General features: G+C 72.1%; 108 protein-coding genes and 5 tRNA genes (1 of these 113 only partly in view). 33 read left to right on the top strand and 80 right to left on the bottom strand.

What is annotated here, in order from left to right; translation table 11 throughout:
- On the bottom strand, positions 1 to 348 hold the start of the coding sequence (locus IE180_RS28610; RefSeq protein ID WP_229860992.1) for an ATP/GTP-binding protein. Its footprint begins 2265 nt before the window's first position; only the first 348 of its 2613 coding nucleotides appear in the window; its start codon is at positions 346 to 348; the stop codon falls past the left edge of the window.
- 280 nt (positions 349 to 628) lie between these two features.
- Between IE180_RS28610 and gabT the strand changes: the two genes are divergently transcribed.
- The 4 genes from gabT to IE180_RS28590 all read left to right on the top strand — a co-directional run bounded on the left by gabT (position 629) and on the right by IE180_RS28590 (position 6555).
- Positions 629 to 1963 (top strand): 4-aminobutyrate--2-oxoglutarate transaminase, encoded by a 1335-nt coding sequence (gene gabT, locus IE180_RS28605; RefSeq protein WP_190159849.1) that lies wholly within the window; start codon positions 629 to 631, stop codon positions 1961 to 1963.
- Between the two features lie 101 nt (positions 1964 to 2064).
- Positions 2065 to 2883 carry a phosphatase PAP2 family protein gene (locus IE180_RS36810; RefSeq protein ID WP_229860989.1) on the top strand — a complete coding sequence of 273 codons (819 nt, stop codon included), beginning with the start codon at positions 2065 to 2067 and terminating at the stop codon, positions 2881 to 2883.
- Entirely contained in the window at positions 2826 to 5270 is a 2445-nt protein-coding gene (locus IE180_RS28595; RefSeq protein WP_190159848.1) for an AAA family ATPase, read from the top strand. The genes IE180_RS36810 and IE180_RS28595 overlap by 58 nt, the downstream gene beginning before the upstream one ends.
- Entirely contained in the window at positions 5260 to 6555 is a 1296-nt protein-coding gene (locus IE180_RS28590; protein ID WP_190159847.1) for an McrC family protein, read from the top strand. Before IE180_RS28595 ends, IE180_RS28590 begins: the two co-directional genes overlap by 11 nt.
- Before the next feature lie 9 nt (positions 6556 to 6564).
- Here the strand turns inward: IE180_RS28590 and IE180_RS28585 are convergent, their stop codons facing one another.
- The 8 genes from IE180_RS28585 to IE180_RS28550 form a co-directional block, all read right to left on the bottom strand.
- Positions 6565 to 8367: a chitinase gene (locus IE180_RS28585; RefSeq protein WP_190159846.1), complete on the bottom strand. Its 1803-nt coding sequence runs from the start codon at positions 8365 to 8367 to the stop codon at positions 6565 to 6567.
- A 96-nt stretch (positions 8368 to 8463) separates the two neighbouring features.
- Complete coding sequence (locus IE180_RS28580; RefSeq protein ID WP_190159845.1) at positions 8464 to 8934, bottom strand: bifunctional DNA primase/polymerase; 471 nt, start codon at positions 8932 to 8934, stop codon at positions 8464 to 8466.
- 112 nt (positions 8935 to 9046) lie between these two features.
- Positions 9047 to 10465, bottom strand: coding sequence for an NAD(P)/FAD-dependent oxidoreductase (locus tag IE180_RS28575; protein ID WP_190159844.1), 1419 nt, complete (start codon positions 10463 to 10465; stop codon positions 9047 to 9049).
- A 49-nt stretch (positions 10466 to 10514) separates the two neighbouring features.
- Positions 10515 to 11309, bottom strand: a complete 795-nt coding sequence (locus IE180_RS28570) for an ABC transporter permease (RefSeq protein WP_190159843.1) — start codon at positions 11307 to 11309, stop codon at positions 10515 to 10517.
- Complete coding sequence (locus IE180_RS28565) at positions 11309 to 12238, bottom strand: ABC transporter permease (protein ID WP_190159842.1); 930 nt, start codon at positions 12236 to 12238, stop codon at positions 11309 to 11311. Before IE180_RS28565 ends, IE180_RS28570 begins: the two co-directional genes overlap by 1 nt.
- Positions 12235 to 13383, bottom strand: coding sequence for an ABC transporter ATP-binding protein (locus IE180_RS28560; protein ID WP_190159841.1), 1149 nt, complete (start codon positions 13381 to 13383; stop codon positions 12235 to 12237). The genes IE180_RS28565 and IE180_RS28560 overlap by 4 nt, the downstream gene beginning before the upstream one ends.
- A 43-nt stretch (positions 13384 to 13426) precedes the next feature.
- Positions 13427 to 14674, bottom strand: a complete 1248-nt coding sequence (locus IE180_RS28555; RefSeq protein WP_190159840.1) for an ABC transporter substrate-binding protein — start codon at positions 14672 to 14674, stop codon at positions 13427 to 13429.
- Positions 14675 to 14749: 75 nt separating this feature from the next.
- The gene (locus IE180_RS28550; protein ID WP_190159839.1) at positions 14750 to 16264 is read right to left on the bottom strand and encodes a gamma-aminobutyraldehyde dehydrogenase; all 1515 of its coding nucleotides are present in this window, start codon (positions 16262 to 16264) and stop codon (positions 14750 to 14752) included.
- Positions 16265 to 16439: 175 nt separating this feature from the next.
- On the opposite strand from IE180_RS28550, the gene ybiA reads away from it, so the two are divergent.
- Positions 16440 to 16988: a riboflavin biosynthesis intermediates N-glycosidase gene (gene ybiA / locus IE180_RS28545; RefSeq protein ID WP_190159838.1), complete on the top strand. Its 549-nt coding sequence runs from the start codon at positions 16440 to 16442 to the stop codon at positions 16986 to 16988.
- A gap of 63 nt (positions 16989 to 17051) precedes the next feature.
- Here ybiA and IE180_RS28540 read toward each other — a convergent pair whose 3' ends face one another.
- Positions 17052 to 17729, bottom strand: coding sequence for a DUF4190 domain-containing protein (locus IE180_RS28540; RefSeq protein WP_190159837.1), 678 nt, complete (start codon positions 17727 to 17729; stop codon positions 17052 to 17054).
- A gap of 75 nt (positions 17730 to 17804) precedes the next feature.
- Here IE180_RS28540 and IE180_RS28535 point away from each other — a divergent pair, with 75 nt between their 5' ends.
- The 6 genes from IE180_RS28535 to IE180_RS28510 all read left to right on the top strand — a co-directional run bounded on the left by IE180_RS28535 (position 17805) and on the right by IE180_RS28510 (position 23439).
- Positions 17805 to 18836: an adenosine deaminase gene (locus IE180_RS28535; protein WP_190159836.1), complete on the top strand. Its 1032-nt coding sequence runs from the start codon at positions 17805 to 17807 to the stop codon at positions 18834 to 18836.
- A 19-nt stretch (positions 18837 to 18855) separates the two neighbouring features.
- Positions 18856 to 19545, top strand: a complete 690-nt coding sequence (locus tag IE180_RS28530) for a glycerophosphodiester phosphodiesterase (protein ID WP_190159835.1) — start codon at positions 18856 to 18858, stop codon at positions 19543 to 19545.
- Entirely contained in the window at positions 19542 to 20327 is a 786-nt protein-coding gene (locus IE180_RS28525) for an SAM-dependent methyltransferase (protein WP_190159834.1), read from the top strand. Before IE180_RS28530 ends, IE180_RS28525 begins: the two co-directional genes overlap by 4 nt.
- Positions 20327 to 21475, top strand: coding sequence for a sensor histidine kinase (locus IE180_RS28520; protein ID WP_190159833.1), 1149 nt, complete (start codon positions 20327 to 20329; stop codon positions 21473 to 21475). Before IE180_RS28525 ends, IE180_RS28520 begins: the two co-directional genes overlap by 1 nt.
- Positions 21472 to 22176, top strand: coding sequence for a response regulator (locus IE180_RS28515; RefSeq protein WP_190159832.1), 705 nt, complete (start codon positions 21472 to 21474; stop codon positions 22174 to 22176). The genes IE180_RS28520 and IE180_RS28515 overlap by 4 nt, the downstream gene beginning before the upstream one ends.
- Positions 22177 to 22272: 96 nt before the next feature.
- Complete coding sequence (locus IE180_RS28510; RefSeq protein WP_190159831.1) at positions 22273 to 23439, top strand: serine hydrolase domain-containing protein; 1167 nt, start codon at positions 22273 to 22275, stop codon at positions 23437 to 23439.
- Here the strand turns inward: IE180_RS28510 and IE180_RS28505 are convergent.
- From IE180_RS28505 to IE180_RS28490, 4 genes are all read right to left on the bottom strand, one after another.
- A complete protein-coding gene (locus tag IE180_RS28505) occupies positions 23421 to 23942 on the bottom strand; it encodes a hypothetical protein (RefSeq protein WP_190159830.1) in 522 nt (173 codons plus the stop codon). The genes IE180_RS28510 and IE180_RS28505 overlap by 19 nt on opposite strands.
- Before the next feature lie 63 nt (positions 23943 to 24005).
- Positions 24006 to 24536 (bottom strand): HXXEE domain-containing protein, encoded by a 531-nt coding sequence (locus IE180_RS28500; protein ID WP_190159829.1) that lies wholly within the window; start codon positions 24534 to 24536, stop codon positions 24006 to 24008.
- Between the two features lie 12 nt (positions 24537 to 24548).
- Positions 24549 to 25712 carry a polyamine ABC transporter substrate-binding protein gene (locus IE180_RS28495; protein WP_190159828.1) on the bottom strand — a complete coding sequence of 388 codons (1164 nt, stop codon included), beginning with the start codon at positions 25710 to 25712 and terminating at the stop codon, positions 24549 to 24551.
- A 142-nt stretch (positions 25713 to 25854) separates the two neighbouring features.
- Positions 25855 to 27291, bottom strand: a complete 1437-nt coding sequence (locus IE180_RS28490) for a gamma-aminobutyraldehyde dehydrogenase (RefSeq protein WP_190159827.1) — start codon at positions 27289 to 27291, stop codon at positions 25855 to 25857.
- 205 nt (positions 27292 to 27496) lie between these two features.
- Here IE180_RS28490 and IE180_RS28485 point away from each other — a divergent pair, with 205 nt between their 5' ends.
- From IE180_RS28485 to IE180_RS28465, 5 genes are all read left to right on the top strand, one after another.
- Positions 27497 to 27988, top strand: a complete 492-nt coding sequence (locus IE180_RS28485) for an Lrp/AsnC family transcriptional regulator (protein WP_030690618.1) — start codon at positions 27497 to 27499, stop codon at positions 27986 to 27988.
- Positions 27973 to 29352, top strand: a complete 1380-nt coding sequence (locus tag IE180_RS28480) for an aspartate aminotransferase family protein (protein WP_190159826.1) — start codon at positions 27973 to 27975, stop codon at positions 29350 to 29352. The genes IE180_RS28485 and IE180_RS28480 overlap by 16 nt, the downstream gene beginning before the upstream one ends.
- 232 nt (positions 29353 to 29584) lie before the next feature.
- A complete protein-coding gene (locus IE180_RS28475; RefSeq protein ID WP_190159825.1) occupies positions 29585 to 30313 on the top strand; it encodes an ABC transporter ATP-binding protein in 729 nt (242 codons plus the stop codon).
- Positions 30295 to 31446, top strand: coding sequence for a hypothetical protein (locus IE180_RS28470; RefSeq protein WP_190159824.1), 1152 nt, complete (start codon positions 30295 to 30297; stop codon positions 31444 to 31446). The genes IE180_RS28475 and IE180_RS28470 overlap by 19 nt, the downstream gene beginning before the upstream one ends.
- 256 nt (positions 31447 to 31702) lie before the next feature.
- Positions 31703 to 32839, top strand: coding sequence for an LOG family protein (locus tag IE180_RS28465; protein WP_190159823.1), 1137 nt, complete (start codon positions 31703 to 31705; stop codon positions 32837 to 32839).
- A gap of 214 nt (positions 32840 to 33053) precedes the next feature.
- On the opposite strand, the gene IE180_RS28460 is transcribed toward IE180_RS28465, so the two are convergent.
- The 10 genes from IE180_RS28460 to rpsB form a co-directional block, all read right to left on the bottom strand.
- Positions 33054 to 33701: a dihydrofolate reductase family protein gene (locus IE180_RS28460; protein WP_190159822.1), complete on the bottom strand. Its 648-nt coding sequence runs from the start codon at positions 33699 to 33701 to the stop codon at positions 33054 to 33056.
- 90 nt (positions 33702 to 33791) lie between these two features.
- The gene (locus IE180_RS28455) at positions 33792 to 34814 is read right to left on the bottom strand and encodes an ABC transporter ATP-binding protein (protein WP_190159821.1); all 1023 of its coding nucleotides are present in this window, start codon (positions 34812 to 34814) and stop codon (positions 33792 to 33794) included.
- Complete coding sequence (locus tag IE180_RS28450; protein WP_190159820.1) at positions 34814 to 36427, bottom strand: ABC transporter permease; 1614 nt, start codon at positions 36425 to 36427, stop codon at positions 34814 to 34816. Before IE180_RS28450 ends, IE180_RS28455 begins: the two co-directional genes overlap by 1 nt.
- 53 nt (positions 36428 to 36480) lie before the next feature.
- Positions 36481 to 37572 carry a thiamine ABC transporter substrate-binding protein gene (locus IE180_RS28445; RefSeq protein WP_190159819.1) on the bottom strand — a complete coding sequence of 364 codons (1092 nt, stop codon included), beginning with the start codon at positions 37570 to 37572 and terminating at the stop codon, positions 36481 to 36483.
- Positions 37573 to 37782: 210 nt separating this feature from the next.
- The gene (gene rlmN / locus IE180_RS28440) at positions 37783 to 38889 is read right to left on the bottom strand and encodes a dual-specificity RNA methyltransferase RlmN (protein WP_190159818.1); all 1107 of its coding nucleotides are present in this window, start codon (positions 38887 to 38889) and stop codon (positions 37783 to 37785) included.
- A gap of 103 nt (positions 38890 to 38992) precedes the next feature.
- Positions 38993 to 40087, bottom strand: a complete 1095-nt coding sequence (locus tag IE180_RS28435) for a phosphatidate cytidylyltransferase (protein WP_190159817.1) — start codon at positions 40085 to 40087, stop codon at positions 38993 to 38995.
- The gene (frr, locus tag IE180_RS28430; protein ID WP_026057589.1) at positions 40087 to 40644 is read right to left on the bottom strand and encodes a ribosome recycling factor; all 558 of its coding nucleotides are present in this window, start codon (positions 40642 to 40644) and stop codon (positions 40087 to 40089) included. Before frr ends, IE180_RS28435 begins: the two co-directional genes overlap by 1 nt.
- Positions 40645 to 40738: 94 nt before the next feature.
- Positions 40739 to 41503 (bottom strand): UMP kinase, encoded by a 765-nt coding sequence (gene pyrH, locus IE180_RS28425; RefSeq protein ID WP_190159816.1) that lies wholly within the window; start codon positions 41501 to 41503, stop codon positions 40739 to 40741.
- Positions 41504 to 41666: 163 nt separating this feature from the next.
- Positions 41667 to 42503, bottom strand: coding sequence for a translation elongation factor Ts (gene tsf, locus IE180_RS28420; protein ID WP_190159815.1), 837 nt, complete (start codon positions 42501 to 42503; stop codon positions 41667 to 41669).
- A 102-nt stretch (positions 42504 to 42605) separates the two neighbouring features.
- A complete protein-coding gene (gene rpsB, locus IE180_RS28415) occupies positions 42606 to 43505 on the bottom strand; it encodes a 30S ribosomal protein S2 (protein ID WP_190159814.1) in 900 nt (299 codons plus the stop codon).
- Positions 43506 to 43760: 255 nt separating this feature from the next.
- Here rpsB and IE180_RS28410 point away from each other — a divergent pair, with 255 nt between their 5' ends.
- On the top strand, positions 43761 to 44210 hold the full coding sequence (locus IE180_RS28410) for a murein hydrolase activator EnvC family protein (protein ID WP_190159813.1): 450 nt from the start codon (positions 43761 to 43763) through the stop codon (positions 44208 to 44210).
- A 97-nt stretch (positions 44211 to 44307) separates the two neighbouring features.
- Here the strand turns inward: IE180_RS28410 and IE180_RS28405 are convergent, their stop codons facing one another.
- The 17 genes from IE180_RS28405 to IE180_RS28325 all read right to left on the bottom strand — a co-directional run bounded on the left by IE180_RS28405 (position 44308) and on the right by IE180_RS28325 (position 57490).
- Positions 44308 to 44856, bottom strand: a complete 549-nt coding sequence (locus IE180_RS28405; RefSeq protein ID WP_190159900.1) for a TetR/AcrR family transcriptional regulator — start codon at positions 44854 to 44856, stop codon at positions 44308 to 44310.
- A 70-nt stretch (positions 44857 to 44926) separates the two neighbouring features.
- Positions 44927 to 45763 (bottom strand): RNA polymerase sigma factor WhiG, encoded by an 837-nt coding sequence (whiG, locus tag IE180_RS28400; protein WP_190159812.1) that lies wholly within the window; start codon positions 45761 to 45763, stop codon positions 44927 to 44929.
- A gap of 239 nt (positions 45764 to 46002) precedes the next feature.
- Positions 46003 to 47223 (bottom strand): DNA-processing protein DprA, encoded by a 1221-nt coding sequence (gene dprA / locus IE180_RS28395; RefSeq protein ID WP_190159811.1) that lies wholly within the window; start codon positions 47221 to 47223, stop codon positions 46003 to 46005.
- A complete protein-coding gene (locus tag IE180_RS28390; RefSeq protein WP_190159810.1) occupies positions 47220 to 48833 on the bottom strand; it encodes a YifB family Mg chelatase-like AAA ATPase in 1614 nt (537 codons plus the stop codon). Before IE180_RS28390 ends, dprA begins: the two co-directional genes overlap by 4 nt.
- The gene (locus IE180_RS28385) at positions 48833 to 49198 is read right to left on the bottom strand and encodes a YraN family protein (protein WP_190159809.1); all 366 of its coding nucleotides are present in this window, start codon (positions 49196 to 49198) and stop codon (positions 48833 to 48835) included. The genes IE180_RS28390 and IE180_RS28385 overlap by 1 nt, the downstream gene beginning before the upstream one ends.
- Positions 49199 to 49342: 144 nt before the next feature.
- Positions 49343 to 49651, bottom strand: coding sequence for a DUF2469 domain-containing protein (locus tag IE180_RS28380; protein ID WP_005311352.1), 309 nt, complete (start codon positions 49649 to 49651; stop codon positions 49343 to 49345).
- A 55-nt stretch (positions 49652 to 49706) separates the two neighbouring features.
- On the bottom strand, positions 49707 to 50306 hold the full coding sequence (locus IE180_RS28375; RefSeq protein WP_190159899.1) for an NUDIX hydrolase: 600 nt from the start codon (positions 50304 to 50306) through the stop codon (positions 49707 to 49709).
- Positions 50307 to 50353: 47 nt separating this feature from the next.
- Complete coding sequence (gene lepB, locus IE180_RS28370) at positions 50354 to 51121, bottom strand: signal peptidase I (RefSeq protein WP_190159808.1); 768 nt, start codon at positions 51119 to 51121, stop codon at positions 50354 to 50356.
- A 74-nt stretch (positions 51122 to 51195) separates the two neighbouring features.
- Positions 51196 to 52131 carry a signal peptidase I gene (lepB, locus tag IE180_RS28365; RefSeq protein WP_190159898.1) on the bottom strand — a complete coding sequence of 312 codons (936 nt, stop codon included), beginning with the start codon at positions 52129 to 52131 and terminating at the stop codon, positions 51196 to 51198.
- A complete protein-coding gene (gene lepB, locus IE180_RS28360) occupies positions 52100 to 53077 on the bottom strand; it encodes a signal peptidase I (protein WP_190159807.1) in 978 nt (325 codons plus the stop codon). The genes lepB (IE180_RS28365) and lepB (IE180_RS28360) overlap by 32 nt, the downstream gene beginning before the upstream one ends.
- The gene (gene lepB, locus IE180_RS28355; protein WP_229860987.1) at positions 53070 to 54002 is read right to left on the bottom strand and encodes a signal peptidase I; all 933 of its coding nucleotides are present in this window, start codon (positions 54000 to 54002) and stop codon (positions 53070 to 53072) included. Before lepB (IE180_RS28355) ends, lepB (IE180_RS28360) begins: the two co-directional genes overlap by 8 nt.
- A gap of 69 nt (positions 54003 to 54071) precedes the next feature.
- Complete coding sequence (rplS, locus tag IE180_RS28350; RefSeq protein ID WP_015036473.1) at positions 54072 to 54422, bottom strand: 50S ribosomal protein L19; 351 nt, start codon at positions 54420 to 54422, stop codon at positions 54072 to 54074.
- A 128-nt stretch (positions 54423 to 54550) separates the two neighbouring features.
- Positions 54551 to 55372, bottom strand: a complete 822-nt coding sequence (gene trmD / locus IE180_RS28345) for a tRNA (guanosine(37)-N1)-methyltransferase TrmD (RefSeq protein WP_190159805.1) — start codon at positions 55370 to 55372, stop codon at positions 54551 to 54553.
- Complete coding sequence (gene rimM / locus IE180_RS28340; RefSeq protein ID WP_190159804.1) at positions 55369 to 55947, bottom strand: ribosome maturation factor RimM; 579 nt, start codon at positions 55945 to 55947, stop codon at positions 55369 to 55371. The genes trmD and rimM overlap by 4 nt, the downstream gene beginning before the upstream one ends.
- Positions 55948 to 56056: 109 nt before the next feature.
- Positions 56057 to 56296 (bottom strand): RNA-binding protein, encoded by a 240-nt coding sequence (locus tag IE180_RS28335; RefSeq protein WP_020868149.1) that lies wholly within the window; start codon positions 56294 to 56296, stop codon positions 56057 to 56059.
- Between the two features lie 2 nt (positions 56297 to 56298).
- The gene (rpsP, locus tag IE180_RS28330) at positions 56299 to 56742 is read right to left on the bottom strand and encodes a 30S ribosomal protein S16 (RefSeq protein ID WP_190159803.1); all 444 of its coding nucleotides are present in this window, start codon (positions 56740 to 56742) and stop codon (positions 56299 to 56301) included.
- A 154-nt stretch (positions 56743 to 56896) separates the two neighbouring features.
- On the bottom strand, positions 56897 to 57490 hold the full coding sequence (locus IE180_RS28325) for a hypothetical protein (protein WP_030690647.1): 594 nt from the start codon (positions 57488 to 57490) through the stop codon (positions 56897 to 56899).
- A gap of 375 nt (positions 57491 to 57865) precedes the next feature.
- Here IE180_RS28325 and IE180_RS28320 point away from each other — a divergent pair, with 375 nt between their 5' ends.
- Positions 57866 to 58591, top strand: a complete 726-nt coding sequence (locus IE180_RS28320; RefSeq protein WP_190159802.1) for a class I SAM-dependent methyltransferase — start codon at positions 57866 to 57868, stop codon at positions 58589 to 58591.
- 81 nt (positions 58592 to 58672) lie between these two features.
- Here the strand turns inward: IE180_RS28320 and ftsH are convergent, their stop codons facing one another.
- The 6 genes from ftsH to nsdA form a co-directional block, all read right to left on the bottom strand.
- Positions 58673 to 60601, bottom strand: coding sequence for an ATP-dependent zinc metalloprotease FtsH (gene ftsH / locus IE180_RS28315; protein ID WP_190159801.1), 1929 nt, complete (start codon positions 60599 to 60601; stop codon positions 58673 to 58675).
- A 164-nt stretch (positions 60602 to 60765) separates the two neighbouring features.
- Positions 60766 to 62319, bottom strand: coding sequence for a signal recognition particle protein (gene ffh, locus IE180_RS28310; RefSeq protein ID WP_190159800.1), 1554 nt, complete (start codon positions 62317 to 62319; stop codon positions 60766 to 60768).
- 118 nt (positions 62320 to 62437) lie between these two features.
- On the bottom strand, positions 62438 to 64888 hold the full coding sequence (locus IE180_RS28305) for a [protein-PII] uridylyltransferase (protein ID WP_190159799.1): 2451 nt from the start codon (positions 64886 to 64888) through the stop codon (positions 62438 to 62440).
- Positions 64889 to 65038: 150 nt separating this feature from the next.
- The gene (locus IE180_RS28300) at positions 65039 to 65377 is read right to left on the bottom strand and encodes a P-II family nitrogen regulator (protein WP_015036464.1); all 339 of its coding nucleotides are present in this window, start codon (positions 65375 to 65377) and stop codon (positions 65039 to 65041) included.
- A complete protein-coding gene (locus IE180_RS28295) occupies positions 65374 to 66720 on the bottom strand; it encodes an ammonium transporter (RefSeq protein WP_190159798.1) in 1347 nt (448 codons plus the stop codon). Before IE180_RS28295 ends, IE180_RS28300 begins: the two co-directional genes overlap by 4 nt.
- 379 nt (positions 66721 to 67099) lie before the next feature.
- Entirely contained in the window at positions 67100 to 68575 is a 1476-nt protein-coding gene (gene nsdA / locus IE180_RS28290; RefSeq protein ID WP_190159797.1) for a transcriptional repressor NsdA, read from the bottom strand.
- 427 nt (positions 68576 to 69002) lie between these two features.
- On the opposite strand from nsdA, the gene IE180_RS28285 reads away from it, so the two are divergent.
- Positions 69003 to 69656 (top strand): bifunctional DNA primase/polymerase, encoded by a 654-nt coding sequence (locus IE180_RS28285; RefSeq protein ID WP_190159796.1) that lies wholly within the window; start codon positions 69003 to 69005, stop codon positions 69654 to 69656.
- A 95-nt stretch (positions 69657 to 69751) separates the two neighbouring features.
- On the opposite strand, the gene ftsY is transcribed toward IE180_RS28285, so the two are convergent.
- A complete protein-coding gene (ftsY, locus tag IE180_RS28280; RefSeq protein WP_190159795.1) occupies positions 69752 to 70984 on the bottom strand; it encodes a signal recognition particle-docking protein FtsY in 1233 nt (410 codons plus the stop codon).
- A gap of 87 nt (positions 70985 to 71071) precedes the next feature.
- Here ftsY and IE180_RS28275 point away from each other — a divergent pair, with 87 nt between their 5' ends.
- Together IE180_RS28275 and IE180_RS28270 are read left to right on the top strand one after the other, a co-directional pair.
- Positions 71072 to 72526, top strand: coding sequence for a cytosine permease (locus tag IE180_RS28275; protein ID WP_190159794.1), 1455 nt, complete (start codon positions 71072 to 71074; stop codon positions 72524 to 72526).
- A gap of 52 nt (positions 72527 to 72578) precedes the next feature.
- Positions 72579 to 73550 (top strand): LLM class flavin-dependent oxidoreductase, encoded by a 972-nt coding sequence (locus IE180_RS28270; protein ID WP_190159793.1) that lies wholly within the window; start codon positions 72579 to 72581, stop codon positions 73548 to 73550.
- A 104-nt stretch (positions 73551 to 73654) separates the two neighbouring features.
- Here the strand turns inward: IE180_RS28270 and IE180_RS28265 are convergent, their stop codons facing one another.
- From IE180_RS28265 to IE180_RS28250, 4 genes are all read right to left on the bottom strand, one after another.
- Positions 73655 to 75088 carry a sugar porter family MFS transporter gene (locus IE180_RS28265; RefSeq protein ID WP_190159792.1) on the bottom strand — a complete coding sequence of 478 codons (1434 nt, stop codon included), beginning with the start codon at positions 75086 to 75088 and terminating at the stop codon, positions 73655 to 73657.
- A gap of 191 nt (positions 75089 to 75279) precedes the next feature.
- Positions 75280 to 78813: a chromosome segregation protein SMC gene (smc, locus tag IE180_RS28260; RefSeq protein ID WP_190159791.1), complete on the bottom strand. Its 3534-nt coding sequence runs from the start codon at positions 78811 to 78813 to the stop codon at positions 75280 to 75282.
- A gap of 229 nt (positions 78814 to 79042) precedes the next feature.
- Positions 79043 to 79261, bottom strand: a complete 219-nt coding sequence (locus IE180_RS28255) for a hypothetical protein (RefSeq protein WP_190159790.1) — start codon at positions 79259 to 79261, stop codon at positions 79043 to 79045.
- 389 nt (positions 79262 to 79650) lie between these two features.
- Complete coding sequence (locus IE180_RS28250; protein WP_030690661.1) at positions 79651 to 79932, bottom strand: acylphosphatase; 282 nt, start codon at positions 79930 to 79932, stop codon at positions 79651 to 79653.
- A gap of 202 nt (positions 79933 to 80134) precedes the next feature.
- On the opposite strand from IE180_RS28250, the gene IE180_RS28245 reads away from it, so the two are divergent.
- Positions 80135 to 81091, top strand: coding sequence for a CAP domain-containing protein (locus tag IE180_RS28245; protein ID WP_190159789.1), 957 nt, complete (start codon positions 80135 to 80137; stop codon positions 81089 to 81091).
- A 73-nt stretch (positions 81092 to 81164) separates the two neighbouring features.
- Here the strand turns inward: IE180_RS28245 and IE180_RS28240 are convergent, their stop codons facing one another.
- Positions 81165 to 81749 carry a flavodoxin family protein gene (locus IE180_RS28240; RefSeq protein ID WP_190159788.1) on the bottom strand — a complete coding sequence of 195 codons (585 nt, stop codon included), beginning with the start codon at positions 81747 to 81749 and terminating at the stop codon, positions 81165 to 81167.
- Between the two features lie 123 nt (positions 81750 to 81872).
- Here IE180_RS28240 and IE180_RS28235 point away from each other — a divergent pair, with 123 nt between their 5' ends.
- Positions 81873 to 82271 carry a winged helix-turn-helix transcriptional regulator gene (locus tag IE180_RS28235; RefSeq protein WP_190159787.1) on the top strand — a complete coding sequence of 133 codons (399 nt, stop codon included), beginning with the start codon at positions 81873 to 81875 and terminating at the stop codon, positions 82269 to 82271.
- A 4-nt stretch (positions 82272 to 82275) separates the two neighbouring features.
- Here IE180_RS28235 and mutM read toward each other — a convergent pair whose 3' ends face one another.
- From mutM to fakA, 9 genes are all read right to left on the bottom strand, one after another.
- The gene (gene mutM, locus IE180_RS28230; protein WP_190159786.1) at positions 82276 to 83136 is read right to left on the bottom strand and encodes a bifunctional DNA-formamidopyrimidine glycosylase/DNA-(apurinic or apyrimidinic site) lyase; all 861 of its coding nucleotides are present in this window, start codon (positions 83134 to 83136) and stop codon (positions 82276 to 82278) included.
- A 126-nt stretch (positions 83137 to 83262) separates the two neighbouring features.
- Positions 83263 to 84057: a ribonuclease III gene (gene rnc / locus IE180_RS28225; protein WP_190159785.1), complete on the bottom strand. Its 795-nt coding sequence runs from the start codon at positions 84055 to 84057 to the stop codon at positions 83263 to 83265.
- A 19-nt stretch (positions 84058 to 84076) separates the two neighbouring features.
- Complete coding sequence (rpmF, locus tag IE180_RS28220) at positions 84077 to 84250, bottom strand: 50S ribosomal protein L32 (protein WP_015036448.1); 174 nt, start codon at positions 84248 to 84250, stop codon at positions 84077 to 84079.
- A gap of 2 nt (positions 84251 to 84252) precedes the next feature.
- Positions 84253 to 84981 carry a YceD family protein gene (locus tag IE180_RS28215; protein WP_229860985.1) on the bottom strand — a complete coding sequence of 243 codons (729 nt, stop codon included), beginning with the start codon at positions 84979 to 84981 and terminating at the stop codon, positions 84253 to 84255.
- A gap of 66 nt (positions 84982 to 85047) precedes the next feature.
- Positions 85048 to 86079 (bottom strand): F0F1 ATP synthase subunit B, encoded by a 1032-nt coding sequence (locus tag IE180_RS28210; protein WP_190159784.1) that lies wholly within the window; start codon positions 86077 to 86079, stop codon positions 85048 to 85050.
- Positions 86080 to 86189: 110 nt separating this feature from the next.
- On the bottom strand, positions 86190 to 86669 hold the full coding sequence (gene coaD, locus IE180_RS28205) for a pantetheine-phosphate adenylyltransferase (protein ID WP_190159896.1): 480 nt from the start codon (positions 86667 to 86669) through the stop codon (positions 86190 to 86192).
- A gap of 26 nt (positions 86670 to 86695) precedes the next feature.
- Positions 86696 to 87277 (bottom strand): 16S rRNA (guanine(966)-N(2))-methyltransferase RsmD, encoded by a 582-nt coding sequence (gene rsmD, locus IE180_RS28200; protein ID WP_190159783.1) that lies wholly within the window; start codon positions 87275 to 87277, stop codon positions 86696 to 86698.
- 61 nt (positions 87278 to 87338) lie between these two features.
- Positions 87339 to 89531 carry an ATP-dependent DNA helicase RecG gene (gene recG, locus IE180_RS28195; protein WP_190159782.1) on the bottom strand — a complete coding sequence of 731 codons (2193 nt, stop codon included), beginning with the start codon at positions 89529 to 89531 and terminating at the stop codon, positions 87339 to 87341.
- Positions 89532 to 89590: 59 nt separating this feature from the next.
- A complete protein-coding gene (gene fakA / locus IE180_RS28190; protein ID WP_190159781.1) occupies positions 89591 to 91267 on the bottom strand; it encodes a DAK2 domain-containing protein in 1677 nt (558 codons plus the stop codon).
- 237 nt (positions 91268 to 91504) lie between these two features.
- On the opposite strand from fakA, the gene rpmB reads away from it, so the two are divergent.
- Positions 91505 to 91690: a 50S ribosomal protein L28 gene (gene rpmB, locus IE180_RS28185; protein ID WP_003957616.1), complete on the top strand. Its 186-nt coding sequence runs from the start codon at positions 91505 to 91507 to the stop codon at positions 91688 to 91690.
- Between the two features lie 125 nt (positions 91691 to 91815).
- On the opposite strand, the gene thiD is transcribed toward rpmB, so the two are convergent.
- Positions 91816 to 92610, bottom strand: coding sequence for a bifunctional hydroxymethylpyrimidine kinase/phosphomethylpyrimidine kinase (gene thiD, locus IE180_RS28180; protein ID WP_190159780.1), 795 nt, complete (start codon positions 92608 to 92610; stop codon positions 91816 to 91818).
- Positions 92607 to 93569, bottom strand: a complete 963-nt coding sequence (locus IE180_RS28175) for a thiamine-phosphate kinase (RefSeq protein ID WP_116158650.1) — start codon at positions 93567 to 93569, stop codon at positions 92607 to 92609. The genes thiD and IE180_RS28175 overlap by 4 nt, the downstream gene beginning before the upstream one ends.
- 233 nt (positions 93570 to 93802) lie before the next feature.
- Between IE180_RS28175 and IE180_RS28170 the strand changes: the two genes are divergently transcribed.
- Both IE180_RS28170 and IE180_RS28165 read left to right on the top strand, forming a co-directional pair.
- Complete coding sequence (locus IE180_RS28170) at positions 93803 to 94036, top strand: Lrp/AsnC family transcriptional regulator (protein WP_017947604.1); 234 nt, start codon at positions 93803 to 93805, stop codon at positions 94034 to 94036.
- A gap of 20 nt (positions 94037 to 94056) precedes the next feature.
- A complete protein-coding gene (locus IE180_RS28165; RefSeq protein WP_190159779.1) occupies positions 94057 to 94554 on the top strand; it encodes a DUF3515 domain-containing protein in 498 nt (165 codons plus the stop codon).
- A gap of 24 nt (positions 94555 to 94578) precedes the next feature.
- On the opposite strand, the gene IE180_RS28160 is transcribed toward IE180_RS28165, so the two are convergent.
- From IE180_RS28160 to IE180_RS28150, 3 genes are all read right to left on the bottom strand, one after another.
- A complete protein-coding gene (locus IE180_RS28160) occupies positions 94579 to 95718 on the bottom strand; it encodes a D-alanine--D-alanine ligase family protein (RefSeq protein WP_190159778.1) in 1140 nt (379 codons plus the stop codon).
- An 80-nt stretch (positions 95719 to 95798) separates the two neighbouring features.
- Positions 95799 to 96800, bottom strand: coding sequence for an NAD(P)H-dependent glycerol-3-phosphate dehydrogenase (locus IE180_RS28155; protein WP_190159777.1), 1002 nt, complete (start codon positions 96798 to 96800; stop codon positions 95799 to 95801).
- Positions 96797 to 97549, bottom strand: coding sequence for a lysophospholipid acyltransferase family protein (locus tag IE180_RS28150; RefSeq protein WP_190159776.1), 753 nt, complete (start codon positions 97547 to 97549; stop codon positions 96797 to 96799). The genes IE180_RS28155 and IE180_RS28150 overlap by 4 nt, the downstream gene beginning before the upstream one ends.
- A gap of 126 nt (positions 97550 to 97675) precedes the next feature.
- On the opposite strand from IE180_RS28150, the gene cofC reads away from it, so the two are divergent.
- Positions 97676 to 98341 (top strand): 2-phospho-L-lactate guanylyltransferase, encoded by a 666-nt coding sequence (gene cofC / locus IE180_RS28145; protein ID WP_229860984.1) that lies wholly within the window; start codon positions 97676 to 97678, stop codon positions 98339 to 98341.
- 10 nt (positions 98342 to 98351) lie between these two features.
- Entirely contained in the window at positions 98352 to 98561 is a 210-nt protein-coding gene (locus tag IE180_RS28140) for a hypothetical protein (RefSeq protein WP_030551092.1), read from the top strand.
- Positions 98562 to 98685: 124 nt separating this feature from the next.
- Here the strand turns inward: IE180_RS28140 and IE180_RS28135 are convergent, their stop codons facing one another.
- The 4 genes from IE180_RS28135 to leuC all read right to left on the bottom strand — a co-directional run bounded on the left by IE180_RS28135 (position 98686) and on the right by leuC (position 101893).
- Positions 98686 to 99393: an HU family DNA-binding protein gene (locus tag IE180_RS28135; protein WP_190159775.1), complete on the bottom strand. Its 708-nt coding sequence runs from the start codon at positions 99391 to 99393 to the stop codon at positions 98686 to 98688.
- A gap of 143 nt (positions 99394 to 99536) precedes the next feature.
- A complete protein-coding gene (locus IE180_RS28130; RefSeq protein WP_015036430.1) occupies positions 99537 to 99764 on the bottom strand; it encodes an SCO5555 family protein in 228 nt (75 codons plus the stop codon).
- A 104-nt stretch (positions 99765 to 99868) separates the two neighbouring features.
- Positions 99869 to 100462 carry a 3-isopropylmalate dehydratase small subunit gene (leuD, locus tag IE180_RS28125; protein WP_190159774.1) on the bottom strand — a complete coding sequence of 198 codons (594 nt, stop codon included), beginning with the start codon at positions 100460 to 100462 and terminating at the stop codon, positions 99869 to 99871.
- Positions 100463 to 100468: 6 nt separating this feature from the next.
- A complete protein-coding gene (leuC, locus tag IE180_RS28120; protein ID WP_190159773.1) occupies positions 100469 to 101893 on the bottom strand; it encodes a 3-isopropylmalate dehydratase large subunit in 1425 nt (474 codons plus the stop codon).
- Positions 101894 to 102033: 140 nt separating this feature from the next.
- Between leuC and ndgR the strand changes: the two genes are divergently transcribed.
- Complete coding sequence (gene ndgR, locus IE180_RS28115; protein WP_005311436.1) at positions 102034 to 102750, top strand: IclR family transcriptional regulator NdgR; 717 nt, start codon at positions 102034 to 102036, stop codon at positions 102748 to 102750.
- Positions 102751 to 102875: 125 nt separating this feature from the next.
- On the opposite strand, the gene IE180_RS28110 is transcribed toward ndgR, so the two are convergent.
- The 9 genes from IE180_RS28110 to IE180_RS28070 all read right to left on the bottom strand — a co-directional run bounded on the left by IE180_RS28110 (position 102876) and on the right by IE180_RS28070 (position 106871).
- A tRNA-Glu gene (locus IE180_RS28110) sits at positions 102876 to 102948 on the bottom strand.
- A 42-nt stretch (positions 102949 to 102990) separates the two neighbouring features.
- Positions 102991 to 103062, bottom strand: a tRNA-Gln gene (locus tag IE180_RS28105).
- 18 nt (positions 103063 to 103080) lie between these two features.
- Positions 103081 to 103156: transfer RNA gene (locus IE180_RS28100), tRNA-Glu, on the bottom strand.
- Positions 103157 to 103217: 61 nt separating this feature from the next.
- Positions 103218 to 103290: transfer RNA gene (locus IE180_RS28095), tRNA-Glu, on the bottom strand.
- A gap of 39 nt (positions 103291 to 103329) precedes the next feature.
- Positions 103330 to 103401 (bottom strand) — tRNA-Gln (locus tag IE180_RS28090).
- 95 nt (positions 103402 to 103496) lie between these two features.
- Positions 103497 to 104219 (bottom strand): HAD family hydrolase, encoded by a 723-nt coding sequence (locus tag IE180_RS28085; protein ID WP_190159772.1) that lies wholly within the window; start codon positions 104217 to 104219, stop codon positions 103497 to 103499.
- Between the two features lie 63 nt (positions 104220 to 104282).
- Positions 104283 to 105758: a glutamate--tRNA ligase gene (gene gltX / locus IE180_RS28080; protein ID WP_190159771.1), complete on the bottom strand. Its 1476-nt coding sequence runs from the start codon at positions 105756 to 105758 to the stop codon at positions 104283 to 104285.
- Entirely contained in the window at positions 105751 to 106536 is a 786-nt protein-coding gene (locus IE180_RS28075) for a fumarylacetoacetate hydrolase family protein (RefSeq protein ID WP_190159770.1), read from the bottom strand. The genes gltX and IE180_RS28075 overlap by 8 nt, the downstream gene beginning before the upstream one ends.
- A 131-nt stretch (positions 106537 to 106667) precedes the next feature.
- On the bottom strand, positions 106668 to 106871 hold the full coding sequence (locus tag IE180_RS28070; RefSeq protein ID WP_190159769.1) for a hypothetical protein: 204 nt from the start codon (positions 106869 to 106871) through the stop codon (positions 106668 to 106670).
- A gap of 569 nt (positions 106872 to 107440) precedes the next feature.
- Here IE180_RS28070 and IE180_RS28065 point away from each other — a divergent pair.
- From IE180_RS28065 to IE180_RS28050, 4 genes are all read left to right on the top strand, one after another.
- Positions 107441 to 111208 carry a sensor histidine kinase gene (locus IE180_RS28065; protein ID WP_190159768.1) on the top strand — a complete coding sequence of 1256 codons (3768 nt, stop codon included), beginning with the start codon at positions 107441 to 107443 and terminating at the stop codon, positions 111206 to 111208.
- Between the two features lie 9 nt (positions 111209 to 111217).
- A complete protein-coding gene (locus tag IE180_RS28060) occupies positions 111218 to 111631 on the top strand; it encodes a roadblock/LC7 domain-containing protein (RefSeq protein ID WP_015036421.1) in 414 nt (137 codons plus the stop codon).
- 165 nt (positions 111632 to 111796) lie between these two features.
- Positions 111797 to 112201, top strand: a complete 405-nt coding sequence (locus IE180_RS28055) for a DUF742 domain-containing protein (protein WP_024756254.1) — start codon at positions 111797 to 111799, stop codon at positions 112199 to 112201.
- A partial coding sequence (locus IE180_RS28050) for an ATP/GTP-binding protein (protein WP_190159767.1) occupies positions 112182 to 112425 on the top strand: 244 nt, incomplete at its 3' end. The genes IE180_RS28055 and IE180_RS28050, both read left to right, overlap by 20 nt.

The raw sequence follows: 112425 nt of genomic DNA, 5'->3' as shown, positions 1-112425 counted from the left end.
CGGGACGGGGGCACCACCGGGGCCGGGCCCCGGCCCGCCGGGTTCCTCGCGGGCGGCCCCCGAGGCGGCGGGCCCCGCGGCCACGGGCCCTCCGGCACCGGGCGCCGTCACCGCCCCCGGAGCCGCCGTCGGCCGCGGCGGCACGGACGGCGGAACCGGTACGGACGGCGGAACCGGCACGGACGGCGGAACCGGTACGGACGGCGGAGCCGGCGCGCGCCCGGGGGCCCTGTGCTCCCCGTCCCCGCCGTCGAAAGCGGCACCCCGGCCGTCGGTCGGCGGCCCCGCCGGGCGCGGGACCGCGCCCCCCTTGGTGTCGCGTGACTCGTACGTGCCGTCGGTCTCCATGAACCCCTGCCCCCTGACCAGCCAGGTCGCCGCCTCTGTGCCACCGTCAATCTAGTGGTCCCGGAGCCCCCGGGAGGGGATTCGACCACCCGTACGGCCGAGGACCGTCCCGGCGCGTCCGGGAGGTGTCCGCGTCGCGGAAGCGGAGCCGTCATGTCCATCCCGGACAACGACGCACCCGCCACCACTCCCTATCGGCGCATGCCGGACCCCCTCCCCCGCGCCTAGCCTGCGGAGGAAACCCGCAAGTGCGTCCAGAACCACCCCCAGGAGCCCCGCCATGAACGCTGTCCCGCAGGAGCGGCGCGTCGTCACCGCCATTCCCGGTCCGAAGTCGCAGGAGCTTCAGGCTCGCCGGCTGGACACCGTCGCCGGGGGCGTGGGCTCCACGCTGCCCGTGTTCACCAAGCGCGCGGGCGGCGGCATCATCGAGGACGTCGACGGCAACCTGCTGATCGACTTCGGTTCCGGCATCGCCGTGACCTCGGTCGGCGCCTCCGCCGAGGCCGTCGTGCGCCGCGCCTCCGCGCAGCTCCAGGACTTCACCCACACCTGTTTCATGGTGACGCCGTACGAGGGTTACGTGGAGGTCTGCGAGGCCCTGGCCGAGCTGACCCCGGGCGACCACGCCAAGAAGTCCGCGCTGTTCAACTCGGGCGCCGAGGCCGTCGAGAACGCGGTGAAGATCGCCCGCTCGTACACCAAGCGCCAGGCCGTCGTCGTCTTCGACCACGGCTACCACGGCCGCACCAACCTCACCATGGGCATGACGGCGAAGAACATGCCGTACAAGCAGGGCTTCGGCCCGTTCGCGCCCGAGGTCTACCGCGTGCCGGTCGCCTACGGCTACCGCTGGCCCACGGGTGCCGAGAACTGCGGCCCCGAGGCCGCCGCCCAGGCGATCGACAACATCACCAAGCAGATCGGCCCCGAGAACGTCGCCGCGATCGTCATCGAGCCGGTCCTCGGCGAGGGCGGCTTCATCGAGCCGGCCAAGGGCTTCCTGCCGGCGATCGTGAAGTTCGCCAACGACAACGGCATCGTCTTCGTCGCGGACGAGATCCAGGCCGGCTTCTGCCGCACCGGCCAGTGGTTCGCCTGCGAGGACGAGGGCATCGTCCCGGACCTCATCACCACCGCCAAGGGCATCGCGGGCGGCCTGCCGCTCGCCGCCGTCACCGGCCGCGCCGAGATCATGGACTCCGTCCACGGCGGCGGCCTGGGCGGCACCTACGGCGGCAACCCGGTGGCCTGCGCCGGTGCGCTCGGCGCCATCGAGACGATGAAGGAGCTCGACCTCAACGGCAAGGCCAAGCGCATCGAGGAGGTCATGAAGACCCGCCTCACCGCCATGCAGGAGAAGTTCCCGGTCATCGGTGACATCCGCGGCCGCGGCGCCATGATCGCCATCGAGCTGGTGAAGGACCCGGCGACGAAGGAGCCGCACGCCGAGGCCGCCGCCGCGCTCGCCAAGCACTGCCACAACGAGGGCGTGCTCGTCCTGACCTGTGGCACCTACGGCAACGTGCTGCGCTTCCTGCCGCCGCTGGTCATCGGCGAGGACCTGCTCAACGAGGGCCTGGACGTCATCGAGGCCGCGCTCGCGACCCTCTGAGGTCCGATCCGGCACACGGTGTGAAGACTCTGTGGGGGGCCGATGGCGGGACGCGTTTCCCGCTGTCGGCCCCCCCGCTCCGTGACGTACGGTTTCCGCAGATGAGAGAAACACCCCGGGCGGAGCCTCCCCAGCCCCGCCCACACCGTGCCTTCGAGCACGCCACCGGCGCCTCGTGCTCCGGGACTCCTCACCGATCGGATGGCCGCCCGCCCCACACCCCCCGGGGCGCGCGGCAGCCCGATCCCCTCGGCCGCCCTGGAACCACCCCCCCTGTTCCAGGGCGGCCGGCTCTCCTCTCGGCGCTCGTCGCCCTCGCCGTCGTGACCTGGCAGGTGCTCGTCCACGGCCCCTTGGCCAGGCTCGACGAGCGGGTGTCCCGCTCCCTGGTGGACACGGTCCCCCGCCCCCTGGGCGAACTCGCCTCCGACCTCGGCAACATGACGGTCGCCCTTCCGGTCCTCGCCTGCGCCATGGCGTACGCGGTGTGGCGGGGCCGCCGCGCCGCCGCCCTGTACGCGGGCCTCGCGATGGCGGCCGTACCCCTTCTGGTGGTCCCGCTGAAGGAGTGGACGGCCCGCCCCGGCCCGCTGGAGCCCTGGGCCCGGGGCTACTTCCCGTCGGGCCACACGGCGACCGCGATGGTCGCCTACGTCGGCGCCGCGTACCTGGTGTCGCGCCGTCTCGTCCCCGTCGCCGTCCTGCTGACGGCGGTGACGGGCGCGGGCCTGATCCTGCGCGGTTTCCACTGGCCCCTGGACGTCCTCGCCTCCGTCGCCCTGTGCCTGCCGCTGCTGCGCTGGCCCGTCCTCGCGTCGCGGTACGGTCGGGACGGTCGTGGCCGGATCCGGGGAGGGAACACATGGCGGACGGGGAGCGGCGGTACGCCGTCACGGTCGACGGACGGGCCTACGAACTGAACCCGTCGCCCGGGAAGGTCATCCTCCCGGGGCAGGGCTTCAAGATCCATCACTCGCCGGCCTGCCCGCACCTGACGGACTCCGGCGGTCTCCAGCGCCGCCCCGACCCCGACGGGCTCACCTGGCGGCGCCTGCTCGACGCCGCGGAACCGGCCGCGTTCGCCGCCTCCGCCGGACTGCTCAACGGACGGAACCGGCCCGTCACCGGTGTCTGCTCCTGCGCCCTGCGGCCGGTCACCGACAGCCATGCCGAGACCCTGCCGTACTGGCCGGTCGACGAGGCGCTGCGGGTCTTCGACCCCGAGCGGCACCGCGCGGCCGTCGAGGCGGCGGACCGGGACGTCGAGCGCATCCGTAGGGAGTTCCCGTGGGAGGAATGGCCGGAGCTGCCGCTGGAGCGGTACGCGCTCGGGCAGCCGGACGTGCCCGGCCACCGGGTGTTCAGCCATGTGCTGGAGTTCGGCAGCAAGTCGCTCGGCAGCATCACCGGCGGTACGGCGAAGAAGCACTTCGTCTACCGGACGAACCACGGCTCGTGGTGGTTCGACAGGCGGTACGCGGATGTCGACGAGGCGTGGCGGAAGGTCAGGGCGGGGCTCGTCGCCGCCGTGACGGCGGCCCGCGAGGGCCGGGTCCGGGACATCGACGAGATCGCCTCGATCCGCTCCGGGATCATGGTCGTGGCGAAGACCCTGCGGATCTACGCTCCCGACGCCGTCCTCCCGGTGTACTCGGACAGCTTCACGCGGCACTGTCTGAACCGTCTCGCCCCCGGGAGCGCGACGGCGAAGCTCCAGCCGTTCCGGCGCAAGGAGCTGCTGAAGTCGCTGATCGACGAGGACCCCCGGTTCGCGGGCTGGTCGCCCCAGCTCGTCTGGCGCTTCCTCGACTGGTGGGCGCCGGCCCGTCGGACGAGTGCCCGTACCGTACGGATCGGTGTTCCCGCACTTCCGGCGAACTGGGAGCCCTTCTTCGCCGAGGGCTTCGTCCCCGTGGCGGCGGACCGGGTCGGCGACCTGCACCGGTACGCCGACAAGGAGGAGTTCACCGCCGCTTTCGAAGAGGCGTACGCGGGCGCCGAACCGTCCGGCGCAGCCGAGGTGTGGAGCCTCCTCGACCTGCGGGACGGCGACCGGGTGGTCGCGACGCGGGGCAGGAGCGAGGTCCTCGGAGTCGGCCGGGTCCACGGCGACGGCTACCTGTGGATTCCCGCGAGCGGCGAGGGGCCGTCGGGACACGCGGTGCAGGTCCTCTGGGACGAGGGCCGCGCAGGCAGGCTGGACGAACCCGTGGCGGGCTGGGACGGCCACCTCGTCTCGGACGTGCCCCCGGCGCTCTGGAACAGGCTCTGGAGCAGGATCCGAGACGTTCGGGCGTCCGATCCCACGGCCGGTGCCGAGACCGCCGGGCCCGTCGAGATCCCGCCCCTCGACACCGGCCTCCAGCAGATCGACGACGCCCTCGAACGGCGGGGCCAGGCCGTGCTGTTCGGGCCGCCCGGCACCGGCAAGACGTACCATGCGCTGCGCTACGCCGTCCGCCGGCTCGGTGAGCTCTCCGCCGACCTGCCGGGGGTCGAGCCGCTCGCCGAGCCGGGCAGCGCGGGGTTCGCGGCGACGATCGAGGCCCTGACCGAGGCCCGGCGGCTGACCCTGGTCACCTTCCATCCGAGCTACGGGTACGAGGACTTCGTCGAGGGGCTGCGGCCCGTCAGGGGCGCGTCCGGCTTCGTCCTCGAACCGGTGGACGGCGTCTTCAAGCGGGTGTGCGAGGCCGCGGCCGCCGATCCGGGCCAGCTGTACCTGGTGGTCGTGGACGAGCTGAACCGGGGCAACCTCCCGCGCATCCTGGGCGAGTTGATCACCGTGGTGGAGAAGGACAAGCGGGGGCTTCCGGTCACGCTGCCGCTCACGGGAACGCCGTTCCGGGTGCCGCCGAACGTGCGCGTCCTCGGCACCATGAACACCGCCGACCGGTCCGTCCGGATGATCGACTCGGCCATCCGCCGCCGCTTCGCCTTCATCGAACTCCTCCCCGATTCGGGCCCGTTGCGCGGCGCACAGGTGGACCAGCTGGACCTCGCCGTCTTCCTCGACCGGCTCAACGAGCGGATCAGGACCCGCCTCGACCGCGAGAAGCAGATAGGGCACGCCTTCTTCCTCCCCGAGGGCGCCCCCGTCTCCACGGCCGCCGAGTTCGCCGCGATCGTGCGGGGCGAGATCCTGCCGCTGCTCCAGGAGTACGCGTACGACGACTACGGGCTCCTCGCCGCCTTCCTCGGCGAGGAGGTGGTCGACGTGGCCGCCCACACCCTGCGGGAACTCACCGACGAGGACCTCGTCAACCGTCTGTACGAGGAGCTCCAGGTCGGTTCCGGTGGGGAGTGACGCGCCGCCCGCTCTGGAGCTGACCGAGTACGCCACCCGGGTCTTCGACGGGATCCGGCTGACGGAGCCCGACCGGCGGCTGCTCGCCGACGGGTCCCTGGACGCGCGCCTGCGGCTGCGGGAGCTGCGGGGCGACCGGCTGGAGGTGACGGCCGCGCAGTACGTGGGGACGGTGCGGCTGGAGGCCGCCGAGATCCGGGTCGTGCCGAAGTACCTGGGCGGAGACCTCGACGTGCTGCGCATGGTGGACCACGCCTGGGGCGGGGTGCGGGAGCTGCTGCCCACGGCGCAGGGCCTGGCGGGCGGGCGGCCCTCCCTCCGGGACCTGGTCTGCCTCATGGCCGTCGAGCACGGCGAGCGGCTGCTGCGGCACGGCGTGCGGCGGGACTACGTGCCGGTCGAGGACGATCTGCGGGTGGTGCGGGGCAGGCTGCTGCCCGTGCGGCAGCTGTTGGTCCACCACGGCCGGCCGGACCTGCTGGCCTGCCGGTTCGAGGAGCACGAGGCCGACGTCCTCGACAACCGGATCTGCGCGGAGGCCCTCGCGGTGGCCGCCCGGACGGCGCGCGACGGCGGGGTGCGGGCGCGGGCCCGGCGGGCGGCGGGGCCGTTCGCGCGGCACGCCCCGACGCCGCTGGGGGACGTGCGGGCGGCGCTGGCGTCGGTGACGTACCACCGGCACAACGAGCACTACCGGCCCGCGCATCTGTGGGCGGGGCTGCTGCTCACGGGTGGCGGCCCGGAGGGACTGTTCGCCCCGGGGCCGCTGACCTCGCGCGCCTTCCTGATCGACATGAACCGTCTGTTCGAGGCCTTCGTGACCCGGCTGCTGGAGGACGGGGCGAGGGGCTCCGGACTGCGGGCGGAGGGCCAGTCCTCGCGGTCGGGGGTGCTGTTCGACGAGCGGGCGGGGAAGTCCTACGGCACCGTACGGCCCGATGTGCTGGTGTCCGGGGTGCGGTCCGGACGGCCCTACCGGCTGCCGGTGGACGTCAAGTACAAGCTGTACGGGGAGAAGAAGCTCTCGCCCGAGGACCTGTACCAGGCCTCGCTCTACGCCCACGCCCTCGGGCGGCGGGCGGACGGCGGGCCGCCCGACTGCGTCCTGGTCCACCCGGGCCGGGCCGGGTCGGGCGGCCACCGGGTGGCGGTGCGGACGCTGGAGGGGACGGTGACGGGCCGGGTGCGGGCGGTGCCGCTGGATCTGCGGGCGGTGCTGGCGGAGCTGGGCGGGCCGGACCCCCGTTCCGTTCCGGCCCGCCTGTTCCGCGAGGTGACGGAGTGAGCCGGACCGTCAGTTCCAGCCGTACGCGTCGAAGTTCCGGCTGAACTCCCCCTGGTTGTAGCGGTCCCAGTTGATCGACCAGGTCATCAGGCCGCGCAGGGCCGGCCAGGTGCCGTGGGTCTGGTAGGTGCCGCAGTTCGTCTTCTTCGTGAGGCAGTCCAGGGCCTTGTTCACCTCGGCCGGGGTGGTGTGGCCGTTGCCCGCCTGGGTGGAGGCGGGGAGGCCGATGGCGATCTGGTCGGGGCGGAGCGGCGGGAAGAAGCGGTCGGTGTTGCCGGCGACGGGGAAGCCGGTGAGCAGCATGTCGGTCATGGCGATGTGAAAATCGGCGCCGCCCATGGAGTGGTACTGGCCGTCGAGGCCCATGACGGAGCCCGAGTTGTAGTCCTGGACGTGGAGCAGGGTCAGGTCGTCGCGCAGGGCGTGGATGACCGGCAGGTAGGCGCCGGCGCGCGGGTCCTGGCCGCCCCAGGGGCCGGATCCGTAGTACTGGTAGCCGAGTTGGACGAAGAAGGTCTCCGGGGCCATGGTCAGGACGAAGCCGGGGCCGTACTTGGCCTTGAGGGTCTTGACCGCCTGGATCAGGTGGACGACGACGGGGCTGGTCGGGTTGCGGAAGTCGGTGTCGCCGGTCTGGAGCGAGAGCGAGTGGCCTTCGAAGTCGATGTCGAGGCCGTCGAGGCCATAGTCGTCGATGATCTTCGAGACGGAGGAGACGAAGGTGTCGCGGGCCGCCGTGGTGGCGAGCTGCACCTGGCCGTTCTGGCCGCCGATGGAGATGAGGACCTTCTTGCCGGCGGCCTGCTTGGCCTTGATCGCCGCCTTGAACTCCGCGGGTGATTCGACGTTGGGGCATTCCGTCGCCGGGCACAGGCTGAAGCGGATGTCGCCCGAGGTCGCCGAGGTCGGTTCGCCGAAGGCGAGGTCGATGACGTCCCAGGAGTCGGGGACGTCGGCCATGCGGGTGTAGCCGGAGCCGTTGGCGAAGCTCGCGTGGAGGTAGCCGACGAGGGCGTGCGCGGGCAGTCCGCCGCCCCCGCCTCCGCCTCCGGAGGTCGTGGTCGCGGTCACGGGGGCCGACTTCGGGGACTCGCCGGCGCTGTTCGCGGCGGTGACCTGGAAGGTGTAGGGGGTGGAGGCCGTGAGTCCGGTCGCGGTGGCCGTGGTGCCGGTGACCGTCTGGATCCTGGTGGCGCCCTGGTAGACGTGGTACGAGGTGGCGCCGGGGACCGCGGTCCAGCTCAGAGGCACGGAGGTGGAGGTCGGGGAGCCGGCGGCGAGGCCGGTGGGGGCGGCCGGGAGCTGGACGGGGGCGCCGCCGGGGCCGTACAGGGAGAGGTCGTCGGCCTGGTAGGCGGGGGTTCCGTACCAGCCGTGGGTGTAGATCGTGACCGAGGTGGTCGAGGCGCCCGTGGTGAAGGAGGTCGAGAGCTTCTGCCAGTCGGGGGCGGAGCCGGTCCAGGTGGAGACGTCGGTGGTGCCGGTGCCGGTGGCACCCAGGTAGACGTAGCTGCCGCGGACCCAGCCGCTGAGGGTGTAGGTGGAGCCGGGCTTGACGGTGACGGTCTGGGAGCAGCGGGCGTTGTCGCTGCCGGCCGGGGTGGCCTGGAGCGCCTTCGTCCCGCCGTGCACGGGTGACGGGACGACGGCGCCGCTGCCCGCCGTGCAGGTCCAGCCGTCGAGGCCCGCCTCGAAGCCGCCGTTGCGGGCGAGTTCGGTGTCGGCGGCCTGGGCCGCGGGGGTGAGTGCGAGGAGCCCGCCGGCGGCGAGGGAGCCGACGAGGAGCAGGGTGAGGGGTCTGGCGCGGTCCACAGCTGCCTCCGGATGGGGGGAATCGAGGTGGAGCGCGCCACAGCATGGTCCAGACCAATCGAGTGGTCAAGACCTCTGTACGGAACGGGACTTCGTTCAGCCCCCTCCCTCCCCCCTGGCCAGCCGGCCCGCCGCCTCGTGCATCGCCAGCTCCAGGAGGGAGGCGTCGGTGAGGGTGCCCAGGCCGTCCGGCGCCACCAGCCAGCGCACCCGTCCGGTGACCCGCCCGGGGTACGGGGCGACGATCCAGGTGCCGGCGCCCGCCCCGCGCACGCCGGTGCCGAGCCAGCGGGCGGCCGTTCCCGGCGGGACGAAGAAGCCCGTCCGGGCCTCGCCGAAGTCGGTCAGGACCGGGCCCGGCCGGTCCACGAGCCGGGTCAGCACGTCGAGGGTGGGGTGGCCGAGTTCCCCCGGCAGGATCAGGACGTCCCAGCGCCTGCCTGCGGGCAGCAGCGCGACCCCGTGGGGGTTGCGCTCCCATTCCCATCGGCAGGCCTCGGGATCCGGCGCGACCGAGACCAGCCACTCCACCGCGGCCTTGACGCCAGAGGCCCCCGTACCAGTCATCGTGACGTTCTCCTTCCGTGCGGACGCCTTGTCCAGACGGAGAGAGCGGGTACGGGGGCTTCTCTTACGCGGCTTCGAGCACCGAACGGGGGTGACCTGCGTCACACGCCGGTCAGCTGTCGAAGCCGAGGCCCAGCTTGTCCATCGTCTTCAGCCACAGGTTGCGCCGCCCGCCGTTCTCGTCGGCGCGGGCGAGCGACCACTTGGTGATGCCGATGCCGGCCCAGGCGACCGGCTCCGGCGGGAACGGCAGCGGCTTGGAGCGGACCATCTCCAGATCGGTGCGTTCGGTGCGCTCCCCCGCGAGCAGGTCGAGCATCACGTCCCCGCCGAAGCGGGTGGCTCCGACGCCGAGGCCGGTGAACCCGGCCGCGTACGCCACCTTCCCCTGGTGTGCCGTGCCGAAGAAGGCCGAGAAGCGCGAGCAGGTGTCGATCGCGCCGCCCCAGGCGTGGCTGAAGCGGAGTCCCTCCAGCTGCGGGAAGCAGCGGAAGAAGTGCTCGGCGAGCTTGAGGTACGTCTCCGGGCGGTGGTCCATCTCGGCGCTGACCTTGCCGCCGAACGGATAGATCGCGTCGTAGCCGCCCCACAGGATGCGGTTGTCCGCGGTGATCCGGAAGTAGTGGAACTGGTTCGCGGAGTCGCCGAGGCCCTGCCGGTTCTTCCAGCCGACCGAGGCGAGCTGCCCGGGGCTGAGCGGTTCGGTCGTCAGGGCGTAGTCGTAGACCGGGACCGTGTACGCGCGGACGCGCTTGACCAGCGACGGGAAGACGTTGGTGCCGAGCGCGACCCGGCCGGCGACGACCTTGCCGTACGGGGTGCGGACGCCCATCCCGGCGCCGAGCGACACCAGCTGGAGACCGGGGGTGTTCTCGAAGATCCGGACGCCCAGGTCGAGGCAGGCCCGCTTCAGGCCCCAGGCCAGCTTGGCGGGGTGGAGCATGGCGACGCCGCGCTTGTCCCACATGCCGCCGAGGAAGGTGGGCGAGTCGACCTCGGCCCGGACGGCGTCCCGGTCGAGGAACTCGACGCCGTCCGCGAGCCCGAGCCGGTCGAGTTCCGCGTACACCTCGGCCAGCTCCTCGACCTGGTACGGCTCGGTGGCGACGTCGATCTCGCCGGTGCGCTCGAACTCGCAGTCGATCCCGTAGCGGGCGACGGTCGCCTCGATGGCGTCGAGGTTCCGCTCGCCGAGCCGCTCCAGCTTCGGCAGCTCGCCCGGCCAGCGGGCGAGCCCGTTGCCGAAGCCGTGGGTGAGGGAGGCCGCGCAGAAGCCTCCGTTGCGGCCCGAGGCGGCCCAGCCCACCTCGCGGCCCTCGATCAGCACGACGTCCCGGGAGGGGTCGCGCTCCTTGGCGAGGAGCGCGGTCCACAGTCCGCTGTATCCGCCGCCGACCACGAGGAGATCGCACTTCTCGGTGCCGGTGAGGGCGGGCAGGGCTCCGGGCTTGCCGGGGTCTTCCAGCCAGAAGGGGACGGGCTGGGCGTCGGAGAGAGATTGTGCAGCGAGACGCATGGCGACTGGGGCCATGGTTTCCAACTCCTTCGGTGCCTGAGACGTCCTTCGCTCAGGCGGTTGCTCAGGCTGTTGCCGTTTTCTTGCGCCGGTTCGTGATGAACTGCCCGGCCGCGACCATCAGTACCGCGAGGACGAACATCGCGGTGCCGATGACGTTGATCTGAACGGGGGTTCCGCGCTGTGCCGAGCCCCAGACGAACATGGGGAAGGTGACGGTGGAGCCCGCGTTGAAGTTGGTGATGATGAAGTCGTCGAACGAGAGCGCGAAGGCGAGCAGCGCGCCGGCCGCGATGCCGGGGGCGGCGATCGGCAGGGTCACCCGCAGGAAGGTCTGCGCCGGTCCCGCGTAGAGGTCGCGTGCGGCCTCCTCCAGGCGCGGGTCCATGGACATGACGCGGGCCTTGACCGCCGTCACGACGAACGACAGACAGAACATGATGTGGGCGATCAGGACCGTCCAGAAGCCCAGCTCGATCCCCATGTTGAGGAAGAGCGTGAGCAGGGAGGCGGCCATGACGACCTCGGGCATCGCCATCGGCAGGAAGATCAGCGAGTTGATCGCGCCACGCGCCCGGAAGCGGTAGCGGACCAGGGCGAAGGCGATCATCGTGCCGAGGAGGACCGCGCCGAGCGTCGCCCAGGCGGCGAGCTGGAGCGAGAGCGACAGCGACTCGCACATGTCGGCGACGCCGCAGGGGTCCTTCCAGGCGTCGAGCGAGAACTCCTGCCAGGAGTAGTTGAAGCGTCCCTTCGGCCTGTTGAAGGAGAACGCCATCACGACGAGGTTCGGCAGGATCATGTACGCGAGCGTCAGCAGGCCCGCGATGACGACGAGGTTCTTGCGGAGCCAGCGCATCAGACCAGGTCCTCCGTTCCGGCGCGGCGGATGTACACGGTGACCATGCCGAGCACGATCGCCATGAGGATGAAGGAGAGCGCGGCTGCCGTCGGGTAGTCGAGCACCCGCAGGAACTGCGACTGGATGACGTTGCCGACCATCTTGGTGTCGGTCGAGCCGAGCAGTTCGGCGTTGACGTAGTCGCCGCTCGCCGGGATGAAGGTGAGCAGGGTGCCGGAGACGACGCCGGGCATCGACAGCGGGAAGGTCACCTTGCGGAAGGTGGTCGCCGGGGAGGCGTACAGGTCCTGCGCGGCCTCGTGCAGCCGGCCGTCGATCCGCTCCAGGGAGGTGTAGAGGGGCAGGATCATGAAGGGCAGGAAGTTGTACGTGAGACCGGTGACCACCGCCATCGGGGTGGCGAGGACGCGGTCGCCCTCGGTCCAGCCGAGCCAGTCGGTCACGTCCAGGAAGTGCAGGGCGTTGAGCACGTCGACCACGACGCTGTCGTCGGCCAGGATCGTCTTCCACGCGAGCGTGCGGATGAGGAAGCTGGTGAAGAACGGCGCGATGACGAGGACGAGGAGCAGGTTCCGCCAGCGGCCGGCCTTGAAGGCGATGAGGTACGCGAGCGGGTAGCCGAGCAGCAGGCAGAGCAGGGTCGCGGTCCCGGCGTACAGCAGGGAGCGGACGAACTGCGGCCAGTACTCCTGGAAGGCGTTCCAGTAGGTCTGGAAGTGCCAGGTGACCTCGAAGCCCTTCTCCAGGGAGCCGGTCTGCACCGAGGTCGAGGCCTGGTAGACCATCGGCAGCGCGAAGAAGACGAGCAGCCAGACGATGCCGGGCAGCAGCAGCCAGTACGGGACGAGCCGCTTGCGGGCGGGGGGCTTGCGCAGAACCGGTTCCTCGACCGGTCCCGGGGCCTCCTTCGCGAGGGTGGCGGTCATGCGGCGTCCTCCACCGTCTCCACGCCCGCGTCGATGTCCTGCGCCGCGTCGAGCCCGAAGGTGTGGGCCGGGTTCCAGTGCAGGACGACCTGGGCGCCCGGGACGAGCCGGGCGTCGCGCTCGATGTTCTGCTCGTAGACCTGGAGCTCCGCGCCCGCCGGCGAGTTCACCACGTACTGGGTGGAGACGCCGATGAAGGAGGAGTCGACGATCCGGCCGGTGACCCGGTTGCGGCCGTCGGCGATCTCCCCCGCGTCGTCGGCGTGCGCGAGCGAGATCTTCTCGGGGCGCACGCCCACGAGCACCTTGCCGCCCCGGCGGACGGCGGAGGTACAGCGGTCTCCGGGGAGGCGGAGCTTGCCGCCGCCCGCCGTGACGAGCACGTCGGAGCCGGTCTCCAGGACCTCGGCCTCGATCAGGTTCGAGGTGCCGAGGAAGTTGGCGACGAAGGTGGTCCTCGGGTTCTCGTACAGGTCGGCGGGGGCGCCGAGCTGCTCGACCCGGCCGCCGTTCATCACCGCGACCTGGTCGGCCATCGTCATGGCCTCCTCCTGGTCGTGGGTGACGTGCACGAAGGTGATGCCGACCTCGGTCTGTATCCGCTTGAGCTCCAGCTGCATCTGGCGGCGCAGCTTGAGGTCGAGCGCGCCGAGCGGCTCGTCGAGGAGGAGGACCTGCGGGTGGTTGATGAGCGCGCGGGCCACGGCGACGCGCTGCTGCTGGCCGCCGGAGAGCTGGTGCGGCTTCTTGTGGGCGTGCTCGCCGAGCTGGACCAGGTCGATCATCTCGTCGACCTGCTTCTTCACGGACTTGATGCCGCGGCGGCGCAGGCCGAAGGCGATGTTCTCGGAGATGTCCATGTGCGGGAAGAGCGCGTAGGACTGGAAGACGGTGTTGACCGGCCGCTTGTACGGCGGGAGGTCGGTGACGTCCTGGTCGCCGAGGAAGACGGTGCCCGTCGTCGGGTCCTCCAGGCCGGCGATCATGCGCAGGGTGGTGGTCTTGCCGCAGCCGGAGGCGCCGAGCAGGGCGAAGAAGGAGCCCTGCGGGACGGTGAGGTCGAGCGGGTGGACGGCGGTGAACGAGCCGTACGACTTGCTGATCCCGGTGAGACGGACGTCGCCGCCGGTGTTCTTGTCAGTCATGGGTTGCTGTCCCAGGGGGTGAGAGAGGTGGACGAGGCCGGACTCAGGCGCCGATGAGCTTGGCGAACTTCTCCTCGTACGCCGTCTCCTCCGCGCTGCTGAGCGAGCGGAAGGCGTGCGACTTCTTGGCCATGGCCTTGTCCGGGAGGATCAGCGTGTTGTTCGCGATCTCGGGGTCGATCTTGGCGAGCTCGTCCTTCACCCCGTCGACGGGGCAGACGTAGTTGATGTACGCGGCGAGCCGGGCGGCGACGGGGAGCTCGTAGTAGTAGTCGATGAGCTTCTCGGCGTTCGTCTTGTGCCGGGCCTGCGCGGGGACGAGCAGGTTGTCGCTGGAGGTGATGTAGCCGGCGGACGGGACGGAGTACTTGATGTCCGGGTTGTCCGCCTGGAGCTGGATGATGTCGCCGGCCCAGGCGAGACAGGCCGCGATGTCGCCCTTGTCCAGGTCGGAGGTGTAGTCGTTGCCGGTGAAGCGGCGGATCTGCTTCTTGTCGACGCCCTTCTGGAGGCGCCCGATCGCCGCGTCGTAGTCGGCGTCCGTGAAGTTCCCCGGGTCCTTGCCCATGTCGAGCAGGGTCATGCCGACGGAGTCGCGCATCTCGGTGAGGAAGCCGACCCGGCCCTTGAGGGAGGGGTCGTCGAGGAGCTGGGTGACCGAGTCGACCTTCTTGCCGCCGGTCGCCTTGGAGTTGTAGGCGATGACGGTCGAGATGCCCGTCCACGGGTACGAGTGGGACCGGCCCGGGTCCCAGTCGGGGCTGCGGAACTGGGCGGAGAGGTTCGCGTACGCGTGGGGCAGGTTGGCCGGGTCGAGCTTCTGTGCCCAGCCGAGCCGGATGATGCGGGCGGCGAGCCAGTCGGTGACGCAGATCAGGTCGCGGCCGGTGTCCTGGCCGGCCGCGAGCTGCGGTTTGATCTTGCCGAAGAACTCGACGTTGTCGTTGATGTCCTCGGTGTACTTGACCTTGATCCCGGTGCGCTTCGCGAACGCCTCCAGGGTGGGACGGGACTTCTCGTCCTCGCTGACGTCCATGTACTCGGTCCAGTTGGAGAAGGCGACGGTCTTCTCCTTGGCCGACACGTCGATGGACGCGGGGCCTTCGCCCTCCCGCTTGGCCGGCGGGATGCCACAGGCGCTCAGGCCGGCGAGGCCGCCGACCGTGAGCGCTCCGACGCCGCCCGCGCGCAGCATCGAACGGCGGCTGAGGGCGCCCCGGCCGCTCGTCATGCTGCGCCGTATCGCCGCCAGCTGCGCGGCGGACAGGCTGTCGGGCTCGTACTGCTCCATGCGCTGTGCCCTTTCGGGATGAGTGTGCCGCTGGTCGGGCGGCGGACCACGCGGCGGTAGCCGCAGATCGGATGCTTATCGGTCCCCGAAGATCGTGCGGTGCCAGTCCTTGGCCGCCACCGCGGTGTTGTCGAACATCACGTGCTTGACCTGCGTGTACTCCTCGAAGGAGTACGCCGACATGTCCTTTCCGTAGCCGGAGGCCTTGGTGCCGCCGTGGGGCATCTCGCTGATGATCGGGATGTGGTCGTTGACCCACACACATCCCGCCTCGATCTCCCGCGTGGCCCGGTTGGCCCGGTAGACGTCACGGCTCCACGCGGAGGCGGCGAGGCCGTAGGGGGTGTCGTTGGCGAGCCGGATGCCCTCGTCGTCGCCGTCGAAGGGCAGGGCCACCAGGACCGGACCGAAGATCTCCGACTGCACGACCTCGCTGTCCTGCGCGGCTCCGGTGATCAGGGTGGGACGGTAGTATGCGCCGTTCTCCAGCTCTCCACCAGGGGCTTCGCCGCCGGTGACGATCGTGGCGTAGCCGCGGGCGCGTTCGACGAAGCCCGCGACGCCGTCGCGGTGGCGGTGGCTGACGAGCGGGCCGAGGTCGGTGTCGGGTGCGAAGGGGTCGCCGACGCGGACGGTCTCCATGAGCTCGGCGACCCGGGCGACGAAGGCGTCGAAGAGCGGACGCTGGACGTACGCGCGCGTGGCGGCGGTGCAGTCCTGGCCGCTGTTGATGAGGGAGGCGGCGACGGCGCCGTGGGCGGCGGCCTCCAGGTCGGCGTCGTCGAAGACGAGGAAGGGGGCCTTGCCGCCGAGTTCGAGGTGGAGGCGCTTCACGGTGGCGGTGGCGACCTCGGCGACCCGCTTGCCGACGGGGGTGGAGCCGGTGAAGGAGGTCATGACGACGTCGGGGTGGCCGACGAGGTGTTCGCCGGCCTCCCGCCCGGAGCCGCTGACGATGTTGATCACACCGTCGGGGATGCCGGCCTCCTTCGCCGCCTGCGCGAACATCAGCGAGGTCAGCGGGGTGATCTCGGCGGGCTTCAGGACGATCGTGTTGCCGGCGGCGATCGCCGGGAGGATCTTCCAGGCGGCCATCTGGAGCGGGTAGTTCCAGGGGGCGATGGAGCCGACGACGCCGATCGGCTCGCGCCGGATGTACGAGGTGTGGTCGCCGGTGTACTCGGCGGCCGACTGGCCCTGGAGGTGGCGGGCGGCCCCCGCGAAGAAGGCCGCGTTGTCGATCGTGCCCGGCACGTCGAACTCGGTGGTGAGCTTGAGCGGCTTGCCGCACTGGAGGGACTCGACCCGGGCGAGGTCCTCCGCCCATTCGGCGAGGACCCCGGCGAGGCGGTGCAGCGCGTCGGAGCGCTCGCCCGGGGTGGCTCCCGCCCAGGCCGGGAAGGCGGCCTTGGCGGCGGCGACGGCCTCGTCCACGTCGGCGGCGGAGGCGAGCGCGTACGTGTACACGCTCTTGCCCGTCGCCGGGTCGATCACGCTGTGTTCCCGACCCGAGGTTCCGGTGCGGAGCCTTCCGCCGATGTACTGCGCGCCGTCCGCGAAGCGGTCCGTCACCTGGAAGCGGTTGGTCATGACGCTCTCCGTTGTCCCAGCTCGAATTGAGTGCCGATCCTGGCAGAGGGTCGACCACCCAACAAGTGATTCCGTTGTTGCCTTTTGGTTACGCGACGGAATCGGTCGACCATGTGTCGAGGGGGCCGGAAAATCTCCGTACGGAGTGTCCGTGGCGGATGCCAGACTCGCATGTATGAGCAAGATCGAAGAGCTGACACAGCAGGTCACACGTGGTGACCGGGTGAAGTGGCTGCACTTCTGGGGGCACCGTCCGCACCCCGACGGACGGCTCTCGGCGAGCTGTCTGAGCCAGTGGTGGCCGTCCCCGTTCGAAGTCGACGGCGTGGCCTACGCGACCGCCGAGCACTGGATGATGGCCGCCAAGGCCCGGCTCTTCCGGGACGCGGACGCCGAGCGGGCCGCGCTGACCGCCCGTACGCCCGCGGAGGCCAAGAACGCGGGCCGGCTGGTGCGCGGTTTCGACGAGGCCGTCTGGGAGCGGGAGCGCTTCGGGATCGTCGTGGAGGGCAGCGTCCACAAGTTCTCCTCGGACGAGGCGCTGCGCGCGTACCTCCTGGGCACCGGCGGGCGCGTCCTGGTGGAGGCCAGCCCGCTGGACCGCGTCTGGGGCATCGGGCTCGCCGCCGACGACCCCCGCGCCCACGACCCGGCCCGCTGGCGCGGCCTCAACCTGCTGGGCTTCGCCCTGATGGAGGCGCGGGAGCGGCTGCGGGCGGAGTGAGCACGCCAAGGGGCCCCGCACCCCCCTCGGGGGGTGCGGGGCCCCTTCGACGTCCCGCGGCGCTCAGCGAGGGGCGCTGAGGGACATGTCGCTCCCCGACCAGGGGTCGTCGCCCGTCCTGCTCCACTCGTCCGCGTGCGTGGCGAGGAAGACGATGAGCGCGATGCCCGCGATCCCGAGGGCGATGCCGACGGAGCCGAGGGTGATGCCGGCGACGGCCTGCCCCTTGTTGGACGCCTCGCCCCGCAGGAACCGCTTGCGGCCCGCGATCCCGAGGGGGAGTGCGACCCCGCCCAGGATCAGGCCGAGCACCCCGTACGAACAGAAGGCGAGCGCGACGGCGAGGATGCCCAGCACCATCGACGCCGTGCCCATCCCGTTGTTCTGCGGCTGCCCGCCGAGCGGGCCGTATCCGGGGTACCCGGGGTAGCCGTACCCCGAGGTGACCGGAGGCGTCGGCGACGCCGGCGGGTAGCCGTACGTGCCGGGCGCGGCCGCCGGGTAGCCGTACCCGGGCGCGGCCGCCGGGCCGCCGGGGGCGACCGGAGGCGGCGGGACGTCCCCGCCCGGCGTGCCGGGCCCTCCCGGCGCGGCCGGGAAGGACGTCATGGTCGGCTGGTCGTGCACCGGCGGGGGCGACGGCGTCGCCGGCTTGCTCAGCTCCACCCCGTCGCGGTTCGGCGGAGCCCACGGGTCGGTCGAGTCGTACCCGCCCCGCGACTGGTCTCGGTTGTCAGACATGGGCCTCCCCCATCGTGGTCACGTCATGCTACGGCCTCACCCCTGCGAGGGATCCGCCCGGCCTACGATGATCCGATGACCGATCTCCACCCTTTCATCGCGGGCCTCCCCAAGGCCGAGCTGCACGTCCACCACGTCGGCTCCGCCTCGCCCCGGATCGTCGCCGAACTCGCGGCCCGGCACCCGGACTCCAAGGTCCCCACGGACCCGGAGGCCCTCACCGACTACTTCACGTTCACGGACTTCGCGCACTTCATCGACGTCTACCTGTCGGTCGTCGACCTGGTCCGCACGCCCGAGGACGTCCGGCTGCTGACCTTCGAGATCGCCCGTGACATGGCCCGGCAGAACATCCGCTACGCCGAGCTGACCATCACCCCGTACTCCTCCACCCGCCGCGGCATCGACGAGCGCGCCTTCATGGCGGCGATCGAGGACGCCCGCAAGTCCGCCGAGGCCGAGTTCGGCACGGTCCTGCGCTGGTGCTTCGACATCCCCGGCGAGGCCGGCCTCGCCGCCGCCGAGGAGACCGCACGGCTCGCCACCACCGACGGGCTGCGTCCGGAGGGTCTCGTCTCCTTCGGTCTCGGCGGCCCGGAGATCGGTGTGCCGCGCCCGCAGTTCAAGCCGTACTTCGACCTGGCCCGCGCGGCCGGCCTGCGCTCCGTCCCGCACGCGGGCGAGACGACGGGGCCCGAGACCGTCTGGGACGCGATCCGCGAGCTGGGCGCCGAGCGCATCGGCCACGGCACCAGCTCCGTCCGGGACCCCGGGCTGCTCGCCCACCTCGCCGAGCACCGGATCGCCCTGGAGGTCTGCCCGACGTCGAACATCGCGACCCGGGCCGTCCCCACCCTGGAGGAGCACCCGATCCGGCAGATGGTCGACGCCGGCGTCCTCGTCACGGTCAACAGCGACGACCCGCCGATGTTCGGCACGGACCTCAACACCGAGTACGCCGTCGCCGCCCGTCTCCTCGGCCTCGACGAACGCGGTGTCGCCGCCCTCGCCAAGAACACGGTGGAGGCCTCGTTCCTCGACGCGGCCGGCAAGGCCCGGATCGCCGCCGAGATCGACACGTACACCGACGACTGGCTGGCGCGCTGACGGCGACGAGAATGGGGGCATGCGTTCCGTCACTGTCGTAGGCCATCGCGGCGACCCGTACCGCGTCCGTGAGAACACGCTCCCCTCGATCGCCTCGGCGATCGAGCGGGGGGCGGACGCCGTCGAGGTCGACGTCCGGCTGACGAAGGACGGGGTGCCCGTCCTGCTCCACGACGACACCCTGAAGCGTCTGTGGGGCCACGACCGGCCGCTCGCCGGCCTCACGCACGAGCGGTTGCGCGAGCTGACGCGCGGCGAGGTGCCGACCCTCCGCGACGCGCTGCTCGTCGCCGGGGACCGCCGGCTGATGCTGGACCTGCCGGGCGGGAACGAGGAGTCGGTCCGCCGGATCGTCGGCACGGTCCGCGAGTGCGGGGCCGGGGAGCGCGTCTACTACTGCGCGGGCGCCGTCGCCATGCTCCAGGTGCGGGCCGCCGATCCGGCCGCCGAGATCGCCCTGACCTGGACCACGCTCGCCCCGCCCCGGCCGGTGCTGCTCGACGCCGTGCGGCCGCGGTGGCTCAACTACCGTTTCGGCCTGGTGAGCCGGGAGCTGACCGGGCGGATCCACCGGGACGGGCTGCTCGTCTCGACCTGGACGGCGGACACCGCGCGCACCATGCGTAAGCTGATCTTGACCGGGGTCGACGCGATCACCACGAACCGGGTCGACACCCTCACCGCCCTGTTGCGAAAGGCCCGCGCGTGAACGACCGGATCAGGACCGACATCGCCCACAACGCCCGCGTGTGGAACTACTGGCTGGGCGGCAAGGACAACTACCCGGTGGACCGCGCGGTCGGCGACACCGTCACCGGCTTCTACCCGAGCATCGGCGAAGTCGCCCGTGCGGACCGGGCGTTCCTCGGGCGGGTGGTGACCCATCTGGCCGCCGAGGCGGGCGTCCGCCAGTTCCTGGACATCGGTACGGGCCTGCCGACCGCGGACAACACCCATGAGGTGGCGCAGCGGATCGCCCCCGACGCCCGGATCGTCTACGTCGACAACGACCCGATCGTCCTGACGCACGCCCGCGCGCTCCTGACCGGCGCGCCGGAGGGCGTCACCGAGTACGTGGACGCGGACGCCCACGACCCGGAGCGGATCGTCGCGGCGGCCGCCGAGACCCTGGACCTGTCCCGTCCGGTCGCGGTGATGATGCTCGGCATCCTCAACTTCGTCCTGGACACCGACGAGGCCCGGTCGATCGTGCGGACGCTGATGGCCGCCGTGCCCTCCGGCAGCCATCTGGTGATGACCCATCCGACGCTGGAGCCTGAGCTCGGCGGCGAGGGCAACAAGGCCGCGATGGCCTTCTGGAACGAGAACGCGACCCCGCCGATCACCGCCCGCTCCCGGCAGGAGTTCGCCTCCTTCTTCGACGGCCTCGACCTCCTGGAGCCGGGCATCGTCTCCTGCTCGCGCTGGCGTCCCTCCTCCGGCGAGGCGCACGTGGTGGCGCAGTTCGGCGCGGTGGGACGCAAGCCGTAATGGGCGTACGGGGGGACGTGCGCGGCGGGTGGGAGCGGGCCCGCACCTGGGCCGCGGCGAACCCCTGGGCGGTGGACACGGGGATCGCGCTGCTCGTGCAGGCGGCGATGACGATGCCGTTCGTGGTGCCGCGCGGGCCCGAGCTCGAACCGGCGACCTGGCCGGCGTACGGGCTGACGACGCTGACCGTGGTGCCGCTGGTCTGGCGGCGGCGCGCGCCGCTCGCGGTGCTGCTCGCGATCCTGGCGGCGAGCGCGCTGTACAAGCTGGCCCTGGAGGGGCCGGGGCAGCCGCTGCCGTACACCGGGCTCGTCGGCGTCTACACGATCGCCGCGCTCTCGCCGGCCTGGAAGCGGCTCGTGACGGCGGGGCTCCTGCTGGTCGCGGTGCCGGCCTCGGTGTGGCTCAACACCCAGTCGGCGCGCGAACTCACCTTCTCCCTCTTCGTGTTCGGCGCCGCCTACGTCTTCGGGCGGCTCACGGACGCCCGACAGCGGGCACAGCGGGTGGAGGCCGAGCGGGCGGCGGCACGGGAACGGGCCAGGATCGCGCGGGAGATGCACGACGTCCTGTCGCACGCGGTGAGCCTGATGGTGGTGCAGGCGGAGGCGGGCCCGGTCGCGGTCCGGGCGGCGCCGGAGCGCGCGGAGGCCGCGTTCGAGGCGATCTCGGAGACGGGCCGGGAGGCGATGGTCCAGCTGCGGCAGATGCTGGGACTGCTGCGCGAGGGCGGCGAGACGCCCGCTCCACGGGAACCCCAGCCGGACCTGGCGGACCTCCCCGGCCTCCTGGAGCGGGTGCGGTCGGGCGGTCTGACCGTCGGGTACGCGACGGAGGGCGGGGTGCGGGCGCTGCCCGCCGCGACCGGGGCGAGCGTCTACCGGATCGTGCAGGAGGCGCTGACGAACGTGGTGAAGCACGCGCGGGCCCGCACGGTCGACGTCCGGCTCGCCCACGCCGACGGCGTCCTGCGGGTCACGGTGACCGACGACGGGCGGGGCCCGCAGGGCGGTTTGGGCGGGCACGGCCTGGTGGGCATCCGGGAGCGGGCCGCCGCGCACGGCGGGACGGCGGAGGCGGGCCCGGGGCCGGGCGGCCGGGGGTTCGAGGTGCGGGCCCTGCTGCCCGTGGGAGGGGGGAACGGATGACGATCCGGGTGGTGGTCGCGGACGACCAGGAACTGGTGCGCAGCGGCTTCGCGATGATCCTGGACGCGCAGCCGGACATCGAGGTGGTGGCGGAGGCCGGGGACGGGGCGGAGGCCGTCGAGGCGGTGCGGCGGCTCGCGCCGGACGTGGCGCTGCTCGACATCCGGATGCCCCGGACGGACGGCATCGAGGCCTGCCGGGCGATCAGCGCGGAGTCCGGCTGCCGGACGGTGATGCTGACGACCTTCGACACCGACGCGTACGTGTACGAGGCGCTGCACGCGGGCGCGAGCGGTTTCCTCCTCAAGGACGTGCGGCGGGACGACCTGGTGCACGCGGTACGGGTGGTGGCGGCGGGCGACTCGCTCCTCGCGCCGTCCGTGGCGCGGCGCCTCGTGGAGCAGTACACGACGGGCGGGCCGCGCAAAGCCGATCCCCGGCTCGACGTCCTCACCGGGCGGGAGCGCGAGACCCTGCTGCTGCTCGCCCGGGGCCTGTCGAACGCGGAGATCGCGGCGGAGCTGGTGGTCAGCGACCACACGGTGAAGACGCACGTGGGCAACGTGCTGGCCAAGCTGGGGCTGCGGGACCGCGTCCAGGCGGTGATCTGCGCGTACGAGACGGGACTGGTCGCGGCGGGCTCTCCCCCGCCGGGGGGAGGCCCGGGCGTCACCGGCTCCCCCGCGCCGGGGAGGAACTGACCCGACGAAGACCGCCGGTGCGGGCGATCCGCGGATCGCCGCTGGTCAGCAGGATGGAGCCATCGAGAACAACGGCTCACACCACCGGAGTTGACCATGAGGAAGCCCACCCGCACCCTGCTCGCCGCCGCCCTGGTCCTGGGCGTCGCCGCCGGCCCCGCCCTCACGCCGGCCTTTGCCGCGGAGCGGCCGGTGGTGTCCGCCGCGCAGGCCGCCCCCGCCGATCTGTCGGCGGTCGTCGCGGGCCTCCCCCGCGCCGACGCCACGGCCGCCCTCGTCCGGGTCGGCGGCACCGAGGGTTCCTGGCAGGGCGGCGCGGGCGTCCACGACCTGGAGACGAACGCCCCCGCGGACCCGGCCGCCCGCTTCCGGGCCGGTTCGGTGACGAAGGTGTTCACGGCGGCGACCGTCCTCCAGCTGGCCGCCGAGGGGCGGGTCGACCTGGACCGGACGGCCCGCTCGTACCTCCCCGATCTGGTCCCCGCCCGGTACGCCACGGTGACCGTGCGGCAGCTCCTGAACCACACCCACGGCATCCCGGCCGCCGACATGCCGGGCGGGACGGTCGAGGAGTGGTACGCGAACCGGTTCGACGTCCACACCCCGGAGGAGCTGGTCCGCTCGGCGACGGCGCAGCCGCGCGAGTTCGAGCCGGGCACGGGGCAGCACTACCTGAACATCGGCTACACGATCGCCGGCCTGATCGTGGAGCGGGTCACGGGCGACTCGTACGAGCACCAGGTGGAGCGGCGGATCCTGAGGCCGCTCGGCCTGCGGAACACGTACTTCCCGCGCGGGGCGGCCGAGATCACCGGCCCGTACAACCACGGCTACCAGACGATGAGGCTCGACGACGGCACGACGGGCCTGCGGGACGTCTCGGAGTGGGGGACGTCGGAGGCCTGGGCCGCCGGGGACCTCGTCTCGACCACCGCCGACCTGGAGAACTTCACGAAGGCCCTGTTCAAGGGCCGTGTGGTGCGCGGTCCGCTCCTGGAGGAGATGTTCACGCTCCCGAAGGTCCCCGACTTCCCGTCGGGCGCCCCGGCCGCGTTCTCCGTCGGCCTGTCGATGAAGAAGCTCGGCGGCCGCGAGGTCTGGGGCAAGACCGGCGGCCGCTGGGGCTACAACACGGCCATCGCCTCGACCCGCGACGGCTCCCGCACGCTCGTCTACAGCGTCAACGCCACCGACGCCAAGGGCCAGGACATGAACAAGACGGCCCTGCGCCTGATGGTGGCGGCCTACGGCCTGCCGGAGTGAGCCGCCTCGAGGCGCTTGATCAGCTTGCGCACGTGGAGCAGCGGCAGGATCCCGATGACGCCGAAGGACATGTCGATGACCGACCACCAGAAGGGGATGTCCCGGATCGGTCCGCAGATCAGGGCCAGGGGGACGATGCCGACGCAGGCGATCATGCCGAACTCGACGACCCAGATGTTGCGGACCGGGTCGCGGTACGGGCCGTAGAAGGCGACCGCGATGACGAGGTGGGCGAAGGCCAGCCAGTCGGTGCCGTAGAGCAGGTAGGGGGCCTGCGCGTCGGCGGTGGCGACGCCCTCCCGTACCCGGTGGATCCATTCGGCGAGCCCGGGGAGGAGGTCCGCCACGGGCGCGGCCCACCCGGTCAACGCGGAGTCGAGGAGCCGGAGTTCGGTCACGAGGGGGAACGCGGTGGCCCCGCTCAGGACCAGACAGACGACGAAGGCGATCAGCCAGGCCCGGATGCGCGCGAGAAGGGCTCTCGGCCCGTTCGTGTCGCTCATGGGAACAACGTACACCCCTCTTGAACGCGTTCAGAAAGGAGGGGTGGTTGTTTTTGAGCGCGTTCAGAAGCGCGCGGCGAGCCGGCGTCCGACGCCGTGCGCCGCCACCGTCGCCCCCGCCGCCACCGCGAGCCCCGCCGCCACTCCCCCGGCGCCGACCGGCCGCAGCACCCCGGCCCGCCGCAGCCTGCCGCGGGCCCACAGGGAGAAGGGGATGACGACGAGCGGCGAAGTCGCCGCGCCGGGCGTCACGTCCCGCGCCACGGCGGCCTGCGCGAGGTGGACGAGCCCGTGCAGACCGAAGCCGGTCACCGCCCCCTGGTAGAAGCCGGACCGGCCTCCGGAGCGCGCGCCCGCGACGGCCGCCGAGGCGACGACCACCGCCATCACCCCGACCGCGGCGGCGAATTCGCGCTCGTCGACGGACTCCATCGCCTTCCACACCCGCTCCGGGACTCCGGGGAAGCGCTCGCGGAGGCCCGGCAGCTCCTCCCGGAGCCAGCGCGGCCCGCGCGCGAGCTCCTCGGCGTCGTGCACGGCCCAGGCGAGGAACAGGCCGTAGGTGACGAGCGGGTCGAGGCGCGTGTCCGTCATGATCGTCCCAACTCACAGCCCGACGATCGAGTTCCACCGCTTCGCGAACTCCTGGCGCTCCTCGGTGGTGATGTCCCGGGCGATGGCGAGCCGGCCGCGCATGGCGGCGTCCGGGAAGATCAGCGGGTCCTCGGCGAGCGCCACGAGTTCCTCGTCGCCGGAGTCCGCGAGGACGTCCCGCGCGGCCGGGACCGGGCAGACGTAGTTGACCCAGGCGGCGAGTTCGGCGGCGACCTCGGGTCGGTAGTAGTGGTCGACGAGCTTCTCGGCGTTGGACTTGTGCCGGGCGAGGTTGGGCACCATGAGGGACTCGGCCCACAGTTCGGCGCCCTCCTCGGGGACGACGAACTCGATGTCCGGGTTGTCGGCCTGGAGCTGGATGACGTCGCCGGAGTACGCCTGGCAGGCGAGGACGTCGCCGGTGGAGAGGTCCTTGATGTAGTCGTTCCCGGTGAAGCGCCGGATGTGCCCGGCCCGGACGAGTCCCTCGATCCGCTCGCACAGGGCGTGGAAGTCGTCGCCGGTCCACCGGGTCACGTCGACGCCCTCGCCCAGCATGAGCAGGGCGAAGGACTCGTCGAGCCCGGACAGCAGGGTGACCTTGCCGCGCAGGTCGTCGGCCCACAGCTCCTTGGTGGAGCGCAGTTCCCGGCCGAGCTTCTTCCGGTTGTACGCGATGCCGGTGATCCCGGACTGCCAGGGCACGCTGTGCAGCCGGCCGGGGTCGAAGGCGGGCGAGTTCAGCTGCGGGTCGAGGTGTTTCGCGACGTTCGGCTGGGCGGCGCGGTCCATCTCCTGGACCCAGCCGAGGCGGACGAGGCGGGCGGCCATCCAGTCGCTGACGACGATCAGGTCGCGCCCGGTCTCCTGGTGGTTCATCAGGGACGGGCTGATCTTGCCGAAGAACTCGTCGTTGTCGTTGATCTCCTCGGTGTACCGGACGGAGATCCCGGTCCGCTTCCGGAAGGCGTCGAGGGTCGGCCGCTTCGACGTGTCGTCGCCGTCGGTGTCGATGTACAGCGGCCAGTTGGCGAAGTCGAGCGTCCGGTCGCGCGCGGAGAGGTCCCGGCCGGCCCGGTCGCCCTCCTCGACGTAGGCGGCGGGAACGCCGCATCCGGTGAGCAGGGCTCCGGCCCCGGCACCGCCGATGCCGCGCAGCAGGGACCGGCGGGACATGTGTTTCCTGGCTGTCGCTCTCACCCGGGCAGCATCCCGGCCCGCCACGACCTGCGGCAATGGACGGTCCGTCGAGCGACGGCGCGCGGCCCCGACACCCTGTCGATCAGGGTGTCGGGGCCGCGCGGGGTCCGGGGCGGGATCAGCCCAGGGAGGTCATGACGTGCTTGATGCGCGTGTAGTCCTCGAAGCCGTAGGCGGAGAGGTCCTTGCCGTAGCCGGACTTCTTGTAGCCGCCGTGGGGCATCTCGGCGACGAGCGGGATGTGGGTGTTGATCCACACGCAGCCGAAGTCGAGGGCCTTGGACATGCGCATCGCGCGCGCGTGGTCCTTGGTCCAGACGGAGGAGGCGAGGGCGTACTCTACGCCGTTCGCGAACTCCAGGGCCTGGGCCTCGTCCGTGAAGGACTGGACGGTGATGACCGGGCCGAAGACCTCGTTCTGCACGATCTCGTCGTCCTGCTTGAGGCCGGAGACGACGGTCGGGGCGTAGAAGTAGCCCTTGTCGCCGACGCGGTGGCCGCCGGCCTCGACCTTGGCGTGGGCCGGGAGGCGGTCGATGAAGCCGGCGACCTGCTTCAGCTGGTTGGCGTTGTTGAGCGGGCCGTACAGCACGTCCTCGTCGTCCGGCTGACCGGTCTTCGTCTCGGCGGCGGCCTTGGCGAGGGCGGCGACGAACTCGTCGTGGATGGACTCGTGCACGAGGACGCGGGTCGCGGCCGTGCAGTCCTGGCCGGCGTTGAAGAAGCCGGCGACCGAGATGTCCTCGACGGCCTTCTCGATGTCGGTGTCCTCGAAGACGACGACCGGGGCCTTGCCGCCCAGCTCCAGGTGGACGCGCTTGACGTCCTTGGCCGCCGACTCGGCGACCTGCATGCCGGCGCGGACCGAGCCGGTGATGGAGGCCATCGCCGGGGTCGGGTGCTCGACCATGGCCTTGCCCGTCTCGCGGTCGCCGCAGACGACGTTGAAGACGCCCTTGGGGACGATCCGACCGATGATCTCGGCCATCAGGACGGTCGACGCGGGGGTCGTGTCCGAGGGCTTGAGGACGACGGTGTTGCCCGCGGCGAGCGCCGGGGCGAACTTCCACACGGCCATCATCATCGGGTAGTTCCACGGCGCGACCTGCGCGCAGACGCCGACCGGCTCGCGGCGGACGATGGAGGTCATGCCCTCCATGTACTCGCCGGCCGAGCGGCCCTCGAGCAGCCGGGCGGCACCGGCGAAGAAGCGGATCTGGTCCACCATCGGCGGGATCTCCTCGCTCGCGACGAGGGCGGTCGGCTTGCCGGTGTTCAGCACCTCGGCGGCGATGAGGTCCTCGGCGCGCTCCTCGAACGCGTCCGCGATCTTGAGGAGCACCTTCTGGCGCTCGGACGGCGTGCTGTCACGCCAGGCGGGGAAGGCGGCCGCGGCGGCCTCCATGGCGGCGTCGACGTCGGCCTGTCCCGAAAGCGGGGAGGTGGCGTACACCTCACCGGTGGCCGGGTTGACCACGTCGATGGTGCGGCCGTCGGCCGCGTCGCGGAACTCCCCGTTGATGTAGTTACGCAGCCGGCGCAGCTCGGTGGTCACTTGCCACCCCTCCTGTCACGTTCTGTCTTCGCACACCTTCGTGCGGTGTCCCGATGGGCGAGACACCCCAGCCTAATCGCTTCACTGACGCTTTCAACAGCCCCGACCCCCCTCAACTTCGGATTCGGTGAGATCGAGAGCGCTTCACAACGAATTTCATCAGTTCGGGCTTGCACGACTGACAATCTCGGTGCACAGTGAAGTCGTGGCCAGTCGAAGCACAGACCCCAGAACCGGAACCGGTTCGTCCCCGACGATCGACGCCGTCTCCCTGGCGATCATCAAGCAGCTCCAGGAGGACGGCCGCCGCCCCTACGCCGCCATCGGAAAGGCCGTCGGCCTCTCCGAAGCGGCCGTGAGGCAGCGCGTCCAGAAGCTGCTCGACCAGGGCGTCATGCAGATCGTCGCCGTCACCGACCCCCTCACCGTGGGTTTCCGACGGCAGGCGATGGTCGGCATCAACGTCGAGGGTGACCTGGATCCGGTCGCGGAGGCACTGACGGCCATGGCCGAGTGCGAGTACGTGGTGATGACCGCGGGCTCCTTCGACCTGATGGTGGAGATCGTCTGCGAGGACGACGATCACCTGCTGGATGTGATCAACAAGCGCATCCGCACCCTCCCCGGCGTGCGCTCCACCGAGAGCTTCGTCTACCTCAAGCTCAAGAAGCAGACCTATATGTGGGGAACTCGATAACCGTGACCCAGGACCTCTCCAAGACCGCCTACGACCACCTGTGGATGCACTTCACCCGCATGTCGTCGTACGAGAACTCGCCCGTTCCCACCATCGTGCGTGGTGAGGGCACCTACATCTTCGACGACAAGGGCAAGCGCTACCTCGACGGTCTCGCGGGTCTCTTCGTGGTCAACGCCGGACACGGCCGCCAGGAGCTGGCCGAGGTCGCGTACAACCAGGCCAAGGAACTCGCGTTCTTCCCCGTGTGGTCGTACGCGCACCCCAAGGCCGTCGAGCTCGCCGAGCGCCTCGCGGACTACGCCCCGGGCGACCTCAACAAGGTCTTCTTCACCACCGGTGGCGGCGAGGCCGTCGAGACCGCCTGGAAGCTCGCCAAGCAGTACTTCAAGCTGCAGGGCAAGCACACCAAGTACAAGGTCATCTCGCGTGCGGTCGCCTACCACGGCACCCCGCAGGGCGCCCTGTCCATCACCGGCCTCCCGGCCCTCAAGGCCCCCTTCGAGCCGCTGGTCCCCGGCGCGCACAAGGTGCCGAACACCAACATCTACCGCGCCCCGATCCACGGCGACGACCCCGAGGCCTTCGGCCGCTGGGCCGCCGACCAGATCGAGCAGCAGATCCTCTTCGAGGGCCCCGAGACCGTCGCGGCCGTCTTCCTGGAGCCGGTGCAGAACGCCGGTGGCTGCTTCCCGCCGCCGCCCGGCTACTTCCAGCGCGTCCGCGAGATCTGCGACCAGTACGACGTGCTGCTCGTCTCCGACGAGACGATCTGCGCCTTCGGCCGCCTCGGCACGATGTTCGCCTGTGACAAGTTCGGCTACGTGCCGGACATGATCACCTGCGCCAAGGGCATGACCTCGGGCTACTCCCCGATCGGCGCCTGCATCGTCTCGGACCGCATCGCGGAGCCGTTCTACAAGGGCGACAACACCTTCCTGCACGGCTACACCTTCGGCGGCCACCCGGTCTCCTCGGCCGTGGCCCTGGCGAACCTCGACATCTTCGACAAGGAGGGCCTGAACCAGCACGTGCTGGACCAGGAGGGCAACTTCTTCTCGACGCTGCAGAAGCTGCACGACCTGCCGATCGTCGGCGACGTCCGCGGCAACGGCTTCTTCTACGGCATCGAGCTCGTCAAGGACAAGGCCACCAAGGAGTCCTTCACGGACGAGGAGACCGAGCGCGTCCTGTACGGCTTCCTCTCCAAGGCGCTGTTCGACAACGGCCTGTACTGCCGTGCCGACGACCGTGGCGACCCGGTCATCCAGCTGGCCCCGCCGCTGATCGCCGACCAGGGCACCTTCGACGAGATCGAGGGAATCCTGCGCTCGGTGCTCACCGAGGCGTGGACCAAGCTGTAAGCACGGAGCTGCAAGGACCGAACCACGGCGGTCCCCCAGCATCACGCCGCCCTCACGGCGTGACCCCACGGCCCGGGCGTGCCGCCATCCGAGTGGATGGCGGCGGCCCGGGCCGTGTGCTGTCCGTACAACCGGATATGGATCCTTACGGTGCCGAGTGACCGACAGGCCCGTCCCTTCGCTCCCCCGGACGGGGGTAGGCAGTATCGGATCCGACATCGAGGTGTACGCGATGGCCCCACCGGACAACGACGTGCTCTGGGCGCGTTCCCTGCACTGCGCCCTGGGCGGCTCGGACGCGCTCAGCGGCGTCTCCCTCGGCGTCCGCGAAGGCGAGATCCTCGCCGTCGTCGGCCCCCGCGGCAGCGGCAAGACCACCCTCCTGCGCTGCCTCTCCGGCCAGCTCGTCGCCCAGCAGGGCGAGGTCTGGTTCAACAGCGCCCCCGTGCACACCCTGGGCCCCGCCCAGCGCGAACGGCTCCGGCGCGACCGCTTCGGCTGGATCGACCCCGAGTCCGGCCTCGTCCCCGAACTCACCGGCTGGGAGAACGCCGCCCTGCCGCTGCTGCTCCGCGGCACCTCCCACCGGGCCGCGAAGACCGCCGCCGTGGAGTGGCTGGAGCGCCTCGACATCGGAGGCTGCGCCCGCAAGCGGCCGCACGCCCTCACCCAGTCGCAGCGCCAGCGCATCGCGATCGCCCGCGCCCTGGTCACCACCCCGTCGGTCCTCTTCGCCGACGAACCGACCGCCACCCTGCACCGGGCCGACGGCGCGCAGGTCCTGCGCACCCTCACGGCCGCGGCCCGCTCGCACGGCATCACCGTGCTCCTGGCCACCCACGACGACGGGGTCGCGGCGCTCGCCGACCGCACCGTCGCCCTCCTCGACGGACGCAGGGTCGCCGCGGTACCCCCGGCGACAGGGGCGGAGGGCGTCGCGGCGTGCTCGCTCTCCGTCTAGTCCGCGGGACCCACCCCCTCGTCCTGACGCGCCGGCTCCTCGTCGCCGCCGCGGCCGCGGGGGTGGGCTTCCTCCTGCTCTGCACCCTCGGATACGCCGTCGGGCACCCGGAGCGGTCCTCGGCCTCGGTGCTGCGGCTCCTCTGGTGCCTCCTCCCCCTGGCCGCCACCGTCCAGTTCGCCGTCGCCGTGGCCCGCACCGACCCCAGCACCCGGCCGCGCCCCGGGCTCTCCGCCGTCGGCCTCGGCCCCGCCCGGCTCACCGCGATCGCCGCCGCCTCGACGGCCGTCGCCTGCACCCTCGGCTCCACGGTCGCGCTCCTGTTCTACCTGCACCTGCGCGGCGACATCACCGGCCTGCCCTTCGACGGGGCGGCCGCCGGGCTCCTCGCCGCCGACCAGCCGGTCCCCCTCGCGGCCGCCCTCACCCTGCTCGCCGTCCTGCCCGTCGCCGCCGCCACGGCGGCCGGCCTGGCGCTGCGGCCCCGCATCGCGCCCGCCGCGCCGGAGGGCGTCGAGAAGACGGTGCCGTCCGGGCTGCCCTGGGGGGTCGCCCTGGTCGCGGTCGGCCTCGCGATCGAGACGTACGCGAGCCGGAGCGGCTCCGGGAACGGCCTCCCCCTGCCGGGCGGCTTCGACGGCAACCCGACGGGCGTCCTCGCCGGCTGGGCCCTCACCGCCGTGGGCCTCGCCCTGGCCGGGCCGGGCCTCGCACACGGCTGCGGCCGGCTCCTCCAGGCCGTCCGGCCGGGCGCCACCCGGCTCCTCGCGGGCCGCGTCCTGATGGACGAGTCCCGCCGCATCGGCCGGCCGCTCGGGGTGGTCAGCGCGGTGTTCTCGGGCCTCCTCGCGGCCTCGCGGCTGTACGGGGCGGACGGGGGCTCCGAGGCCTTCGGCCCGCTCACCGGCCTCGGCGCGGCCCTGATCCTGGCCTGCACCACCGCCACCCTCCTGACGGCCGCACTGGAGTCCCGGCAGGGCCGCGCCCACACCACCGAGGCGCTCGTGCGCATCGGCGCCCCGCCCACCGTCCTCCGCACGGCGGCCCTGTTGCGCGCCGTCGCCCTGCTCATCGTCTTCCTCCCCCTGACCTGGGTGGTCGCGGAACTGGCGGCGCTGCCGCTGAGGGGCTGAGGCGGCCGGGGCACCGACGGCACCACCGCCGACGGGTCGGGGCCGCCCGTACCGGGGAGCCCGCCCGCACTCGGGGACGCGCCCGCACGAAGGGGGCCGGCCCGCGTGCGGGACCCCTCCCCCACGGGGGCTCCCCCACGGGGGCTCCCCCACGGGGCCGTTCGCCCAGGACCTTCCCCACGGGGCTCCCCGCACGGGGCCGCCCCCACGAGGGGCCGGAGGGGCCTCCCGCCGTGGTGGCCCCTATCGTGGGCCCATGGCGACGCTCCCCCCGGCACACCGCCCACTCGGACCGCGCGGGCACGGACGCGAGATCCACACCCTCGCCGAGTTCGACGCGGCGCTCGCCCGGCCCCGCTCGCTCGCCGGGCTGCGGATCCAGTCGGTCGACCTCACCGACCGGACCTTCGCCCTGCTCTCCGCCGTCACCGTCGACGCCGTCTTCCTCGGCTGCCCCATGGAGCCGGAGGCCGCCGCCAAGGTCCGCGCCGACGGGGCCCTCGTCTTCCCGCCCGTCCCCGAACTGCCCTTCGACCCCTACCGGGCACGGCTCTACACGCCCGAGGAACTCTTCGAGGGGATCGCCGACGCCGGGTACGAGGGGACGCCGGACGCGCGCGCGTACGCCTGGTTCGGCCGGACCAGGGCCGACGGCGACATCTTCTCCTCGATCCTCCGCTCCCTGCACGACGACGCCGTCTCCGACGCCCTCGACGAACACCTCGACGGGGCCCGGGTCGTCGGCGTCATGGGCGGACACGCGATGGGCCGGGGCACGGAGGCGTACGCGGGCGCGGCCCGGCTCGGCAGGACCCTGGCCCGTGCCGGGCTGACCGTGGCGACCGGCGGCGGACCGGGCGCGATGGAGGCCGCGAACCTCGGCGCGTACCTCGCCCCCTTCGACGACGCGGCCTTCGCCTCGTCGCTCGACCTGCTCGCCCGGGCCCCGTCCTTCACCCCGTCGGTGACGGACTGGGCCCGCGCCGCCTTCGCGGTCCGGGTCCGGTGGCCGGGCGGCGGGGACTCGGTCGGCATCCCCACCTGGTTCTACGGCCACGAGCCGCCGAACCCCTTCGCCGGCCACATCGCCAAGTACTTCGTCAACGCCACCCGCGAGGACGGCCTCCTGGCCCGCTCGACGGCGGGCATCGTCTTCCTGCCGGGCGCGGCGGGCACGGTCCAGGAGATCTTCGACGACGCGACCCCGAACTACTACGGCTCCCGGGGCGCCCCGGCCCCGATGGTCCTGGTGAACCGCGCCCACTGGACCGCCCGCCTCCCGGCCTGGCCCCTCCTGGAGGCCCTCGCCGCCGACCGCCCGATGGCGTCCCGGATCGCCCTGGTGGACTCGGTCGACGAGGCCCCGGAGGCGCTGGAGCGCCTCGGGAAGTAGTCGCTCTCCCCGCGCGGCGGAGACGGACGCGCCCCGGGGCCGCCGCCCGCACGGGCCTTCCGGCGGAAGGCCCGGACCATGACGCCGAAGGCCCTCCCGGCCGCGTGGCCGTCCTGGGCGGGCCCCGCCGCGCTCGCCCGGTCGCCGCTGCACGCCGCGGGCGCCGCCCCCGCCCGGGCCACCCGGAGGGCGTGCGGCCGGTGCGGGCCGGCCGTCACTTCCTCCAGTAGACGTGGTGCGTGACCTTGCCGCCCGGGCTGGGCACGACGTCGCGGTGGAAGCGGTCGAGCAGCTCGTCGGGCGAGTCCCAGAGCCGCACCCCCGCCCCGAGCTTCACCGGCGACACCGCGACGTGCAGGGTGTCGACGAGGTCGGCGTCGAGGAACTCCCGGATGGTGGTGGCCCCGCCGCCGAGGCGGACGTCCTTGCCCCCCGCCGCCTCCCGCGCCATCCCGAGGGCCGTGGCGGGGTCGGCGTCGACGAAGTGGAACGTGGTGTCGGAGAGCGTGAACGAGGGGCGCGGGTGGTGGGTCAGCACGAACACCGGCGTGCGGAACGGCGGCTCGTCACCCCACCAGCCGCGCCACTCCTCGTCCCGCCAGGGCCCGCGCTGCGGACCGAACTTGTTGCGGCCCATGATCTCGGCGCCGATGTTCCGCGAGAAGTCCCGCGTGAAGTAGTCGTCGAGGCCACGGCTGCCGCCGGGATCGGTGCGGTTCGGCCAGCTCGCCGTGGCCCCCGCCCAGGAGAACATCTCTCCGGGATCCGCGTGCCCGAACGGCCGTTCCAGACTCTGGCCCTCCCCGGTACCGAATCCGTCGGACGAGACCATGAAGTTCTGGACTCTGAGCAACTGGGCCATGGTGGTGCCTCCCGTGCGGTCGACAGAAAGAAGACGAACAACCGGGAGACTCCCCGGGCGGCGAAAACTCATCGCCCCCGGGCCACGAGGTCACGAAGCGCCGCCCTCCAGCACCACCACGTCCTCCGCCCGGAACTCCACGCCCACCCCGGCGCCCTCCTCCGGCGCCTCCCGGAGCGGGAGCTCGGCCTCCAGGGCGGGCCCCTCGGCCGGGCGGAGCCGTACGACGACCTGGCTGCCCCGGAAGGTCCGGGACTCCACCGTCCAGGCCGGACCGTCCTCCACGAGCCGCACCCCGCCCGGGCGGACGAGGAGCCGCCGCTCCCCCTCCGGCGAGCCGTCCGGGACCGGGACCTTCCCCCACACGGTCTGCGCGACCGTGCCGGTCACCCGCGCCGCCACCACGTTGTCGAAGCCCAGGAACCGTGCCACGAACTCCGACGCGGGCCGCCGCCACACGTCCACCGGCGCACCCGACTGGGCGACCCGCCCGTCCCGCATGACCACGAGCCGGTCGGCGAGCGCGAAGGCCTCGCCCTGGTCGTGGGTGACGGCGAGGACCGTCGTCCCGAGCCGCCCGAAGAGCTGCCGCAGCTCCACCACGAGCCGCTCCCGCAGGCCCCGGTCGAGCTGGCCGAGCGGTTCGTCGAGCATCAGGAGCCGGGGCCGGGGCGCCAGCGCGCGGGCGAGCGCCACCCGCTGCTGCTCGCCGCCGGACAGCGCGGCGACGGACCGCCGCTCGGCGCCGGGCAGGCCGACGAGGTCGAGCAGTTCCCGCACCCGCTCCGCCGTCTCGGCCTTCCCCGCGCCCCGCGTGCGGAGCCCGAAGGAGACGTTTCCGCCGACGTCCCGCTGCGGGAAGAGCTGGTGGTCCTGGAACATCAGGCCGACGCCCCGCCGGTGCACCGGCACCCCGGCCTGGTCGGCGCCGCCGAGCAGCACCCGGCCCCCGTCGAGCGGCTGGAGCCCGGCGACGGCCCGCAGCAGCGTGGACTTGCCGCTGCCGCTCGGGCCGAGCACGCACACGATCTCGTGCTCGGCGACGTCCAGGTCCACGGCGTCGAGCACGGCCCGCTCCCCGAACCGTACGGTCGCGTCCTCGATCGACAGCATCAGAACTCCCCGGAGGTCCGGTCGGTGCGGAGCCGTTCGAGCAGCAGCAGGGACACCGCGCACACCACCATCAGAATCGTCGAGAGGGCCATCGCCTGGCCGTAGTTGAGCTCGCCGGGCCTGCCGAGCAGCCGGGCCACCGCCACCGGGAGCGTCGGACTGTCGGGCCGGGCGATGAACACGGTCGCCCCGAACTCGCCGAGCGACACCGCGAACGCGAACCCGGCCGCGACGAGCAGCGCCCGCCGCACCAGCGGCAGGTCCACCTCCCGCCAGGCCCGCCAGGGCGAGGCGCCGAGCACGGCCGCCGCCTCCCGCAGCCGCTCGTCCACCGCGCGCAGGACCGGCAGCATCGTCCGTACGACGAAGGGGACGCCGACCAGTGCCTGGGCGAGCGGTACGAGGATCCAGCTGGCCCGCAGGTCGAGCGGCGGCTCGTCGAGGGTGATGAGGAAGCCGAAGCCGACGGTGACGGCGGACACTCCGAGCGGCAGCATCAGCAGTGCGTCGAAGCCCCGCACGAGCCGCCCCGCACGCCTGGTCAGGGCCGCCGCCGCGAGCCCGCCGACCAGCACCGCGATGGCGGTGGCGGCCACCGCGTACCGCAGCGAGTTCCCGATCGCCTCCAGCGGCGGGACGAGGAAGGTCCCGGACTCGTCGAGCGAGCCGAGCGCCCGGTAGTAGCGCAGCCCGTACCCGTCGGGTCCCGCGAAGGAGCGCTCCACGAGCACCCCGAGCGGCAGCAGGATCAGCAGCGCCACCGAGGCGAGGACGCCCGCGAGCAGCGCCCACTGGCCGGCGCCGCGCGGCCGGCGCGCGGTCCGCTCCGGCGCCACGAGCCGCAGGGCGGTCTCCCGCCGCCGTACCGTCCAGGCGTGCACGCCCAGGATCGCGCCGACCGCCACGAACTGGACGAGCGTGAGCACGGCCGCCGTCGGCAGGTCGAGCAGCCGGGCGGTCTGCCGGTAGATCTCGGCCTCCAGCGTGGAGTACGCGTCCCCGCCGAGGATCTGCACGACGCCGAAGGAGGTGAAGGTGAAGAGGAAGACCATCAGGGCGGCCGCCGCCACCGCCGGCACGAGCGCGGGCAGCGTCACCGTCCGCCAGGCCGTCCAGCGGGAGGCGCCGAGGACCCGGGCGGCCTCCTCCTGGCGAGGGTCGAGCTGCGACCAGAGGCCGCCGACGGTCCGGACGACGACCGCGTAGTTGAAGAAGACGTGCGCGAGGAGGATCGCCCACACACCGGTGTCGAGCCGCAGTCCCCACAGCTCGTCGGTGAGCCCGCCCCGGCCGACGAGCGCCAGGAACGCCGTGCCGACGAGGACGGTCGGCAGCACGAACGGCACCGTGACGACGGCCCGCAGCACGCCCTTGCCGGGGAAGTCGAAGCGGGCGAAGACGTACGCCCCGGGCAGCGCCACCAGGAGGGTGAGACCGGTGGACGCGAGCGCCTGCCAGACGGTGAAGCCGAGCACGTCGAGGATGTCCGGCCGGCTCAGCGTCTCGCCGATCCGGCCGAACCGCCAGGCGCCGTCGGGGCGGAGCCCCCGGTCCACGATGGACACGACGGGCCAGGCGAAGAAGACCCCGAAGAACGCGACGGGCAGGACCATCAGTCCCAGCCGCGTCGCGTTCCCCCGCGGGTCGCGCCTTGCCCCGGGGCGCGCTACTTCAGGACGAGCGACGACCACTGCTGGATCCACGGGTCACGCTTCTCGGCGATCTTCTGGGGCGCCATGGTCTCCGGCTTCTCGATCACCACGCCGTGCTTGGTGAACAGCTCCGGCAGGGCCGCGTCCTTCGCCACCGGGTTGACGAACATCTGGAGCGGCATGTCCTCCTGGAACTCCTTGGAGATCAGGAAGTCGATCAGCGCCTTGCCGCCCTCGGGGTTCTTCGCCCCGTTCAGCAGGCCCGCGAACTCGGTCTGCCGGAAGCAGGTGCCGGTGGAGACGCCGGTGGGCGCCACCTTCGGCTGCGGCTCGCCGTACAGCACCTCGACCGGCGGGCTGGAGGCGTACGACACGACCAGCGGCCGGTCGCCCTTGGCCTGCTTGCCGCCGGCCGAACCGGAGAACTCCTGGTTGTAGGCGAGCTCCCAGCTGTCGACGGTCTTCACCCCGTTGGCCTTGAGCTTCTTCCAGTAGTCCTGCCAGCCGTCGTCGCCGTACTTCGCGGCCGTGCCGAGGAGGAAGCCGAGGCCCGGGGAGGACCGCTCGGGGTTCTCCACCACCAGCAGGTCCTTGTACGCCGGCTTCGCGAGGTCGTCGAAGGTGACCGGCGGCGCCAGCTTCTTGTCCGCGAAGTACTTCTTGTCGTAGTTGACGCAGATGTCGCCGGAGTCGATCGGGGTGACCCGGTGCTCCTTGTCGAGCTGGTACGCGGCCGGGACCCGGCCCAGGCCCTTCGCCTCGTACGGCACGAAGATCCCGTTGTCGAGGGCGCGGGACAGCAGCGTGTTGTCGACGCCGAAGAAGACGTCGCCCTGCGGGGAGCCCTTGGTCAGGATCTCCTTGTTGACGGCCTCGCCGGCGTCGCCGCTCTTCAGCACCTTGACGGTGAAGCCGGTCCGCTCGGTGAAGTCCGCCAGCACCTCCTTGGAGGCGTTGAAGGAGTCGTGGCTCACGAGGGTGACGGTCTTGGGCGCGGGCGCGCCGCTCCTGCCCGCCGCCGGGGCTTCGTCGGTGCCGCACGCGGCCAGACCGGTGACGCCGAGCGCCGCGACGATCGCGGCGGCGGCGGCCTTCTTGATGTTCACTGAGATTCCTCCTGGGTGTGACCAGGAAGAGACGCGGCCCCGCCCACCCGAAGGTGAGCAGGGCGCAACAGCTCGAGTTACGACCGAACTTCCTACCCAGAATGACCTGGGCGAGGTTCAGAGGGTCTGCGGTCTACGGTTACCGCACTCTCAGCGCTGTGGCGCTCCCCTGTCGGAATATGGAGATGTGTTCGAGCTCAGACTACAAGGTCAGCGCTCGGCGGCCGCGAGCTGTCCACAGGCGCCGTCGATTTCCTGACCGCGGGTGTCCCGCACGGTCACCGGCACGCCGTGACGGGCGATCGCCTCCACGAAGGCCTTCTCGTCCTCCGGGCGGGACGCCGTCCACTTCGAACCGGGCGTCGGGTTCAGCGGGATCAGGTTGACGTGCACCCGCTTGCCCTTGAGCAGCCGGCCCAGCAGGTCGCCGCGCCAGGCCTGGTCGTTGATGTCCCGGATGAGGGCGTACTCGATGGAGATCCGGCGCCCGGACTTCTCCGCGTACTCCCACGCCGCGTCGAGGACCTCCCGCACCTTCCAGCGCGTGTTGACCGGCACCAGGGTGTCGCGCAGCTCGTCGTCGGGCGCGTGCAGCGAGACGGCCAGCCGGCACTTGAAGCCCTCGTCGGCGAAGCGCAGCATCGCGGGCACGAGGCCGACGGTGGAGACGGTGATGCCGCGCTGCGAGAGCCCGAGCCCGTCCGGCTCGGGGTCCGTGAGCCGCCGGATGGCTCCGACGACCCGCTTGTAGTTGGCGAGCGGTTCGCCCATGCCCATGAACACGATGTTGGAGAGCCGCGCCGGTCCCCCGGGCACCTCCCCGTCCCGCAGGGCCCGCATCCCGTCCACGATCTGGTGCACGATCTCGGCGGTCGACAGGTTCCGGTCGAGCCCCGCCTGCCCGGTCGCGCAGAACGGACAGTTCATGCCGCAGCCGGCCTGCGAGGAGATGCACATGGTCACCCGGTCCGGGTAGCGCATGAGCACCGACTCCACGAGCGTGCCGTCGTGCAGCCGCCACAGGGTCTTGCGGGTGGTGTCGTCGTCGCACGAGACGTGCCGCACCACGGACATCAGGTCGGGCAGCAGCTCTCCGGCCAGCTTCTCCCGCGAGGCGGCCGGGATGTCGGTCCACTCGGCGGGATCGTGCGCGTACCGCGCGAAGTAGTGCGTGGACAGCTGCTTGGCGCGGAAGGGCTTCTCGCCGATCGCGGCGACGGCTTCCTTCCGCTCGGCGGGCGAGAGGTCGGCCAGGTGCCGCGGCGGCTTCTTGGCTCCGCGGGGGGCGACGAAAGTGAGTTCTCCGGGCTTGGGCATGGTGCTACCAGTGTCGCAGACGTACGGGGAAGGGCCCGCCGTCGACGAGACGGCGGGCCCTTCCCCGACGGAACCGTCGGCCGGTTCCCTGCGAAACCGCTGATCAGCCCGTTCCCACGAACAACGCCAGCAGCAGCCACACCACCGGCGCCGTCGGCAACAGCGAGTCCAGCCGGTCCATGATGCCGCCGTGCCCCGGCAGCAGCGTGCCCATGTCCTTGATGCCCAGGTCGCGCTTGATCATGGACTCGCCGAGGTCGCCGAGCGTCGCGCTCGCCGCCACCGCCAGGCCGAGGATCAGGCCCTGCCACCAGGCGCCCTCGTCGATCATGAACTGCATGCACAGCGCGCCCGCCGCCATCGCGAACGTCACCGCGCCGACCAGGCCCTCCCGGGTCTTGCCGGGGCTGATCCGCGGGGCCAGCTTGTGCTTGCCGAAGCGCCAGCCGACCGCGTACGCCCCGGTGTCGCTGACCACGGTCAGGATCAGGAAGGTCAGCACCCGCAGCGGCCCGTCGTCCGCGGTCAGCAGCAGCGCCACGAAGGTCGCCAGGAACGGCACGTAGAACGCGGCGAAGACCCCCGCCGTGACGTCCTTCAGATAACCCTCGGGCGGCTCCGTCATCCGCCAGACGAGCACCGCGAGCGCCGTCAGGGCCATCGCCACCCAGGCACCCTCGGGGCCCCGGACGTAGCCGGCGACGACCATCGCAGCGCCGCCGACCGCGAGCGGGACCAGCGGAGCCTTGATCGCCTTGCGTTCCTGGAGGCGGGAGGTGAGCTCCCACAGGCCGACGACCACGGCGACCGCTACCACCCCGACGAACGCCGGCTTCCAGATGAACAGCGACGCGATGATGACGGCACCGAGACCGACCCCGACGCCTATGGCCGCGCCCAGGTCGCGGCCCGCGCTCTTCTTCTGCCGTGGCGCCGGCGGCGGAGGCGGGGTGGGGCTGGACATGGGCTCCTGCGGGTGCTCGTGCGGCGTCTCGTCGCGGAACAGGGGACCGCTCGGGCGAGCGGCCCCCCGGCCGTGATCGTCCTGGAATCCGCCGGCGGGAACGTCGGGCACGATGGGCATGGGCCGAGTCTGCGCCGCCTGATGCCGATCGTGTGCGGGACCCGCCGGGGCGGGCCCCTGGTCGGGTCCCCCACGGCCGGAACCGGCCGGGGCCCCCCAGGAAGAGTCGTTCATCAGACCTCGAGCAGCTCGGCTTCCTTGTGCTTGAGCAGCTCGTCCACCTGCGCGACGTACTTCGCGGTGGTGTCGTCGAGCTCCTTCTCGGCGCGGCGGCCCTCGTCCTCGCCGACCTCGCCGTCCTTGACGAGCTTGTCGATGGTCTCCTTGGCCTTGCGGCGCACCGAGCGGATCGAGATCTTCGAGTCCTCGGCCTTGCCCTTGGCGACCTTGATGTACTCCCGGCGGCGCTCCTCGGTCAGCTCGGGGAACACCACCCGGATGATGTTGCCGTCGTTGCTCGGGTTGACCCCGAGGTCCGAGTCCCGGATCGCCTGCTCGATGTTGCGCAGGGCGCTCTTGTCGAACGGCGTCACCACGGCCATGCGCGGCTCCGGGACGGAGAAGGACGCCAGCTGGTTGATGGGGGTGATGGCACCGTAGTAGTCCGCCACGATCTTGTTGAACATCGCCGGGTGCGCACGGCCGGTGCGGATCGCGGCGAAGTCCTCCTTGGCGACCACGACGGCCTTCTCCATCTTCTCCTCGGCCTCGAGGAGGGTCTCTTCGATCACCACATGCTCCTGCGTGTCGTCGCGTTGTGTCCTGCACGGTGTACGACCGGCAGGGCTCTGTCCATCCCCTTGCGGGGCGGTTCCCCGGTTCGGGTCAGGCCCGGGTGCCCTGGTCGCTCACGAGCGTGCCGATCTTCTCACCCTTCACCGCGCGAGCGATATTGCCCTCGGCGAGCAGTTCGAAGACGAGGATCGGGAGGTTGTTGTCCCGGCACAGGGTGATGGCGGTGGCGTCGGCGACCTTGAGGTCCCGGGAGAGCACCTCGCCGTACTCGAGGGCGTCGAACTTGACCGCGTCGGGGTTGGCCTTCGGGTCGGAGTCGTAGACCCCGTCCACGCCGTTCTTGCCCATGAGCAGGGCCTCGGCGTCGATCTCCAGGGCGCGCTGGGCGGCGGTGGTGTCCGTGGAGAAGTACGGCATGCCCATGCCCGCACCGAAGATGACCACGCGGCCCTTCTCCAGGTGGCGCACGGCGCGCAGCGGGATGTACGGCTCGGCGACCTGGCCCATGGTGATGGCGGTCTGGACGCGGGAGTCGATGCCCTCCTTCTCCAGGAAGTCCTGGAGGGCGAGGCAGTTCATCACCGTGCCGAGCATGCCCATGTAGTCGGAACGGGCCCGGTCCATGCCGCGCTGCTGGAGCTCGGCGCCACGGAAGAAGTTGCCGCCGCCGATCACGATCGCGATCTCCGCGCCGTCACGGACGACGGCGGCGATCTCACGCGCGATGGCGTGCACGACGTCCGGGTCGACCCCGAGACCGGTGCCGCCGGAGAAAGCCTCCCCGGACAGCTTCAGCATGTAGCGGCCGGCCTTTTTGCCGTTGGTGTCGTCGCCCTGTACGGCGCCCTGGTTCATGGAGATCTCCTCGTGCACATACGAAGGAGGCCATTGCCTTGGGTCCTCGCGGTATCCCGTACGGCAATGGCCTCCTCGTCAGATCTGCGGTCGTCCTGCGCGTGCGCGGACGACTGCCTCAGACCCTACCGGGGTCCGGTGTCCGTCGCGTTCGCGTACGGACTCAGATGCCGACCTTGATGCGGGTGAAGCGCTTCAGGGTGACACCGGCCTCGTCCAGGACCTTCTGGACGGACTTCTTGTTGTCCAGGGCGTACGGCTGGCCGAGCAGCGTGGCGTCCTTGAAGAAGCCGTTCACGCGACCCTCGACGATCTTGGCGATCGCGGCCTCGGGCTTGCCCTCGGCGCGGGTGGTCTCCTCGGCGATGCGACGCTCGGACTCGATGACCTCGGCCGGAATGTCTTCCTTGGTGAGGTACTTCGGCGCGAAGGCGGCGATGTGCTGGGCGACACCCTTGGCGACGTCGGCGTCGGCCTTGTCGAACTCGACGAGGACACCGATCTGCGGCGGGAGGTCCGGCATCGTGCGGTGCATGTACGCGTAGACGAAGCCGTCGGCGTACTGCGCGAAGCGGTCCAGGACGATCTTCTCGCCGAGGTTGGCGTTGGCCTCGTCGACGAACGCCTGCACGGTCTTGCCGGCCTCGATCTCGGAGGCGAGCAGGGCCTCCAGGTCGGCCGGGGCGGTGGCGGCGACGTGCTCGGCCAGCTGGGCGGCGACGGCCTGGAACTTGTCACCCTTGGCGACGAAGTCCGTCTCGCACTTCAGCTCGACGAGGACGCCGGAGGTGTTGTCGTCGGCGATGAGGGAGACCACGGCGCCGTTCTCGGCAGAGCGGCCCTCGCGCTTGGCGACGCCCTTCTGACCCTTGATGCGGAGCGCCTCGACGGCCTTGTCGACGTTGCCGTCGGCCTCGTCCAGGGCCTTCTTGCAGTCCATCATGCCGGCGCCGGTGAGCTCGCGGAGCTTCTTGACGTCAGCGGCGGTGTAGTTCGCCATGAGTCTGTTTCTCTCTCGAAGTCTGAAAGATCGGGCGGGTCCACGGGTGGACGGCGGGGGCTTCGTGGGCCCCCGCCGTCGTCACCCGAAGGTCCTGGAGGGTCAGGCCTGCTCGGCGTCCGCGGCCGGAGCCTCGGCGGCGGCCTCGGCCGGGGCGGCCTCGGTCTCGGCGGCCTCGGCGGCGGGGGCCTCGGCCGGGGCCTCGGCGGCCTCGTCAGCCTTCTTCTCGCCCTCGAGCAGGTCGCGCTCCCACTCGGCGAGCGGCTCGCCCTGGGCCTTCTCGCCCGGCTTCGAGTCGCCGGTCGCGGCGCCGGAACGGGCGATGAGGCCCTCGGCGACGGCGTCGGCGATCACGCGGGTGAGCAGGGTGACGGAGCGGATCGCGTCGTCGTTGCCCGGGATCTTGTAGTCGACCTCGTCGGGGTCGCAGTTGGTGTCGAGGATCGCGACGACCGGGATGTGGAGCTTGCGCGCCTCACCGACGGCGATGTGCTCCTTCTTGGTGTCGACGATCCAGACGGCGCTCGGCACCTTCTGCATCTCGCGGATACCACCGAGGGTCTTCTCCAGCTTGGCCTTCTCGCGGGAGAGGACCAGGAGCTCCTTCTTGGTGAGACCCGAGGCGGCGACGTCCTCGAAGTCGATCTGCTCGAGCTCCTTGAGGCGCTGCAGACGCTTGTAGACGGTGGAGAAGTTGGTGAGCATGCCACCGAGCCAACGCTGGTTGACGTACGGCATGCCGACACGCGTCGCCTGCTCGGCGATGGCCTCCTGGGCCTGCTTCTTCGTACCGACGAACATGATGGAGCCGCCGTGCGCGACGGTCTCCTTGACGAACTCGTAGGCGCGGTCGATGTACGACAGCGACTGGAGCAGGTCGATGATGTAGATGCCGTTGCGCTCGGTGAAGATGAAGCGCTTCATCTTCGGGTTCCAGCGACGGGTCTGGTGACCGAAGTGGACGCCGCTCTCCAGCAGCTCCCGCATCGTGACGACGGCCATGGCCGTATCTCCTTGAGTTTCTCGGTTGTGTTCCTGACGCCCCGGCGCGCCGTGCCACGAAGGACCGAAAGGCGCTGCCACCCGCCTCGAGGACAAGTGGCGGGGCGTGCGAAGTCGACCCGGTGACCCGAGTCGCCATAGGAAGTGTACGGGACCCCGGGAGCGCCGGGTGACGGCGCTGTCCACAACGGGCGACCGATCCACAGATACCGTCCGCGGCTCCCCCGGTCCCCGCGGCCGGGAGAACCTTCCCCCATGCATCTGACGACCGTGTTCCTCGCCCTGACCCTCCTGTGGCCGGTGGGCCCGCCCCCGCCGGAGATCCTCCGCGGCTGGCAGCCCCCGCCCGGCCCGTACGCCGCCGGTCACCGCGGTGTCGACCTCGCCGCGCCCCCGGGCACCCCCGTGCTCGCCCCGGCCGCCGGCACGGTCACCTTCGCGGGCCCGGTGGGCGGCCGCGGCGCCGTCACCCTCACCCTCCCGGGCACGGGCGCTCCCCCACTGCGCACGACCTTCACCCCGGTGACCCCGCTGGTACCGCCCGGCAGCCGGGTCTCACCGGGCACACCGATCGCCCGGGTCACGGAGAACACCCACTGCCCCGCGGCCTGTCTCCACTGGGGCCTCCTCAGGGGCGAGGAGTACCTGAACCCCCTCCTCCTGACGAGGAGGCCCCCGTCACGCCTGCTCCCCCTCAGAAACTGAACACGAACCGGGGGGGGGAGGGAGGGGCAGGGGGGCGGGGAGCGGGGGGGGCGGGGAGGGAGGGGGCGGGGGGAGCCCCGTCGATTGGATCGACCGGTCAGGCCTGGGGGCCGGCGACGCCGTGGAGTGCCATCGCGACCGCCGCCTCGGCGATGTCCGCGGGGTCTTCGGCCGCGCCGAGCTCGATGCGGCGGACGGCGGCGTCGACGACGCCCTGGAGGAGCATGGCGCCCAGGCGGGGCTGGGGCTGGCCCAGGGCGGCGAGGGCTTCGACGATCATGGCGATGAGTCCGCCGTGGGCCGCGCGGATCTTCTCGCGGGCGCCGTCGTCCAGTTCGCTCGCCGAGATGGCGACGACGGCCCGGTGGCGCCGGTCCCCGACGAGGTCGAGCTGGGTGCGGACGTACGCCTCGACCTTGCCGCGCGGCGTCTCGGCGCCGGCCATGGCCGCTTCGACCTCGGCGGCCCAGAGGGGGAAGTCGACGGCGCAGAGCTCTTCGACGACGGCGGCGCGGGACCGGAAGTACTCGTAGACCGACGAGCGGGCCAGGCCCGTGCGCTCGGCGAGGGCGGGGAAGGTCAGCGCCTCCGTACCGCCCTCGGACAGCAGGGAACGCGCGGCGTCCAGGAGGGCGCCGCGCTGCATCGTCCGGTGCTCGGCCACCGAGGCCGCTCGAATCCTGGGCACGGCTCCACTGTACGACCGGCCCGCAAGGTCAGCGGCCGACGTCGGCCAGCTTGGCGCGGAGCTGCAGGACGGACTTGGTGTGGATCTGGCTGACGCGGCTCTCGGTGACGCCGAGGACGTGGCCGATCTCGGCGAGGGTCAGGCCCTCGTAGTAGTAGAGCGTGACGACGGTCTTCTCCCGTTCGGGGAGCGTGTTGATGGCGCGGGCGAGCAGTCGGCGCAGCTCGCGGTCCTCGGCGACCTCGACGGGGTTGTCGGCGGCGGTGTCCTCGAGGGTGTCCATGAGGGAGAGGCGGTCGCCGCCCTCGCCTCCGACGTGCAGCAGCTCTTCGAGGGCGACCACGTTCGCCAGGGACAACTGGCTGAAGACGGCGTGCAGTTCCTCCAGCGTGATGTCCATCTCCGCGGCGACCTCGCTCTCGGAGGGGGTGCGCCGGAGCTGGGCTTCGAGGGTGGCGTAGGCGCGCTCGACGTTGCGGGCCTTCTGGCGGACGGAGCGCGGGATCCAGTCCAGGGCGCGGAGTTCGTCGATCATGGCGCCGCGGATGCGGGTGATGGCGTACGTCTCGAACTTGATCGCGCGCTCGACGTCGAACTTCTCGATGGCGTCGATGAGGCCGAAGACCCCGGAGGAGACGAAGTCGGCCTGCTCCACGTTGGACGGCAGTCCCACGCTGACCCGTCCTGCGACGTATTTGACGAGCGGCGAGTAGTGCAGGATCAGCTGCTCCCGCAGCCGCTCGTCGCCGGTGTCCTTGTACGAGCGCCACAGCTCGTCGAGCGAGGTCGGTGCGGACGGTCGCACGGTGCCCCGGGCTGCTGGGGGCACCGCAGCGCGGTCAGACCCGGAGGTGTGCTGGGGCATGCGTTGCCTTGAGCCGTTCTGCTGTCGGGTGTGTCGGTGCGGGTGTCCTGGAGGGAATCCTGGTGAGCGTAGCGTGAGTGGACTGTCGCGGTGCGCGAACACCGGCGGATCGCGCCGCTCCGGGTGGACGCCGTCGGCCACATCTTCGAACCGGGGCCGTGGCGCGTGTCGGCCCCCCGGTCGCGGCCGAGAGAACTCGGTTGTTCATCTCCAGCACCCTTTCACCCGAATGCTCCGGGTCAAGGACCGCCTCGCCGCGCGTTCGACGCTTCCGTGGCGGTGTTCGTCAACCTCCATCCCTCCCCGTACCGCTCGACGAAGCCGAGCGCGTGGAGTTCGTACAGCTTGGCGAGGGTGTCGTCGGGGGTGGTTCCGGCGCGGCGGGCGATGACGGTGGTGGGGGTGGGGCCGCGGGCGGGTACCGCTTCGAGGACGTGCGCGGTGGCGGGGGCGAGGAGGTCGCGGGGCAGGACGGGGCCCCGGCGTGCGGGGGCGAGCTGGCCGATGTCTCCGACGAGTTCGACGATCTCGTCGACGTCGGTGACGAGGGTGGCGTCGCCGCGCAGGAGTTCGTGGACGCCGGCGGAGAGTGCGCTGGTGACGGGGCCGGGGACGCCCATGGTGTGGCGGCCGAGGCGTCCGGCGGCGCGGGCGGTGACGAGGGAGCCGCTGCGGTGCCGGGCCTCGACGACGACCGTTCCTCGGGTGAGGGCGGCGATGACGCGGTTGCGGAGGATGAAGCGGCTGGGTGTGGGGTGGCTGTCGGGCGGCAGCTCGCCGACGACGAGGCCTTGTTCCGCGATGCGTCGGATGAGCCGGTCGTGGCCGCGGGGGTAGGGGGTGTCGACGCCGCAGGCGAGGACGGCGACGGTGGCGCCGCCGGCGGCGAGGGCGCCCCGGTGGGCGGCGCCGTCGATGCCGTAGGCGGCTCCGGAGACGATGACCCAGCCCTGCCGGCTGAGGCCGGCGGCGAGGTCGGCGGCGGTGTGGGCGCCGTACGGGGTACAGGCGCGGGCGCCGACGAGGGCGACGGAGCGCAGGGCCCAGGTGCGCAGGTCGGCGGGGCCGCGGACCCAGAGGCCGATGGGGCGGGCGTCTTTGAGGTCGTCGAGTTGACGCGGCCATTCGGGGTCGCCGGGGACGAGGAAGCGGCCGCCGAGGGCGTGGACGGCGTCGAGGTCGTGGTCGGGGCGGGCGGCGGTGGCGCGTCGTCGCCAGGAGGCGACGCGTGTGGCTCCGGTGCCGGGGAAGGGGGCGGTGTCGTCCCCGGCGTGGAGGAGGCGGTCGAGGAAGCCGGTGGCGCCGTACTGGCGGAGCCATCGGCCGGCGTGTTCGTCGCCGGGTTCGACGGCGCGGCTGAGGGCGGCGCGGGCCAGGTGTTCTCGGGTGGGGGCGACGGGGGCGGGCGGGGCGGTGGGGCTGCTCGGGGACGTGGGGGCGAGGGTGGGGTCGGTGGTCATGCGGGCGCCCCCGCTCCGGCGGGTACGCCGCGGGCGACGCCGGTGCGCAGTTCGAGGGCGAGGGCGATGTCCTGGCTGTCGGGTCGGTCGTGTCCGGCGAGGTCGGCGACGGTCCAGGCGACGCGGAGGACCCGGTCGAGGCCGCGGGCGGTGAGGAGTCCGCGCTCGATGTCGCGCTCGGCGGTGGCGAGGGCGCCGGGTGCGGCGAGGTGGCGGGTGCGGAGCTCGTGTCCGGGGATCTCGCTGTTCGTCCTCCAGGGGGTGTCCGCGAGGCGGGCGGCGGCCCTGGTCCGGGCTTCGTGGACCCGGGCGGCGACGGCGGCGGTGGTCTCGCCCCGGCCGCTCCGTCCGAGGAGGTCGGCGCGGGTGACGGGTTCGACTTCCACGCGGAGGTCGACGCGGTCGAGCAGGGGTCCGGAGAGCCGTGCCTGGTAGCGGCGGACGAGGGAGGCGGGGCATTCGCATCCGGCGCCGTACAGGGTGTGCCGGCCGCAGGGGCAGGGGTTGGCGGCGAGGGCGAGGAGGAAGCGGGCGGGGAGGCGGACGACGCCGGCGGCGCGGGCGATGACGACGTGTCCGGATTCGAGGGGCTGGCGGAGCGCGTCGAGGGCCTTGCCGGAGAACTCCGGGGCTTCGTCCAGGAACAGTACGCCGCGGTGGGCCAGGGACACGGCGCCGGGCCTGGGGAGGCCGTTGCCGCCGCCGACGAGGGACTGCATGGTGGCGGAGTGGTGGGGTGCGCAGTAGGGGGCGCGGCGGACGAGGGGTTCGCCGGGCGGGAGGATGCCGGCGACGGAGTGGACGGCGGTGACTTCCAGGGATTCCTGCCGGGTGAGGGGCGGGAGGATGCCGGGGAGGCGCTCGGCCAGCATGGTCTTCCCCGCGCCCGGTGGGCCGGAGAGGAGCAGGTGGTGGCCGCCCGCCGCAGCGACTTCCAGGGCGAGGCGGGCGCGGTGCTGGCCGGCGACGTCGGCGAGGTCGGGTCCTTCGGTGGGTTCGGCGGCGAGGCCGGTGCCGATGCCGGCGCCGGGGACGAGGAGTCCGGCGAGCATGGCGTCGGGCCGGCCTTCTTCGCCGGCTTCCTCGTCGGGGACGGGTTCGTCGGTGAGGACGGCGATCAGCTGGCGGAGGGTGCGGACGCCGAGGACGGAGACGCCGGGGACGAGGGAGGCCTCGCCTGCGGTCTGTTCGGGGACGACGACCTGGCTGTATCCGGCTTCGGCTGCGGCGAGGACGGCGGGGAGGACGCCGCGGACGGGCCGGACGCGTCCGTCGAGGCCGAGTTCTCCGATGAGGACGAGGTCGGCGATGGTGCGGGGGTCGATCCGCTCGGCGGCGCCGAGGACGGCCGCGGCGACGGCCAGGTCGAATCCGCTGCCGCCCTTGGGGACGGAGGCCGGGCTGAGGCCGACGGTCAGCTTCTTCTGGGGCCATTCGGCGCCGGAGTTGACGATGGCGGCGCGGACCCGGTCGCGGCTCTCGCTGAGGCTCTTGTCGGGGAGGCCGACGAGGGTGAAGGCGGCGACGCCGGGTTCGAGGTCTGCCTGGACCTCGACGACGACGCCTTCGACGCCGACGAGGGCGACGGAGCAGGTGCGGGCGAATCCCATCAGGCCACCCCCTGGGCGTGGGTGAGGACGGGGGCGCCCTTGCGCGGCAGGACGATGCCGACGAGGTCGATGCGGACGCCGCCTGCGGGGGCCGGGGTGTCGTTGCGGTCGAGCCAGCAGGCGGCGAGGCGGCGGAGCCGCTCGGCCTTGCGGGGTGTGACGGCGGCCATCGGGTGTGCGTAGGGGCCGTCGCGGCGGGTCTTGACCTCGCAGATGACGAGGGTGTCGCCGTCGCGGGCGACGATGTCGATCTCGCCGGTCCGGCCGCAGCGCCAGTTGCGGGCGAGGATGTGCATGCCGGTCGCGGTGAGCCGGCGGGTCGCCAGCTCCTCCCCGTACCGCCCGAGGGCTTGGGTCTTGTTCATGCGGTACCACCTCCGTCACCGACTGTGACGGAGCGGGGTGGACCGCGTGCGGCGCTGTGGAGGGCCCGGGGTCTGTGGAGAACCCGTTCACCCTTGCGGGTGGTTTCGGCTGGTGGGGCGCGGATCGTGGGTGCGGGTGCGGCCTCAGCTGCCGGGGAGTTCGAGGTCGCTCTTGTTGAGTTCCTCGATGTTCACGTCCTTGAAGGTCAGGACGCGGACCTGCTTGACGAACCTGGCGGGCCTGTACATGTCCCAGACCCAGGCGTCGGCCATGCTGACCTCGAAGAACACCTCGCCCTGCACCGAGTGCACCTGCATCTCGTAGTCGTTGGTGAGGTAGAAGCGTCGTTCGGTCTCGATCACGTATTTGAACAGCCCGACGACGTCGCGGTACTCCCGGTAGAGCTTCAGCTCCATCTCGGTCTCGTACTTCTCGAGGTCCTCGGCGCTCATGGCATGTTCCCCTTCAGCCGTGCGTCCCCCTATTGTGCGCCAGTCGTACGCGCCCCTAAACGATTTCCGGGGCGAGAACCACCGGCGCACCCGGAGGTCCCTCGTCGAGCAGCGTGCGCAGCAGCTCGGCGAGCCTGGTCGGGTACACCGTCTCACGGGCCGCCGACAGTTCGGCGGAGGTCCACCATCTCAGCCCCGAGAGGCTCCGGGTCTCCAGTTCCGTGAGGGCCCGCGCCCGGGGTGCGGTCTCCGTCCCGCGGAGGCGGGCCAGGTAGTACCACTCGTCCTGGTCCCAGCGGCGCCCGGCGAAGGGGAAGGAGCAGTACCGCTTCCAGAGCACGGGGCCGAGGTCGACCTCGGTGATGCCGGTCTCCTCCGCGAGTTCGCGGAGCGCCGCCTCCTCCCGGGTCTCGTCGCCCTCCACGCCGCCGCCGGGGGTGAACCACCAGGCGTCGTCCGGGTCCTCGGGCTCGTGGCCGTGCAGGAGCAGGAGGCGGTCGTCCGGGTCGAGCAGGACGACGCGGGCGACCCGCCGCCGTCCGGAGGCCGCGTCCGGTACGGGTTCCGGGCCCGCCGAAGACCCCGGTCCCGGCACCGGCTCCGACTCCGCCACCGGTCCCGATCCCGGCTCCGGCACCGGCTCCGGCTCCGCCATCGGCCCCGATCCCGGCTCCGCCACCGGCCCCGAAGCCTCCGCGCCCGTCATGCCCCCACCTTCTCGCGCGCGCCCGGCCGCGTCCCCTCGGAACGACGGCGGGTCAGGCGGCTCGCCACCGGCCCGTACGCCGCCCCCACGAGGATCAGGACGGTGCCGGCCGCGACGGTCGTGAGGAGCGCCTCGAAGGGGCCCGGCCGCGAGATGCCGCCCGGAAGACCGGCGAAGCCCGTGGGCGGCTCCAGGAGTCCCTTGGCGGGCCAGACGACGGCGTCGACCCTGCCGACGACCGTGGAGCGGGGCACGGAGCCCCGGCCGGCCTCCTCCATGTGCGTGCGGGAGTCCAGCGAGACGTGCCGGTCGTCGCCGAGCAGGAAGAGGTTGTCCCGGGGGACGGTCACGGAGAAGTCCTGGCCCGAGGCGATCGTGCGGCCGCCGGGCCCGGGCAGGAGGTACGGCTCGTCGACGGGCTCGCCGTTGACGGTGAGCCGCCCGTCCCGGTCGCAGCAGGCGACGGTGTCGCCGCCGACGGCGGCGACCCGCTTGACCATGGGCGAGGCGCCCCAGAGGGGGTCGTGGAAGACGACGACGTCGCCGCGCCGCACCTCGTCGCCGTCGATCCGCTGGGCGAGGATCTTGGATCCGACGTCGAGGGTCGGGGTCATGGAGTCGGTGGGGACGGTGTACGGCTGGTAGAGCACGGCCCCCCAGACGAACCCGCCGAGGAACAGCACACAGCCGACGGCCACGGCCAGCCCCGACAGCACCCTGCCGAGGCGGCCGCGGCCGCCCTTGGTCCGTATGGTTCCGCTCATGTGCGCACCCCGTAGGTCTGTCGGCGGACCGCAGGTCTGTCGACGGCCCGGGACGGCACCCTACCCGCGGGTCGCTACTCGGCGGTATGCCGTGCGGCCCGCTTCTTCCGGCGCCACAGCACCAGTGGGAGCGCCCCCGCGAGGCCGGCCGCCCCGGCGGGGGCGGCGGCCATGGCCTTGTCGAGCGCGGGCTGGTCGAAGACGTCGGGCACGGGGAGCGTGGCCCAGCGGGTGACCGGCCAGGCGACCACGACGGCACGGCCCACGACCTCGTCGTTCGAGACGGTGCCGCCGCCGGGGAGCTGCTGGTGGAAGCGGGAGTCCAGGGAGTTCTGCCGGTTGTCGCCCATGACCCAGATCCGGTCCTTGGGGACCTTGATCGGACCGAAGGAGTCCTGGCAGGGCACCGCGCCGGGGGCGAGGTACGCGCTCTCGTCCAGGGCCACGCCGTTGAGGACGACCTTGCCGCCCTCCTTGCAGGAGACGGTGTCGCCGCCGACCGCGATGACGCGCTTGATGAGGTCCTTCTCCTCGGCGGAGGGCATGAGGCCGATGAAGCTGAGGAACTTCTGCACGACGTTCGGGCTGGGCGTCTCCTGGCCCTCGAGCCAACCGCCCGGGTCGTGGAAGACGACGACCTCGCCGCGCTCGGGCTCGGACCCGAACCAGGGGGTCAGTTTGTCGACGAGTACCCGGTCGCCCTTCTGGAGGGTGTTCATCATCGATTCCGAGGGGATCGAGAACGCCTGCACCAGGAAGGTCTTGATCAGCAGGGCGAGCACCAGGGCGATGCCGACGAGGAGGGGCAGCTCCTTCCAGAAGGAACGCTGCTTCTTCGGGGGCCTGCCGGGCCCGCGGACCGCTTCGTCGTCGCCCTCGCCCGGCGTGCCGCCGCCCGGCGGCTGCACCTGCTCGTCACCCGTCACGTCGCCACCCGCCGTGTCATCGCCGAAGGCCCCGTCGGCCCTCTTCTCGGGCTCATCGTGTCCGGATCGTGCGCCGACGGCCAAATCCCCCACATCCACTCCTCAGTCCGTGCGAACGCCCGCCCCGGGTCAGGGACAGGCCCACCACTCCCATAACGAGCAGAAGTTCCGCAGGGGTCGGGAGCCCGGGCAATCCGTTCAGAATGCGCGGGGACACACTATGCGACGAACCTGAGGCGGTCCCGGCGGCGGCTCCCCCGCCGGGGACGGCGGAGAAGGTGTCCCGCTGTTCCAGGGTGCGCCAGTGCCCGAAGGGCCAGGCGATCACCACGGCGCGTCCGACGACCTGTTCCTCGGAGACGGTGCCGTGGTCCTTCTCGTCGAGGTGGAAGCGGGAGTCGGCCGAGTCGGAGCGGTGGTCGCCCATGACGAAGATGCGGCCCCGCGGGACCTTCACCTCGAACGGGATCTTCGACGGCGGGTTCCCGGGGTGCAGGTACGGCTCGTCGAGCGGCACGCCGTTGACGCTGATCCGGCCGTCCGCGCCGCAGCAGCGGACGGTGTCGCCGCCGACGGCGACGACCCGTTTGATGAGGTCCCGGTCGTCGGCCGAGGGCAGCAGGCCGATGAAGGTCAGGGCCTGCTTGGCCTGCTTGATGCCGACCGGGGCGTCGGCGGCCGGGGCGGCCTCCTGCTGGAGCCAGTTGCCGGGGTCCTTGAAGACGACGACGTCGCCGCGCTGCGGATGCGCGCCGAACCAGGGCGTGAGCTTGTCGACGAGGACCCGGTCGTCGATCCGGATCGTCTGTTCCATGGAGCCGGAGGGGATGACGAACGCCTGCACCAGGAAGGTCTTGAGGACGAGCGCGATGAGCACGGCCACCGTGATGAGGACCGGGACCTCCCGGATCGCGGAGCGCTGCCGGCGCCGCTTGACCTTGCGGGCGAGCCTGCGGCGTTCGGCCCGTCCGGGCAGGGCCGCGCCCTGCCCCTCGGCGGGGCCGCCGGGCGGACGGCCCCGGCTACCCATGGGCTCCCGCTCCGTGTCCGCCGGCCGGTGGGGCCGGTACGGCGGCGAAGGCGTCGGTGCCGGGCACGGTGGACCAGCGGCCGAAGGGCCAGGCGATCCAGTCGGCGCGGCCGACGACCCTGTCGACGGGGACCATGCCGCCGCCGGCGCTGCCGAGGTGGTCGCGGGAGTCGCTGGACTGGCTGCGGTGGTCGCCCATCACCCAGAGCCTGTCCGGCGGGACGACGATGTCGAAGGGCACGCTGGAGGGGCGGTCGCCGAGCATCACGTACCGCTCCTCGACGGGGGCGCCGTTGACGGTGAGCCGGCCGTCCTTGTCGCAGCAGACGACCCGGTCGCCGCCGGTGCCGACGACCCGCTTCACGAAGTCGGTCTCGTCGGGCTCGGCGAGGCCGAGGGCGGCCGCCCCGTCGTGCAGGAGTCCGGTGACCGGGTTGCTCCGGGGCTGCTCGTCCACGAAGGAGCCGGTGCCGTCGAAGACGACGACGTCTCCGCGGGCGGGCTCGTTGCCGAAACGGTACGCCAGCTTGTTCACGAGGATCCGGTCGCCGACCTGGAGCGTCGGTTCCATGGAGCCGCTGGGGATCAGGAACGGCTGGACGACGAAGTGGCTCAGGAGCAGCAGGAAGGCCACGCAGGCGCCGCCCACGAGGGCGGGGCGCCGCCAGGAGGAGCCGGGGCTCCGTTCTTCGTCGGCCACGGGTTCTTCGAGTCCCGCGGGTTCTTCTGGCCCCGCGGGTTCTTCGAGCCCCGCGGGTTCTTCGGTCCCCGTGGACTCTTCGGTCCCCGTGGACTCTTCGGTCCCCTCGGCCCCTGCGGGCCCGGAGCCGTCGGGAACGCGCGCGGAGCGCGACCCTTCCTCCGGACCGGAGGAATCCGTGTCGGAAGAGGGGTCGCGCTCCGTGTGCTGTGCTTCGGTGTCCATCGCTGGCAGAGCCTATCCGGCCTGTCCGTGCGGGGAGTCGGAAGCGTGGGGCGTGCCGGGAGCCGGGGCTCAGCGGTCGCGCTTCTCCTTGATCTTGGCGGCCTTGCCGCGCAGCTCGCGCAGGTAGTAGAGCTTGGCGCGACGGACGTCACCGCGGGTCACGAGCTCGATCTTCTCGAAGATCGGGCTGTTCACCGGGAAGGTGCGCTCGACGCCGACGGAGAACGAGACCTTGCGGACCGTGAAGGTCTCGCTGACGCCCGAGCCCTGGCGGCGGATGACGACGCCCTTGAACTGCTGGATGCGGGAGCGGTTGCCCTCGATGACGCGCACGTGGACGTTCACGGTGTCGCCGGGACGGAAGGCGGGGAGGTCGGAGCGGAGCGAACCCGCGTTGACCTGGTCGAGCAGGGAGGCCATGGAGGTCTCTTTCCTCGCTGATGCCACAGGTCATCAGCGGTACGTTCGAATGAATTCGGGATGTCGTACGTCTCCGGCGGCGTCGTTCCCCCTGTGGCAGGGGCGCGCGCCGGACGGACGGCAGCGGCCTATTCTTCCACGTCCTGGACCTTGCGCCAAAATCGGCCGCCGGGCTCGGGCGCCCACCCCATCATCGAGAGGACCTCGCGGTCCTTCTTGTCGAAGGCGGCGGGGTCGCAGCGTTCGATGAGATCGGGCCGGTTGGCCGCGGTGCGGCGGAAGGCCTCGTCGCGCCGCCAGCGGGCGATCTTGCCGTGGTGTCCGCTGAGGAGGACGTCGGGAATGGTCCGGCCGCGCCACTCGGGGGGCTTGGTGTAGACGGGGCCTTCCAGCAGGTTGGCCATGGCGCCGGGGGCGAAGGAGTCGTCCCGGTGGGACTCGGCGTTGCCGAGGACGCCGGGCAGCAGGCGGGCGACGGCCTCGGTGACGACGAGGACGGCCGCCTCGCCGCCGGCGAGGACGTAGTCGCCGATGGAGACCTCGTAGACCGGCATCCGGGTCGCGTACTCGTCCATGACCCGGCGGTCGATGCCCTCGTAGCGGGCCGGCGTGAAGATCAGCCAGGGCCGCTCGGAGAGCTCGACGGCGAGTTCCTGGGTGAAGGGGCGGCCGCTGGGGGTGGGGACGACGAGGACCGGGCCGTGCGCGCCGGCCTCGTAGCCGTCGGCGAGCGTCTGGTCGAGCGCGTCGCCCCAGGGCTCGGTCTTCATGACCATGCCGGGGCCGCCGCCGTAGGGGGTGTCGTCGACCGTGTTGTGCCGGTCGTGGGTCCAGTCCCGCAGGTGGTGCACGTGGACGTCGAGCTGCCCGCGCGCGCGTGCCTTGCCGACGAGGGAGACGTTCAGCGGTTCGAGGTACTCGGGGAAGATCGTGACGACGTCGAGCCTCATGCCTGCTCCTCGGCGGCCTCGTCGCCGGGCTCCTCGCCGTCGTCCCGGGAGGAGACGATCTCGGCGCGGTCGTCGATCAGGCCGGGCGGCGGGTCGATCACGGCCCGCTGCTCCTCCAGGTCGATCTCGGTGACGATCTCCTCGACGAAGGGGATCATCAGCTCGGTGCCGTCGGGGCGCTCGACGATGAAGAGGTCCTGGGACGGCAGGTGGGAGATCTCGGTGATCCGGCCGATCTCGGTGCCGTCGGCGAGGACGACGTCGAGGTCGATCAGCTGGTGGTCGTAGTACTCGTCCTCCTCCTCGGGCATCTCCGTCGGGTCGACCTCGGCGATGAGGAGGACGTTGCGCAGGGCCTCGGCGGCGTTGCGGTCGCGGACGCCCTCGAAGCGCAGCAACAGCCGGCCGCTGTGGACGCGGCCGGTCTCGATGGTCAGCGGCCCGGCGGAGGCCGGGTCGGTGAGCAGTACGGCACCGGGGCCGAGCCTGAGCTCGGGCTCGTCCGTCCGCACCTCGACGGTGACCTCGCCCTTGATGCCGTGGGCGCGGCCGATCCGCGCGACTACCAACTGCACTGCTCCACACTCTCCTGTCACACAGCTCGTACGTACGACAACGGGCCGGGGCGGGCTCTTCAGCCCTCCCCGGCCCGTGCCGGCACAACTTAAGGTGATGCTGCCGACCTCAGCGGACCTGGTCCACGTCGACGAGGTCGACGCGGATCCCCCGGCCGCCGATGGCGCCCACGACGGTGCGCAGCGCACGCGCGGTGCGGCCGTTGCGACCGATCACCTTGCCGAGGTCGTCGGGGTGGACCCGGACCTCCAGCACGCGGCCCCGGCGCAGGTTGCGCGAGGCGACCTGCACCTCGTCGGGGTTGTCGACGATGCCCTTCACGAGGTGCTCGAGAGCCTCCTCGAGCATGATCAGGCCTCGGTCGACTCGGTCGACGCGGCCTCGGCCTCGTCCGCCTTCTTGTCGGCCTTCTTGGCCTTCGGGGTGATGGCCTCACCCTTGTCGTCGCCGCCCTCGAGGGTCTTCGCGAACTCGTCGAACGAGGAGCGCTTCGCCTCCTTCGTGGCGGGGACGAGCAGAGCCTTCTCGGGGGCCGGCAGACCCTTGTGCTTCTGCCAGTCGCCGGTGAGCTTCAGGATGGCGAGAACCGGCTCGGTCGGCTGGGCGCCGACGGACAGCCAGTACTGCGCACGCTCGGAGTCGACCTCGATACGCGACGGGTTGTACGTCGGGTGGTAGAGGCCGATCTCCTCGATCGCGCGACCGTCACGACGGGTGCGCGAGTCGGCGACGACGATGCGGTAGTGCGGCTGGCGGATCTTACCGAGGCGCTTGAGCTTGATCTTGACTGCCACTGGAGTGGTGTCTCCTGGTCTTGACGTGGTTGGGCACTTGAGATGCCACGTGGGGTTGCGGTACTCGGATGCCCGATGGACGCGTCAGCCGGAGGAGAGAGGGGTCCTGTGCGACTGTCGAGTACAGCTAGCCATTGTGCCACACGCCGCCGACTCAGTTGGCGGCGCCCACTGTCTCGGGGATGCGGAAGGGCTTGCCGCAGCCGCCGCAGACGATCGGCGCCTGGGCGAGCACCGAGGGCACCACGCGCACGTTCCGCCCGCAGTCGCAGACGGCCTTGACGCGCACGCCGCCGCCCGAGGAGCCGTGCCGGGCGGCCGGTCCGCGGAAGGAGCGCTTGGTGTCGGCGGCCGTGGCGACCGTGTGCGCCTTGAGGGCGCGCTGGAGCCGCTCGATGGTGGGCCGGTAGCGGCGCCTGGCCTCGGGGTTGAGCGTGACCAGGGAGAAGCCGCTGCTGGCGTGCGGCTCCTCGGGATGGTCGAGGCCCATCTCCTCGGCGATCGCGAGGAATCTGCGGTTGTGGTAGCGGCCGGCGCGGGAGGTGTCGCGGACACCTCGGGCGGCGGCGATGCCGTGGACTGCCTCGTGGAGCAGTCTTTCGAAGGAGAGTTCGGCGCCGCAGGCGGACGAGGACTCTCCGATCAGGGACTCGGGCGCGGCAAGGTCGGGCAGCTCGGGGTGGTGCCGCTGAATGTCGGCCCACGCCTGTGCCAGCTCTGCGGCGAGAACAGGTGGTGTCGTGCTCACGTCGCGTACAACGAGCCGAAGTGCCCCCGGGTTCCATTCCGGGGCATCCCAAATATTTTGCACTTACCCGTCAGTCGCCCTTGATGTGTCCCGACGCGGGGCCAGTGCCCCGATCTGCGGAGGAGTCACGCAGGGAACGTCAAGCCGGTGCTTAGTGGCGCATACGCCCCGGCGCGTGATTGCGAGGTGCGCGCCCCCTGAAGGGGCCGGGGCGGTCGGGAAACCGTGGCGGGCACACTACCGGGTCCACGCGCGGGACGGCGCACGGCCCTCCCCCGGGCGAATGGTCCGGCGCGACCACTGGACGCGGCCCGGGATGCGCAGTTCCCTGACTACGGGGGGCTGTCGTCCACGTACGGATTGGGGCGCTTTTCCATGACACCTACGCTCGTCCCGCACCACCCCGCGCGCGACTGGGCCGAGATCCAGGAACGGATGCTGGTCCCGCTCTACGAAGCGGTGTACGACCGCCTGGACGTGGGCGCGGGGTCCCGGCTGCTCGCCCTGGACTGCGGCTCCGGCCTGGCCCTCCTGATGGCGGCGGCGCGGGGAGCGCGGGTCGCCGGCGTGGAGCGGGACCACGCGCGCGCGGAGCTGGCGAGGGAGCGGCTGCCGGAGGGCGTCACGGTCACGGAGGAGCCCCCGGCCGACCTGCCCCACGACGTGATCACGGCCTTCCACGCGACGGACGGGATCCTCCCCGAACTCCGGGCGCTCACCCGTACGGCCCAGTCGGGCACGGCCGTCGTCCTCGCCGACTGGGGGCCGCCGGAGCGGTGCGCCACGGAGTCGGTGCTGCGGGTCGCGGCCCGGCTCGCGGACCGCGGGCCCGCCCCGGGGGCCGACCTGGACGCGCTGGTGGCCGGGGCGGGGCTGCGGCCGGCCGGCTCGGGCCGGGTGGCCTGTCCCTTCGGGTACGCGGACGGGGCCAGCGCGGTGCGCGGGCTGCTGTCGACGGGTGCCTTCGACGAGGCGGTCCGGGCGACGGAGCCCTCGCAGGTGGAGAAGGAGATCGAGGAGGCGCTCGCCCCGTACGTCCGCCCGGACGGGACGGTGTGGATGCCGAACGTCTTCCGGTACGTGGTCGCCAGGGTGGCGTAGTCCGTCAGCGGGGTGGCGTAGTCCGTCAGGTCGGGATCCTGGATCCGGGACGTCGGATCCAGGATCCGGTCCGCCGCCCCCTCAGCCCCCCTCCTCCCCCGCCCTCCGGCGCACGATGCCCGCCGCGCGGTAGGCCGCGTCCTCCTCCAGGGTCTCGTCGGCCAGGAGCGCCTCGGCCAGGGCGTCCAGCTTGTCGCGGTGCTCGCGGAGCTGTCGCACGGCGCTCTCGTAGCACTCGTCGACGATGCGCCGCATCTCCTCGTCGACGGTGTCGAGGGTGGCGGGGGCGGCGGAGAGCCCGTAGGCCTGCTGGGCGTCGTTCGGGATGGCGGTGAGGCGGCCGACGCGTTCGCTCATGCCCCAGCGGCCCGCCATGCCCCGGGCGATGTTGGTGACCTGTTCGAGGTCGCTCTCGGCGCCGGTGGTGACGACGCCGAAGACGACCTGTTCGGCCGCCATCCCGCCGAGGGCGCCGATGATCCGGCCGCGCAGGTAGTCCTCGGTGTAGGCGTACTTGTCGGCGTCGGGCGTCGACAGGGTGACGCCGAGGGCCCGGCCGCGCGGCACGATGGTGATCTTGCGGACCGGGTCGGCGCCGGGCTGGAGCATGCCGAGCAGGGCGTGCCCGCTCTCGTGGTACGCGGTCCGGCGCCGCTCCTCCAGGGGCATCACGAGGGGCCGTTCGGCGCCGAGCTGGACCTTCTCCAGGGCGTCGGACAGATCGGACCGGGTGACGGCCTTCTGGGCGCGCTTGACCGCGAGGAGGGCGGCCTCGTTGGCGAGGTTGGCGAGCTCGGCGCCGGTCATGCCGGGGGTGGTCCGGGCGACGTGCGCCAGGTCGACGTCCCGGGCGAGCGGGATCTCCCGGGTGTGGATCCTCAGGATGGCCTCGCGGCCGCCCCGGTCGGGCGGGTTGACGTGGACGATCCGGTCGAAGCGGCCCGGCCGGGTGAGGGCCGGGTCGAGGACGTCGGCGCGGTTGGTGGCGGCGAGGACGATGACGCCCTCGGAGCCGGTGAAGCCGTCCATCTCGGTGAGGATCTGGTTGAGGGTCTGCTCGCGCTCGTCGTGGCCGCCCATTCCGGAGCCGCCGCCCCGGGCCCGGCCGATGGTGTCGATCTCGTCGATGAAGATGATCGCGGGGGCGACCTTGCGGGCCTCGGCGAACAGCTCGCGGACGCGGGAGGCGCCGACGCCCACGATCATCTCGATGAACTCGGAGGCGGAGGCCGAGAAGAACGGCACCCCGGCCTCGCCCGCGACGGCCCGGGCCAGCAGGGTCTTGCCGGTGCCGGGAGGGCCGGCGAGGAGCACGCCGCGGGGCATCTTGGCGCCCATCTCGCGGTAGGCCTGCGGGTTCTTCAGGAAGTCGACCACGTCGTTGAGTTCGCCCTCGACCTCGTCGATGCCGGCGACGTCCTCGAAGGTGGTGCGCTTGCCGCCCTCCAGCTCGACCGGTTTCGGCGGCTGCTTGCGGCCGAGCATGCCGCCCGCACCGCCCATGCCCGCGCGCATCCGGCGGGCGATGAACACCCACAGCACGACGAGCAGCAGCATCGGCGCCAGCGAGATCAGGAGGTTGGCGAGGAAGCTGCGCTCCTGGACGACGGGCCGGGCGGTGACGACGACGTTCTGTTTGGTCAGCTGCGCCCAGAGGTCGTCGTCGGCGAAGGCCGGGCGCTGGGTCTGGAACTTGGTGTAGTCGCCCTCGCCGTCGGGGACGGGCCGCTTGTCCTTCAGCTGCCCCTGGATCGCGTCGCCCTTGGAGTAGATCTTGGTGACGTTCCCGGCGGCGACCTGCTTGTCGAACTCGGTGTACGAGATCGTCGGACCGTCGCCCTCGTTGAAGAACGACAGCACGATGTTGGCGATCAGGTACACGACGAGCGCGGTGAGGATGAGGCTGCCCCAGCCTCCCGGCATCCTCTTCTTCGGCGGCGGGGGCGGCGGGGCCCCTTCCGAGCGCCAGGGCTGATCGGTCCGGTCGCGCGGGGGTACGGGGTTGGCCACGTGGCTCTCCTCGGGGCGGCAGTGGCCCCAGTATCGAAGAGCGGGACAAGCCCGGCATTACGGGTGGGCTGACCGTACGAAAAGGGGCCCGGGGCGGTCTCGCACCGCCCCGGGCCCCACGGGCTCGATCAGCTCGGTCGCTCACGAGCCCCCTCGTACGCGCCTCAGCCCATGAACTTCTTGAACTCCTCCGGGAGCTCGAAGTCCTTGGGGGCCTGCCCCGCCGCCGGGAGGCCGAACGCGCCGCCCGCCTGCGCCTGCTCGCGGCGCTCGGCCGCGGCCTGCTCCTCGGCCTTCCGCTTCATCGGGTTGCCGCTCTTGCGCTTGCCCTTGGCCTGCTTGACCTGCTTCTTCTGCCGGCCGGGGCCGCCGCCCATGCCCGGGATGCCCGGCATCCCCGGCATGCCGCCGCCCTGCGCCATGCGGGACATCATCTTGCGGGCCTCGAAGAACCGCTCGACCAGGCCCTTGACCGCGCTGACCTCGACGCCGGAACCCTTGGCGATGCGGGCGCGGCGGGAGCCGTTGATGATGGTCGGGTCCTGGCGCTCGGCCGGGGTCATCGACTTGATGATGGCGCCGATGCGGTCGACCTCGCGCTCGTCGATGTTGGCGATCTGCTCCCGCATCTGGCCCATGCCGGGCAGCATCCCGAGCAGCTTGGAGATGGAGCCCATCTTGCGGACCTGCTCCATCTGGGCCAGGAAGTCGTCGAGCGTGAAGCCCTCGCCCTTCTTCGAGGCGAGCTTCGAGGCCATCTTGGCGGCCTCTTCCTCGTCGAAGGTCTGCTGGGCCTTCTCGATGAGGGAGAGCATGTCGCCCATGCCGAGGATGCGGGACGCCATGCGGTCCGGGTGGAACGCGTCGAAGTCGTCCAGCTTCTCGCCGTTGGAGGCGAACATGATCTGCTTGCCGGTGACGTGCGCGATGGAGAGCGCGGCACCACCGCGGGCGTCGCCGTCGAGCTTGGAGAGCACGACGCCGTCGAAGCCGACGCCGTCGCGGAAGGCCTCGGCGGTGTTGACCGCGTCCTGACCGATCATGGCGTCGACGACGAAGAGGATCTCGTCGGGGCTGACGGCGTCGCGGATGTCCGCGGCCTGCTGCATCAGCTCCTGGTCGATGCCGAGGCGGCCGGCGGTGTCGACGATGACGACGTCGTACAGCTTGGTCCGCGCGTACTCGATCGAGTCCTTGGCGACCTGGACGGGGTCGCCGACGCCGTTGCCGGGCTGCGGGCCGTAGAAGGCGACGCCAGCGCGGTCGGCGACCACGGAGAGCTGGTTGACGGCGTTCGGGCGCTGGAGGTCACAGGCGACGAGCAGCGGGGAGTGGCCCTGGCCCTTCAGCCAGAGGCCCAGCTTTCCGGCGAGGGTGGTCTTACCGGCACCCTGGAGACCGGCGAGCATGATCACGGTGGGGCCGGACTTGGCGAACCGGAGACGTCGGGTCTCGCCACCGAGGATGCCGACGAGCTCCTCGTTGACGATCTTGATGACCTGCTGGGCGGGGTTGAGGGCCTGGGAGACCTCCGCGCCCAGCGAGCGCTCCTTGACCTGCTTGATGAAGGCGCGGACGACCGGCAGGGCGACATCCGCTTCGAGCAGCGCGATACGGATCTCGCGCGCGGTGGCGTCGATGTCCGCCTCGGACAGACGGCCCTTGCCGCGGAGGTTCTTGAAGGTCGCTGCAAGGCGGTCGGAGAGGGTATCGAACACGGCGGTCGCGGATCCTCGGTGTCGGGGGCGGTCGGATTGCCCTCCAGGGTATCGGGCCGCTCGAAGTGTGTGCCCCCGCCCGCCGAATCCGGCGCGGGCGGGGTCGCGGGTCAGGGTCTCACCGCAGCGCCTCCTCCAGCGCGCGGGCCAGGTCGCTCGCCTCCTCGTCCGGGAGCAGGCCGCCGTCCGGGCGGGTCACGTACAGGGTGTCGACGGCGTTGGCGCCCAGGGTGGAGACGTGGGCGCTGCGCACCCGTACGGCCGCGCCCTCCAGGGCCCGGCCGATGCGGTGGAGGAGGCCCGGGGCGTCCTGGGCGCGGACCTCGATCACGGTGGCGAGGCGGGAGTCGGCGGCGGCGACGGTGACGCGGGGCGGCGGGGCGGCCAGGCCCCGGCGGCGGGGGTAGGCGGCCTCGCGTTCGGCGAGGCGGGCGGGGATGTCGAGGGAGCCGTCGAGGGCGCGGACGAGGTCGGCGCGGAGCCGGGCGGCCTCGGGCAGGGAGCCGTACTCGGCGGCGACGCGCCAGGCGAGGACGAGGACGGAGCCGGAGCCGGAGCCGAGGCCGCCGGGGAGGTCGACGGCGCGGAGGTCGGCGGCGCGGACGGTGAGCCGGTGGAGGGCGAGGACCCCGGCGACGGCGGGGAGGACGCCGGGCCGGTCGGGCAGGGCGATGAGGAGTTCGACCCCGACGGGCTCGGGCTCCTCCTCGTCCAGGGGCTGTTCGTCGCGGGCGTGCAGGGCCAGGACCGGTTCGCCGGTGCGCAGGGCCTCGATCGCGAGGCGTTCCTGTTCGGCGCTGGGGGCGGCGGCCTCGGGGTCGGGCAGGGGTTCGCCCGCGAGGACGCCGGCGACCCGTTTGACCAGGTCGGCCACGAGCGAGGCGCGCCAGGAGGACCAGGCGGCGGGGCCGGTGGCGAGGGCGTCGGCCTCGGTGAGGGCGTGCAGGAGCTCCAGGGTGCCGAGGGTGCCGACGGCGGTGGCGACGGACTGCACGGTGGCGGGGTCGTCGAGGTCGCGCCGGGTGGCGGTCTCGACGAGGAGCAGGTGGTGGCGGACGGCGGTGGCGATGACGGCGGTGTCGGTGCGGTCGAAGCCGATGCGGGCGGCGAGGTCGCGGGCGATGGTCTCGCCGACGACGGAGTGGTCGCCGGGCCAGCCCTTGCCGATGTCGTGGAGGAGGGCGGCGACGAGGAGGAGGTCGGGGCGGCCGACGCGGCGGGTGAGGGAGGAGGCGCGGACGGCGGTCTCGACGAGGTGCCGGTCGACGGTCCAGGTGTGGACGGGGTTGCGCTGGGGCCGGCAGCGGACGCGCTCCCAGTCGGGCAGGAGCCGGCTGACGATCCCTTCGGCCTCCAGGGCCTCCCAGACGGGGACGGTGGCCTCGCCCGCGCCGAGAAGGGTGACGAGTTCCTCGCGGGCCTCGGCGGGCCAGGGCACCGGGAGGGGTCGGGCGGCGGCCGCGAGGCGGCGTACGGCGTGCGGGGAGATGGGGAGGGCGGACTGGGCGGCCGCGGCGGCGGCCCGCAGGGGCAGGACGGGGTCGCGTTCCGGCCGGGCTCCTCGGGCGAGGACGGCCTCGCCGTCCATCTCGACGACGCCCTCGGCGAGCGGGGTGCGTTCGACGGGGGGCTTCGTGCCGCCGCGGCCCAGGAGGGTACGGAGCCGGGGGCGGGCGGAGCGGGCCTTGAGGACGCGGTTGACCTCGCGCCAGGTGACGTCGGTGGCGTACGAGATGGTCCGGGCGGCCTCGTACACCTCGCGGAGCAGGGTGTCGGCGTCGAGGAGGCCGAGTCCGGCGGCGACGGCGTCCTGCTCCTGGAGGGCGAGCCGGTCGGTGGCGCGGCCGGTGGCGAGGTGGAGGGCGTCGCGGGCGTCGAGGAGGCGGCGGCGGGCGACGTCGAGGCCCTCGCGGGGGGCGTCGGCGAGCCAGGAGGCGGCGACGGCGCGCAGGACCTGGGCGTCGCGGAGTCCGCCCCTGGCCTCCTTGAGGTCGGGTTCGAGGAGGTACTGCAGCTCTCCCGCGCGCTCGGCGCGCTCCCGGCAGAGGGCGTCGAGTTCGGGGAGGCGCCGGGGTGCCTGGTCGCGCCAGTCGGCGAGGACGGCGGTGCGCAGGGCGGCGGCGAGTCCGGCGTCGCCGGCGACGGTCCGGGCGTCGAGGAGGCCGAGGTGGGCCTTGAGGTCCTCGCCCGCGGTGGCGCGGGCTTCGGCGGGGGTGCGGACGGAGTGGTCGAGGGCGAGCCCGAGGTCCCAGACGGGGTACCAGATCCGGTCGGCGAGGGCGGCGACGGCGGCCTTGTCGGCGGTGCCGTCGTGGAGCAGGAGGAGGTCGAGGTCGCTGCGCGGGGAGAGTTCGGCGCGCCCGTAGCCGCCGACGGCGACGAGGGCGGTCCCGGGGGGCGGTGCGGCGGCGGCGAAGAGGCCGGCCAGCCAGTCGTCGGTGAGCCGGGCCAGGGCGGCGCGGCGCGGCGGCCCGGGCCGCTCCTTCTCCTGGAGGAGGAGCAGCCGGGCCGCCGCGTAGCCGTCGGGTCCCGTTCCTTCGGTCGTGTCGCTCGTGTCGAGGTTCGTCACCCGGCGGCTCCCATCCGTGCTGACAGGCCGTGCGTGCGGGCCGTGCGTGCGGGTCATGCGTGCAGGCTGTGCGTACGGGCCGTACGTGCGGGCCGTGCGTACAAACCGTATGTGCGGGCCGTACGTGCGGACCGCGCCCGCAGGCCGTGCTTACAGTGCGTCCGGACCGCGCTCACCCGTGCGGACCCGTACGGCGGTCTCGACCGGCACGCTCCACACCTTGCCGTCTCCGATCTTGCCGGTCCGGGCGGCCTTCACGACGACGTCGATGAGCTGTTCGGCGTCCTCGTCCTCGACGAGGACCTCGATGCGGATCTTGGGGACCAGGTCGACGGTGTACTCGGCGCCCCGGTAGACCTCGGTGTGGCCGCGCTGGCGGCCGTAGCCGCTGGCCTCGGTGACGGTGAGGCCGTGCACGCCGAACGCCTGGAGGGCCTCCTTGATCTCGTCGAGCCGGTGCGGCTTCACGACCGCGGTGATGAGCTTCATGCGTCCACCTTCTTGTTCTCGCTCGGGACGGGCGTCGCCGGGGCGGTGGCGCGTCCGGTGATGCCGCCGCCGGCTCCGCTGAAGTCGTACGCGGTCTCGGCGTGCTCGACCTGGTCGATGCCGGAGACCTCGTCGTCCTCGCTGACCCGCATCCCCATCGTCCGGTCGATGATCAGGGCGAGGACCGCGGAGGCGATCAGGGAGTAGGCGAGGACCGCGAGGACTCCGACGGCCTGCTTGCCGAGCTGTTCGAAGCCGCCGCCGTAGAGGAGGCCCTTGGCGTCGGACTGGACGCCGCCGGTGGCGAAGAGGCCGACGAGGAGGGAGCCGACGACGCCGCCGACGAGGTGGACGCCGACGACGTCGAGGGAGTCGTCGTAGCCGAACTTGTACTTGAGGCCGACGGCCATGGCGCACAGGAGACCGGCGATCGCGCCGATGGCGATGGCGCCGAGCGGGGAGCAGGAGCCGCCGGAGGGGGTGATGGCGACGAGGCCGGCGACCGCGCCGGAGGCGGCGCCGAGGGTGGTGAAGGAGCCGTGGCGGACCTTCTCGTACGCGAGCCAGGCGAGCATGGCGGCGGCGGTGGCGACCTGGGTGTTGACGAACATCACGGCGCCGACGCCGTCGTCGTTGCCGAGCCAGGAGCCGGCGTTGAAGCCGAACCAGCCGAACCAGAGCAGGCCGGCGCCGAGCATGACCAGCGGGAGGCTGTGCGGGCGCATCGGGTCCTTCTTGAAGCCGACGCGCTTGCCGATGACGAGGATGACGCCGAGGGCGGCGGCGCCGGCGTTGATGTGGACGGCGGTGCCGCCGGCGAAGTCGATGACGCCCATCTCGAAGAGCCAGCCGCCCGCGCCCCAGACCCAGTGGGCGACGGGGAAGTAGACGATCGTGACCCAGAGGGTGACGAAGAGGGCCCAGGCGGTGAACTTGACGCGGTCGGCGAGGGCGCCGCTGATGAGGGCGGGCGTGATGACCGCGAACATCAGCTGGAAGACGGCGAAGACGTAGACCGGGATGGTGTAGCCGTCCCAGAGTTCGGTGATGCCGATGCCGCTGAGGCCGACGTACTCGGAGGACCAGCCGATCAGCGAGCCCGAGTCGGTGCCGAAGGCGACGCTGAAGCCGAAGAGCACCCAGAGGATCGTGACGATCCCGAGGCTGATGAAGCTCATCATCAGCATGTTGAGGGTGGACTTGACGCGGACCATGCCTCCGTAGAAGAAGGCGAGTGCCGGGGTCATCAGCATGACCAGGGCGGAGCAGATGAGCATGAACCCGGTGTTGGCTGCAGACAGCTCGGGGGCGTCTGCGGCCAGGGTCGTGATGGCTGGTGCCATCGGCGTCTCCTCGTCGTCGAATGCGGCCTGTGCGGGGCGGGGCCGGGGAGCGTCCGGCCTGAGGGGTGGCCGGTTATGAGCCAGAGATTCGCGCAGCGCGGTTTCCGCCGATGCCGCTCGATGTTTCGGCGCAGTGACGAAGGGGTGGGGCGTGTTACGCGGCCGTGAACGGCCGGTCGCGCCGAGGGGACGCCCGGGGGGCGGACCGGCCGCGCCGAGGGGACGCCCGCGGGCCGGTCCCGGGGGAGACGAGCCGGCCGCGCCGGGCGTCCGTGTGACCTTGCGGCGGGGGAGCCGAGTCGGGCTTTACGGGACGGCCGGCGCGGCCGGGGTCTGTGCGGGCCCCGAAGCGGGGCGGGGCCTGGGGCCCGGGAGGGGGTCAGACCGCTTCGGCGGCCTCGGGGAGGAGCTGGGTGAGCCGGTCGGTGAGCTGGACGACCTCGGCGACGTCGCTGTAGTTGCGGGCGGCGTGGTCGACGGTCTTGCGGAGCCGGGTGTTGACCCGCTCGGAGCGGATGCTGCGGGCGACTCCGAGGGCCTTCTCGGCGAGGACCACGGACTGCTCGGGCTCGCGCTTGAGCAGGTGGACGGTGGCCATGCCGATCAGGTTGAGCGCGTAGGACCGCTGGTGGTCGGGGTCCTTCTCGAAGAGTTCGACGGCCCGCTCCATGACGGGCTCGGCGAGCGAGGCGTAGGTCGGGGAGCGGCCGGCGACGTAGGCGAGGTCGCGGTAGGAGTGGGAGTTCTCGCCGTTGAGCTCGGCCTCGGAGAAGAAGCCGATCCAGTCGGGCTCGGGCTCGCCGTCGAGGCCGGCGTCGGCGAAGGTGTCCTCGGCCATCCGGACGGCCCGCTTGCACTTGGAGGGCTGCCCCATGTTGGCGTAGGCGCGGGCCTCCATCGCATACAGCATGGCCTGGGTGCGGGCGGTGGCGCAGTCCCGACTGCCGTACTGGGCGAGGTGGATGAGTTCGAGGGCGTCGTCGGGCCTGCCGAGGTGGATCATCTGGCGGCTCATGGAGGAGAGGATGTACGAGCCGAGGGGCTTGTCCCCGGCCTCCTTGGCGGCGTGCAGGGCGAGCACGAAGTACTTCTGGGCGGTGGGCTGGAGGCCGACGTCGTAGCTCATCCAGCCGGCGAGCTCGGCGAGCTCGGCGGCGCAGGTGAAGAGGCGCTTGGCGGTGGCGGCGGGCTGGGGCTCCTGGAGGAGGTCGGTGACCTCGTGGAGCTGGCCGACGACGGCCTTGCGGCGGAGTCCTCCGCCGCACTGGGCGTCCCACTTGCGGAACATGGCGGTGGTGGACTCCAGGAGGTCGAGCTCGACCTCGGAGAGCCGGTTGGGGCGGCGGGGGTCCACGAGGGGCTCGGGGCGCTCGACGTCGCCGACGGGGGTGGGGACGAGCCAGCGCTGCATCGGTTCGATGAGGGCGGGGCCCGCGGCGAGCTGGAGGGAGGAGCCGAGGAAGCCCCGGCGGGCGAGCATGAGGTCGCTGCGGGAGAACTCGCTGAGCAGGGCGACGGTCTGCGGGCCCGCCCAGGGCAGGTCGACGCCGGAGACGGAGGGCGACTGGTGGGCGGTGCGCAGTCCGAGGTCCTCGACGGCGACGACGGAGCCGAAGCGCTCGGAGAAGAGTTCGGAGAGGATCCGCGGGATCGGCTCGCGGGGCTGCTCGCCGTCGAGCCAGCGGCGCACGCGCGAGGTGTCCGTGGAGATGTGGTGCGCGCCCATCTGGCGTGCCCTGCGGTTCACTTGGCGTGCCAGTTCGCCCTTCGACCAGCCGCTGCGCACGAACCACGAGCCCAGCTGCTCGTTCGGGCGCTTGCCGGCAGTCGTACCGTCTGCGCCGTTGCCGCTCACTGGAACGCCCCCATCCACCTGAATACCTGTCGTCCGAACCCCTATCAGAATGCCGCCTCTCGCGGCACCCGTCCGACGTTCGTCCTCCTCCGAACGGGAAACCGGGTTGCCTCCGGCATACCCACGCACGCAAGCGGCCCCGGGGGTTCGAGTACCGAAAGTAACCCTACGATCACCTCTCCACGAGGGCGATTCAAGAAACGCCACCATTCGCCACCCCTTCGAATGAACTCGCCGCGCGTGGAACGCGATTCACTTGACATGCGACGAACCGGAGTCGGCGGACGGAAGCGCGGAGAGGCGCGCGCCAGGGTCCGCGCCACCCCGCTCACGACCGTGCGCCACACCCGGGTGACGGATCGTGACGAAGGGTGACGGCGGTGTTCCGGGTCGTAACCACCGGCGCGCTCTACCCGTTGGAGGGGGCATGGGTTTCACGATCGGCGGCATTCGTGAGATGCGGTCCGGCGCACGCCGCCGCGCACGCACCACGGAGTGCACAGCGGTGGCCGAGTACACGGGCCTGTGGGGCTGGGACGTCGTCCCCGGCGCGCGGGCCGTCTCCGGCCGGTGCTCGTGCGGGGATCCGGCCTGCGCGGCCCCGGGCGCGCACCCCCTCTCCTTCGCGGAACCGGTCCCGGCGGGCGCCGGCCTCGACGTCGCCACCAAGGCGTGGTCCGAGTACCCGGGCGCGACGCTGCTGCTCCCGGTCGGCCGGGCCTTCGACGTGATCGAGGTCGCCGAGGCCGCGGGCCGGCGGGCGCTGGTGCGCCTGGAGCGCATGGGGCTGCCGCTGGGCCCGGTGTGCGCGACCCCGACCGGCCGGGCGCGGTTCTTCGTCGCCCCGGGCGCGGCGGCGGAGCTGCCGCAGCTGCTGTACCGGATGGGCTGGGACGACGCCGATCTGGACCTGCACTGTCTGGGGCCCGGCTCCCACGTCACCGCTCCCCCGTCGGACCTGGGCGGGCTCGGGCCGGTGCGCTGGCTGCGGCCTCCGACGCTGGACACGGCGGGCGCGCCCCCGCAGGCCCGGCTGCTGCTCGGCACCCTGGCGTACATCTGCCACCGGACGTACTTCTAGCCCGTACGCGTTTTCGGCCCGCACGCGCGTGAGGGCCCCCGCCAGGAGATGGCGGGGGCCCTCACGCGTGCCGTACGGGGTGTCCGTACGAGGCGTCAGTCGCCGATCAGGGCGTCGACGAAGGCGTCCGGCTCGAAGGGCGCCAGGTCGTCCGGGCCCTCGCCCAGGCCGACCAGCTTGACCGGGACGCCCAGCTCGCGCTGGACGGCGACGACGATGCCGCCCTTGGCGGTGCCGTCGAGCTTGGTGAGCACGATGCCGGTGATGTCCACGACCTCGGCGAAGACGCGGGCCTGGATCAGGCCGTTCTGGCCGGTGGTGGCGTCGAGGACGAGGAGGACCTCGTCGAGCGGGCCGTGCTTCTCGACGACGCGCTTGACCTTGCCGAGCTCGTCCATGAGGCCGGTCTTGGTGTGGAGCCGGCCGGCGGTGTCGATGAGGACGACGTCGGCCTTCTCCGCGATGCCCTCCTTGACCGCGTCGAAGGCGATCGACGCCGGGTCGCCGCCCTCCGGTCCCCGCACGGTGCGGGCTCCGACGCGCTCGCCCCAGGTCTGGAGCTGGTCCGCGGCGGCGGCGCGGAAGGTGTCGGCGGCGCCGAGGACGACGGACTTGCCGTCGGCGACGAGGACCCGGGCCAGCTTGCCGGTGGTGGTGGTCTTGCCGGTGCCGTTGACGCCGACGACCATGACCACGCCCGGGGTGTCCTCGGGGCTCTCGGTCTTCACCGTGCGGTCGAAGTCGCCCAGGAGGGTGACGAGCTCCTCGCGGAGCAGGCCGCGCAGCTCGTCGGGGGTGCGGGTGCCGAGCACCTTGACGCGCTCGCGCAGCCGGTCGACGAGCTCCTGGGTGGGCGCGACGCCGACGTCGGCCGTGAGGAGGGTCTCCTCGATCTCCTCCCAGGTGTCCTCGTCGAGGTGCTCGCGGGACAGGAGCGTGAGCAGCCCCTTGCCGAGCGAGTTCTGGGAGCGGGCGAGCCGGGCCCGGAGCCGTACGAGGCGGCCGGCGGTCGGCTCGGGCACCTCGATCTCGGGGGCCCCGGGCTCCACGACGAGGGGCTCCTCGACGAGCGGCTCCTCGACGACCGTGGCCCCGGAGGCCTTCTCGGTGGGGAGCTCGACCTCCTCGACCGTGCGGCGTGGTTCCTCCCGCGGCGTCTCCGCCTCCTCGCCGACGTGCGGCTCGGCGGGCGGAGCGGTGATGGTCGGCGTGGTGGACGGCGGCTCGGCCGGCGGCAGCTGCTTCTTCTTGCGACCGCTGATCACGAGCCCGCTCGTCACGGCGACCGCGACGACCAGAGCGATGACTACAGCAAGGATGAGTTCCATAACCCGTCCAGTATCGGCCACGAAGGGGCGATGGGCGGAGCACGTACAGTGGGTGGTTCCCCCACATCTGTCCAACGGAGTACCCCCATGCCCCACGCCTCCGAAGCCGCAGGCACGACGCACGACGGCGCGATGGAGACCCGCGGTCTCGAACCCGTCCCCGACGCCGAGCGGACCGGCCGGGTCCGCGAACTGTTCCCGACCTGGGTCGCGGCCAACATCAGCGTGCTGCTGCTCACGATGGGCGCCGGTCTGGTCGTCTTCAACGGCCTGAACTTCTGGCAGGTCCTGACGGTGGCGACCGCGGCGCCGGTCCTCTCGTACGGGATCGTCGGTCTGATATCGATCGCGGGGAAGCGCGGCGGGGCGCCCGGCATGGCGCTGTCGCGGGCCGTGTTCGGTCAGCGCGGAAACCTTTTTCCCGGGGCGCTGATCTGGGTGGCCCGCTGGGGGTGGGAGACCATCAACGCGGTCACCGGCGCGTACGCGGTGCTGACCGTCCTCGACCTGCTCTTCGGCGTGAGGTCGAACACGCTTCTGATCGTGGTGACGCTGCTGCTCTTCGTGACCAGCACGTTCCTGGTGTCGGGCCTCGGGATCAACGCGCTGCGGATGTGCAGCAAGTGGTCGACGTACCTCTTCGGCGCCTTCTCGGTGCTCGTCCTCGCCCATCTCGTGGCCGGCACCGACTGGTCGGCGGTCTTCGACAAGCCGGCGGGTTCGACGGCGATGACGGTGGCGGGCATCGGCACGATCGCGGCCGGCGGCATCAGCTGGGTGCCCTCGGGTCCCGACTTCACGCGCTACCTGCCCCGGACGGCCTCCTCGCGGGCCGTGGTCGGCTCGACGGTCGGCGGCGCCGGGATCGTGGTGCTCCCGATGGTGCTGATGGGCGCGGTGATGGCGGTGTCCACGCCGGACCTGGCCTCGGCGCAGGACCCGGTCTCCTTCATCGGCGAGCTGCTGCCGATGTGGATCTCCGTGCCGTACCTGGTGATCGCGCTGATCGGGATGGTGCTGATCAACTCGATGTCGATGTACTCGGCCGGGTTCACGGCGCAGACCCTGGGCATCAAGGTGCCGCGCGCGGCGGCGGTGAGCGTGAACGCGGCGATCAGCCTGGTCTTCGGCTTCCTGCTGATGGTCGTGGCGACCAGCTTCATCGGCTCGTTCATCTCCTTCCTGACGCTGCTCGCGGTGGCGTTCTCGGCGTGGATCGGGGTCTTCGGCGTGGACATGATGCGCCGGAGGTCGTACGACGCGGCGGCGCTGATGGACACCACGAGGACCAGCGCCTACTGGTACCGGGGCGGTTTCGCCTGGCAGGCGATGACGGCGTGGGCCGTGGCGCTGGTCGTGGGCCTGCTGTTCACGAAGGTGGACTGGTTCGCCGGCCCGCTCGCCCCGTCCTGGATCGGTGAGAACGGTCTGGGCTGGGCGGCGACGATCGCGGTCGCCGGCGTGCTGTACGCGGTGCTGCCGCGCACGCCGGAGAAGGCGCCGGCGGCGCCCGCCGAGGTGCGCGGGACCGTTTCCATCTGACGCCACGTCAGCTAACGTCCCCCTTCCGCGCACCAGCGAAGGGGGACTTCCCATGCCGTTCAGCGTCGTACGGTTCAACCTCGTCGATCCCCGCGCGACCCCGGACTCCCTCTCGGAGCGCTACCGGGCGGCGCTCGCCATGGCCGCGTACGCCGACGAGCACGGCGTCGACACCGTGCAGACCGAGGAGCACCACGGGGTCGAGAACAACTGGCTGCCCTCCCCCTTCGCCTTCGCGGGCGCGGTCTTCGGGGCGACGCGCCGGATCGCGGTCACCGTCTCGGCGATCATCGGCCCGCTGCACGACCCGCTGCGCCTGGCCGAGGACATCGCGGTCCTGGACCTGCTGAGCGGCGGCCGGCTCGTGACGGTGGCCGGGATCGGCTACCGGCCGGAGGAGTACGAGGAGCGCGGGGTCGACTGGGGCCGGCGGGGCAGGCTCCAGGACCTGCTCCTGGAGACCCTGCTCGCGGCCTGGACCGGGGAGCCGTTCACCTATCGGGGCCGTACGGTACGGGTCACCCCGCGGCCCTTCACCCGGCCGCATCCGATGCTGCTGGTGGGGGGTTCGTCGCGGGCCGCGGCCCGGCGGGCGGCCCGGCTCGGGCTGCCGTTCTTCCCGAGCGCGCACCTGCCGGATCTCGAGGAGTACTACCGGGAGCGGTGTGCGGAGTACGGCACGGAGGGCTGGACGATGATGCCGGCCGAGGTGACCCCGCTGCTGCACCTGTCGGAGGACCCGGACCGGACCTGGGCCGAGCACGGCGGGCACTTCCTGCACGAGGCGCGGACGTACGCCTCCTGGCAGTCGAAGGACATCCGCTCGGCGGTGCGGTCCACGGCCACGACGGTGGCGGAGCTGCGGGCGGAGGGGGTCTACCGGGTGGTCACCCCGGAGGAGTGCCTGGCCCTCGGCCTGGAGGGTCCGGTGCTGCATCCGCTGTGCGGCGGGATGCCGGTCGAGGAGGGGTGGCGGAGCCTCCGGCTGTTCTGCGAGGAGGTGCTGCCGCGGCTCGCGGCGTGAACCGGCGGACCGCACGCTTCACGGCCCCGGACGGCGCACCGCCCCGGTCGCGGGCATGGGGCCCGCGACCGGGGCGGTCGTCGCGAGGAGAGGGGCAGCGGGGTTTAGCCCATCTCCTCCAACGCCTTGCCCTTCGTCTCCTTGACGTACCGCAGCACGAAGGGGATCGAGAGCACGGCGAAGACCGTGTAGATGATGTAGGTGCCGGAGAGGTTCCAGTCCGCGAGGGACGGGAAGCTGGCGGTGATGGCCCAGTTGGCGATCCACTGGGCGGAGGCGGCGACGCCGAGGGCCGCTGCGCGGATCCGGTTGGGGAACATCTCGCCGAGGAAGACCCAGACCACCACGCCCCACGAGAGGGCGAAGAAGAGCACGAAGACGTGGGCGGCGACGAGGGCCACGACGCCCTGGGTCTCGGGCAGTTTTCCGTCGACGAGGTCGGCGGAGAAGGCCCAGGCCTCGAAGGCGAGGGCGATCGCCATGCCGACGGAGCCGACGAGGGCGAGCGGCTTGCGGCCGACCCGGTCGACCAGGACCATCGCGATCACCGTGCCGATGATGTTGATGATCGACGTGGTGAACGAGTAGAGGAACGAGCTGGACGGGTCGATGCCGACGGACTGCCAGAGCGTCGCGGAGTAGTAGAAGGCGACGTTGATGCCGACGAGCTGCTGGAAGACCGAGAGTCCGATGCCCACCCAGACGATGGGCAGCAGCCTGAAGCGGCTGCCGGAGACGAACAGGTCCCAGAAGGTGGACTTGTGCTCGCGGCGCATGGCCTGCTCGATCTCGTCCACCCGGTGGTCCAGGTCGACGCCCTTGCCCTCGACCTCGGCGAGGACCTCCTTGGCCCGGTCGACCTTCCCGACGGAGATGAGGAAGCGGGGGGACTCGGGGATCGCGAAGGACAGCAGGCCGTAGAGGAGGGCGGGGACGACCATCACGCCGAGCATCCACTGCCAGGCCTCCAGGCCGCCGATCTCGCCGCGCTGTTCGCCGTCGGCGAGCTGGAGGATGCCGTAGTTGACCAGCTGGGAGATGGCGATGCCGATGACGATCGCGGCCTGCTGGAAGGAGCCGAGGCGGCCGCGGTAGGCGGCGGGCGCGACCTCGGCGATGTACGCGGGGCCGATGACGGAGGCCATGCCGATGGCGAAGCCGCCGATGATCCGCCAGAGGGCGAGGTCCCAGAGGGCGAAGGGCAGCGCGGAGCCGACGGCGCTGACGGCGAAGAGCACCGCCGAGATCTGCATGCAGCGGATGCGGCCGATGCGGTCGGCGATCCGGCCTGCGGTGGCGGCGCCGACGGCACAGCCGATCAGGGCGATGGCGATGACCTGGGCGAGGGTGCCGGAGCCGATGTCGTAGCGGTCCCGGATCGCCTCGACGGCGCCGTTGATGACGGAGCTGTCGTATCCGAAGAGGAATCCGCCCATGGCGGCGGAGGCCGTGATGAAGATGACGTGGCCGAGGTGGTCCGGGTGGGCGGCTCGGCCTTCGGAAGGCGGCGGCGTGGGCGCCTGCGCGGTGTCGGTCACATGGACTCCTCGGTGGGGGGCGAGCCCTTCCAGTGGCGCACAACTTCACGCCGCCCACCACGTGAAGGTAAAAGCAACGTTGCAGAGACTATGCCTTCAAGTTTCGAAGTCAAGAGGGGGCCTCCTTCCGTCACCAGAGGGCAACAAGCTCACTTGAGTTCAACTCTTGAATGTGATCTTGAAGAAACTCTCTAGCGGAGCCTTTGGCTGATGACCTTGGATACCCCGTCGCCCTGCATGGAAACGCCGTACAGCGCGTCCGCGACCTCCATCGTCCGCTTCTGGTGCGTGATCACGATCAGCTGCGAGGACTCCTGGAGCTCCCGCATGATCCCGATGAGCCGCTGGAGGTTGGTGTCGTCGAGCGCCGCCTCGACCTCGTCCATCACGTAGAACGGGCTGGGCCTGGCCTTGAAGATCGAGACGAGCAGCGCCACGGCGGTGAGCGAGCGCTCGCCGCCGGAGAGCAGCGAGAGCCGCTTGACCTTCTTGCCCGGCGGGCGGGCCTCCACCTCGACGCCGGTGGTGAGCATGTCGTCCGGATCGGTGAGGATCAGCCGGCCCTCGCCCCCCGGGAAGAGCCGCGAGAAGACGCCCTCGAACTCGCGGGCGGTGTCCCGGTAGGCCTCGGTGAAGACCTGCTCGACCCGCAGGTCCACCTCCTTCACGACCTGAAGCAGGTCGGTACGGGTCTTCCTCAGGTCCTCCAGCTGCTCCGAGAGGAACCGGTGCCGCTCCTCCAGGGCCGCGAACTCCTCCAGGGCCAGCGGATTGACCTTGCCGAGCTGGTGGTACGCCCGTTCGGCGGCCTTCAGCCGCTTCTCCTGCTCCGAACGGACGAACGGGCGCGGCTCCTCGGACCCCGGGTCCCCCTCCTCACCCTCGACCGCCGGCGGCGGGGGCACGGGCTGGTCCGGACCGTACTCGGCGACCAGGGCGGTCGCCTCCACGCCGAACTCCTCCAGCGCCTTCGCCTCCAGCTGCTCGATCCGCAGCCGCTTCTCCGCGCCGAGCACCTCTCCCCGGTGCACGGAGTCGGTCAGCTTGTCGAGCTCGGCCTTGAGGTCCCGGCCCCTGGCCCGGGCGGCCGTCAGGCCCTGCTCCCGCTCGGCCCGCGCCGCCTCGGCCGCCTCCCGCTCCCGCTCGGCGCGCTCCAGGGAGACCTCGACATGGGCCAGGAGGGCGCGGGCTCCCGCGGCGACCGCGCCCGCGACCCGCTCCTCGTGGCGCAGCCTGGCCCGGCGCTGCTCGGCACGCACGCGTGCCTCCCGTTCGGCGCGGGCGGCCCGGTCGAGCGAGTCGGCCCGTCCGGCGAGCCCCTTGACCCGCTCCTCGTGGGTGCGGACCTGGAGCCGCGCCTCCATCTCGGTCTGGCGCGCGTGGGCGCCGTCGATCGCGAGCCGGTCGCGCGTGGAGGTGTCGGGCTCGTCCTCGGCCGGCATCTCCTCGGCGACGAGGAGCCGTTCGGCCAGTTCCTCGGCTTCGGCGGTGGCCTTCTCCAGGGCTTCCTGGGCGCGGGCGGCGGCCGCCGCGGTCCGCTCGGCCTCCCCCGCCGCTCCCCTGGCCTGCCCGGCGAGCCTGCCGAGCCGCTGGGCGACGGCGGACCTCTCGCGCTCACCGGCGCGGCGGCGGGTGTCGAGCTCCTCGACGAGTGCGGCGGCGCGGCGCCGCCGTTCGGCGGCCTCCTGCTGCGCGAGCGCGAACTCCTCGCACCGCACGCCCAGTTCGTCGAGCTCGGCGGCGGCCTCGGCGACCGACGCCTGGACTTCGAGGAGGCTGGGCGCCCCGGCGGAGCCGCCGTGCGCGAAGTGCGCGCCGAGCAGGTCGCCTTCGGCGGTGACGGCGGTCAGCTCGGGTCGGGCCCTGAGCAGCTCGACGGCCTCGTCGAGGTCCCCGACGACCACGATTCCGGTGAGCAACCGGCGGACGGCGACCAGGACTTCGGCGGGTCCACTGACCAGGTCGGCGGCGTACGGGTGCCTTCCGGCCGCCGTCGGGGGCTCCGGCTCGGGGGCTCCGGCCAGGATCAGCGAGGCCCGGCCCGCGTCCTGCTTGCGCAGCAGGCGCAGGGCCTCGGCGGCGGAGGAGGGCCCGTCGGCGGCGAGCGCGTCGGCGGCGGCGCCGAGGGCGGCGGCGACGGGGATCTCGTGTCCGGGGGCGACGGTGAGGAGTTCGGCCGCCGGGCCGAGGAGTCCGCTGAGTCCGGCGGAGAGCAGCGCGCCCGTGCCGTCCTTGCGGCGCAGCCCGAGGGCGAGGGTGTCGTGCCGGGCCCTGGTCGCGGCGCGGCGGCGTTCGGCGGTGGCGGCGGCCTCGCGGGCGGCGCCGAGCGAGGCCTCCGCGTCGGCGAGTTCGCGGCGGGCGGCCTCGTACCGCTCGGCGTGCTCGGTGTCCTCCGCGTCGAGGCCGTCGACCTCGCCCTTGAGCTGCTCGTACTCCTCCTGGGCGGCGGCGGCCCGCTCCGCGGCCTCGTCCCGGGCGGCGGCGAGCCGGTCGATCTCGGCCCGGGCGGCCGCGGCGCGCGAGCGGGCCGCGTTGACCTGGCCGTGGAGCCGGGCGAGGCCCTCGCGCCGGTCGGCGATGGCACGGGCGGCGTCCTTGAGGCGGCGTTCCTCGGCGGCGAGCGCGCGCTCCAGGTCCGCGCGGTGGGCGACGCTGTCCTCCAGGGCGCGCTCGGCGGCCTCCAGGGCGGCTTCGAGCTCCGCCTCCTGTGCGCGGACGCGGGCGGCCTCGCGCTCCAGGTCCTCCGGGTCGCGGCCGCGGCGCTCCTCGGCGGGCGCGGTGGCGGCGCTCTTCACGCGCGCGTCGGCCAGGGAGACGGTGCCCCGCACGCGTTCGGCGAGCTGGGAGAGGTCGTACCAGTTCTGCTGGGCGCGCTCCAGGCGGGGCACGAGGGTGCGGGCCTCCGCCTCGAGGCCGGCTTCCTCGGCGAGGGCGGCGCGCAGCGCGGCCTCGGTGGCCTCCTTGCGGGCGAGCAGGGCCGCCTCGTCGGCGACCTCGGCGGCCAGCGCCGCCCGGAGCCGGACGAGGTCGTCGGCGAGGAGCCGGAGCCTGGCGTCGCGCAGGTCGGCCTGGATGACGACGGCCCGGCGGGCGACGGCGGCCTGCCGGCCCAGCGGCTTGAGCCGGCGGCGGAGCTCGTCGGTGAGGTCCTGCACGCGCGCGAGGTTGGCCTGCATCGCGTCCAGCTTCCGCAGCGCCTTCTCTTTCCGCTTGCGGTGCTTCAGGACGCCGGCGGCCTCCTCGATGAAGGCGCGGCGGCCCATCGGGTCGGCGTGCAGCACGGAGTCGAGCTGTCCCTGTCCGACGATGACGTGCATCTCGCGTCCGATGCCGGAGTCGGAGAGCAGGTCCTGGAAGTCGAGCAGCCGGCAGGTGTCGCCGTTGATCTGGTACTCGCTGCTGCCGCCGCGGAACATGATCCGGGTGAGGGTGACCTCGGCGTAGTCGATGGGCAGCGCGCCGTCGGAGTTGTCGATGGTCAGCGAGACCTCGGCGCGGCCGAGCGGCGGACGCCCGGTGGTGCCGGCGAAGATGACGTCCTCCATCTTGCCGCCGCGCAGCGATTTGGCGCCCTGCTCGCCCATGACCCAGGAGAGGGCGTCCACGACGTTGGACTTGCCCGACCCGTTGGGCCCCACGACGCAGGTGATTCCGGGTTCGAACCGCAGCGTGGTGGCCGAGGCGAACGACTTGAATCCGCGGAGGGTCAGGGCCTTGAGGTGCACTCATGCGACTCTACCGGGGCCCGTGCGTTTCACCCGTGATGACGTGGGGCAGATCCTCGGATGAGGAGGGGTGGGACGCGGGGGAAACGGCGGGTGAAAGGAAGAAGGGACGCCGAAGCGTCCCTTGCGTATCCAGCGGTCGTGCACGTGGGTCGTTCCGCACGACCAGCGAGGTGTCCGGCTGCGCCGACGAGAACGCTTTCCGCCTGGCCCCTGCGGGGCTGGGTTGTCAGGTGAGCGCGGGCTCTGCCTGGGATACGTCGAGGTCGATGCTGTTGAGCAGCGACTCTCCCTGGTGCTGAGCGGCGGCAGCGGCGAGCGTGTCGTTCTCGGACTGGATCCGTACCAGCTCGGATTCGAGGTCCTGGACGCGCTGCTGAAGCCGTCGCATCTCGGCGAGGAGTCGCGGGTCGGAGCCGCCGACGTATCCGAGAAGCGCCTTTGCCATGATGGATGGTCCTCCACAATGAGTGACCGACCGAAGCGGTGTGGGTCGTGAGGGATTCGCACCCGCGGTGCTCGGCAGTACTGCTTGTCGTGCCGGTTCCACTGCCAAACAGCTAAGGTGCGCGGGGCTTCCAGAGTCTCACCAAAAAGTTTGACGGTCAACACGATCACGCCCCGTTTGAAGGGCTGCCGAGGAGTCCACGGCCGCTCAGCGGGCGGCGGGGCCTTCGAACTCGGCGCGTCGGGGGCGTCGCGATCATCCTTACGGGGCAGCCTTGCACGACCGGCGCCAGATGGCAACCATCAGGTGCTTCGCTGGTCACACCCCTGTTACCGGGCGTCCGCCCGGTGCCGCTCTGGGTCACCGGGCGAGGTGTCGGAGCGTGATCGTCAGCGGATGGCGAAGCCGTCGTAACCGCCGCGCGGGGTGTCCCAGATCTCAGTGACGCCGTCCACGCGTCCGGGTGTGTCGTCGGAGTGAAGCCAGTCGAGCAGACGGTGGCAATTCTCACGCGGCCCCTCGGCCACCACCTGCACCCGGCCGTCGTCGAGGTTCAGGGCGAAGCCCACCAGGCCGCCGATCTCCAAGGCGTTTGCCCTGGTGAACCAGCGGAAGCCCACTCCCTGTACCCGGCCGCGCACCCAGGCGGTCATCCGTACGTCGTCGCTCATGGCTGCACGCTAACGGGCGGATTGCCAGATGAGCACATCGCCCCGGCTTTCCATCGCGTACAGTCCCGACCGAACGCACCTCACCCGTTCGGGCGTGTGCCGTTCGACTGTCCCCCCGGAACGGTACCGACAGCAAAGATCAGCAAAGCCCGGCGAAGAAGCAGCGAAGCCCGCGAAGACCAGCAAGAGGAAGGCAGAGCAGATGGGACGCCACCGTCGCTCCGGCGCCGCCCCCGCCGCAGAAGACTACGCGGCCGGTTCGGACCGCCCGCACCGGGGTGCCGCCCGCCGTCGGCGGCCCGTGCGCACCGGCCTGCTCGGCGCCTCCGCGGCGGTCGCGGTCGGCGCCGTCGCCGTCGCCTCGGGTCTGCTCCCGGGCGGGGACACGTTCACCGTCGGCAACGCCGGTACGAGCGAGCACCAGGTCCAGACCCGGCAGGCCCCGGAGCTGACGACGCAGGGCGGCTCCACGCGGTCCCCGATCGGCGGCTCGGACGGCGCGGTGGCGGGCGCGGGCTCCGGAAGGAGCAGCGCCCCCGCCTCCCCCTCGGCGGCCCCGTCCACGAAGCCGAGCCCGAAGGCCACCCCGAAGCCGACGCCGTCGAGGACCCCCTCGAAGACGCCGCCGAGGACGAAGGCCCCCGCCCCGAAGCCGGTGACGCCGAAGACCCCGGCCGCGCCCACGACGAAGGCGCCCGCGACGAAGGCGCCCGCGCCGAGGCCGGTCCCGACCACGGCGGCGCCGGTGGAGAAGCCCCGGGTCACCTCCACCGCCGACCGGGGCGAGGCCGCCGAGGCCGAGGTCTTCCGCCTGGTCAACACCGAACGCGCCAAGGTGGGCTGCACGCCGGTGCGCGCGGACGCGCGGCTCGCGGCACTGGCCGGCGCGTTCAGCGCGGACATGGCGGCCCGCGGCTTCTTCGACCACACGGACCCGGACGGCGACACCCCGTGGGTCCGGGCGGAGCAGGCGGGCATCTCGGGCATGGGCGGCGAGAACATCGCCCGCGGCCAGGTGGACGCGGCGGCGGTGATGGCCTCCTGGATGAACAGCGACGGCCACCGCGCCAACATCCTGAACTGCGACTTCACGACCATGGGCGTGGGCGTCGTCTTCGGCGACGGCGGCCCCTGGTGGACCCAGGACTTCGGGTACTGAGCCGGGCACCGCATGGGGAAGGGCCCCGACACCACGTGGTGTCGGGGCCCTTCCCCATGCGGGCGCGGGAGCGTCAGACGGCGGCCTTGCCGGCCGCGAAGGTGCGGGCGGTCCGGGCCACGCGGCGGCCGAGGTGTTCGGCGGTGGCGACGTCGGCCTTGTGGACGCCCTCCGGGCCGAGGTCGTTGTGGGTCTGGGCACCGGCGCCGGCGAAGAAGCCGAGGCGGTTGAGGTCGTTCTCGGAGGCCTCGCTGGTGTTCCAGCCGGGCTTCAGGCCGAGGTTGACCCAGGTCATGCCGTGCTGGCCGGCGAGGGTCTGGAAGAACTGCAGGGTGTGCAGCTTGTCGCCGCTCTTGGAGCCGGAGTTGGTGAAGCCGGCGGCGAGCTTGTCCAGCCAGGCGTCGGTGAACCAGCGCTTCGAGGTGGCCTCGGCGAACTGGTGGAAGGCGCCGGAGGCGGTGCCCATGTAGGTCGGGGAGCCGAAGACGATCGCGTCGGAGGCGTCGAGCAGTTCCCACTCGGCGTCGGTGATCTCGTCGACCTTGATCAGGTGGACGGTGGCGCCCGCGTCGGCGGCGCCGTCACGGACGGCCTCGGCCAGGACCGCGGTGTGGCCGTAGCCGGAGTGGTAGGCGATGGAGACGACGGGGCTGGTCACGGAAGGCTCCTCGAAGGGGGTGTACGGGTGATGACCAGAAGTAGAGCACTAACTTTTGGAAAGCGCAAGCGACTGGTTAGCGCACTCCTGCCAGTGAGCGCTGTGTCGGAGTACGGTGGAGGCATGACTGACGACCTCGCCTACGACGTGTTCGCGCGCGCCTGCCCCTCGCGCGGCACGCTGGAGCACGTGACGGGCCGCTGGGGCAGCCTGACCCTGGGCGCCCTGCACGAAGGGACGTTCCGTTTCAACGAGCTGCGGCGCCGGGTCGACGGCGTGAGCGAGAAGATGCTGTCGCAGACCCTGCACGCCCTGGAGCGCGACGGCCTCGTCCACCGCGAGGCCCAGCCCACGAACCCGCCGCGGGTCGACTACCGGCTCACCCCGCTCGGCCGCGAGGTCGCGGAGCGGCTGATCGGCCTGATCGAGCTGGTGGAGGGGCGGATGGACCAGGTCCTGACCGCCCGCGAGAACTACGACGCGGAGCGCGCCGGGACCGTCGCCGGGACCGTCACCGCCTGACGGATCAGACGGTGACGCGCGGCGGGCGCTGGCAGCGCGGGCAGAAGTAGCTGGACCGGTTCATCCAGGCGCGCCGCCGCATCGGCGTGCCGCAGCGGCGGCAGGGCTCGTCCTCGCGCCCGTAGGCGTCCAGCGAGCGGTCGAAGTACCCGGACTCGCCGTTGACGTTCACGTACAGGCTGTCGAAGCTGGTGCCGCCGGCGTCGAGCGCCGCGTTCATCACGTCCCTGACGTGCCCGAGGAGTTCGGCCGAGCGCGGCCGGGTCAGGGTGGCGGTCGGCCGGTCGTAGTGCAGCCTCGACCGCCAGAGCGCCTCGTCCGCGTAGATGTTCCCGACGCCGCTGATCAGCGACTGGTCGAGCAGGGCCCGCTTGATCGTCGTACGGCGCAGTCGCAGCGCGCCCTGGAAGGCGGCGTCGTCGAAGGCCGGGTCCAGCGGGTCGCGGGCGATGTGCGCGATGACGTCCGGGAGCCCGTCGGGGGTCTGGTCGTGGAGCGAGAGGCCGCCGAAGGTGCGCTGGTCGACGAAGCGCAGCTCGGTGCCGAGGGAGTCGTCGAAGCGGACCCGGATGCGCAGGTGCTTCTCGTCCGGGGCGTCCTCCGGCTGCACGAGGAGCTGACCGCTCATGCCGAGGTGCCCCAGGACGGAGGTCCCGGTCTCCGCCAGCGGCAGCCAGAGGTACTTCCCCCGCCGCCGCGCCCCCTCGAAACGCCGCCCCTTCAGCCGGGCCGCGAAGTCCTCGCCGCCCGCCGGATGGCGCCGTACGGCCCTGGGGTGCAGCACCTCGACCTCGGTCACGGTCCGTCCGGCGACCCAGCGCTCCAGACCGCGCCGTACGACCTCGACCTCGGGCAGCTCGGGCACGGGACTCCTCCGAAAGGGGTACGGGGTGGTCCGGCCAGCCTACCGCCCGGGGCCCCCGGAAACGGCTCCGCCCGCCCCTGGCGGGGGCGGGCGGGAAACGCTGCCGAAGGAGTGCGCGGGGCGCGGTCAGGCGGTGGCCGGGGTGGCCCTGTCCTTCCGGTCCTGCTCGCCGGCCGTGCCGGCGTCCGCCGCGGCCTTCGCCGCGGCCACGCGCTCGTCCGCGGCCGCGCGGATCGCGCGCCACGCGGACTCCGCCGCCTGCTGTTCCGCTTCCTTCTTGCTGCGGCCGGTGCCGGTGCCGTACGAGACACCACCGACGCGGGCGGCAGCGGTGAAGGTCTTCTCGTGGTCCGGGCCCTCCTCGGAGACGAGGTACTCCGGAACGCCCAGGCCCTCGGCCGCGGTGAGCTCCTGGAGACTGGTCTTCCAGTCCAGGCCGGCACCGAGGTTCGAGGACTTCTCGATCAGCGGGTCGAAGAGCCGGTGCACCAGCTCGGACGCCGCGTCGAGACCCTGGTCGAGATAGACCGCGCCGATCACCGCTTCGAGGGTGTCGGCGAGGATGGACGCCTTGTCCCGGCCGCCCGTGCCCTCTTCGCCCCGGCCGAGCCGGATGAAGGAGCCGAGTTCGAGGCCGCGCCCGACCTCCGCCAGCGCACGCGAGTTGACCACCGCGGCCCGCAGTTTGGCCAGTTGGCCTTCCGGCAGGTCGGGGTGGGTGCGGTACAGCGTGTCCGTGACCACCAGGCCGAGCACGGAGTCCCCGAGGAACTCGAGGCGCTCGTTGGTGGGCAGGCCGCCGTTCTCGTACGCGTACGAGCGGTGGGTCAGCGCACGCACCAGAAGGGCGGACTCGAGCTGATACCCGAGCCGCCCTTCCAGAAGCGTGTGGGACGAGGCTGCGCTGATGCTCTCAGACATCGTGCCTCTCACCAGCCACTCAGACCGAGAGGACCTGGCGCTTGTTGTAGGTGCCGCAGCTCGGGCACGCGATGTGCTGCAGCTTCGGCTCCTGGCAACGCTCACACGAAACCAGGGTGGGGACCGCAGCCTTCCACTGCGACCGGCGGTGGCGCGTGTTGCTGCGCGACATCTTCCGCTTCGGAACAGCCACGGCTACTTCTCCTGCTTCTCGGCGGCGCTTCGGACGTCCCCGTCAGAGGCTTTGCCGCTCATGTTGTCCTTCTCATCGGTTCCCAGCGAACCGGCGAGTCCCTGCAGTGCCGCCCAACGGATGTCGACGGCTTCATGGTGGTGGTCCGGGTTCTCGTTCAGGTTGGTTCCGCACTCGGAACACAGACCCGCACAGTCCTCCCGGCACACCGGCTGCATCGGCAGTGCGAGCACCACCGCATCACGCAGCACGGGTTCGAGGTCGAACATGCCGTCCTCGAGGGGGATCATGTCCTCGTCGTCCTCGGCTTCGTCGTCCGCGGCCGCCCTGGAGCGGCCCCGGTCGTCGGAGTCGGGGTACGAGAACATCTCCTGGAAGTCCACGTCGAGCTCCAGCTCGACGGGCTCCAGACACCTTACGCACTCCCCCTCGGCCGATGCACGGGCGGTGCCTGTGACAAGCACCCCTTCCATGACCGACTCAAGACGGAGATCGATTTCCACCGGAGAGCCCTCGGGCACTCCGATCACTCCTTCGACGCCGAGGTTCGCGGGGGCCTCGACCGAACGCGAGAGCCGCTGCAGGGCGCCAGGACGCCGCCCCAGCTCGTGCGTGTCGAACACGAGGGGGTTGCGGTGGTCGAGGCGCGTGCTCAGGGCTCTTCCTGCTTTCGGATCGTTCTGCGGCGTGGGAGGAGGCTGCCGGACGTGGGCAGCGTGGATCGCGGACATAGCGCGACCGAACAGCCAGGATACTGGACGCTTCGCCCAGGGCCCAATCCGGGCTCCCGTCGCTCACTACCCCTGTTCGTACCGGCGCAGCTGCTCCAGGTCGATCATGCTCGTGTCGAAGAAGCTGGTCTCGTCGAGCGCGGCGGCCTGCTGCGGCTGGTGGGGCTGGGCGTGGGCCTGGCCCCGGGGGTCGTACTGCGGCTGTTCGTAGCCGTACTGCCCCTGGTACGCGTAGGGGTCCTGCTGCGGGTAGCCGTACGCGTCCGTCTGCTGCTGGTACGCGTAGGCCGGGTCCTGCCCGGGCTGCTGCGGGTAGCCGTACGGGTCGGGCTGCTGCGCGGGGATCTGCGGGGCCTGCGCCGGCTCGGGGTCGGAGAGCTCGGCCAGCCCGGCGAGGTAGTCCGCGTCGCTGGTGTGGACCGTCCCGCCGAGGCCGTCCTGCGCGGCCATGTGCTCGCCGAGGGCATCCGTGGCGATCCGGCCGTGCAGCTTCTGCCGGCCCCGGCCGACGGCCTCCAGGGTCTTGGCGAGGACGGCCTCGAAGGCGCCCAGCTTCGCGTCCACGTACTCGTCGGCCCGCTGGATGAGGGTCTGGGGGTCGGCGCTGTACTCGGGGGCGTCCGCGTCGGCGTAGCCGTCCCGGTCGAGGCCCGGGCCGCGGCCGAGGAGCTTCTCGCGCCCGCGGTCGACGGAGCCGATGGTCTTGTTGAGGACGACCTCGAAGTTGGCGAGCTTGGAGTCCACGTAGTCGTCGGCCTCGGCCCGCACCTCCTCGGCCTCGCGGCGGGCCTCGGCGAGGATCCGGTCGGCCTCCTCCTGGGACTCGCGGGCGACCTGGGTGTCGGAGACGATCGAGCCCCGCTCGGCGTGGGCGGCCTCGATGATCCGCTCGGCCTCCTGGCGGGCCTGCTCGACCATCTGCTCGCGGCCGCCGATCAGCTCCTGGGCCTGGGCCAGGGAGCCGGGCAGCGCCTGGCGCACCTCTTCGAGCAAGGCGAGCAGCTCGGCGCGGTTGACCACGCAGGATGCCGACATGGGCATGGAGCGGGCGCCCTGCACGGTCGCGACGATCTCGTCGAGCTTCTTCTGCACGTCCACCTGGTGCTCGCCACTCTCTACAGCTGGATGGAGACGGACGGGACGACTGTAAGGGCAGTCGGCGCCCGCCCGACACCAGGTGACGGAGCGTCAGCGGCGGTGGCCGCGCGTCACTTCCGCGCGAGCCGCTCGGTCAGCTTCGGGAGGACCGTCGGCGGGACCAGGTGGGAGACGTCCCCGCCCCAGGCGGCCACTTCCTTGACCAGCGAGGAGGAGAGGAAGCTGTACGTCGGGTTGGTGGGGACGAACAGGGTCTCCACGCCCGAGAGGCCGATGTTCATCTGGGCCATCTGCAGCTCGTAGTCGAAGTCGCTGACCGCGCGCAGCCCCTTGACGATCGCGGGGATGTCGCGCTGCTTGCAGAAGTCGACGAGGAGGCCGTGGAAGGACTCCACCTCGACGTTGCCGAAGTCGGCGGTGACCTCGCGGATCAGCTCTATCCGCTCGTCGACCGTGAAGAGGCCCTTCTTCGACTGGTTGATCATCACGGCCACGTGTACGACGTCGTACAGCTTGGAGGCGCGGGCGATGATGTCGAGGTGTCCGTTGGTGATGGGGTCGAATGACCCCGGACAGACGGCGCGGCGCAACTTGGGTCCCTCGCTCTCCGGTCCGGTCATCGTGCGTCTTCGCACGTAGAGGCGGCGCGACCGTACCAAAACGTTCCCTCGCCGTAGCGACGGGAACGCAGGGGTTCGAAGCCCTCGGGCCAGCCGAACTCCCCGCCTCGGGTGCTGCGCTCCACGGTGACGAGGGCATCCTCGCTCAGCCAGCCCCCCGAGCGCAGTGTGAGGAGAATCTCGCGGAGATCGTCGTCCCCGACGGCGTAGGGCGGGTCGAGGAAGACCAGGTCGTACGGGTCGGCCGGGGCCGGTCCCGTCACGATCTGCTCGGCCTTGCCGGTGCGGAGTTCGGCGCCGGGCAGGCCGATCGAGCGGATGTTGTCCCGGATCGTCTTCGCCGCGCGGGGGTCGGCCTCGACGAGGAGGGCGTGGGCGGCGCCCCGGGAGAGCGCCTCCAGGGCGACGGCGCCGGAGCCCGCGTACAGGTCGGCGACCCTGGCCCCGGCCAGGCCCTGGAACGACTCCCAGGTGGAGAAGAGCCCTTCCCGTGCCCGGTCGGAGGTGGGGCGGGTGCCGTTGCCGGGGGGCACGGCCAGGCGCCGTCCGCCGGCGCTGCCGGCGATCACGCGGGTCATCGGTGTCCTCGTCCTGCGTCGTCCAATGCGTACGTCCCAGGATATGGCCGCGGCGGGCCGCTCAGCCCTTCTCCAGGTACTCCTCCCGCTCCTCGCTGAGGAGGGCGTCGAGCGCGGTGCGCAGGCCGGGGTGGGCGTCGAGGCCGGGGTCGGCGAGGACGAGGGCGGTGGCCTCCTCGCGGGCGGCGGCGATGACCTCCTCGTCCTCGATGACGGCGAGCACCCGGAGGGAGGAGCGGACGCCGGACTGGGCCTGTCCGAGGACGTCGCCCTCGCGCCGCTGTTCGAGGTCGATGCGGGAGAGTTCGAAGCCGTCGAGGGTGGTGGCGACGGCGTTCAGCCGCTGCCGGGCGGGGCTCGCCTCGGGCATCTCGCTGACGAGGAGGCAGAGTCCGGGGGCGGAGCCGCGGCCGACGCGGCCGCGCAGCTGGTGGAGCTGGGAGACGCCGAAGCGGTCGGCGTCCATGATCACCATGGCGGTGGCGTTGGGCACGTTGACGCCGACCTCGATGACGGTGGTGGCGACGAGGACGTCGAGCTCGCCGGCGGCGAAGCGGCGCATGACGTCGTCCTTGTCGTCCGGGTGCATGCGGCCGTGCAGGACGGCGATCCGCAGGCCGGCGAGGGGGCCGGCGCCGAGCTTCTCGGCGACGTCGAGGACGGCGAGCGGGGGGCGCTTCTCGGCCTCGTCCTCGGGGGACGCCTTGGCCTTCTTCTTCTGGTCCTCCTCGTCGCCGATGCGGGGGCAGACGACGTACGCCTGGTGTCCGTTGCCCACCTCCTCGCGGACCCGCTCCCACGCGCGGGCGAGGAAGTGCGGCTTGTCGGCGGCGGGGACGACGTGGCTGGCGATCGGGGAGCGGCCGGCGGGCAGCTGGTCGAGGACGGAGGTCTCCAGGTCGCCGAAGACGGTCATGGCGACCGTGCGCGGAATGGGCGTCGCGGTCATGACGAGGAGGTGCGGGGGCTGCTTCCCCTTGCCGCGCAGGGCGTCGCGCTGCTCGACGCCGAAGCGGTGCTGCTCGTCGACGACGACCAGGCCGAGGTCGTGGAACTGGACCTTGTCCTCGATCAGCGCGTGCGTGCCGATGACGATGCCGGCCTCGCCGGTGACCAGGTCGAGCAGGGCCTGGCGGCGGGCGGCGGCGCCCATGGAGCCGGTGAGCAGGACGACCTTGGTGGCGCGGTCGGCGCCGCCGAGCATGCCTCCTTCGGCGAGCTCGCCCATCATCTCGGTGACGGAGCGGTGGTGCTGCTGGGCGAGGACCTCGGTGGGGGCGAGCATCGCGGCCTGGCCGCCGGAGTCGACGACGGCGAGCATGGCGCGCAGCGCGACCATCGTCTTCCCGCTTCCGACCTCTCCCTGGAGGAGGCGGTGCATGGGGTGTTCGGTGGCGAGGTCGTCGAAGATCTCCTGGGAGACCTTCGTCTGGCCGTCGGTGAGGGTGAAGGGCAGCTTGGCGTCGAAGGCGTCGAGGATGCCGTCGGGGGCCGGCCGCCGGGCGACGGCGGGCAGTTGGGTGTCGGCGTGCCGGCGGCGGGCGAGGGCGACCTGGAGGACGAAGGCCTCGTCCCACTTGAGCCGCTCGCGGGCGGCGGCGACGTCCGCCTTGGTGCGGGGGCGGTGGATCATCCGCAGCGCGTCGGGCAGCTCGGCGAGGCCGCGGCCCTCGCGCAGGGCGGGGGGCAGGGGGTCGACGGCGTCGACGGCGCCGGGCAGGACGGCGTCGACGGCCTTGGCGATCTTCCAGGACTCCAGCTTGGCGGTGGCCGGGTAGATCGGGATGAGGGCCCCCGCCCAGGTGTCCACGGCCTCGTCGGCGTCGCCGCGGAGCAACTCGTAGGAGGGGTGGGCGAGCTGGAGGCGCCGGTTGAAGAGCGAGGCCTTGCCGGCGAACATCGCGCGGGTGCCGGGCAGCAGGTCCTTGTGGGGCTTGTGGACGCCCTTGCCGAAGAAGACCAGCTGCACCCGGCCGCTGCCGTCGGTGATGGTCACCTCCAGGCGCTGGCCGCGCCCCTTGGAGCCGTTGAAGGTCAGCACCCGGGCGTCGGCGACCTGCGCGACCACCGTGACGTGCTCGTCGAGCGGGAGGTCGGCGAGGGTGGTCAGCTCCCCGCGCTCGGCGTACCGGCGGGGGTAGTGGTGGAGCAGGTCCCCGACCGTGTGCAGGTCGAGCGCCTCGGCCATGACCTTGGCGGTGGCGGGGCCGAGGGCCTTCTTGAGTGGTTCGTCGAGCGCGGGCACGTCCTCCATTGAAGACCACGGGACCGACAGTCGTGCCGAAGCCCGTGGGCGACCGCCGGGATCGGGGCCTATTCCACTCCGATGAGCAGGGGCGGCGCCCCCGCGCCCGCGTGGTACGTGGTGGTGTCGACGGCCAGGTAGCCGCGCCGGACGTGACCCTCCAGGTCGGGGGCGAGGCCGGGCGGGGTGCCGTCGGCGACGACGAGGGTGACGAGTTCGCCGCCGGCCGAGAGCATGCGGTCCAGGACGGTGCGGGCGGTCTCGGCCAGGTCCTTGCCGATGACGGCGACGTCGCCCTCGATGAGGCCGAGGACGTCGCCGGCCTGGCAGACGCCGGCCGAGGTGAAGGAGCGGCGTTCGGCGACGGCGAGTTCGGCGTAGCGGGTGGCTCCGGCGGCGGCCGTCATGGCGACGACGTCCTCGTCGAAGCGCCGGTCGGGTTCGTGGACGGCGAGGGCGGCGATGCCCTGGACGGCGGCCCGGGTCGGGATGAGGGCGACGCGGATGCCCTCGGCCCTGGCGCGTTCGGCGGCGGCGGCCGCGGTCCGGCGCAGCTCGGTGTCGTTGGGCAGGAGGACGACCTCGCGCGCGTGCGCCCGTCGGATCGCCTCCAGGAGTTCGTCGTCGGCGGGCGGTTCGCCGGGCCGGCTGCGGACGGTGGTCGCGCCGGCCTCGGCGCAGAGTCCGGCGAGGCCCTCGCCGGGGACGACGGCGACGACCGCGCGCCGGGCGCGTTCCCCGGCGCCGGACGGTCCGGAGGGCGCGAACCGTCCGGACGGCTGCGCGGCCGCCGCGTCGGCCCCGAAGTGGGTGATGCGGATGCGGTGGGGCCGGCCGGCCTCGACGCCGGCCTCGACGGCGGCGCCCGCGTCGTCGACGTGGACGTGGACGTTCCACAGCCCGTCGCCGCCGACGACGACGAGGGAGTCGCCGAGGGCGTCGAGCCGGGCCCGCAGCAGGTCCACGGCGGCGCCCTCGGCCTCCAGGAGGTAGGTCACCTCGTAGGCGGGTCCGGCCTCGCCGTCGCAGGCCGGGGGGGAGCCGGCCGGTACGGCCCGTACGTCCCCGAGCACCCGCACCGCGCCCGGCGCGGTCCCGGCGGGGTCCGGCGTCCCGCCGCCCACGGTCTCGACGAGCGCTCCGAGGACGGCGACCAGACCGCGTCCGCCGGCGTCCACGACCCCGGCCCGGCCGAGGACGGCCAGCTGGCCGGGGGTGGCCTCCAGCGCGGTCCTGGCCGCGTCGTGGGCGCGGGTGGCGACCTCCAGGAGGGTGCCGCCGCCCGCGCAGCCGGCGGCGGCCGCCGCGGCCACGGTGAGGACGGTGCCCTCCACGGGGTGGGCGACGGCCTGCCGGGCGGCGGAGGCGGCCTCGGCCAGGGCGCGGGCGAGGTGATCGCCGTCACGTCCTTCGGCGAGGACGGCGGCCATGCCGCGCAGGAGCTGGGCGAGGATGGTGCCGGAGTTGCCGCGGGCGCCGAGCAGGGCGCCGTGCGCCATGGCCCGTACGGTCTCGGCGGTGTCGGGGGCGGAGGCGGCGAAGACGGCTTCGACGGCCTGGAGGGCGGCCTCGGCCGTCAGGTACAGGTTGGTGCCGGTGTCCCCGTCCGCGACCGGGTAGACGTTGATCGCGTCGATCTCCTCGCGCTCCCGTCCGAGGGCGTCGAGGGCCCGTGCGCACCAGGTCCGGACCGCTTCGGCGTCGAGCTCGACGAGCTCCTCGTCGGGCTGAAGGGCTCGCGACAACGGGGGGTCCTCCTTCGGCGGTGAGCTCACCGCAGGGTAGACCCGGGGTGGCCCGCTCGTGACCCGGGCCCGGGGCGAGGTCCGCGGAGACCGTGGTAGTTTCGTTCCACCGAGGCAGGCGTTGTATGCTGCTTCGGTTGCCCGGTTCAAACCGGGCCGTTCCCCGGCAAGCCACTTCAGACTCCTGATTCCGGTGCGCCGGATTTCACTGTAAATCTGAAGTCTTTGGAGTGACCCGTGGCTGCCAACTGCGACGTCTGCGGCAAGGGGCCGGGCTTCGGCAACAACATTTCGCACTCGCACCGCCGTACGTCCCGTCGCTGGAACCCGAACATCCAGCGCGTGCGTGCCGTGGTCGGTCGGACGCCGAAGCGGCTCAACGTCTGCACCTCGTGCATCAAGGCCGGCAAGGTCTCGCGCTAATCGCGACGTTCCGTCGTAGCGCAGCCCCTGCGGTTGCCTTGAAAGGCCGGTTCACCTCGGTGAACCGGCCTTTTGCCGTGTCCGGGAGCCGGTGGGCCCCCGGAGGCCGGTGGGCCCCTCGGCGCTCAGTCCCGGAACCGCCACCCGTGGTCGACCGGTCCGATGCCCGCGCCCAGGGCGAAGCCGGCGGCGACGGCCCCCGTCACGTACTCCTTCGCCTGCCGCACCGCCTCCGGCACCGGCAGGCCCTTGGCGAGCCCGGAGGCGACCGCCGAGGCGAGCGTGCAGCCCGTCCCGTGGGTGTGCCGGTTGTCGTGGCGCGGGGCGCGCAGCCAGTGCTCCTCGGTGCCGTCCGTGAGCAGGTCCACGGCCTCCCGGCCGACGGGCAGGTGTCCGCCCTTGATCAGGACCCAGCGCGGCCCGTACGCCAGCACGGCCCCGGCTGCCGTCCGCATGTCGTCCTCGTGGCGGACGTGGACGCCGGTGAGCTGTGTCACCTCGTCCAGGTTGGGGGTGGCGACGGTCGCCCGGGGCAGCAGCCGTCGGCGTACGGAGTCGAGCGCGGTCTCCGCGAGCAGCGGGTCGCCGTGCTTGGAGACGCCGACCGGGTCGACGACGACGGGGGCGCCGGTGTCCGCGAGGAGTTCGGCGACGGTCTCCACGAGCGCGGCGGAGGCGAGCATGCCGGTCTTCACCGCCTGGACGCCGATGTCGTCGACGACGGCCCGGTACTGGGCCCGCACGGCCTCCACGGGGAGCTCCCAGACGCCTTGGACGCCCCGCGAGTTCTGGGCGGTGACGGCGGTGAGCACGCTCATGCCGTGGACGCCGAGCGCGAGCATCGTCTTCAGGTCGGCCTGGACGCCGGCACCGCCGCCGGAGTCGGATCCGGCGACGGTGAGGACCAGGGGCGGATTCACTCCGTCTCTCCGAAGTGGTCCCAGCCGCCCACGCTGTGCCAGGGCGCGCCGTCCACGGTGACCTGCGGGAGCGCCGAGGGGTGGAGGACCTCGCCGATGACCTTCCAGCGGGCGGGCAGCTTCACGTCCGGCGGGAAGGTCGCCACGATGGCGTGGTCCTCTCCCCCGGTGAGCACCCACTGCATGGGGTCGACGCCGACGGCCTGGCCGATGTCGTTCATCTGGGTCGGGATGTCGATGAGTCCCGAGCGCAGGTCGATGCGGACCTTGCTGGCCTCGGCGATGTGCCCGAGGTCGGCGATGAGGCCGTCGCTGACGTCGCACATGGCGGTGGCGCCGAGGCCGGCGGCGGCCGGGCCCGCGTGGTACGGCGGTTCGGGCCTGCGGTGGGCCTCGACGAAGGCGCGCGGGGAGCGGAAGCCCCGGGAGAGGACCGCGTATCCGGCGGCGGACCAGCCGAGCCAGCCGGTGTAGGCGACGACGTCGCCCGGCTGGGCGCCGCCGCGGGTGACCGGGTCGTGGTTGCGGAGGTCGCCGAGCGCGGTGATGGAGACCATGATCGTGTCGCCGCGGACGACGTCGCCGCCGACCACCGCCGCGCCCGCGACCTGACATTCGTCGCGCAGCCCGTCCATGAGTTCCGTGGGCCAGGTGACGGGGAGTTCGGCGGGGACGACGAGGCCGAGGAGGAGCGCGGTGGGGACCGCGCCCATGGCGGCGATGTCGGCGAGGTTCTGCGCGGCGGCCTTGCGGCCGACGTCGTAGGCCGTCGACCAGTCGCGGCGGAAGTGACGTCCTTCGAGCAGGATGTCCGTGCTGGCCACCACGCGCCGGTCGGGGGCGGAGACGACCGCGGCGTCGTCGCCGGGCCCGATCCGTACCGCCGGGGTGGAGGTGAGCCGGGACGTGAGCTCTCTGATGAGCCCGAACTCCCCCAGCTCTCCGACTGTGCCCTTCACCGCGTCTCACCTCGTGTCTTCGTGCCGGCCGGCGGGCGGGGGCGCGTCGTCTCGCGCCGCGGGTCGCGGGCCGTCACCGTGCTGGGTACCGTCAAGTAGACCGTCAACTTCTGTCCTGCGTACGCCACACCCCGAGCGCCTCCGGAAGCGCGGGTCTCCCCGTGGCCCGCGGCGACGCGGTACCGTGGCGTCCCTTTCTCCCACAAGATCCTCGTGGTCGCCCTGGAGGTTCCGTGGTTCAGGCGTACATCCTCATCCAGACCGAGGTGGGCAAGGCGTCGACCGTCGCCGACACCATCTCCAAGATCCCGGGGGTCATCCAGGCCGAAGACGTCACAGGACCGTACGACGTGATCGTGCGCGCGCAGGCGGACACCGTCGACGAGCTGGGCCGCATGGTGGTCGCCAAGGTCCAGCAAGTGGACGGCATCACGCGCACCCTCACCTGCCCGGTCGTTCATCTGTAGCCCCCGTCTACGCTTGGCCGGTGACCTCTTCCCACCGGCCCTTCGGCCTGCCCGCCGCCGTCGCGGCCGCCGTTCTGCTGTCGGCCGCCGCCGGCTGTTCCTCGCCGGACGCCGCGGCGTCCGTCGTGGTCCCGAGCCCGCCGGCGGAGGAGGCCGCCCTCTGCCAGGCGCTGGCGAAGGAGCTTCCCGACACCGTGGCGGGTCTGGCGCGGAGTGACCCGGAGCCCGGCTCCGAGTTGACCGCCGGGTGGGGTGACGGTGCGATCGTACTGCGCTGCGGGGTCCCCCGGCCCGAAAAGATGAGCGACCCGAAGTCGCAGGGCGTCTCCGCGAACGGCGTGCGCTGGATGCTGGAGCAGCGCGCGGGCGACGGGCCCCGTTTCACCTCGGTGTACCGCAGGACGTACGTCGAGGTGACGTTGGACGGGCGGTACGCGCACGACGCCGGTCCGCTCGCGGACCTCGCCGGCCCCGTGGAGCGGACCGTCCCGTGCGCCCTGGAGCCGGAGTGCGAGTGATCGCACCCCGGCGCCGTGTTCCCCCTAGCGCAGGCCCGTGGAGCGGGTCAGCGCGGCCTGGACGAGCCGGTCGACGAGCTCGGGGTAGCTGACGCCGCTCTCCTGCCACATGCGCGGGTACATGGAGATGGGCGTGAAGCCCGGCATGGTGTTGATCTCGTTGATGACGAAGTCGCCGTCCTCGGTGAGGAAGAAGTCGGCGCGGACCAGGCCCTCGCAGGAGACGGCCTCGTAGGCGGCGACGGCGAGGCGCTGGACCTCGGCGGTGGCCTCGTCCCCGATGGGGGCGGGGACGATGCCGGAGGCCGAGTCGATGTACTTGGCCTCGAAGTCGTAGAAGTCGTGGTCGGTGACCGGCGGGATCTCGGCCGGGACGCTGGCGCGCGGGCCGTCCTCGAACTCCAGGACGCCGCACTCGATCTCGCGGCCGCGCAGCAGCGACTCGACGAGGATCTTGGGGTCGTGGCGGCGGGCCTCCTCGACGGCCTCGTCCAGGCCGGAGAGGTCGTCGACCTTGGTGATGCCCATGGAGGAGCCGCCGCGGGCCGGCTTCACGAAGAGCGGCCAGCCGTGCTCGGCGGCGAACTCGACGATCTTCTTGCGGGCGGCGGCGGGGTTCTGCTCCCACTCGCGCGGCCGGATGACCTCGTACGGGCCGACGGGGAGGCCGAAGGAGACGAAGACCCGCTTCATGTACTCCTTGTCCTGGCCGACGGCGGAGGCGAGGACGCCCGCGCCGACGTAGGGGATGCCGGAGAGCTCCAGGAGGCCCTGGAGGGTGCCGTCCTCGCCGTAGGGGCCGTGGAGCACGGGGAAGACCACGTCGACCTCGCCGAGGGCCTCGGGGACCTGTCCCGGCTCGGTGAGGACGGCCTCGCGGCTCGACGGGTCGACGGGCAGGACGACGCCGCCCCGCCCGGACTCGGCCAGGTCGGAGACGTCGGGCAGCTTCCGGTCGGTGATGGCCATCCGCTCCGGGGCGTCGGCGGTGAGCGCCCAGCGCCCGTCCGTCGTGATGCCGATGGGCAGCACGTCGTACTTGTCCCGGTCGATGGCGCTCAGGACGGCGCCCGCCGTGACGACGGAGATGGCGTGCTCGGAGCTGCGGCCGCCGAAGACGACGGCCACGCGCGGCTTGCGGGGGCTCTGGGTGTTCTCGCTCATATCGCGATGAGCGTACCTTGCGGCTCCCGAACTGCTGAGCGCCCCGCTCGCACGCGCGCGTACGGCTCACACGGCCGGGCTCAGCGGCGTTCGGGTTTGGCCGAGCGCGACATGAGCTCCTTGAGGGCGACGACGGGCGGCTTCCCGTCGTGGACGATCGAGACGACGGTCTCGGTGATGGGCATGTCGACGCCGTGGCGGCGGGCCAGGTCGAGCACGGACTCGCAGGACTTGACGCCCTCGGCGGTCTGCTTGGTGGCCGCGATGGTCTCCTGGAGGGTCATGCCCCGGCCGAGGTTGGTGCCGAAGGTGTTGTTCCGGGAGAGCGGCGAGGAGCAGGTGGCGACGAGGTCGCCGAGGCCCGCGAGGCCGGAGAAGGTGAGCGGGTCGGCACCCATGGCGAGGCCGAGGCGGGTGGTCTCGGCGAGGCCGCGGGTGATGAGCGTGGCCTTGGAGTTGTCGCCGAGGCCCATGCCGTTGGCGATGCCGACGGCGAGGCCGATGACGTTCTTGACGGCGCCGCCGAGTTCGCAGCCCACCACGTCGGTGTTGGTGTAGGGGCGGAAGTACGGGGTCATGCAGGCGGTCTGGAGCCGCTGGGCGACCGTCTCGTCGGAGCAGGCGACGACGGCGGCGGCGGGCTGCCGGGCGGCGATCTCCTTGGCCAGGTTGGGGCCGGTGAGGACGGCGACCCGGTCGGCGGGGACGTCGGCGACCTCGGTGATGACCTCGCTCATCCGCTTGGCGGTGCCGAGTTCGACGCCCTTCATGAGGGAGACGAGGACGGTGCCGGGGGCGAGCACCGGCCGCCAGGCGGCGAGGTTGCCGCGCAGGGTCTGGGAGGGGACGACGAGGACGGTGAAGTCGGCGTCCGAGGCGGCCTCGGCGGGGTCCGCGGTGGCCGTGATGCCCCGCGGGAGTTCGACGCCCGGCAGGTAGTCGGGGTTGACCCGGCCGGCGTTGATCTCCTTGGCGAGTTCGGGGCGGCGGCCCCAGAGGCTCACCTCGCAGCCCGCGTCGGCGAGCACCATGGCGAAGGCGGTGCCCCAGGATCCGTTGCCGAAGACGGCTGCCCTGGTCACTTGGCGCCCTCCTCGGCGGCCTTGCGCCGCTGCTCCAGGCGGGCCTTGCGGTGGTCGTACGGCTCGGGGGGCGCCTTCTCGCCGCGGACCTCCTCCAGGAGGGCGGTGACGGCGGCCATGATGACCTCGGTGGCCTCGCGCAGGACCTCGGGGGTCGGCTCCAGGCCGTCGAAGCGGGAGAGGTCGACGGGCGGCCCCGCCTGCACGATCAGCGTCTTGCGGGGGAACAGGCGGAGCTTGTTCTCCTTGGCGTACGGCGGCATCGCGAGGTTGGCGCCCCACTGGGCCACCGGGATGACGGGGGCCTTGGTCATCAGCGCGACGCGGGCGGCGCCGGTCTTGCCGGCCATGGGCCACATCTCGGGGTCGCGGGTGAGGGTGCCCTCCGGGTAGAAGGCGACGCACTCGCCGCGCTCGATGGCGTCGACGGCGGCGCGGAAGGCGTCGAGCGCGTTGGTCGTCTCGCGGTAGACGGGGATCTGGCCGGTGTTGCGGAGCATCGTGCCGACGAAGCCGCTCTTGAAGAGTCCGGCCTTGGCGAGGAAGCGCGGGACCCGGCCGGTGTTGTACTGGTAGTGCGCGTAGGACAGCGGGTCCAGGTAGGAGTTGTGGTTGACCGCGGTGATGAAACCGCCGTCGGCCGGAACGTGCTCCATGCCGCGCCAGTCCCGCTTGAACAGAACCACCAGGGGGGGTTTGGCGATGACCGCCGCGAGGCGGTACCAGAAGCCGATTCTGCGGCGGGGCACTCGGACACCTTTCTCCGGGACTGGCTGGCAGGGGGCCAAGTGTCGCCCCGTGCTCCTGGTCTGTCGAGTGACACCGTACGCCCCGGCGCCTCCGGTGGACCGCGTGGGCGGGACAGAATGGCCCCGATGAAGACGCTGCCCCCGATGCGCACCGGCGCCGACGACGGCTGGTCCCTGGTCGTCCCCCTGAAGCCCCTCGCCCTGGCCAAGAGCAGGCTGGCGGCCGCGGCGGGCGGGCGGCTGCGTCCCCGGCTCGCGCTGGCGTTCGCCGAGGACACCGTGGCGGCGGTGCTGGACTGCGCGCGCGTGCGCGATGTGGCGGTCGTCACGGACGACCCGGTGGCGGCCGCGGCGCTCGCGGCGCTGGGCGCGCGGATCGTGCCGGACTCCCCCGGGGCGGGGCTCAACGCGGCGCTGGCGCACGGGGCGCGGGCCGTGCGTTCGAGGCGGCCGCACGCGCGCGTGGCGGCGCTCAACGCGGACCTCCCGGCGCTGCGGCCGGCGGAGCTGACCCGGGTCCTGGACGCGGCCGGAAATTTTTCGAGGGCATTTCTCGCGGATGCCGCCGAAATAGGTACGACATTCCTCTCGGCGGCGCCGGGGGCGGAATTGGAACCGGCATTCGGGGGTGCGTCGAGGGTGCGGCATTTGTCTTCGGGGGCGGCCGAAATCCGGCTCGCCGGGGTGGATTCCGTACGCCGGGACGTGGACACCGGGGAGGATCTGGCGGCGGCGCTGGCGCTGGGGCTCGGCCCGCGGACGGCCGCCCGGTGGGCGACGGCGGCCGGATAGGCTGCGGTTCATGCAGGCGACCGCGTTCACGTACGACCCCGAGACCCGCAGCGGCAGTGTGCTGCTCGACGACGGCACCCCCGTGGAGTTCGGGGCGGAGGCCTTCGAGGCGGGCGGGCTGCGGCTGCTGCGGCCGGGGCAGCGGGTGCGGATCGAGGCCGAGCCGGGCACGTCGGGCGCGGGGCTCCGGATCACCCTGGTGACGCTGCAGACCTTCTGAGACGCCCGGCCGGGGCGCCGAGACGCCTGATCGGCGCGCCGGGGCGCGTGACCGGGGCGTCCGGGCGCGCCGCGGGCCGGGCTCCCGGAGGGGAGCCCGGCCCGGCGGGTCGGTACCGCGCGTCCTACTTCTTGGCGGCGGTCTTCTTGGCGGTCGTCTTGCGCGCCGTCGTCTTCTTGGCGGGCGCCTTCGTCGCCGTGGCCTTCTTCGCGGCCGGCGCGGTCTTCTTGGCGGTGGCCTTGGTCGCCTTCTTCGCGGTGGCGGCCGTGGTGGTCTTCTTGGCGGCGGTGGTGGTCTTCTTCGCCGCGCCCGTGGTGGCCTTCTTCGCCGGGGTGGCCTTCTTCGCGGCGGCCGTGGTGGCCTTCTTGGCGGCGGCGGTGGTCTTCTTCGCGGCGGCCGTGGTGGCCTTCTTCACCGGGGCCGCCTTCTTCGCGGCGGCCTTCTTGGCGGTGGTGGCCTTCTTGGCGGCGGCCTTCTTCACGGTCGCGGAGGCGCCACCGGTGAGGCTGCCCTTGGGGGCCTTCTTGACGGAGACCTCGCCGCCCTTGGGGAGCTTCTTCGAGCCGCTGACCAGGTCCTTGAAGCCCTGACCTGCACGGAAGCGCGGGACGGAGGTCTTCTTGACCCGGACGCGCTCACCCGTCTGCGGGTTGCGGGCGTAACGGGCCGGCCGGTCGACCTTCTCGAACGAGCCGAAACCGGTGACCGAGACCCGGTCACCGGCCACCACGGCACGCACGATGGCGTCGAGCACGTGGTCGACGGCTTCGGCGGCCTGCTGACGACCGCCCATCTTGTCGGCAATCGCTTCTACGAGCTGCGCCTTGTTCACGTCTTCCCCTTCGGAGACATTGCCAGAACGAAAGTGTTCAAGCTTTTTCGCACGTTAGGCATGTATATACCGCAAATCAAACACGAAACGGTCTAATCACCCTAGTGCCGCAACGCGGAAGTTCCGTTGCGGAGTTCCTGGTGTCAGTCGTCCTCTGGGAATCGGCCCTCATCGAGGTCCTTCATCAACCGGTCGAGACGCGTGGCCGCGTCCTTGAGATCGTGCTTCGCCGCTGCCGTGACGACCAGCAGCTTCCGGGACAGCGCCATCCTTACGCCCTCCGGGACTTGCAGTGAGCGCACCCTTGTGTGCGCTTCCTTCAATCGGGCGGCGACTGCCTCGTAGAGCTCGAGTTGGCTGTCGCGTTCCATGCACAGATTGTGCCATCTAGGGCGAGTTGTCGCCCGACGGGGTCTCAACAAGCGACTGCGCCCCCCACCGGTCGGTGGGGGGCGCAGTCTTGGAAAAGCGCTGCTCAGACCGTAATTGTACGGGGCTTGAAGGCCGGTCGAGCAGCCTCGTAGGCAGCGATGTCCGCTTCGTTCTGAAGGGTGAGGCTGATGTCGTCGAGGCCGTTGAGCAGTCGCCAGCGGGCGTTCTCGTCGAGCTCGAAGTCGGCGTCGATCCCGGCGGCCAGGACCTTGCGGGCCTCCAGGTCGACGGTGACCTCGGCGGTCGGGTCGGCCTCGGTCAGCTCCCAGAGGGCGTCCACCGTCTCCTGCGGGAGGACGACGGTGAGCAGGCCGTTCTTCAGCGAGTTGCCGCGGAAGATGTCGGCGAAGCGGGAGGAGATGACCGCCTGGAAGCCGTAGTTCTGGAGCGCCCAGACGGCGTGCTCGCGGGAGGAGCCGGTGCCGAAGTCGGGGCCGGCGACCAGGACCGTGGCGCCCTGCCGCTCGGGGCGGTTGAGGACGAACTCGGGGTCCTTGCGCCAGGCCTCGAAGAGGCCGTCCTCGAAGCCGTCGCGGGTGACCTTCTTCAGCCAGTGCGCCGGGATGATCTGGTCGGTGTCGACGTTGCTGCGGCGCAGCGGGACGGCCCGGCCGGTGTGCGTGGTGAAAGCTTCCATGGTTCCTCAGACCCCCGCGGTGGTGGCGACGTCGGACAGATCGGCCGGGGAGGCCAGGTGGCCCAGGACGGCGGTGGCGGCGGCGACCTGGGGGGAGACCAGGTGGGTGCGGCCGCCCTTGCCCTGCCGGCCCTCGAAGTTGCGGTTGGAGGTGGACGCGGAGCGCTCGCCGGGGGCCAGTTGGTCGGGGTTCATGCCCAGGCACATCGAGCAGCCCGCGTGCCGCCATTCGGCGCCGGCCTCCTTGAAGACCTTGTCCAGGCCCTCCTCGACGGCCTGCAGGGCGACCCGGACCGAGCCGGGGACGACCAGCATGCGGACGCCGTCGGCGACCTTGCGGCCCTCCAGGAGGGAGGCCGCGTTGCGCAGGTCCTCGATGCGGCCGTTGGTGCAGGAGCCTACGAAGACGGTGTCGACCTTGATGTCGCGCAGCGGCTGGCCGGCGGTCAACCCCATGTACTCCAGGGCCTTTTCGGCGGCGAGGCGCTCCGAAGCGTCTTCGTACGAAGCCGGGTCGGGGACGTTCGCCGAAAGCGGCGCGCCCTGGCCCGGGTTGGTGCCCCAGGTGACGAACGGTGCCAGCGAGGCCGCGTCGATGACGACCTCGGCGTCGAAGACCGCGTCCTCGTCGGACTTCAGGGTCTTCCAGTACGCGACGGCAGCGTCCCAGTCCTCGCCCTCGGGGGCGTGGGCGCGGCCCTTCAGGTAGGCGAAGGTGGTCTCGTCGGGGGCGATCATGCCCGCGCGGGCGCCGGCCTCGATCGACATGTTGCAGATGGTCATCCGGGCCTCCATCGAGAGCTTCTCGATGGCGGAGCCGCGGTACTCCAGGATGTAGCCCTGGCCGCCGCCGGTGCCGATCTTCGCGATGATCGCCAGGATCAGGTCCTTGGCGGTGACGTCCTCGGGCAGCTCGCCGTCGACCGTGATCGCCATGGTCTTGGGGCGGGCCAGCGGCAGCGTCTGGGTGGCGAGCACGTGCTCCACCTGGCTGGTGCCGATGCCGAAGGCCAGCGCGCCGAAGGCGCCGTGCGTGGAGGTGTGCGAGTCGCCGCAGACCACGGTGGTGCCGGGCTGGGTCAGGCCCAGCTGGGGGCCCACGACGTGGACGACGCCCTGCTCGACGTCGCCGAGCGGGTGCAGCCGGACGCCGAATTCGGCACAGTTCTTGCGGAGGGTCTCCAGCTGGGCGCGGGAGACCGGGTCGGCGATCGGCTTGTCGATGTCGAGGGTCGGAGTGTTGTGGTCCTCGGTGGCGATGGTGAGGTCGAGGCGCCGTACCTGCCGGCCGTTCTGCCGGAGACCGTCGAAGGCCTGGGGGCTGGTCACCTCGTGCAGCAGGTGCAGATCGATGAAGAGGAGGTCGGGCTCGCCCTCGGCGCGCCGGACGACGTGGTCGTCCCAGACCTTCTCCGCGAGTGTCCTACCCATCGCTTTCCCTCCGGCCGACGTCTACGCCGGCACAACTAGAGACCCGTTTCGCGGGCCGTTGTGCGGCCGCATCACCAGGGTCACAGGTTCCGAGGAAAATTGAACTTGCGTTTCACAGAGTGAGACGCGAATATCGTTGCATGGACAACTCTAGCGGCGTAGGCGTTCTCGACAAGGCAGCCCTTGTCCTGAGCGCCCTGGAGTCCGGTCCGGCCACCCTCGCAGGACTGGTCGCGGCGACGGGACTCGCACGACCCACGGCACATCGTCTCGCCGTGGCACTGGAACACCACCGGATGGTGGCGCGCGACATGCAGGGCCGGTTCATCCTCGGACCGCGCCTGGCGGAGCTCGCCGCTGCGGCCGGCGAGGACCGCCTGCTCGCGACCGCGGGCCCCGTTCTGACGCATCTGCGCGACGTCACCGGCGAGAGCGCCCAGCTCTACCGGCGCCAGGGCGACATGCGCATCTGCGTGGCGGCGGCCGAGCGGCTCTCGGGCCTGCGGGACACCGTCCCGGTCGGCTCGACGCTGACCATGAAGGCCGGCTCGTCCGCGCAGATCCTGATGGCCTGGGAGGAGCCCGAGCGGCTGCACCGCGGCCTCCAGGGCGCCCGCTTCACGGCGACGGCCCTGTCGGGCGTGCGGCGCCGCGGCTGGGCCCAGTCGATCGGCGAGCGGGAGCCGGGCGTGGCGTCCGTCTCCGCGCCCGTGCGCGGCCCCTCGAACCGCGTGGTGGCCGCCGTCTCGGTCTCGGGCCCCATCGAGCGCCTGACGCGCCACCCGGGCCGCATGCACGCCCAGGCGGTCATCGACGCCGCCGCCCGTCTCTCCGAGGCGCTCCGCCGCAACGGCTGACCCTCCCCCTTCACCCGTATGTTCCCGGCCCACCGCTCCAACGCCGCAGCGGTGGGCCGGAGTTGTGTGCGCGGGGCCGAACAGCGAAGAAGCCCTCCCCCGAAGGGAAGGGCTTCTTCGTCTCGTACCCCCGACCGGATTCGAACCGGCGCTACCGCCTTGAGAGGGCGGCGTGCTAGGCCGCTACACAACGGGGGCAAGATCTTGGTTCCACGCGACGGATCGCCTGGATTCACTGCGCTGGCCTACCTGGACTCGAACCAAGACTAACTGAACCAGAATCAGTCGTGCTGCCAATTACACCATAGGCCACTGGTGGTTTAGACCAGTTGGTACCCCCGACCGGATTCGAACCGGCGCTACCGCCTTGAGAGGGCGGCGTGCTAGGCCGCTACACAACGGGGGCCCTAGCGATCCTGCATCGGGTCCACCGGGAGCTACCCAGGTGATCCCGCGGGAAGGATCTGTACCCCCGACCGGATTCGAACCGGCGCTACCGCCTTGAGAGGGCGGCGTGCTAGGCCGCTACACAACGGGGGCTTGTGGATGCCATCCACAGGTGCAGATGAGCTCTGCGAGCTGGCCTACCTGGACTCGAACCAAGACTAACTGAACCAGAATCAGTCGTGCTGCCAATTACACCATAGGCCACCGGAACTTGATCACTTCGAGAAGGGATCCCGCTCGGCTTGCGCTTCCGGGGCTTTCCGGCCTTTCGGCCCGTTCCCCTCGGCGCAGAAAGAACATTACCCGAAGGTGGACGGTGCTCCAAAACGCGTATCCGCGCACAGCAGGGCGGGCAGTCGGCGGAGGTCGGTGATCCGGGTCAGCTCGGGCCTCCCGCCGGTCCCCGCGCGGTCCAGCCAGATCCCCCGGAGGCCCGCCTCCACGGCGCCCCGGGCGTCGACGTCGGGCCGGTCCCCGACGTACGCCACCTGGTGGGGGCGCAGGTCGAGGGCGGCGCAGGCCGCGTGGAACGCCTCCGGGGCGGGCTTGGCCACCCCCAGCTCGGCGGCGCACACCACGACCTCGAAGCGGTCGCGCACGCCCAGCCTGCGGAGCTTGTGGTCCTGGTTGTGGATGCTGGAGTTGGACAGCACTCCGTGGCGGTAGTCCCGGGCCAGCAGGTCGAGGACGGGCACGGTGTCGGGGAAGAGCTCCCAGGCGGCCTCGTAGTGGACCACGTACCGGTCGAACCAGGCGTCGGCCTCGGCGGTGGTGAGCGCGGGCCGGCCGAGGAAGTCCCGCACCCGGGCGCGCCGCTGCTCCCGGAAGTCCCCGCCCTCGGCCTCGTACCGGCGCCAGTGCAGCTCCGTGAGTTCCTTCCAGCGCCGCAGGGCCTCCTCCACGGAGCCCCAGGCGTCCAGCAGCCCCTCGGCGGCGAGGTGCGCCCGCATCCCGGTCCGGTCCGCGCTCGCGTAGTCGAAGATCGTGTCGTCGACGTCCCAGAGCACCGCGCGGATGGTCATGGAACGACGGTACCCCCGTCCACGGGCGTGGGACGGGGGCACCGGCGCGCGGGGCGGCGCGGATCAGCCGGCGAGCTTCGCCAGGGTCGCGTCGATGCGGGCGAGGGTCTTCTCCCTGCCCAGGATCTCCAGGGACTCGAAGAGCGGCAGGCCGACCGTGCGGCCGGTGACGGCGACGCGGACCGGGGCCTGCGCCTTGCCGAGCTTGAGGCCGTGGGCCTCGCCGGCGGCCAGGACGGCGTTCTTGAGGGACTCGGGGTCGCTCCAGTCGGCCGCTTCGAGCTTCTCGCGGGCCGTGGTGAGCAGGGCCGCGGGCTCGCCCTTCATGGCCTTGTCCCACGAGGGCTGGTCGAAGACCGGCTCGGGCAGGAAGAGGAAGTCCACGTTGGCGGTGATGTCCGAGAGGACGGTCAGGCGGGTCTGGGCGTGCGGGGCGATCCGCTCCCAGGCGGCACGGTCGAAGTCCTCCGGGGCCCAGGGGGCGTGCGGGGCCCGGAGCCAGGGCTCGCAGGCCTCGGCGAAGGCCTTCACGTCCAGCATCCGGATGTGGTCGGCGTTGATCGACTCGGCCTTCTTGAGGTCGAAGCGCGCCGGGTTGGCGTTGACGTCGGCGATGTCGAACTTCGCCACCATCTCGGGGATGGTGAAGATGTCCTGGTCGGCCGAGAAGGACCAGCCGAGGAGCGACAGGTAGTTCAGCAGGCCCTCGGGGAGGAAGCCGCGCTCCCGGTAGAGGTTGAGGGAGGCCTGCGGGTCGCGCTTGGAGAGCTTCTTGTTGCCCTCGCCCATCACGTACGGCAGGTGGCCGAAGGAGGGGATCTCCTTGGCGACGCCCAGCTCGATCAGCGCCTTGTAGAGCGCGACCTGGCGCGGGGTGGAGGAGAGCAGGTCCTCGCCGCGCAGGACGTGGGTGATCTCCATCAGGGCGTCGTCGACCGGGTTGACCAGGGTGTAGAGCGGGGCGCCGTTGGCCCGGAGGATGCCGTAGTCCGGCACGTTCTCCGGGGTGAAGGTGAGCTCGCCGCGGACCAGGTCGGTGAAGGTGATCGGCTCGTCGGGCATCCGGAAGCGGACGATCGACGCGCGGCCCTCGGCCTCGTACGCGGCCTTCTGCTCGGCGGTGAGGTCGCGGCAGTGTCCGTCGTAGCCGGAGGGGCGGCCGGCGGCGCGGGCGGCCTCGCGGCGCTCGTCGAGCTCCTCGGTGGTGCAGTAGCAGGGGTACGCGTAACCGCCGGCGAGCAGCTTGTCGGCGACGTCCTTGTAGATGTCCATCCGCTGCGACTGGCGGTACGGAGCGTGGGGGCCGCCCACCTCCGGGCCCTCGTCCCAGTCGAGACCGAGCCACTTCAGCGAGTCGAGGAGCTGGCCGTACGACTCCTCGGAGTCGCGCGCAGCGTCGGTGTCCTCGATGCGGAAGACCATGGTGCCCTGGTTGTGCCGGGCGAAGGCCCAGTTGAAGAGGGCGGTGCGGACCAGACCCACGTGGGGGTTGCCGGTCGGCGAGGGACAGAAACGGACGCGGATGTTCGCGTTAGCCACGCTTGATCACCTTATTGGTGAGAGTGCCGATGCCTTCGATGGTGACGGCGACCTCGTCGCCGACGTTGAGGGGGCCGACCCCGGCGGGGGTGCCGGTGAGGATGACGTCGCCGGGGAGCAGCGTCATGGCCTCGGTGATGTGGACGACCAGGTCCTCGATGGAGCGGATCATGTCGCTCGTCCGACCCAGCTGGCGTTGTTCGCCGTTGACCGTCGCCTGGATGGTCAGGTCGCTCGGGTCGAGGTCGGTCTCCACCCAGGGGCCCAGGGGGCAGGAGGTGTCGAAGCCCTTGGCGCGGGCCCACTGCTTCTCGCGCTGCTGGACGTCGCGGGCGGTGACGTCGTTGGCGCAGGTGTAGCCGAAGATCACGTCCTTGACGCGCTCCCGGGGCACCTCGCGGCACATGCGGCCGATCACCACGGCCAGTTCGGCCTCGTGGTGCAGCTCGTCGGAGAAGGAGGGGTACTCGATGGCGTCGCCGGGGCCGATCACCGAGGTGGTGGGCTTGAAGAAGGCGACGGGGACGTCGGGGACCTCGTTGCCGAGTTCGGCGGCGTGCTCGGCGTAGTTGCGGCCGATGGCCACGACCTTGTTGGGGAGCACGGGCGGCAGGAGCCGTACCTTGCTCAGCGGGACCTTGGTGCCGCTGAGCTCGAAGTCGGTGTACGGGATGCCCTTGATGATGTCGAGGACGAGGCCGCCGGACCCGACGGCTCCCTCGCCCTCGACGGCGCCGAAGGCCACATTGCCGTCGATGGAGAATCTGGCGATGCGCACGAGTGCTGTCGCCCCTCACTTGGTACTGGCTGGAGTCTGACGCTCCAGGCTAACGCGGCGAGGGGACGGCCGACCGGCGATATCACCGGTGCCGATGCGGGGTGGCGGGGCGCTCGCGGGCCCCCGGGGCACTAGCGCGTCGCGGAGGCGTACGGCTGGGGCTCGTAGGGGGCCGGGGCCTGCATCAGGATGGTGCGGCGCGGGTTGGCCGTGTTGCCGGGCAGCTCCACCGAGTACTCGGGCCGGGCGCCCCGGTCGAGCTCCGCGGCGTCCGAGAGGTGGACGAGGGTGGAACGGCGGGGGTTGGCCGTGGTGCGGATCGTCGTCGTCTTCATCGCGCTGATCAGACCTTGTTCCGGGAGGGGCGCCCGTACGGGCGCGAAGGGGTGTAAAGCGTCAGGCTAAACATGCGATTCCCTTCGAATGCATGGCTGAGACATCGATTTGGGTGTGAGTTTGCTCACCACGTGCGTCACATTCCGGGCATTACGGACCGCCATCGGTCGTCACGGAAAGGGACATTCCGCCATTGAATGAGCTATTCCGCTCCTGATCATGTCGACTGGGACACACGGGGATGCCCGATCATTGGGGCGGAAAAGTCCGAATCATCCGTGATCATCTTCTACATGGGGTGACACTTCGTTCACGCGTTGTCATACCCCTCCCGCCGCGACACGCGGCCCTTGTTGGAGATCCGGCACTGTGCTGGAATTCCACGCACCGCCGCGGGTTTCAAGCCGGCGCGCAGGGGGCGCAACGCAGCGCCGGCCGAGTGGCGGGAAAGGGGGAACTGCGCCGGTCACCGACGACCACCTGGGGTGCGCCACCGCACCCCGATCGACGCCGACACCGTCCTCTCCGTTCATCCGGAAGGACGCCTGGTCCAGAGGTTGCGACGCTAGTGCAGGGACGTTTCAAGAGGGATGGCTCGGGGTCTCCCCAGCCCCGCCAGGGCCGAGCGGATGCTCCGGCGGAGCAGCAGCCGCGTGCCGGGACCGACCGCGGTCCCTCGGCCCCGCACACCCCGAACCAGGGTCAGGGACCGTCCGGCGACGGCGGCGAGGGCGGCAGGCGCGCGAGCGCCGCGGCCACGTCCGCCGAGTCGTCCGACGCCGCCCCCAAGGTCCGGGCCGAGAACGAGGTCGGACCCCGAATAGCCCTGCGCAACTGGCGCATCTCCACGCGCCTCGTCGCGCTCCTCACCCTCCCCGTGGTCGCGGCGACCACCCTGGGCGGCATCCGCATCAGCGACTCGCTCCAGGACATGGAGCAGCTCGACCACATGCAGCTGCTCACCAAGCTGACCCGGGAGGCCACGGGCCTCGCCCAGGCCCTGCAGGCCGAGCGCGACCTGTCCGCCGGCCCGCTGGCCAACGGCCGCCCGGCCAGCGACTACCAGGTCGCCAACCCGCGCCGGAAGACGGACCGCGAGTACAAGGCCTTCCTGGAGGCCACCGAGGACATCCCGGCCGCCGAGGGCGACGAGGCGCTGCGCAGCATCCGCCAGAACGTCAGCCAGATCGCCTCGCAGGTCACCGAGCTCCACTCCATCCGGGGCAGCGCCTACGCGAAGGGCGTCTCGCACTCGGTGACGGTCGAGGCGTACAGCCGCCTCATCCGTTCGCTCCTCAGCCTGTCCCAGGACATGGCGCAGGCGACCAGCAACCCCGAGATGATCAAGCGGACCCGTGCGCTCGCCGCGTTCTCGTCCGCCAAGGAGTACGCCTCCATCCAGCAGGCGATCATCGCGTCCGCGCTCCCCCCGAGCGACCGGACCGCCGGCCGGCTCCAGCAGGGTGACCGCCTCTACGGCGAGGCCGCCCTCAACAGTGAGGGCGTCGAGCTCAAGTCCTTCCAGGCGATCTACGAGTCGACCGGCGGCGACGCCGCCGAGCGGATCGAGTCGCTGAACAGCGGCAACCCGTCGATCAACGCGGCCAACAAGTACGCCGAGCGCGTGCTGAACTCGGACGACGCGATGCCGGGCGGCGCCAAGCGCGGTCACCTCAACTTCACCGACGAGTACAGCACCAAGATCTCCGCCATGAACACCATCGAGGCGGGTCTGCTCGGTGACATGGAGACGATGGCCCGTGAGCTGAAGCAGGAGTCGCAGCGCGACGCCATCATCAACGGTGCGCTGATCCTCCTCGTCCTCGGCGTCTCGCTCATCGGCGCCTTCGTCGTGGCCCGGTCCATGATCCGCTCGCTGCGCCGGCTCCAGGACACCGCGACCAAGGTCGCCCAGGAACGCCTGCCCGAGCTCGTCAAGCAGCTCTCCGAGTCCGACCCGCAGGACGTCGACACCTCCGTCGAGTCCGTCGGTGTGCACTCCCGCGACGAGATCGGCCAGGTGGCCGCGGCCTTCGACGACGTGCACCGCGAGGCGGTCCGCCTCGCCGCCGAGCAGGCCCTCCTCCGGGGCAACGTCAACGCGATGTTCACCAACCTCTCGCGCCGTTCCCAGGGCCTCATCCAGCGTCAGCTCTCGCTCATCTCCGAGCTGGAGTCCCGCGAGGCCGACCCGGACCAGCTCTCCTCGCTGTTCAAGCTCGACCACCTCGCGACCCGCATGCGCCGGAACGGCGAGAACCTCCTCGTCCTCGCCGGCGAGGAGCCGGGCCGTCGCTGGACCCGCCCGGTCCCGCTGGTCGACGTCCTCCGTGCCGCCGCCTCCGAGGTGGAGCAGTACGAGCGCATCGAACTGGCCGCGGTCCCGGCGACCGAGGTCGCCGGCCGCGTCGTCAACGACCTCGTGCACCTCCTCGCCGAGCTGCTCGAGAACGCCACCTCGTTCTCCTCCCCCCAGACCAAGGTCCGGGTCACCGGTCACGCCCTGCCCGACGGCCGCGTGCTCGTCGAGATCCACGACACCGGCATCGGCCTCTCCCCCGAGGACCTCGCCGCGATCAACGAGCGGCTCGCCTCGCCGCCCACCGTGGACGTCTCCGTCTCCCGCCGCATGGGTCTGTTCGTGGTCGGCCGCCTGTCCCTGCGGCACGGCATCCGGATCCAGCTGCGCCCGTCCGACTCGGGCGGCACCACCGCGCTCGTCATGCTCCCCGTCGACGTCGCCCAGGGCGGCAAGAAGCCCATGCCCAAGCCGGGCGCGGGCGGCCAGGGCGCGATGCCTCAGGGCCCCGGCGCCGCGGCCCCCGGCGGCCGTCTCCCCGGCGGCCCCGGCGCGGCCGGTGGACCCGGCGGGCGTCCGGGCCAGGGCGGTGCCCCGTCCTCGGCGGCCGGCCGCCTCGGTGCCGGTGCCGCGCGCGGTCAGGTCGGTGCGAGCGGTCCCCGGGCCGCGCTGCCCGCCCGTGACGGCGCCCCGCAGCCGCAGAACGCCCAGCTGGAGCAGACCGGCCGGCTGCCGCAGGTCCCGCAGGCTCCCCAGTCGCCCGACGCGCTGCGTCCGGGCCCCGGCGGGGGCGGCCTCATCGGCGGTGCCGCGAGCGCCATCCCGTCGCGTACGGACGTGTGGGGCAACCAGTCCGGTCCGCAGGCACCGCAGCAGCAGCCGCAGGACAACCAGCAGGGCGGGTACGACGCGCCGCGCGCCGAACTGCCCGGCGGCAACCCGCAGGCCCAGCAGCAGCGCCCGCAGGCCGCGAGCTGGGGCAACGACCCGCAGCAGCAGCCGGTCCGGCGCCCGCAGCAGGAGATGTCCCCGCTGGACGCCCCGCGCGGTCACGAGGAGCCGGAGTCGGCGGGCCTGTTCGGGTCCCCGGCGGCTCCGCAGGGCCCCGGCTCCACGGGCCAGTTCCCGCGCCCGGACTTCGGCGCCCCGCAGCAGCCGCAGGCCCAGCAGCCGCAGCAGTTCTCGCAGCAGCAGGCCCCGCAGGCCTACCAGGGCGGTGCGCAGGACCCGGCGTCGACGGCGCAGTTCCCGCGCCCCGACTTCGGTGCTCCGCAGGGCCCCGGCTCCACGGGCCAGTTCCCGCGGCCGGACTTCGGCGCACCCCAGCAGCCCCAGGCCCAGCAGCCCCAGGCGTACCAGGGCGGTCAGCAGCAGTTCGGCCGGCAGCCCTACGTGCCGCAGGCGCAGCAGCAGGCCCCTCAGGCCCAGCCCCCGGCTCCGCGCCAGCGGGGCGGGGACGACTTCGGTGCCCCGCGTCCGGCCGAGCCGGCCGGACGGCAGCCGCAGCAGCCGCAGCTCCAGCAGCCGCGCCGTCCGGAGGCCCTGCCGCCGGCCGGTGGCCCGGGCGACGGTCGTACCCCGCTGTACGACACGCTGGAGACCAGCTGGTCGCACCAGGAGCAGGCGCGGCAGGCGGACCTGACGCAGACGACGCAGACCCCGGTCGTGTCGCAGCCGTCCGCTCCGGCGCCCCGTCCGGCCGGTGACCCGGCCGGCGACGGCGGCCGGCAGAACGGCGGGGCCGCCTGGCGGACCTCGCCCAACGACGAGTTGGTGCGCCAGGCGGAGCGGGTGCGCAAGCCCGCGGCCGGCGGCGTCACCACCTCCGGTCTTCCGCGCCGTGTGCCGAAGGCCAACCTCGTACCCGGGACCGCACAGGAGCAGGCCCACACGGCCGGCCCCCAGGTCTCGCGTGCACCCGACGACGTCCGCGGCCGGCTCACCAATCTGCGCCGCGGCATCCAGCAGGGCCGTCAGGCCGGCAACTCGACCACGGGTAGCCACCACCTCGGTCCGAACCATCAGCAGGAGCGTTAGTTGAACGCGATGAGCCAGGCGGCGCAGAATCTGAACTGGTTGATCACCAACTTCGTGGACAACACCCCCGGGGTGTCCCACACAGTGGTGGTCTCCGCCGACGGACTCCTGCTGGCCATGTCCGAAGGGTTCCCCCGCGACCGCGCCGACCAGCTGGCGGCGGTCGCATCCGGACTGACCTCGCTGACCGCGGGCGCGTCCCGGATCTTCGAGGGCGGGCCCGTGGCACAGACCGTGGTGGAGATGGAGCGCGGCTTCCTCTTCCTCATGCAGGTCTCCGACGGCTCCTCGCTGGCCGTGCTCGCCCACCCCGAGTGCGACATCGGCCTCGTGGGCTACGAGATGGCGCTGCTGGTCGACCGGGCCGGCAGCGTGCTCACCCCGGATCTCCGCGCGGAGCTCCAGGGCAGCCTGCTCCACTAGGTCACGCACGGCGGACGGACCCCACATCCGTCCGCATCGACCGATCGACAGGGCGGTACGCCCCTCCGTACCGTTCTGGGCACCGTTCACCGTCCGGCCGCCCCACCCGGCCCCCCACCGGCCCCATCAGACGGCAGAAGCATTGCTGTCACGCCCGGAGGATTCATGACCCCGCCCCCCGCCTCTCACGATCCGTACGGCGCCTCAGTCGACGAGTACGGGTACGAGGGCGACCAGCCGCTGGTGCGTCCGTACGCGATGACCGGCGGCCGGACCCGGCCGCGCTACCAGCTCGCCATCGAGGCGCTGGTCAGCACCACGGCCGACCCGGCACACCTCGCCACGCTCCTTCCGGAGCACCAGCGGATCTGCCACCTCTGCCGCGAGGTCAAGTCGGTGGCCGAGGTGTCGGCCCTCCTGTCGATGCCGCTCGGTGTCGCCCGGATCCTCGTGGCCGACCTGGCGGAGGCCGGCATGGTGGCGATCCACCAGCCGGGCAACGGAGAGACCGGCGGCACGCCGGACGTGACACTGCTCGAAAGGGTGCTCAGTGGACTTCGCAAGCTCTAGCGGCACGGCCAGATCGACCACCAGCGCGAAGATCGTGGTGGCGGGTGGCTTCGGCGTGGGCAAGACCACGTTCGTCGGCGCCGTCTCGGAGATCGACCCGCTGCGTACCGAGGCCGTCATGACGTCCGCTTCCGCGGGCATCGACGACCTCACGCACACCGGCGGCAAGACGACGACGACCGTCGCCATGGACTTCGGCCGCATCACGCTGGACCAGGACCTGA

Origin of the sequence: Streptomyces litmocidini (assembly GCF_014649755.1) — a bacterium.
Lineage (GTDB): Bacteria > Actinomycetota > Actinomycetes > Streptomycetales > Streptomycetaceae > Streptomyces > Streptomyces litmocidini.
This window is presented reverse-complemented; position numbering and strand designations above follow the sequence as displayed.

Coding starts and splice junctions, on each gene's coding strand:
- tsf (WP_190159815.1), bottom strand. CDS start 42,503: ATGGCGAACTACACCGCCGCTGACGTCAAGAAGCTCCGCGAGCTCACC.
- lepB (WP_229860987.1), bottom strand. CDS start 54,002: ATGGACACCGAAGCACAGCACACGGAGCGCGACCCCTCTTCCGACACG.
- IE180_RS28060 (WP_015036421.1), top strand. CDS start 111,218: ATGAGCCAGGCGGCGCAGAATCTGAACTGGTTGATCACCAACTTCGTG.
- rsmD (WP_190159783.1), bottom strand. CDS start 87,277: ATGACCCGCGTGATCGCCGGCAGCGCCGGCGGACGGCGCCTGGCCGTG.
- rpsB (WP_190159814.1), bottom strand. CDS start 43,505: ATGGCCGTCGTCACGATGCGGGAGCTGCTGGAGAGCGGCGTCCACTTC.
- IE180_RS28560 (WP_190159841.1), bottom strand. CDS start 13,383: ATGACTGACAAGAACACCGGCGGCGACGTCCGTCTCACCGGGATCAGC.
- IE180_RS28215 (WP_229860985.1), bottom strand. CDS start 84,981: ATGTCCGCGATCCACGCTGCCCACGTCCGGCAGCCTCCTCCCACGCCG.
- cofC (WP_229860984.1), top strand. CDS start 97,676: ATGAAGACGCTGCCCCCGATGCGCACCGGCGCCGACGACGGCTGGTCC.
- IE180_RS28575 (WP_190159844.1), bottom strand. CDS start 10,465: ATGGCCCCAGTCGCCATGCGTCTCGCTGCACAATCTCTCTCCGACGCC.
- IE180_RS28375 (WP_190159899.1), bottom strand. CDS start 50,306: ATGGCGGAGCCGGAGCCGGTGCCGGAGCCGGGATCGGGACCGGTGGCG.
- IE180_RS28385 (WP_190159809.1), bottom strand. CDS start 49,198: ATGAACAAGACCCAAGCCCTCGGGCGGTACGGGGAGGAGCTGGCGACC.
- IE180_RS28160 (WP_190159778.1), bottom strand. CDS start 95,718: ATGAGCGAGAACACCCAGAGCCCCCGCAAGCCGCGCGTGGCCGTCGTC.
- pyrH (WP_190159816.1), bottom strand. CDS start 41,503: ATGAACCAGGGCGCCGTACAGGGCGACGACACCAACGGCAAAAAGGCC.
- IE180_RS28410 (WP_190159813.1), top strand. CDS start 43,761: ATGCATCTGACGACCGTGTTCCTCGCCCTGACCCTCCTGTGGCCGGTG.
- IE180_RS28570 (WP_190159843.1), bottom strand. CDS start 11,309: ATGCGCTGGCTCCGCAAGAACCTCGTCGTCATCGCGGGCCTGCTGACG.
- leuD (WP_190159774.1), bottom strand. CDS start 100,462: ATGGAAGCTTTCACCACGCACACCGGCCGGGCCGTCCCGCTGCGCCGC.
- IE180_RS28055 (WP_024756254.1), top strand. CDS start 111,797: ATGACCCCGCCCCCCGCCTCTCACGATCCGTACGGCGCCTCAGTCGAC.
- IE180_RS28245 (WP_190159789.1), top strand. CDS start 80,135: ATGGGACGCCACCGTCGCTCCGGCGCCGCCCCCGCCGCAGAAGACTAC.
- IE180_RS28255 (WP_190159790.1), bottom strand. CDS start 79,261: ATGGCAAAGGCGCTTCTCGGATACGTCGGCGGCTCCGACCCGCGACTC.
- IE180_RS28535 (WP_190159836.1), top strand. CDS start 17,805: ATGACCGATCTCCACCCTTTCATCGCGGGCCTCCCCAAGGCCGAGCTG.
- IE180_RS28595 (WP_190159848.1), top strand. CDS start 2,826: ATGGCGGACGGGGAGCGGCGGTACGCCGTCACGGTCGACGGACGGGCC.
- rplS (WP_015036473.1), bottom strand. CDS start 54,422: ATGGCCTCCCTGCTCGACCAGGTCAACGCGGGTTCGCTCCGCTCCGAC.
- IE180_RS28435 (WP_190159817.1), bottom strand. CDS start 40,087: ATGAACGACTCTTCCTGGGGGGCCCCGGCCGGTTCCGGCCGTGGGGGA.
- IE180_RS28580 (WP_190159845.1), bottom strand. CDS start 8,934: ATGACTGGTACGGGGGCCTCTGGCGTCAAGGCCGCGGTGGAGTGGCTG.
- recG (WP_190159782.1), bottom strand. CDS start 89,531: ATGGAGGACGTGCCCGCGCTCGACGAACCACTCAAGAAGGCCCTCGGC.
- IE180_RS28515 (WP_190159832.1), top strand. CDS start 21,472: ATGACGATCCGGGTGGTGGTCGCGGACGACCAGGAACTGGTGCGCAGC.
- leuC (WP_190159773.1), bottom strand. CDS start 101,893: ATGGGTAGGACACTCGCGGAGAAGGTCTGGGACGACCACGTCGTCCGG.
- IE180_RS28500 (WP_190159829.1), bottom strand. CDS start 24,536: ATGACGGACACGCGCCTCGACCCGCTCGTCACCTACGGCCTGTTCCTC.
- IE180_RS36810 (WP_229860989.1), top strand. CDS start 2,065: ATGAGAGAAACACCCCGGGCGGAGCCTCCCCAGCCCCGCCCACACCGT.
- ftsY (WP_190159795.1), bottom strand. CDS start 70,984: ATGGAACTCATCCTTGCTGTAGTCATCGCTCTGGTCGTCGCGGTCGCC.
- IE180_RS28460 (WP_190159822.1), bottom strand. CDS start 33,701: ATGGCCCAGTTGCTCAGAGTCCAGAACTTCATGGTCTCGTCCGACGGA.
- IE180_RS28520 (WP_190159833.1), top strand. CDS start 20,327: ATGGGCGTACGGGGGGACGTGCGCGGCGGGTGGGAGCGGGCCCGCACC.
- IE180_RS28405 (WP_190159900.1), bottom strand. CDS start 44,856: ATGCAGCGCGGCGCCCTCCTGGACGCCGCGCGTTCCCTGCTGTCCGAG.
- IE180_RS28335 (WP_020868149.1), bottom strand. CDS start 56,296: ATGCTCGAGGAGGCTCTCGAGCACCTCGTGAAGGGCATCGTCGACAAC.
- lepB (WP_190159808.1), bottom strand. CDS start 51,121: ATGAGCGGAACCATACGGACCAAGGGCGGCCGCGGCCGCCTCGGCAGG.
- IE180_RS28300 (WP_015036464.1), bottom strand. CDS start 65,377: ATGAAGCTCATCACCGCGGTCGTGAAGCCGCACCGGCTCGACGAGATC.
- IE180_RS28510 (WP_190159831.1), top strand. CDS start 22,273: ATGAGGAAGCCCACCCGCACCCTGCTCGCCGCCGCCCTGGTCCTGGGC.
- IE180_RS28380 (WP_005311352.1), bottom strand. CDS start 49,651: ATGAGCGCCGAGGACCTCGAGAAGTACGAGACCGAGATGGAGCTGAAG.
- whiG (WP_190159812.1), bottom strand. CDS start 45,763: ATGCCCCAGCACACCTCCGGGTCTGACCGCGCTGCGGTGCCCCCAGCA.
- ndgR (WP_005311436.1), top strand. CDS start 102,034: ATGGACAACTCTAGCGGCGTAGGCGTTCTCGACAAGGCAGCCCTTGTC.
- IE180_RS28555 (WP_190159840.1), bottom strand. CDS start 14,674: ATGGAGCAGTACGAGCCCGACAGCCTGTCCGCCGCGCAGCTGGCGGCG.
- IE180_RS28070 (WP_190159769.1), bottom strand. CDS start 106,871: ATGAAGACGACGACGATCCGCACCACGGCCAACCCCCGCCGTTCCACC.
- rlmN (WP_190159818.1), bottom strand. CDS start 38,889: ATGCCCAAGCCCGGAGAACTCACTTTCGTCGCCCCCCGCGGAGCCAAG.
- IE180_RS28130 (WP_015036430.1), bottom strand. CDS start 99,764: ATGGAACGCGACAGCCAACTCGAGCTCTACGAGGCAGTCGCCGCCCGA.
- trmD (WP_190159805.1), bottom strand. CDS start 55,372: ATGAGGCTCGACGTCGTCACGATCTTCCCCGAGTACCTCGAACCGCTG.
- IE180_RS28505 (WP_190159830.1), bottom strand. CDS start 23,942: ATGAGCGACACGAACGGGCCGAGAGCCCTTCTCGCGCGCATCCGGGCC.
- IE180_RS28465 (WP_190159823.1), top strand. CDS start 31,703: ATGGCGACGCTCCCCCCGGCACACCGCCCACTCGGACCGCGCGGGCAC.
- ybiA (WP_190159838.1), top strand. CDS start 16,440: ATGAGCAAGATCGAAGAGCTGACACAGCAGGTCACACGTGGTGACCGG.
- IE180_RS28295 (WP_190159798.1), bottom strand. CDS start 66,720: ATGGCACCAGCCATCACGACCCTGGCCGCAGACGCCCCCGAGCTGTCT.
- IE180_RS28565 (WP_190159842.1), bottom strand. CDS start 12,238: ATGACCGCCACCCTCGCGAAGGAGGCCCCGGGACCGGTCGAGGAACCG.
- IE180_RS28275 (WP_190159794.1), top strand. CDS start 71,072: ATGCCCCACGCCTCCGAAGCCGCAGGCACGACGCACGACGGCGCGATG.
- IE180_RS28140 (WP_030551092.1), top strand. CDS start 98,352: ATGCAGGCGACCGCGTTCACGTACGACCCCGAGACCCGCAGCGGCAGT.
- IE180_RS28450 (WP_190159820.1), bottom strand. CDS start 36,427: ATGGTCCTGCCCGTCGCGTTCTTCGGGGTCTTCTTCGCCTGGCCCGTC.
- IE180_RS28540 (WP_190159837.1), bottom strand. CDS start 17,729: ATGTCTGACAACCGAGACCAGTCGCGGGGCGGGTACGACTCGACCGAC.
- IE180_RS28390 (WP_190159810.1), bottom strand. CDS start 48,833: ATGGGATTCGCCCGCACCTGCTCCGTCGCCCTCGTCGGCGTCGAAGGC.
- IE180_RS28285 (WP_190159796.1), top strand. CDS start 69,003: ATGGGTTTCACGATCGGCGGCATTCGTGAGATGCGGTCCGGCGCACGC.
- IE180_RS28250 (WP_030690661.1), bottom strand. CDS start 79,932: ATGAGCGACGACGTACGGATGACCGCCTGGGTGCGCGGCCGGGTACAG.
- IE180_RS28475 (WP_190159825.1), top strand. CDS start 29,585: ATGGCCCCACCGGACAACGACGTGCTCTGGGCGCGTTCCCTGCACTGC.
- IE180_RS28270 (WP_190159793.1), top strand. CDS start 72,579: ATGCCGTTCAGCGTCGTACGGTTCAACCTCGTCGATCCCCGCGCGACC.
- IE180_RS28235 (WP_190159787.1), top strand. CDS start 81,873: ATGACTGACGACCTCGCCTACGACGTGTTCGCGCGCGCCTGCCCCTCG.
- lepB (WP_190159807.1), bottom strand. CDS start 53,077: ATGGGTAGCCGGGGCCGTCCGCCCGGCGGCCCCGCCGAGGGGCAGGGC.
- IE180_RS28085 (WP_190159772.1), bottom strand. CDS start 104,219: ATGACCATCCGCGCGGTGCTCTGGGACGTCGACGACACGATCTTCGAC.
- IE180_RS28530 (WP_190159835.1), top strand. CDS start 18,856: ATGCGTTCCGTCACTGTCGTAGGCCATCGCGGCGACCCGTACCGCGTC.
- rnc (WP_190159785.1), bottom strand. CDS start 84,057: ATGTCTGAGAGCATCAGCGCAGCCTCGTCCCACACGCTTCTGGAAGGG.
- IE180_RS28495 (WP_190159828.1), bottom strand. CDS start 25,712: ATGTCCCGCCGGTCCCTGCTGCGCGGCATCGGCGGTGCCGGGGCCGGA.
- IE180_RS28550 (WP_190159839.1), bottom strand. CDS start 16,264: ATGACCAACCGCTTCCAGGTGACGGACCGCTTCGCGGACGGCGCGCAG.
- dprA (WP_190159811.1), bottom strand. CDS start 47,223: ATGACCACCGACCCCACCCTCGCCCCCACGTCCCCGAGCAGCCCCACC.
- IE180_RS28320 (WP_190159802.1), top strand. CDS start 57,866: ATGACACCTACGCTCGTCCCGCACCACCCCGCGCGCGACTGGGCCGAG.
- gabT (WP_190159849.1), top strand. CDS start 629: ATGAACGCTGTCCCGCAGGAGCGGCGCGTCGTCACCGCCATTCCCGGT.
- IE180_RS28455 (WP_190159821.1), bottom strand. CDS start 34,814: ATGCTGTCGATCGAGGACGCGACCGTACGGTTCGGGGAGCGGGCCGTG.